The following is a 113,006-nucleotide window of genomic DNA, read 5'->3' as shown; positions in this document are numbered from 1 at the left end:
TTCCAGGCGATCGCGGGCGGGCGTGTTGGCAAAGTGAGACACGATGATGACCTGTCGGTTTCGGTGTCGCCGCGCGGCGGCATGAGGCGGGATCATTGCCCGGATTCGCGAAAGCTGCCGAGCTATCTACTTTGATAGCAGCATTGGCAGCGAAAGCCATTGCTCCGATGCAGAGCGAAGTGCCCCTACCTTCACTGAACTGTCGCCAAACCGTTCAAATAGTTTCATGCCGTTGTTACGCCGCTGACATCGGCATGACCAAAGGTCCGGTACGCGCGGTCGCGCTGCCGAATCGGAGGTCTGTTTGGCCGATATCCTCAAGACGCTTTCCCGGCGTTCTTTTCTGCTTTCCGCCGGTGCCGCGGGCTTCGTGGCCTCGTCCGGTCTTGCGACACCCTTCTATGCGAGAGGCTACGGCCGGCCGGAGTTCATACATGGCGTGCAATCGGGCGATGTCGATACGTCCTCCGGCATGATCTGGACGCGGGTGGATCGACCGTCGAAGGTGTCGGTCGAGTATTCGACCACCGAGAGCTTCTCCAATCCGGTTCGCCTTGCCGATCTCACAGCGACGCCGCAGACGGATTGTGCGATCAAGTGTTCGCTCGACGGATTGCTGCCGGACCAGGACATCTTCTACCGGTTCACCGCCACCGATCTTTATGATGTCAACCGGGTCTCCGAACCGGTCACCGGCCGGTTTCGCACAGCACCCTTGCGCAAGCGCTCGGTCCGCTTCGTCTGGTCCGGCGATACCGCCGGCCAGGGCTGGGGAATCGATGATGTCGGCATGAAGACCTATTCGACCATGCGGCTGCATGAGCCGGATTTTTTCATCCATTCCGGCGATACGATCTATGCCGACAATCCTATTCCTGACGAGATCCAGCTGCGCGACGGCGGCGTCTGGAAGAACCGGGTGGTGACCCATGAAAAGCGTGACGTGGCGCGAACGCTCGAGGAATATCGCGGGCAATGGAAATACAATCTGCTCGACGATCATGTGCGGCAGCTGAATGCCGTCTGTCCCACCTTTTATCAATGGGACGATCATGAGGTCTTGAACAACTGGTCGGCTTCGACCGACCTTCGCGACGATGCCCGCTATCCGGAAAAGGACGTCGCCGTCTACGCGGAACGGGCAGCCCGCGCGTTCCACGAGATGACGCCGATACGCAACGTCGCGACGCAGCCCGGCCGCATCTTCCGCAAGGTCGGCTATGGGCCGCTGCTAGATGTGTTCTTCGTCGACCTGCGCTCCTATCGCGGCGCCAACCAGGGCGAAGACGGCGGCGGCGCGCTGTTCGGCTGGCGGCAGGCGGATTGGCTGAAGCGCGAGCTTGCCGCTTCGCGCGCGGTCTGGAAGGTGATTGCCTGCGACATGCCGATCGGGCTCGTCGTCTGGGACGACTACACGAATAAGCGCGGCTCCGACGCCATCGCCAATGGCGACAACGGCCTACCTTCGGGGCGCGAGCCGGAGTTTGCCGATCTCCTGCGCTTCATCCGCGACAACAGCATCGACAACCTCGTCTGGCTGACGGCGGACGTACATTATACAGCCGCGCATCACTACGATCCCACGCGTGCCGCCTTCAAGGAATTCACGCCTTTCTGGGAGTTCGTGTCGGGGCCGCTTCATTCCGGCACCTATGGGCCGAAGGAACTCGACATGACCTTCGGGCCGGAGGTCCGCTTCATCAAGGCGTCGGGCGGCGGCATCGACAGCAACCTGCCGCCATCGGCGGGCTTACAGTTCTTCGGCATCGTCGATATCAATGGTCAGACGCAGCAGATGACCGTGCGGCTGATGGACCGGCAGGACCAGGAACTGTGGCGCGTGACGCTCGATCCGGCCGCGATTGCATGACGAATCTGGTCGCGGCTAACAGCTTTCCAAACCCCTCACGCGAGACCCCTGGCGGTTGCAAACCCATGGCCTACCGGCATTTGACCGCGGCACTGATGCGCGCGCCCCCTTTCGCAATCGCAAAAAAACCTGTATGAGCGCGACCATTGAAAAAGCGGCGTGGCCCATCGGGGCTTGCCCTGAACCTCCGAGACGAAAAATGAGCATTCGTAACATCGCGATTATCGCGCACGTTGACCATGGGAAAACGACCCTTGTTGACGAGCTCCTGAAGCAGTCGGGCTCGTTCCGCGAAAACCAGCGCGTTGCCGAACGCGTCATGGACTCCAACGACATCGAAAAAGAGCGCGGCATCACCATTCTCGCCAAGGCGACCTCGGTCGAGTGGAAGGGCGTGCGCATCAACATCGTCGACACCCCCGGCCACGCCGACTTCGGCGGTGAAGTCGAGCGCATCCTGTCGATGGTGGATGGTGCCATCGTTCTCGTCGACGCTTCCGAAGGCCCGATGCCGCAGACGAAGTTCGTCGTCGGCAAGGCGCTGAAGGTCGGCCTGAAGCCGATCGTCGCGATCAACAAGATCGACCGTCCGGATGGTCGCCACGAAGAAGTCATCAACGAAGTCTTCGACCTCTTCGCCAACCTCGACGCCTCCGACGAGCAGCTCGACTTCCCGATCCTCTACGGTTCGGGCCGCGATGGCTGGATGAACGTCGCCCCGGAAGGTCCGAAGGACCAGGGCATGGCGCCGCTGCTCGATCTCGTGCTGAAGCACGTTCCCGAGCCGACGGTTGCCGAAGGCCCGTTCCGCATGATCGGCACGATCCTCGAAGCCAACCCCTTCCTCGGCCGCATCATCACCGGCCGCGTTCATTCGGGTTCGCTGAAGCCGAACCAGGCCGTCAAGGTTCTGGGCCAGGACGGCAAGCTGCTGGAAAATGGCCGTATCTCGAAGATCCTCGCCTTCCGCGGCATCGAGCGTCAGCCGATCGAAGAAGCGCATGCCGGTGACATCGTTGCGATCGCCGGTCTCACCAAGGGCACCGTCGCCGACACGTTCTGTGATCCGTCCGTTGCCGAAGCGCTGACCGCCCAGCCGATCGACCCGCCGACCGTCACCATGTCGTTCATCGTCAACGACAGCCCGCTTGCCGGCACCGAAGGCGACAAGGTCACCAGCCGCGTCATCCGCGACCGCCTGTTCAAGGAAGCCGAAGGCAACGTTGCGCTGAAGATCGAAGAATCCTCCGAGAAGGATTCGTTCTTCGTGTCCGGCCGCGGCGAACTGCAGCTCGCCGTTCTGATCGAAACCATGCGCCGCGAAGGCTTCGAGCTTGCCGTGTCGCGTCCGCGCGTCGTCATGCACAAGGACGACAACGGCCAGATGCTCGAGCCGATCGAAGAAGTCGTCATCGACGTTGACGAAGAGCATTCCGGCGTCGTCGTGCAGAAGATGTCGGAGCGCAAGGCCGAGATGGTCGAGCTGCGTCCGTCCGGCGGCAACCGCGTCCGCCTGGTGTTCTTCGCTCCGACCCGCGGCCTCATCGGCTACCAGTCGGAACTTCTGACCGACACCCGCGGCACGGCGATCATGAACCGCCTGTTCCACGCCTACCAGCCTTACAAGGGCGAGATCGGTGGCCGCGTCAACGGCGTTCTCTTGTCGAACGATGCCGGTGAATCGGTTGCCTATGCGATGTTCAACCTGGAAGACCGCGGCCCGATGATCATCGATGCTGGCGAGAAGGTCTATGCCGGCATGATCATCGGCATCCACACCCGCGACAACGATCTGGAAGTGAACGTGCTGAAGGGCAAGAAGCTCACCAACATGCGCGCCGCCGGCAAGGACGAAGCCGTTCGCCTGACGCCGCCGATCCGCATGACGCTGGAGCGCGCGCTCTCCTGGATCCAGGACGACGAGCTCGTCGAAGTGACGCCGAAGTCGATCCGTCTGCGCAAGATGCATCTCGACCCGAACGACCGCAAGCGCTTCGAAAAGGCCCGCACTGCCGGCGCGGCTTAAGCTTCTGACATTACCGAGCCTGAAAAAACCCCGGAGCGATCCGGGGTTTTTTGCTGTGTGTGCCACGGATGGGCGACTTGCGGATAAAGTTAAAAAGGCGTTAACCTTCCATAGGGTGCCGTTAAAGTTGCCTGTGGGTTAACGCTGGCCGGCAACCGGGCGGGATTCCTGTTCGCCTTGTGTGCGTTTAGAGTCGCGAGTCATGAAGACTGTTTCGATAGAGATTCGGCCCGGAGAGCCGCAGGAAGCGTCGGCAATTGCCGATGTGCACCGCGTTTCGTGGCTGCAAGCCTATGGCGGTCTCATCCCCCACCGTCCCCTGGTTCAGATGGTCAACCGCCGCGACGAGGTCTGGTGGCGCAAGGCGACGCGCGGGCCTGCCACGCTGCTCGTCGTCGACGTGGCCGGAACCATTGCCGGTTACGCCACGCTCGGCCTCAGCCGCGCCAAGGCCCTGCCGCAGGAGGGCGAGATCTACGAGATCTATCTCCGGCCGGAATATCAGGGCATCGGTCTCGGGCGCATTCTCTTCGGCGAAGCCAAGAGCCTGTTGCGTTCGCTCGGCTGCCGCGGCCTCGTCGTCTGGTGCCTCGAGGATAGCGAACACGCCTACCAGTTCTTCCAGGGCGCCGGCGGCACGGATATCGCCGAAGGCATGGAAGATTTCGGCGACAAGCACCTGAAGAAGGTCGGCTTCGCCTGGAACTAGAGCATCCCGCTCTCAAGTGGAATCACTGGAGGCGGAAAGATGCTCTAGAATCAAAGTGCTAGAGCGTCCTTTGTGCGTTCATTTGAACGCACGGCGCTCTAGGCTTTCCCGCTTCCGCTTGAGATCAGCCGCTATTCCGGCAGTTCGTTGCGCGGTGCGCTTGCCTTGTCGCCTTGCGTGCCATGGTAGACCGCCTTGTCGACGCCACAGCGGAAGGTCGGCGCCACCTCGTCGGCGATCTTGCGGGCGAGCGCGTTGGGATCGGGATTGGCGAGCGCATCGACATAGCCGGCGACGCAGCCCTTGCCGTCGTCCTTCTGGGCTACCGTGGAGACGACGAGAACCTGCCCTTCAAGCGCCGGTGCCGATGCTCCCGTCGCCGGGTCGGGGTTCTCGATGAACCAGCGCAGGATCGTCGCGACCGGGGTGCCGCCTTTGACAATGCGCCATTCCACTGTGGCGCCGGCGTGGTTGAAGGGGATGAAGGTTTCGAACGCCTCGTTGCGGTAGCGCTCGTTGAGGTGACCGAAGGAGAAGCTCTGGCGGATATCCATCTCCTTGAAATGAGCCGGATAATCGCCATGGCCCGGGCAGGTCATCAGGGAGTACCTGCCCGGCTCCTCTTTAATCGTCTTGCACTTTTCGCGGCTGACGTTGACATAGACGCTCTCATTGGCCACCGCGGGTGCGGCGGACAACAGGACCAGCGACAGGCATGCAACCTTTCCGTTCATCGTGATCTCCCTCGAACGAGATTTTGACGATCATGGGGGTCGTTCGGTGATGACAAAACGACCGGTTGAATCTGCATTTCGGACGAAAGTTATGTTGCATCGCGGCATGTTTCCCTTTATCCGACGGGCAAACTCAACTGACCCTGGAGTAGATCCATGCGCATCGACGCGATTTCCATCGGAAAGAATCCACCAGAAGATGTCAACGTCATCGTTGAAGTTCCCGTCGGCGGCCATCCGATCAAGTACGAGATGGACAAGGAAGCCGGCACGCTGGTCGTCGACCGCTTCCTCTACACGCCGATGACTTATCCGGGCAATTACGGCTTCGTGCCGCACACGCTCTCGGACGACGGCGATCCGATCGACGTTCTGATCTGCAACACCCGCCCGCTCGTTCCGGGCTGCGTCATCAACGTCCGCCCGATCGGCGTGATGATGATGGAAGACAATTCCGGACAGGACGAAAAGATCATCGCGGTTCCGTCGGCTCACCTGACGCAGCGCTACGACAAGGTGCACGAATACACCGACCTGCCGGAAATCACGCTCAAGCAGATCGAGCACTTCTTCGAGCACTACAAGGATCTGGAGCCCGGCAAGTGGGTGAAGATTTTTGGTTGGAAGGATGCTTCCGTCGCAAGGCAGCTGATCAAGGAAGCCGTCGAGCGCGCCAAGGGCGCCAAGTAAGTTTACTTGCCGACCAGCTCTGCAAGTCGCTCTATCAAATCCTCCGGGTCGCCATCGATCCGGAGGATTTTTTTGCGCTGCGTTTCGCCTGAGATGAGGGAAAGCTTGCTCTTGGCAAGCCCGAGCTTCTTCGAAAGAAAGGCAATCAGCGCCTGGTTGGCCTTGCCTTTTTCCGGAACCGCGCTGACGCGCACTTTCAAATGTTCTTCCCCGTCGGCAGCCGCTTCCAAGCCATCAATGGCATCGCGGCCGCCGTTCGGCGTCAAGCGTACCGTCAGGCGAACGTGGTCGCCATGCGCGGTGAAGGCCGGGTTGGCCATCGTCAGCCAAGCAGCGCCTGCGCGACCGTCGTGTTCAGGAAGAGCTGGATGAAATAGAGGATCACCAGCACCACCAGCGGCGACAGATCCACGCCGCCCATGTCGGGCAGAACGCGGCGGATCGGGCGATAGAGCGGCTCCGTCAGCTGATAGAGCGAGCGGCCGATCATGTTGATCGCCTGGTTGTTCACGTTGATGACGTTGAACGCGTAGAGCCAGGAAAAGATGGCCGACGCGATGACCAGAAACCACGCGATGTTGATGATGAAGTTCAAGGTGCCGATGACAGCAAGCATGCCGGTCTCCAAATCGTTATTGACAGACATGTAGACATTGAGACCTAAACGAGCAAGTACGCCGGTTTATCGGGCGCGATCATGTTTAACATGGGACCGCACGATAACCGAGCCTCAGCAGGAGCCCCTTCCGCATGTCCGCCGTTCATGCCTCGCATCGTTTTGCCGCCTTTCGGCATGTCGGCTATCGCCGCTATTTCTTCTCGCGCTTCCTGGCGTACTTCGCGATCCAGATCATTTCGGTCGCCGTCGGCTGGCAGATCTATGACCTTACGCGTGACCCGTTCGATCTCGGCCTGATCGGCCTCTTCCAGTTTCTGCCGTCACTGGTGCTGATCCTCGTCACTGGCGCGGCTGCGGACCGCTACAACCGGCGCATGATCATGGGGATCTGCATGGTCATCAGCACGCTCTGCGCGACGGCATTGCTGCTGCTGACGGTATCCGGATTGTTTTCGCCCTGGCCGGTCTATGCGATCCTGGTCGTCTTCGGCATCGAACGCGCCTTCCTGGCGCCCGCGTCCCAGTCACTGGCGCCCAACCTTGTGCCGCCCGAAGACCTACCCAATGCGATCGCCTGGAATTCCACGTCCTGGCAGACGGCGATGATCGTCGGCCCCGTTGCCGGCGGCTTGATCTATGCGCTCGGCGCCGTCGTTCCCTATGCCGTCGGCGTCTGCTTCTTCCTGGCATCCGCGCTCATGGTCTTTGCCATCCCGAAGCCCGCGACCCGCACGCAAGCCTCCGCCCAGAGCTGGGAGACGATCACCGCCGGTTTCCGCTACATCAAGGCCGAAAAGGTGGTTTTGGGCGCGATATCGCTCGATCTCTTCGCGGTCCTGCTCGGCGGTGCGGTGGCGCTGATGCCGGTCTTTGCCCGCGACATTCTCGATCTCGGTCCCTGGGGTCTCGGCCTCTTGCGCGCCGCTCCGGGTATCGGTGCCGTCAGTATGGCGGTCTGGCTCGCGGCGCATCCGATCCGCCACCGTGCCGGTTTCTACATGTTCACCGGTGTCGCACTCTTCGGGCTCGGTACCGTTGTCTTCGGTCTTTCGGCGACGCCCTGGATATCGATCGCCGCGCTCGTCGTCATGGGCGCTGCCGATATGATCTCGGTTTATGTGCGTGAAATCCTGATCACGCTCTGGACGCCGGACGAGCTGCGCGGCCGGGTCAACGCCGTCAACATGGTGTTCATCGGCGCGTCGAACGAGCTTGGTGAATTCCGCGCCGGCATGATGGCATCCGGTTTCGGCGCCGTCTTTGCGGTGGTCTTCGGCGGCATGGGCACGCTGCTCGTGTCCGGGCTCTGGGCGCTCGGCTTCCCGCAATTGCGCAAGATCGACACGCTCGACGTGCCCGACCACCACAAGTAAGGGCGCACGCCCCAGGGGGGCTCCTATGGGGTCTTACGGTCTTCCTGGAATTGCTTCCGGCCGCTCATCGCGCAGGAAGATCAGTTCCAGGAAGTTTTCCATCCAGGTGCGCAGTGGACCGTCATGCTGCATGCGGCCATCGAGATGCGCCTTGCCCACCTGGGCACCGGGCATCTCGAAGCGGTGCGCGCCGTGCACGACCCAGCGGTGCATCATCGCGCGTGTCAGCTCGCCGTGGAACTGAATGCCCCAGGCATTGTCGCCATAGCGGAAGGCTTGGTTGGGGTAGGTGTTACCGGTTGCGAGCAGCTCGGCTCCGGCAGGCAGGTCGAAACCCTCGCGGTGGAAATGGTAAACCATATCAGGCCAATCCATCAGCGCCTTGCCGGCATCGGTTGCGATCAGCGGATACCAGCCGATCTCGGTCATGCCCTCGTGATGCGGCGCCACGGAGCCGCCGAGATTGCGCGCCAGCATCTGCGCGCCGAGGCAGATGCCGAGATAGGGCTTGTTCTCCTTGAGCGGCACGGACAGCCAGTCGATCTCGCGGCGGACAAACTCTTCCTCGTCATTGGCGCTCATCGGACCGCCAAAAATGATCGTGCCGCTATGATGCTCCAGGGTCGGCGGCAGGTCATCGCCAAGGGCCGGCCGGCGGATGTCGAGCCGAAAGCCCTTCTGCTCCAGAATCTGGCCGACACGGCCGGCACTCGACCGCTCCTGATGCAGGATGATCAAGACTGGTTTTCGCGCGCTTGTGTCCGGCATCGGCATTTCAGGTTTCCTGTTGCGGCTCGGCGTCCTCGACGGTGTCGCTTCTCGCTGCGGCCTCCTGCCGCTGCAACACCCGGTCGCGCCCGGAGACGGCGAGCAGATCGGCGATGCGCCAGATCACGTGGTCTTCCATTTCGCTGCGTTTGCCGTCGGCATAGACGATATCCCAGAGCATGCCGACGAGTTCGATGCGCTGTTCCTCCGAGAGGTGGCGCTTGAGCTCGGCGGTGAACTGGTAGTAATCGATCGCCTCGCTTTCGGCAGTCTTGCCCGCTTCGATCAGCGCGGCAAGCGAGGCATCGTCGAGCTTGTAGTGTTGCTTGATGACCGATCGCATCTTGCGCCGTTCGGACGCAAGGATCCGGCCGTCGGCTTCCATGACCTGGAAACAGAGGGCGATGACCGCCACGCGTGGATCGCCGTGCTCTATCCGCGTCGCCGGGCCGGTCAGGCCGTCGAGAAACGTCCGTAAGCGTTCAAACATGTATTCTGCCACAGCCCCTTGAGAGTTCAGAACAGTCGGAAACTAGCCTTTTCCGGCGCCTTCTCGCCGGTAGCTGGATCGCGCACGCCGGGATCATCCGGCGGACGGCCGAAGAAGGGATCAGGCATGTGCTCGCCGTTGGTAACCTCTTCCTTCTCCGTCTTCTTGACCGGAGTCTTGTCGGCGATCGGCTCGGACGGTTTGCGCTCCGTGACCTTGATCGGTTGCGGTTCCCGTTCGGCCTCGAGGATGACGGGCGCTTCGCTGCGGCGGGCTACGGGGGCCGGTTCATGCGCACGCGGCTCCGCGGCCACCGGCGGCAGACTGCGGATCGCTTCGTCGGCATTCGATTGGTCGTGGTCGACGGTCGCCGAAAGCGTATGCGGCGGCGCTTTCCATTCGAACGCATCGAGCCGTCCGCTGACGGGCGAGACCGGCAGCCAGGTCGGCGACGTCACGCCGTCGGCAGTCCAGGCCGGATCCCGTGGGCTGCGCAGGGCCTGCGCCATCCAGTGGCGGATGCGGCCCTCGTCGCCGGTGTCGGCTTCTTCTATGTCGGCGAGCAACAGGAAGACGCTCTCGGTCGGATCGAGCCTGGCGGCGGCTTCCGCCTTGGTGCGGGCCAGAAGCAGTTCGCGCGCTTCGAGCGCGGCCTCGGCGACAGCTGCCATCGCCACGGCATTGTTGGGCCTGAGGGCTTCAAGTTTGCGCGCCCGCTTCAACCGGTCGACGGCGGTGTCGCCGCCGCGGGCACGCACGTAAAGCCGCGCCACGTCCGGGTGAGGCTCGTGCTTCCAGTTTTTCTCCAGGATCGAGGTCCCCTTGCGCAGGTTGTCCTCGCGAAACAGCGCCTTGGCGGCCGTCAGCGCCGCCGGCACCAGATGTTCGTCGAGCTTCAGTGCGGCAAGCGCATCGTCGCGGGCACCCTTCACGTCGCCGTCGAGCTTTGTGATCGCCCGGGCGGTCAAGAGCACCGCCCTCTTACGGTCGGCCTCCTTGCGTTCGACCACATGGGCGGCGCGGCTCTTGTCGAGAAGACGCAGAGCATCGTCCCACTGTCCGGCCTGGCTCTGGCTGTCGAGCGTCGCGAGAGCCGCCCAGGGCAGATGCGGTGCTTTCTCGGCGGCGCGTTCGGCATATTGCCGGGCGGCCTCGTGGGCACCGAGGCGCTTGGCTTCGAGGTAGAGGCCGCGAAGCCCGAGTTCGCGGGTCTCCGGATCGTCGGCCATCAGCTCGAACTTGCGGCGCGCGTCATCGTACTTGCCTTCGATGAGGGCGGTTTGCGCTTCGAGCAGGTGGATCAGCGGCTCCTGGTCGGCGCTGATCAATCCGCGGGTGCGGGCGGTCATCTTGCGGGCAAGATTGGCATCGCCCGCGCCGGCAGCGATCAGGCCGGTCGAAAGCGCCTGGTAGCCACGGTCGCGCTTGCGGGCGCGGAAATAACGGGTGACGGTGTGAGGCGAGAGCCAGATGGTGCGTACCAGCCAGACGGCGATCAGCACGGCTGCGATCAGCGAGATCAGGAGCGATGCGGCGCGCATCAGGCTCATCTCGATGAGCTGACCTTGCCAGACGAGCGAAAGTTCACCCGGTCGGTCCGCGAGCCACGCGAAGCCGAGGCCGAGACCAAGCACGATCAGGATGAAAATCAGAATGCGGATCATATCTGGTTCCCTCAGATCACGATGATTTTGGGTCGCCGACCCAAAGTCATAAACGTGATCGTTTTCCATAAGTTAGAGCGGGATGCGGGCGGAAAACCGCATACACTTTTCCTCATCCCGCTCTAGCCCTCTGTGCCCGGCTTTGCCATCGTCGCGGCGACGGCGGCATCGATCGCGGCTTCGACACGCAGACGCTGGTCGAGCTTGGCCTTGAAGGCCTCGCCCGCCGGTTTGGCGGCATCCGGCAGGCCATCCCACTCCAGGGCAGCGCCCTTGAGATCGCCATTGTTCAGCTTGTCCTCGATGCGGGCAATGACGGCTTCGGGCGTTTCACCCTCGACGCTGCCGACAGGGCGTACGCGAATGCCGGACATGGCGCTGGACACCAGCCGGTCGAAGATGCCCTCGTTCGGATCGGGTTGATTGAGGGCGTCGAGCATGGCGTCGGCCGTCTTCGGGAACTCGTGCCGCAGATCGGAGCGGGTCGGCACGCCGACCTGAGCGTCCTGGGCCAGAGCGGCGACGGCCTGTTCGTCCGGTGCGATGCTGCGCAGCGCGTCGAGTTCGGCGAGGAAGGGGCCGCCGCGATCAATTGCCGACTTCAGTGCCGTAACCGCGACCGCCTTGGCCATCTGGATGTCGTTGACCGGCTCGTTGAGTTTCTGCTCTGCGGATTCGATGCGGCTCGTCAGTTCCGCCTTCTCCGTTGTCGCCGTCTGTTGGGCGTCGGCGAGTGTCGTCTTCAGCCCTGCTAGTTCCTTGGTAAGGTTGTCGATCTCCGCCTTCAGCGTTTCGACCTCGGCACTCGGCGCGCCGTTCGTGCCCGGTTGGGCGGCTGATTGCTCGAGGGCGGCGATGCGGCCTTCGAGCGCCGTGTTGTCGACGACTGCGGCGGTCGTGGGCAGTGCTGCGATCTGATCGCGCAGTGCCTGCAGTTCGCTGGAGATGTTCTGCTCGACGCCACGCTCAGGGCCAAGTCCGGGGACGATGCCGGCATATTGCAGGCCGCCAAAGCCGAGCAGCGTTACGAGGCCACCGAGGATACCGGCGGCAAGCGCGCCAGAGTTGGACACTGGCTTTTGCCGCGGCGCCGGTTCCGGCTCCTGTGCCGCGTGCGGCGGTTCTTCGGCGAAGACGGCTGCGGCCGCGTCGGCACGCTGCTCCTCGATCTCTTCTTCCAGGCGCGATCCAGCGGCGCTGTCGTCGCTGCTGTCTGTTGCCGTCTCATCCGCCTTGGCGTCGCTTGCCGGGCTTTCGCTTGCCACGTCCGTCACCGTCTCGCGGGTTGTTTCGGCCTCAGTCGGTTCCGCAACGGTTTTTTCCGCTTCGAGGTCGATCGTCAGCGGTTCCTTCTCGGACTTCGAGCGGCGCGGCGGGTTTTCCGATACCATGGTGACCTCTTACCGTTGGTTCCTGTCGGCTCTTCTCTCAAACCTAGTCAGCCCGAACGGTGAGGGAAAGCCCCTCCGTTTCGATTTTGGCTGAATCGGCCCTGGAGTGACGTGGAATGCGGGCGGAAAACCGCCAACATTTTTCCTCATCCCATTCTAGATCAAACTAAAAAGGCTTTCTTCGTCGGGCTTTGCGGCGATCTGCGCCATGACGTTGCTTGGCAGCGCCTCGGCGACGGCAGCGCTCAGGCAGAGATAGCGCGGGCTGAAGGACGCAGCGTCCAGACTGGCCTCCAGCAGCAATGCCGCCAGGCGTCGAGCCGTCTCCCGGGAATAGAGCAGAACGGCGTCGGGCCGGTCGGTTCGCGCCAGATCTTTCAGCGCACCGGGCGGCTGCACCGTCGGTTCCATGCGATAGCATTCGACCGCCCTATACTCGACGCCATGTTGCCGGAGCGTGCTTTCGAGACCATCGGAGCGCGGAGAGCCGGTCAGGTAGAGCAGCGGCTGTTTCGGCAAGGTGCCGACGGCCGAAACAATCAGCCCGGCCAGCGCTTCGCCGGTGCCATCGCCGATGCGGAGATCGGTGAAGCCAAGTTCTCGTGCTGCCCGCGCAGTCGCCTCGCCGACGCAGAAGCACGGGTTTTTCAGATGCTTTTCCAATTTGCCGCCCAGTGTCGCGAGGACCCGAACCGCTTCGGCACTGGTCAGCACGATGGCGGCGGATGGTTGTTCGAGCGCAGCGCTGGCGACGGCCATGAGATGCATGGCCCGCATCAATGGCAGGAGGATCGGCTGGTGGCCGGCAGCCTCCAGCCGACGCGCCGTCGCCTCGGCGGCGGGAAGCGGCCGGGTGACGAGCACGCGCATCGGCTCAGGTCCAGCTTGCAAAGAAGCCCGGGCCGGCCTTGGCGCGGATTTCCTCGCCCGCCTTCTTGCCGAGCGCTTCGGCGTCGGTGGCCTTGCCTTCGATCGTAACGCGATGATGGGTCTGGCCGTCGGGCGTGAGGATCATGCCGGAAAAGCTGAGATGGGTGCCATCCGAGGTGGCGAGGCCGGCAATCGGCGTGCGGCAGGAACCGTCGAGCGTCGCGAGGAAGCCGCGCTCGCAGGTAACGGCCTCGTGGGTGCGTGGATCGTCGATGGCCGCGAGCAGGTCGTTGATGCGGCTGTCGCCGATCCGGCTTTCGATGCAGATCGCGCCTTGCGCCGGGGCCGGGGGGAAATCCGTCGGGTCGAGCAGTTCGGTCGGAACGTCGGTCATGCCGAGCCGCTTCAGCCCGGCATAGGCGAGCAGCGTTGCATCCACCTGGCCCTCGGCGAGCTTTCTCAGCCGCGTTTCCACCTGGCCGCGATAGGTAATGACGTGGAGATCCGGCCGCAGCCGGCGGATCAGCGCCTGGCGGCGCAGCGACGAGGAACCGACAGTGGCGCCCTCAGGCAGTTCCATCAGTTTCGGTGCCGTGCGGCCGATGAAGGCGTCGCGAATGTCCTCGCGCGGCAGGAAGGCGGAAAGACAGAGCCCATCGGGCAGCTTCGTCGGCATGTCCTTGGACGAATGCACGGCGAAATCGAGTTCGCCCGACAGCAATTGCTGCTCGATCTCCTCGGTGAACAGGCCCTTGCCGCCGATCTCGGCGAGCGAGCGGTCGGTGATCCGGTCGCCCTTGGTCGAGAGAATGACGACCTCGAACATTTCCGGCGCCAGACCATGCACCGCTGCGAGCCGGTCGCGCGTTTCATGGGCTTGAGCGAGCGCCAGCGGGCTGCCGCGCGTGCCGATCCGGAAAGGTTTTGTTTGCATCAAAGGCTATCCATTGTTACCGGAGTTCCGTGTACCCACCTTTCGGTGCGACCGCAATCTTTGAGTATACTCTGATGTCTCCGCCCCTGCGCATCCTCGGCATAGAAACAAGCTGCGACGAAACCGCCGCTTCCGTTATTTTGCGCGATTCCGACGGCAAGGGTCACATTCTCGGCGACGTCGTTCTGAGCCAGCTGGAAGAGCATAGCGCCTATGGCGGCGTGGTTCCCGAGATCGCCGCGCGCGCCCATGTGGAAGCGCTCGACACGCTGATCGAGGAGGCGCTGCTGCGCGCCGGCATCACGCTTTCCGACATCGATGCGATCGCTGCGACAAGTGGTCCCGGTCTGATCGGCGGCCTGATCGTCGGGCTGATGACCGGCAAGGCGATCGCGCGCGCAACCGGCAAGCCGCTCTACGCCGTCAACCATCTCGAAGGCCACGCGCTGACGGCGCGGCTGACCGACGGGCTCTCCTTTCCCTATCTGATGCTGCTCGTTTCCGGCGGCCATACGCAGCTTATCCTCGTCAAGGGTGTCGGCGAATACGAGCGCTGGGGCACGACGATCGACGACGCGCTTGGCGAGGCCTTCGACAAGACGGCGAAACTGCTCGGTCTTCCCTATCCGGGTGGTCCGGCGGTCGAGCGTGCGGCGCTCGCCGGCAATCCCCAGCGTTTCGATTTTCCGCGCCCGCTCGTCGGTGACGCCCGGCTCGATTTCTCCTTCTCGGGTCTGAAGACGGCGGTGCGCCAGGCGGCGCAATCGCTGGAGCCGGTGACGGAGCAGGACATCGCCGATATCTGCGCTTCCTTCCAGCGTGCGATCTCGCGCACGCTCAAGGATCGCGTCGGGCGCGGGCTGAAGCGCTTCAAGGCGGAGCATGCCGGCGTGGTGCGCCCGGCCCTGGTGGTCGCCGGGGGCGTTGCCGCGAACCAGGTGCTGCGTTCGACGCTGCAGAGCTTGTGCGCGCAATCCGGTTTCGAGTTTATCGCGCCGCCGCTTTCGCTCTGCACTGACAATGCCGCGATGATCGCCTGGGCCGGTGCGGAGCGCCTGGCGGCGGGCATGGTGGCCGATGGCCTCGACGTTGCGCCGCGCTCGCGCTGGCCGCTCGACGCCCAAGCGCAGGCACTGCTCGGCTCCGGCAAACGCGGCGCCAAGGCATGATGCCAGAATGTGACGGATAAAGAATGAGCGAAACCTCCAAGATCGGGCCGAAAATCGTCGTGGTTGGCGCTGGCGCCTTTGGCACTGCCTTGGCTGCGGTTGCGGCCTCGGCGGCAGGCAGCGACGTGACGTTGCTCGCCCGTCGGCAGGAGATTGCTGAAGCGTGCGGCAATACCGGCCGCAACGAGGATGCCCTGCCGGGCATCGATCTGCCGCCGGCGCTGAAACATACGGCGGATGTCTCCGTTCTCGCCGAAGCCGAAGTCGTGCTGTTCGCCATGCCGTCCCAAGCGCACCGTGATGCGGCGCGGCAATATGGCCCGCAGATCAATGCAGCCGCTACGATCGTCACCTGTGCCAAGGGCATGGAGCAAGCGACCGGCCGGTTGCTGACCGACGTTCTGGCGGAGGAATTGCCCGGTCGTTCGATCGGCGTGCTCTCGGGTCCCGGTTTCGCCGCAGATATCGCCAAGGGCCTGCCGACTGCGATGGTAATCGCTGCCGCCGATGCTCAAACGGCGACGATGCTGGCAGAGGTGCTTTCAGGCCCGACCTTCCGGCTCTACCCGTCGCAGGATCGCATCGGGGTGCAGCTCGGCGGCGCGCTCAAGAACGTGCTGGCGATTGCCTGCGGCATCGTCGAGGGTGCGGGTCTCGGCGATTCCGCCCGCGCAGCGCTGATCTCGCGCGGCCTTGCCGAGATGTCGCGCTTCATCGCCGCCGAGGGTGGCGAAGCCGACACGGTGCGCGGCCTCTCCGGTCTCGGCGATCTCGTGCTGACGGCCACCAGCCACCAGTCGCGCAATCTGCGCTTCGGCATCGCGCTCGGCCAGAACGGCCGCGCCGATGGGGGCAAGGGCGAGCTGGTCGAAGGCGCCTTTGCCGCGTCGGTCGCCGCGCGCGTCGCCCATGATCTCAGTGTCGAGATGCCGATCACCGAAGCGGTGGCGGCGATCATCGACGGCAAGCTCGATGTCCGCACCGCACTCGAACAATTGATGACACGCCCGATCACCCAGGAATAATCCGGCAGTGGGATGCGGAAAAGTGTAAAGCGGTTTTCCGCTCGCATCCCGCGCCAAACGACAACTTCAGGAGGAAGCATGCTCTTCGCACTTCATTGCACCGACAAACCCGGCGCGCTGCAGCTTCGGCTCGATACCCGCCCCGATCATGTCGCCTATCTCAATGATCTCAATGCCAAGGGCATTCTGAAGATGGCGGGCCCGTTCCTGGGTGACGACGGCAAGCCGACCGGCAGCCTGGTGATCGTCAAGGCCGAGACCATCGCGGAAGCCCGCGCCATTGCCGAAGCGGATCCCTATGCCAAGGCGGGCCTCTTCTCCAATGTCGAGATCAAGGCCTTCAACTGGGTCTTCAACAATCCGGAGGCCTGAGACGCGATGGCGCATTGGCTCTACAAATCCGAACCGGTCAAGTGGTCCTGGCAGATGCAGAAGGATGCGGGCGCCAAGGGCACCGAATGGACCGGCGTGCGCAACTATCTGGCGCGCAACAACATGCGGGCGATGCAGATCGGCGACAAAGGCTTCTTCTACCACTCGAACGAGGGTCTGGAGATCGTCGGCATTACCGAGGTCTGCGCGCTGTCGCATCCGGATTCGACCGCCGAGGGTGACGCCCGCTGGGATTGCGTCGATATCCGCGCCGTGGCCGACATGCCGCGTCCGGTGACATTGAAAGAGATCAAGGACAATCCGAAGCTCGCCAAGATGTCGCTCGTCACCTCCATGCGCCTGTCGGTGCAGCCGGTGACCGAGGACGAATGGATTGAGGTCTGCCGCATGGGCGGGCTCGACAATCCTCCGCGGTAATCTTGTTTTTCCGCCTATCCGGAAACCGCTTTCGCCTTTCGGATAGGCTCGGAGAGTTTTCGTGAAGACCGATCCGGAAAGTTTCATCCTCGCCAATACCGGCGTGCTTTCGCCGCCTCACGTGCCGGAGGTGCGCCTGCATCTGGCAACAGAGGCGCATGAACTCTGGCTGAAGACCGAGGAGGAATTGCAGGAAATCGGCCTGCCGCCGCCGTTCTGGGCCTTTGCCTGGGCCGGCGGGCAGGGGCTTGCCCGCTACATCCTTGATCATCCCGAAACGGTGCGCGGCAGGCAGGTCGTCGACTTTGCCTCCGGTTCGGGCCTGGTGGCAATCGCCGCGATGAAGGCGGGGGCGGCTTCGGTTCTTGCCGCCGATATTGATCCCTGGGCGAAAACGGCCGTCCGTCTCAATGCCGAACTCAACGGCGTCGCCCTTTCCTATACGGACGAGGACGTGACCGGTCGCGAACTTGGCGCCGATGTCTACCTCGCCGGCGACGTCTTCTACGACAAGGCTTTTGCCGACCGGCTGAAACCGTGGTTTTCGGATCTGACGGCGAAAGGGGCGACAGTGATCGTCGGCGACCCCGGCCGTTCCTATTGCCCGCGCGAGATGATGACGGCCCTTGCCACCTACGAGGTTCCCGTGACCCGCGCGCTGGAGGACAGCGAGGTCAAGTGCACGACGGTCTGGCGCTTCGGGGGCACTGCGAACACGGACAGTTGACAGCCCAAAGGCCTTCGATTCCAATCCCCGCAAAAACGGGGGAACGAACATGGTATTTGCGGGCATGAACTATCTGGCGGTGCTGATCGCCGCCATTGCGGCCTTCGTCATCGGCGCGATCTACTACGGCGTTCTCGGCAAACCCTGGATGAAGGCGGCGCGCATCGATCCCGCGGCTGCGCAAATGTCGCCGGTTCTCTTTGCCATTTCCTTCGTCTCGGAACTGGTGATGGCGACCATGGTCGCCGGCGTCGTCGGCCACCTCGGGCCGGGCGAGGTCACGCTCGTCAATGGCGTCGTCTCGGCCTTCTTCCTCTGGCTCGGCTTCGTCGCGACGACGCTCATCGTCAACCATCGCTACCAGGGCTTCGGTTGGGACCTGTCGCTGATCGACGGCGGACACTGGCTGCTGGTGCTTCTGGCAATGGGCACGATCATCGGCGCCATGGGTGTGTGATGGCGCTGAGCCGGCTGGCAGGGCCGTGACTAACGCCGGATCACGCAGACGCCGTGTTCATAGGCGCAGGAGCCGTTCATCGTCTGCGGCGTGACATTGATGATCTTGCCGCGTCTGGTCTGCGGCGGCGATTCGGACTGCCCGTCGTCGGCATAGCCATAGTCGCCTTCCTGGTTGAAATAGATGCCGTTGCCGAGATCCACATAGGCGGAAATGCCGCCGACATAGGTGCCGATGCCCGGGATGGTGTCTGGATATTCATCGCCGCCATAGTAGCCCTGGCGATAGTCGCGGCGCTGGCCACCGGACGTCCAGATCTCGCGGCCGGCCCTGTCGCGAACCCATCCGCCGCCGCTTCCCCAGTGCTCGGCATAGCGGCCGGGATATGGGCGATACTGCGGGAGGCGAACATGCCGCGTGCGTGTCTCGACTTCCGGCAGTCCATTGGCGATGCGTGGTCGACCATCGTGGCGACGGCCTCCGGACGTCCAGATGTCGTTGCCTGCCCTGTCACGAACCCATCCGCCGCGATGCTCCCAGCGCCCGGTGTAGGGGCCGGGATAGGGGCGATATCGGGGAAGGCGAACGTGCCGGGTGCGGGTGTTCACGTCCGGCAACCCATCGTTGGCCATCCAGTCGCGACGGTGCATGCGATTGCGGTTCCAGCCGTTGCGGTAGCCCATGCCGCCAAACTCGTAGCGCGGACCGGGGCGACCTTGATACATGCGGACATGGTTGGTTCGTGTCTGAACGCCGCGTGCTCCGCCCCAGTCGCGGGCCTCCAAGGGGATGCAGGTGGTGACGATGACCAGGCCGGCGAGCGCTAGCACTTTGGTCGCATGGATTGCCTTGAACAGAGTCATTCTGTTCGCCCTCCGGAGGACACTTAACAATTGGTTAAGATCACTCTCGCCCACTTTCGCGGGAAAGTCACGGAATTGCTTGGCTTTTTGCGGCTATCGTTAACGGATGCCCATGTCTCCGGCAGGCTGGAAAATGGCGCAATTCGTCTAATCGATTAAATTGATTTTGCACCGCAAACACACTTGTCGTTAAGCATTATGGTGATTAAAGGTCCGAATGACTGAATTGCGCACAATCAGGTGCGATACCGGACTAAATTCGTCCAGTTTTTTGGGCGAAAATCCGGGCATTCCGTGAGGTTCCGATGACGAATGTCACAAGAAGCCGGCCACTCTCGCCGCATCTTCAAATCTATAAGCCGATCCCGACGATGGTCATGTCCATTGTGCACCGCATCACCGGCGGCGCGCTCTACTTCGGCACCATCCTCGTTGCCTGGTGGCTGATCGCCGCCGCGTCGGGTGCGGCCTACTACGACTGGGTCAGCTGGCTGTTCGGCACGCTGATCGGCAAGCTGGTGCTCTTCGGCTACACCTGGGCGTTGGTGCACCACATGCTCGGAGGCTTGCGCCACTTTGCCTGGGATCTCGGCTACGGTTACGAGAAGCACTTCGCCACCAAGATGGCCAAGGCGACGATCATCGGTTCGGTGGTTCTGACGCTGCTGATCTGGGTTGTCGGCTATCTCGTCCGCTAACTGAGAGGAAAGACACCCATGGATATGCGCACACCTCTCGGCAAGGTCCGCGGCCTCGGTTCGGCCAAGGAAGGCACCGATCACTTCTGGCGCCAGCGCCTGACGGCGGTCGCCAACGTTCCGCTGTTGATCTTCTTCGTCATCTTCCTCGTTCGCTACGCCGGTGCGCCCCACGCGGACGTCGTCGCCGCGCTTGCGAACCCCTTCGTCGCCGTCGTCATGGCTCTTGTCGTGCTCTCGGGCCTCATCCACATGCGGCTCGGCATGCAGGTGATCATCGAAGACTACGTGCATGGCGAAGGCATGAAGATCGTCCTTCTCATGCTCAATACATTTTTCACGATCGCGGTTGGTGGGCTCTGTCTCTTCGCCATCCTGAAGATCGCTTTTGCAGGGTAATTTCGCCATGGCATCGAACAGTTCACCCGCTGCAAACGGCAAGGCCTATGAATATGTCGATCACGCCTTCGACGTCGTCGTCGTCGGCGCCGGCGGCGCCGGTCTGCGTGCCACCCTCGGCATGGCCGAGCAGGGTCTGAAGACCGCCTGCATCACCAAGGTCTTCCCGACCCGCTCGCACACGGTTGCCGCCCAGGGCGGCATCGCTGCCTCGCTGCAGAACATGACGCCGGACAGCTGGCAGTGGCACCTCTACGACACCGTCAAGGGTTCCGATTGGCTCGGCGACGTCGACGCCATGCAGTATCTCGCCATGGAAGCGCCGAAGGCGGTCTATGAGCTCGAGCACTACGGCGTGCCTTTCTCGCGCAATGCCGAAGGCAAGATCTACCAGCGGCCCTTCGGCGGCCACATGCAGAACTACGGCGAAGGCCCGCCGGTTCAGCGCACCTGTGCTGCTGCCGACCGTACCGGCCACGCGATCCTGCACACGCTCTATGGCCAGTCGCTCAAGAACAATGCCGAGTTCTTCATCGAGTATTTCGCGCTCGACCTGATCATGTCGGATGACGGCCGCTGCACCGGCGTCGTCGCCTGGAACCTCGATGACGGTACGATCCATCGCTTTTCCGCCAAGATGGTGGTGCTGGCGACCGGCGGCTACGGCCGCGCCTATTTCTCGGCGACCTCTGCGCACACCTGCACCGGCGACGGCGGCGGTATGATCGCGCGCGCCGGCCTGCCGCTGCAGGACATGGAATTCGTCCAGTTCCACCCGACCGGCATCTACGGCGCGGGCTGCCTGATCACCGAAGGCGCACGCGGCGAAGGCGGTTACCTCGTCAACTCCGAGGGCGAGCGCTTCATGGAGCGCTACGCGCCCTCGGCCAAGGACCTTGCCTCGCGTGACGTCGTATCGCGCTGCATGACGATGGAAATCCGCGAAGGCCGCGGCGTCGGCAAGAACAAGGACCACATCTTCCTGCACCTCGACCACCTGGATCCGGCGGTCCTGCACGAGCGCCTGCCGGGCATCTCGGAATCGGCGAAGATCTTTGCCGGCGTCGATGTGACGCGCGAGCCGATCCCGGTTCTGCCGACGGTGCACTACAACATGGGCGGCGTGCCGACCAACTACTGGGGCGAAGTCCTGAACGCCGATGCCCAAAACCCGGAGCGCATCGCGCCCGGCCTGATGGCCGTCGGCGAAGCCGGCTGCGCCTCGGTGCACGGTGCCAACCGTCTCGGTTCCAACTCGCTGATCGACCTCGTGGTCTTCGGCCGCGCCGCTGCCATCCGCGCCGGCCAGGTGATCGACCGCAACGAGGCGGTGCCGGAGCTCAACAAGGCCGCCTGCGACCGGATCATGGACCGCTTCGACCGCCTGCGTAACGCCAATGGCAGCACGCCGACGGCGGTGCTGCGCGAAAAGATGCAGCGCGCCATGCAGGAAGACGCGGCCGTGTTCCGCACCCAGGAATCGCTGGAATCGGGCTGCAAGCGCATCTCGGCGATCTGGAAGGAGCTGCCTGATATCAAGGTCACCGACCGCTCGATGATCTGGAACTCCGACCTCGTCGAGACGCTGGAACTCGAAAACCTCATGGCCAACGCCATCACGACGATCTACGGCGCCGAAGCGCGCAAGGAGAGCCGTGGGTCGCACGCCCGCGAGGACTTCACCGAAGGCGCTCTCGGCGGCCGCGACGACGTCAACTGGCGCAAGCACACGCTTGCCTGGGTCAACGAAGCCGGCGACGTCAAGCTCGACTACCGCCCCGTTCATACCGACCTGATTGCCGACGGCATCGATCCCAAGAAGATCGAGCCGAAGGCGCGCGTCTACTGATCTTGAGGAATAAGCCACATGGTTGAACTCGCTCTCCCCAAGAACTCGCAGATGACGGAAGGCAAGGTCTGGCCGAAGCCGCAGGGCGCGACCAACGTTCGCGAATACCGCATCTACCGCTGGAACCCGGATGACGGCGCCAATCCGCGCATCGACACCTTCTACATTGATGTCGACGATTGCGGCCCGATGGTGCTCGACGGTCTGCTCTACATCAAGAACAAGATCGACCCGACGCTGACGCTGCGCCGCTCCTGCCGCGAAGGCATCTGCGGCTCCTGCGCCATGAACATCGACGGCACCAACACGCTCGCCTGCACCAAGGGCATGGACGAGGTGAAGGGCACGGTGAAGGTTTATCCGCTGCCGCACATGCCTGTCGTCAAGGACCTTGTGCCGGACCTCACCAACTTCTACGCCCAGCACCGCTCGATCGAGCCCTGGCTGAAGACGGTGTCGCCGACGCCGGCCAAGGAATGGAAGCAGAGCCACGAGGACCGCCTGAAACTCGACGGCCTCTACGAGTGCATTCTGTGCGCCTGCTGCTCGACCTCCTGTCCGAGCTATTGGTGGAACGGCGACCGCTACCTCGGTCCGGCCGTGCTGCTGCAGGCCTATCGCTGGCTGATCGACAGCCGCGACGAAGCGACCGGCGAGCGTCTCGACAATCTCGAGGACCCCTTCCGCCTCTACCGCTGCCACACGATCATGAACTGCGCCCAGGCCTGTCCGAAGGGCCTGAACCCGGCGAAGGCGATCGGCGAAATCAAGAAGATGCTGGTCGAGCGCCGCGTCTGACCGGTCGGATTGGAAACGAAGTTCAGGAGACGGCGAGCCTTGGCTCGCCGTTTTCTTTTTGATGTCATCGGTGAAACGGCGATCGACAATTCGTGATTGTGCCGCGGCGACAGGGCATAGGCAGTTGGCAATGTGGCGATGACCGCGCCGAGCATGCGTCGTGTCAGGACGTTTCAATCCTGCAACAGGTCGCAAGGAATCGTCGTCGCTTGATTTGTCAGGTGGATTTGCTGTATTTCGGCCTATATTATCGCGTTGCATCATGGTTCGCGGACACGAACAGGAGTAGGGATATGCGGGTTATTCATGCGGCGGCGGGGCTGGCGGTTGTGCTTGCGCTGACCGGATGCCAAAGAACATCGATGGGCGGCTTCGGTTCCCAGGATGTTTCACCCGCTCCCATCCAAGCCGCACCGGTTCCCTCGGTTTCGTCGAACCAGCTTCCGGCGCCGAGCGGCAACACCTCGCAATTCCCGGCTGCACCGGCGAGCGGCACGGCGATCGCCGGCGGCGGTGTTCAGCAGCCCGGCACGCAGGTCGCCGCGGCGGCGGGCGGCGGGCTTGACGTCACCAAGGAATCGATGGTCGGCAACTGGCGCGTATCGAGCGCCGGCTCCTCCTGTGACATGTTCCTGACGCTTACCAATCTCGGCTCCGGCTCGCGCGGCGGCACCCGTGGCTGCGCCGGCGAGCTGACGACCATGGGCTCCTGGGAAGTGGCCGGCAAGCAGGTGGTTCTGAAAGATCGCAGCGGCAACGCCATCGCCCGTCTCTACAAGACGGCCGACGCCCGGTTCGACGGCTCGACCAATGGCGGCCAGCCGGTCAGCCTCAGCCGCTGACGCTTTTCGAGCCCGGTCTCGCGCCGGGCTTTTGTTTTCCGGCTCCTCTCGGGTGAGACGTGCTCAATCCTGACGACAGTATCTACCGCAAGCTCGAAGCGCTCGTTACGAGTGGCGAGCGTAAGCGCGACCCCGCACAGTTTACGATTGCGCGGCGTTTCGATCATCTTTCCGCCGAGCTGCTCGCCAGCCGCCCGTCGCGCAAGACCAATGCGCTCGGCTGGCTGTTCGCCTCGCGCAAGAAGGACCATCCGCCGGTAAAGGGCCTCTACATCCATGGCGGCGTCGGGCGTGGCAAGACCATGCTGATGGACCTGTTCTTCGATACCGTGCCGATCCAGCGCAAGCGTCGGGCGCACTTCCACGAGTTCATGGCCGATGTGCACGAGCGCATCTACAAGCACCGCCAGAAGCTGAAGAACGGCGAGACGAAACAGGCCGATCCGATCCCGCCTGTCGCCTCGGAGCTTTTCGGCGAGGCCCGGCTGCTCTGTTTCGACGAGTTTTCGGTGACCGATATTGCCGACGCGATGATCCTTGGGCGGCTCTTCGGCGAGCTTTTCGCAAAGGGCTGCGTGCTGATCGCGACGTCGAACGTGGCGCCTGACGATCTCTATCGCGACGGCCTCAATCGCGGCCTGTTCCTGCCCTTCATCGATCTGCTCAAGGCGAATGCCGAGGTCATTTCCTTGGACACGGATACCGACTATCGCCTCACGAAGACGGACGGAAGTCCGGTGTGGCTTTCGCCGCTCGGCCCGGAGGCGGATGCGGCGATGGCGCGCGCCTGGATGCGGGAAACCCGCAACGAGGCTGTTGTTCCGGCCGAAGTGCCGCGCAAGGGCCGCAAGATCCATGTGCCGGCCGCCGCCGGCCAGAGCGCCCGCTTTGCGTTCGCCGATCTCTGCCAGCAGCCACTGGGTGCTGCCGATTATCTGGCGATCCTCGAGCGTTACTCGACGATCTTCGTCGACCACGTGCCGCATCTGGGACCCCATATGCGCAACGAGACCAAGCGCTTCATCCTTCTGGTCGACACGCTCTACGACAATGGCGCCCGATTGTTCGCGTCGGCCGCGGCCGAGCCACAGGATCTCCTGACCCAGAAGAAGGGTACGGAAGGCTTCGAGTTCGACCGCACGGTTTCGCGTCTGATCGAGATGCAAAGTGAGGAATATGCCGCCGAACACCCCGCCAATCGGACCGTTTCGTGACGCGGTTGTGACGGAAAGTCTTACGTTTACGTAAGACTTTTATGATCTAACCGATTGAAATTGCTTCATCCAAAAGTATCGTTTGATATTTTACCATTTGCCGTTTAATGGCTTTCGGCGAAGGTTTGGCGTTTGCCGCGTTTCAGGCCTTGATCATATTGGGATCACAAAGGAAGCACTTTCATGGCTCGCAACAAGATCGCACTTATCGGTTCAGGGATGATTGGTGGCACGCTGGCGCATCTCGCCGGCCTGAAGGAGCTGGGCGACATCGTCCTCTTCGACATTGCCGACGGCATCCCCCAGGGCAAGGGTCTCGACATCGGCCAGTCCTCCCCGGTCGAAGGTTTCGACGCGAACCTGACGGGTGCCAGCGACTACGCCGCCATCGAAGGCGCCGATGTCTGCATCGTCACCGCCGGCGTTGCCCGCAAGCCCGGCATGAGCCGCGACGATCTGCTCGGCATCAACCTCAAGGTCATGGAACAGGTCGGCGCCGGCATCAAAAAGTACGCTCCGAACGCCTTCGTCATCTGCATCACCAACCCGCTCGACGCCATGGTCTGGGCGCTGCAGAAGTTCTCGGGCCTGCCGAAGAACAAGGTCGTCGGCATGGCCGGCGTTCTCGACAGCGCGCGCTTCCGCCTGTTCCTTTCCCAGGAATTCAACGTTTCGGTCCAGGACGTCACCGCCTTCGTTCTCGGCGGCCACGGCGACACCATGGTGCCGCTCGCCCGCTACTCGACCGTGGCCGGCATCCCGCTGACCGACCTCGTGCAGATGGGCTGGCTCACCAAGGAGCGCCTCGAAGAAATCGTCCAGCGCACCCGTGACGGCGGCGCTGAAATCGTCGGCCTGCTCAAGACCGGCTCGGCCTACTACGCTCCGGCCGCTTCGGCGATCGAGATGGCGGAAGCCTACCTCAAGGACAAGAAGCGCGTGCTGCCCTGCGCCGCGCATCTGACCGGCCAGTACGGCGTCAAGGACATGTATGTCGGCGTTCCGACGGTCATCGGCGCCGGCGGCGTCGAGCGCATCATCGAGATTGATCTCAACAAGGTCGAGAAGGAAGCGTTCGACAAGTCGGTCGCTTCGGTCGCCGGTCTTTGCGAAGCCTGCATCGGCATTGCGCCGAGCCTGAAGCAGTAATCGCGTCCCGTCGGGCGGACGCTTGAGTTTCCGTTCGGCCTCTTTGTTTTTGCCGCATTTGTGCGGGCAGGTGCCCCACCTGCCCGCACAATGCTCCAGACAGGAAAAACACCATGAACATTCATGAATATCAGGCCAAGGCTCTGCTGAAGAGCTATGGCGCGCCGGTCGCGGAAGGCGTCGCGATCTTCTCCGCAGACGAGGCAGAAGCCGCTGCCAAGAAGCTCCCGGGCCCGCTCTACGTGGTCAAGAGCCAGATCCATGCCGGCGGCCGCGGCAAGGGCAAGTTCAAGGAACTTTCCGCCGACGCCAAGGGCGGCGTTCGTCTCGCCTTCTCGATCGATGAAGCCAAGTCGCATGCCAAGGAAATGCTCGGCAATACGCTTGTCACCGCGCAGACCGGCCCTGCCGGCAAGCAGGTGAACCGCCTCTACATCGAGGACGGCGCCGACATCGAACGCGAACTCTATCTGTCGCTGCTCGTCGACCGCTCGGTCGGCCAGGTTGCCTTTGTCGTTTCGACGGAAGGCGGCATGGACATCGAGGCTGTTGCGCACGACACGCCGGAAAAGATCGTCAACGTCGCGATCAACCCGGAAGCCGGCGTCACCGCCGCTGATCTCGCCAAGCTCACCTCGGCCCTGAAGCTCGAAGGCGAAGCCAAGGCTGATGCCGAAAAGCTCTTCCCGATCCTCTACAAGGCCTTTGTCGAGAAAGACATGAGCCTGCTCGAGATCAACCCGCTGATCGTCATGAAGAACGGCCGCGTGCGCGTTCTCGACGCCAAGGTCTCGTTCGACGGCAACGCGCTCTTCCGCCACGACGACATCAAGGCACTGCGCGACGAAACCGAAGAAGACGCCAAGGAAATCGAGGCCTCCAAGTGGGACCTCGCCTATGTCGCGCTCGACGGCAACATCGGCTGCATGGTCAACGGCGCCGGCCTTGCGATGGCGACGATGGACATCATCAAGCTCTACGGCAAGGAGCCGGCGAACTTCTGTGACGTCGGCGGCGGCGCCGGCAAGGAGAAGGTTGCGGCAGCCTTCAAGATCATCACCGCCGACCCGAAGGTCGAGGGTATCCTCGTCAACATCTTCGGCGGCATCATGAAGTGCGATGTCATCGCTGAAGGTGTCGTTGCGGCCGTGCAGGAAGTCGGCCTCAAGGTTCCGCTGGTCGTTCGTCTCGAAGGCACGAATGTCGAGCTTGGCAAGAAGATCCTGAACGAATCCGGCCTGGCGATCACCGCCGCCGACGATCTGGATGACGCTGCCAAGAAGATCGTCGCCGCGATCAACGGCTAACTGAAGGACCAGACCTCATGTCGATTCTCGTCAATAAGAACACCAAGGTCCTCGTTCAGGGCCTGACCGGCAAGACCGGCACCTTCCATACCGAACAGGCGCTTGCCTATTACGGCACGCAGATGGTCGGCGGCATTCACCCGAAGAAGGGCGGCGAAACCTGGACCGGCTCCAAGGGCGAAACCCTGCCGATCTTCGCATCGGTTGCTGAAGGCCGTGAAAAGACCGGTGCGGACGCATCCGTGATCTATGTCCCGCCGGCAGGCGCCGCGGACGCGATCATCGAGGCGATCGATGCGGAAATCCCGTTCATCACCTGCATTACCGAAGGCATCCCGGTTGCCGACATGGTGCGCGTCAAGGCTCGTCTCGACCGCTCCAAGTCGCGCCTGCTCGGCCCGAACTGCCCTGGTATCCTGACGCCGGAAGAATGCAAGATCGGCATCATGCCGGGCTCGATCTTCCGCAAGGGTTCGGTCGGCATCGTTTCGCGCTCCGGTACCCTGACCTATGAAGCCGTGTTCCAGACCTCCAACGAAGGCCTCGGCCAGACGACGGCCGTCGGCATCGGCGGCGACCCGGTCAAGGGCACCGAGTTCATCGACGTGCTGGAGATGTTCCTGGCGGACGAGGCCACGACCTCGATCATCATGATCGGCGAAATCGGCGGCTCGGCCGAAGAGGATGCGGCGCAGTTCCTCATCGACGAGGCCAAGAAGGGCCGCAAGAAGCCGATGGCTGGCTTCATCGCGGGCCGTACGGCGCCGAAGGGCCGCACCATGGGTCACGCCGGCGCCGTCGTTTCCGGCGGCAAGGGCGATGCGGAATCCAAGATCGCTGCGATGGAGCAGGCGGGCATCCGCGTGTCGCCGTCGCCGGCCCGTCTCGGCAAGACGCTGGTCGAAGTCCTCAAGGGCTGATCGCAAGACTTCTGCCCGGGCCGGACCGATCCGGCCCCGGCATCCTGCCTGCCGCGTGTTTCCTTGGCTGATTGAAGATCAGGATATGCGGCAGATTGTAGTGCCACGGTGCTTTTAGCGCGTCCTTTCGATGCGCTGCACCGTAGGAACACCAGGCGCCGACGCGCCGAATGAACATGAACGACCGGGATACCCGGCAACCCAACTTCAGTCAGGAGGCGGACAGATCAGTCCGCGTGAGACCATGACAAGGCAAGAGGCCAACGAGCAATTCCAGCTCACTTCGTTTCTGGACGGCGCCAACGCCGCCTATATCGAGCAGCTCCAAGCACGCTATGAAACGGACCCGGCGTCCGTCTCGGCCGAATGGCAGGCCTTCTTCAAGGCGCTCGCCGACCGGCCGGAAGATGTGGTGAAGGCAGCCAAGGGCGCCTCCTGGAAAAAGAACAACTGGCCGATCCCGGCCAACGGTGAACTCGTCTCCGCGCTGGACGGCGACTGGGGCACGGTCGAAAAGGTCATCGAGAAGAAGGTCAAGGCGAAGGCTGAGGAAGCCGCCGTCGCCACCGGCACTGCCGTGAGCGAGGCAGATATCCTTCAGGCGACGCGCGATTCCGTCCGCGCCATCATGATGATCCGCGCCTATCGCGCCCGTGGCCACCTGCATGCCAAGCTCGATCCGCTCGGCCTTGCTGCCCCGGTCGAGGACTACAACGAGCTTTCGCCCTCGAACTACGGGTTTGAGGAGAAGGATCTCGACCGCAAGATCTTCATCGACAACGTGCTCGGCCTCGAATACGCGAGCATTCGCGAAATGGTCGAAATCCTCGAGCGTACCTATTGCTCGACGATCGGCGTCGAATTCATGCACATGTCCAACCCGGAAGAGAAGGCCTGGATCCAGGAGCGCATCGAAGGGCCGGACAAGGGCGTCGAGTTCACGCCCGAGGGCAAGAAGGCGATCCTGCAGAAGCTGATCGAGTCGGAAGGCTTCGAGCAGTTCATCGACGTCAAGTACAAGGGCACCAAGCGCTTCGGTCTCGACGGCGGCGAATCGCTGATCCCGGCACTCGAGCAGATCATCAAGCGCGGCGGCCAGGAAGGCCTCAAGGAAATCGTGCTCGGCATGGCCCACCGCGGCCGCCTGAACGTGCTGTCCCAGGTGATGGCCAAGCCGCATCGCGCCATCTTCCACGAGTTCAAGGGCGGCTCCTACGCGCCTGACGACGTCGAAGGTTCGGGCGACGTGAAGTACCACCTCGGCGCTTCCTCGGACCGCGAATTCGACGGCAACAAGGTTCACCTGTCACTGACGGCGAACCCCTCGCACCTCGAAATCGTCAACCCTGTCGTCATGGGCAAGGCCCGTGCCAAGCAGGACCAGATGGCGACCGTGTTTGAAGGCGACATCATTCCGTTGCGCGAACGCTCGAAGGTCATGCCGCTGTTGCTGCATGGCGACGCCGCCTTTGCCGGCCAGGGCGTGATTGCTGAAATCCTCGGCCTTTCCGGCCTGCGCGGCCACCGCGTTGCCGGTACCGTCCATTTCATCATCAACAACCAGATCGGCTTCACCACCAATCCGGCCTTCTCGCGTTCGTCGCCCTATCCGTCCGACGTCGCCAAGATGATCGAGGCGCCGATCTTCCACGTCAACGGCGACGATCCGGAAGCGGTCGTCTACGCGGCCAAGATCGCCACCGAATTCCGGATGAAGTTCCACAAGCCTGTCGTCATCGACATGTTCTGCTACCGCCGCTTCGGCCACAACGAAGGCGACGAGCCTGCGTTCACGCAGCCGAAGATGTACAAGGTCATCCGCGCCCATAAGACCGTCGTCCAGCTCTACTCCGACCGTCTGGTCGCCGAGGGCCTGATGTCCGAAGGCGAAGTCGAGAAGATGAAGGCCGACTGGCGCGCTCACCTCGAGCAGGAGTTCGAGGCTGGCCAGTCCTACAAGCCGAACAAGGCCGACTGGCTGGATGGTGTCTGGTCGGGCTTGCGCTCGGCCGACAACCAGGACGAACAGCGCCGCGGCAAGACCTCGGTGCCGATGAAGCAGCTCAAGGAAGTCGGTCGCAAGATCTCGGAGATCCCGGCCGGTTTCAATGCACACCGCACGATCCAGCGCTTCATGGAAAACCGCGCTCAGATGATCCAGACCGGCGAAGGCGTCGACTGGGCCATGGCCGAGGCACTCGCCTTCGGCACGCTCGTCACCGAAGGCACCAAGATCCGCCTTTCGGGCCAGGATTGCGAACGCGGCACCTTCTCGCAGCGTCATTCCGTGCTCTACGATCAGCAGAGCGAAGAGCGCTACATTCCGCTTGCGAACCTGTCGCCGACCCAGGCCCGCTACGAAGTCATCAACTCGATGCTCTCGGAAGAAGCGGTCCTCGGCTTCGAATACGGTTACTCGCTCGCCCGCCCGAACGCGTTGACGCTTTGGGAAGCCCAGTTCGGCGACTTCGCCAACGGTGCACAGGTCGTCTTCGACCAGTTCATTTCGTCGGGCGAACGCAAGTGGCTGCGCATGTCTGGTCTCGTCTGCCTGCTGCCGCACGGTTATGAGGGCCAGGGTCCGGAGCACTCGTCCGCCCGCCTCGAACGCTTCCTGCAGCTCTGCGCCGAAGACAACATGCAGGTCGCCAACGTCACGACGCCGGCGAACTACTTCCACATCCTGCGCCGGCAGGTGAAGCGCGACTTCCGCAAGCCGCTGGTCCTGATGACGCCGAAGTCGCTGCTGCGCCACAAGCGGGCGGTTTCGAGTCTGTCGGAAATGGCCGGCGAGAGCTCGTTCCACCGCCTGCTGTGGGACGATGCCGAGGTGATCAAGGATGGTCCGATCAAGCTGCAGAAGGACTCGAAGATCCGTCGCGTCGTGCTCTGCTCGGGCAAGGTCTACTACGACCTGCTCGAAGAGCGCGAGAAGCGCGGCATCGACGACGTCTACCTGCTGCGCGTCGAACAGCTCTATCCGTTCCCGGCCAAGGCGCTGATCAACGAGCTCAGCCGCTTCCGCAACGCGGAGATGGTCTGGTGCCAGGAAGAGCCGAAGAACATGGGCGCCTGGTCGTTCATCGACCCCTATCTCGAATGGGTTCTCGCCCATATCGACGCCAAGTATCAGCGCGTGCGCTACACCGGCCGTCCGGCTGCCGCCTCGCCGGCAACGGGCCTGATGTCGAAGCACCAGGCGCAGCTTGCCGCCTTCCTCGAGGACGCGCTGGGGGGCTGACGCTCCCCACGCTCTGAGCCAATAGAAACAGATATCTGATCAACGGAACAAAAATCATGGCAACAGAAATCCGCGTTCCCACCCTCGGCGAATCCGTCAGCGAAGCGACCGTCGGCACCTGGTTCAAGAAGGTCGGCGATGCCATCAAGGCCGATGAGCCCCTGCTCGAACTCGAAACCGACAAGGTGACGATCGAAGTGCCGGCTCCGGCTGCAGGCACGCTCTCCGAAATCGTTGCGCAGGCAGGCGAGACCGTCGGTCTCGGCGCGCTGCTCGGCCAGATCGCCGCCGGTGCTGCCGGCGCTGCTGCGGCCGCTCCGGCCGCTGCTGCCGAAAAGAAGGCCGAGCCGGCCGCTGCCGCTCCGGCTGCCCCGGCTGCTGCTGCAGCATCCGCTGCCTCGTCGATGCCGCCGGCACCGGCTGCCGCTAAGCTGCTCGCCGAAAACAACCTGTCGGCCGATCAGCTCGATGGCTCCGGCAAGCGTGGCCAGGTGCTGAAGGGTGATGTGCTTGCAGCCGTCGCCAAGGGCATCTCGACCCCTGCTGCTGCAGAGCCGGCGAAGGTCCAGGCCCGTGCGCCGTCGACGGCAGAAGATGTCGTGCGCGAAGAGCGCGTCAAGATGACCCGCCTGCGCCAGACGATCGCCAAGCGCCTCAAGGATGCGCAGAACACCGCCGCCATGCTCACCACCTACAACGAGGTGGACATGAGCGCCGTCATGTCGCTGCGCAACAAGTACAAGGACATCTTCGAGAAGAAGCATGGCGTGAAGCTCGGCTTCATGGGCTTTTTCACCAAGGCCGTGACCCACGCGCTGAAGGAAATCCCGGCTGTTAACGCCGAGATCGACGGCACCGACATCATCTACAAGAACTACTGCCACATCGGCGTCGCCGTCGGCACCGACAAGGGGCTTGTCGTTCCGATCGTGCGCGATGCCGACCAGATGTCGATCGCCGAGATCGAGAAGGACATCGGTCGTCTCGGCAAGGCTGCGCGTGATGGCGCGCTGTCGATGGCCGACATGCAGGGCGGTACCTTCACCATCTCCAACGGCGGCGTCTACGGTTCGCTGATGTCCTCGCCGATCCTCAACGCGCCGCAGTCGGGCATTCTCGGCATGCACAAGATCCAGGACCGTCCGGTCGCCATCGGCGGCCAGGTCGTCATCCGCCCGATGATGTACCTCGCGCTCTCGTACGATCACCGCATCGTCGACGGCAAGGAAGCCGTGACCTTCCTCGTCCGCGTCAAGGAAAGCCTCGAGGATCCGGAGCGTCTGGTTCTCGATCTCTAAGAGTTGGGCGGGGGCGATTGCAGCCCCCGCTTCTTTCTGCGCCGCGCTTCTCCGGATCGCATCGATGTCGTTCGAACTGACCTACCTGCTCTGGAGTGCCGTTCTCGCCTTCGCCTATATGATGGCGCAGGCGGGCGCCTATCGCCTGCAGCACGGCGTCATCGAAGCTGATACCAATCGCGACGTCGTGCCGGAGCCCAATGTCTTTACCGGGCGGGCGGGACGGGCGCTGCGCAATTTTCACGAGACCTATCCGGTCTTCATCGCCCTTGCGGTCGTGATAGAATTCTCCGGACGGAGCGGACCGCTCACCCAATGGGGCGTGGGGATCTGGTTCTGGGCAAGAGCCGCCTACCTGCCGATTTATATTGGCGGCCTCGGATTGGTTCGCTCCGCCGTCTGGACCGTTTCGGCGGTCGGGCTCCTGCTGATGATTGCGGGTATTCTGATCTGAACGGAGGAACTCGCATGGCATCCGAACCAAACGTTCCGCCGATCCAGGTGCATCTCTGCGTCAAGGACGGCATGGCAGCGATCGCCTTCTACGAGAAGGCCTTCGGTGCCCAACACACCTTTTGCCAGCTGGCGGAGGATCGCAAGCGCGTGATGCATTCCAATCTCGCGCTCTTCGGCGGCGAGATCATGCTGCACGACGAATTTCCCGAATTCGGCTCGAACGTTCTTTCGCCGAAGACGGTCGGTGGTGCGAGCGTCGCCATCAACATCAATCTGCCTGATGCCGCCGACGTCGATGCAGCCTATGACCGGGCGATCGCCGCCGGGGCATCGACAGTTCTGGAGCCGCAGGATACCTTCTGGCACGCACGTTACGCGCGCATCCAGGATCCCTTCGGCCACGTCTGGGCCTTCAACGCACCGGTCGCACAACCATGAGCCAATATCTCCTAGAACTCGCATCGCTGATGGCGATCTTCGCCTTTGCGATCGTCTCTCCCGGCGCCGATCTGGCCATGGTCATGCGCCAGTCGATCGTGCATGGCCGGCGCCCGGCCATCATCACGTCCTTCGGCATCGGCACCTCGCTGATGTTCCATGTGACTTACACGATCCTCGGTCTGGGGCTGATCATTTCGCAGTCGATCTACCTCTTCAACATCGTCAAATGGTGCGGCGTCGCTTACCTGATCTATATCGGCATCAAGGCGCTCCGTGCCGGCCAGACGGAGATCAAGGTCGAGCGCGCGGAAGGCAATGAGCCGGCCAAGGGCCAGTTGACCGCCAAGGCTTTCGGCCTCGGCTTTGCCGCCAATGCGCTCAATCCGAAGCCGGTATTCTTCTTCCTGTCGATCTTCTCGACCGTCGTCAGCGCCCACACGCCGATCCTCGTCAAGTTCGGCTATGGGCTGGTCATGGCCACCTGCCTGATCCTCTGGTTCGTCGGCGTCAGCCTGTTCATGACGACGCCGCGGATGCGCGCCGCCTTCACCCGCGCCAGCAAGTGGATCGACCGCGCCAGCGGCGTCGTTTTCATTGCGCTCGGCCTCAAGCTCGCGACGGAGAAGGTCGCCTGATCATGGTTTTTGGTCGCCTCGCCTTGATGCTGTTCTGCACTGCGCTTACCGCACCGGCGATCGCTGCCGATTGCAAGCAGTCGCACGCGATCTACGCCGATCGTGACGGCGGCTATGAGCTGCGCTTCGAGCCGGTCGGCTCGGCAAGTGCGGCGACCAGCAACCACTTCAAGGTGGCGGTGCTCAAACCCGGGCTTCTGCTCGACGGCGTCGTGATGCCGGCGGGAGAGCCGGAACGCGCCACGGGGCTGATCATGCACAATTGCCCGGAGGGTGACGCGACCGGCGAGGAACTGCGCGCCTGCACGGTATGGCAGGGCGTCGTCTATGCGCTCGACAAGGCCGGTGCGATCAGCGAGATCCCTGGTGAAGCCGAGCCAGCGGCAGAGCAGTTGCTGCTTCCCGATTTCGGGCCCTCACTCAGAGCATCGAGCGCCTGGGGCAAGGGCAAGGCCGAGGCCGACAGCTGGGATTCTTTCACCCTCAAGGGATGCGCCGCATGAGCGCAGGCCCCGTTCTTCTCGTGACGGGCGGAAGCCGCGGCATCGGCGCGGCGGTTTGTGTCGCCGCGGCGAAAGCCGGCTGGCGTGTCGCAGTCAACTACGCGACGAACCGTGATGCGGCAGATGCGGTTGTCGGCGCGATCGTTGCGGCCGGCGGCTCGGCGATTGCGGTTCAGGGCGATGTCGGCTCGGAGGCGGATATCCAGGCGATGTTCGCTGCCGTCGATGCGGCCTTCGGCCGGCTGGATGGCCTCGTCAACAATGCCGGCATCGTCGGACCGACCGCACGGATCGACGAGATGTCGGTCGATCGGCTGGAACGGATGTTCCGCATCAACATCATCGGCTCCATTCGCTGTGCGGCGGAAGCGGTTCGGCGCATGTCCACGCGCTACGGCGGCAAGGGTGGCGCCATCGTCAACATCTCGTCTGCCGCAGCCGTGCTCGGCTCGCCGGCGCAATATGTCGACTACGCCGCCTCGAAGGGTGCGATCGACACCTTCACCATCGGCCTTGCGCGCGAGGTTGCGACCGAGGGCATTCGCGTCAATGCGATCCGTCCCGGCGTCATCGATACCGAGATCCATGCCTCCGGCGGCCTGCCGGACCGGGCGCGCGATCTTGCTCCCACCATTCCCGTTCAGCGACCCGGCACCGCCGAGGAAGTCGCTGACGCGGTTCTCTACCTCCTGTCAGACAAGGCGACTTATGTGACGGGGGCAATTCTCAATGTCAGCGGCGGGCGGTAACCGCCCTGAAGGAAGGATATTTTAATGGCATATGATCTCATCGTTATCGGCAGCGGCCCCGGCGGCTATGTCTGCGCCATCAAGGCGGCTCAGCTTGGCCTGAAGGTGGCCGTCGTCGAGAAGCGCGCCACCTATGGCGGCACCTGCCTCAACATCGGCTGCATCCCGTCCAAGGCGCTGCTGCATGCATCCGAGATGTTCCATCAGGTCGCCCATGGCGTCGATGCGCTCGGCGTCGAAGTCGCAGCACCGAAGCTGAACCTCGAAAAGATGATGGCCCACAAGGACGCGACCGTTAAGTCCAACGTCGAGGGCGTCTCGTTCCTGTTCAAGAAGAACAAGATCGACGGCATCCAGGGCACCGGCAAGGTGCTCGGCCAGGGCAAGGTCTCGGTCACCAACGACAAGGGCGAGGAGCAGATCCTCGAAACCAAGAACATCGTGATCGCCACCGGCTCCGACGTCGCGGGCATTCCGGGCGTTCAGGTCGACATCGACGAGAAGGTGATCATCTCGTCGACCGGCGGCATCGCGCTCGAAAAGGTCCCGGCCAACATGATCGTCGTCGGTGGCGGCGTCATCGGCCTCGAGCTCGGCTCGGTCTGGGCGCGCCTCGGCGCCAAGGTCACGGTCGTCGAATATCTCGATACCATCCTCGGCGGCATGGACGGCGAAGTTGCCAAGCAGTTCCAGCGCATGCTCGCGAAGCAAGGCATGGACTTCAAGCTCGGCGCCAAGGTGACGGGTGTCGTCAAGGACGGCAAGGGCGCCAAGGTGACCTTTGAGCCGGTCAAGGGTGGCGATGCGGTGACGCTCGATGCCGACGTGGTGCTGATCGCGACCGGCCGCAAGCCCTACACCGATGGTCTTGGCCTCGATAAGGCCGGCGTCGTCATGGACCAGCGCGGCCGCGTCGAGATCGACCATCACTACCAGACGAGCGTTACCGGCATCTACGCGATCGGCGACGTCGTGCGCGGCCCGATGCTCGCCCACAAGGCCGAGGACGAAGGCGTTGCCGTTGCTGAAATCCTCGCCGGTCAGGCCGGGCATGTGAATTACGACGTCATCCCGAGCGTCGTCTACACCCAGCCGGAAATCGCCTCCGTCGGCAAGACCGAGGAAGAGCTGAAGGCTGCAGGCGTTGCCTACAAGGTCGGCAAGTTCCCCTTCACAGCCAATGGCCGCGCGCGCGCCATGCTTGCCACCGACGGCTTCGTGAAGATCCTCGCCGACAAGGAAACCGACCGGGTTCTCGGCGGCCACATCGTCGGCTTCGGCGCCGGCGAGATGATCCACGAAATCGCCGTGCTGATGGAGTTCGGCGGTTCGTCGGAAGACCTCGGCCGCACCTGCCATGCGCATCCGACCATGTCGGAAGCGGTCAAGGAAGCGGCTCTTTCGACCTTCTTCAAGCCGATTCACATGTAATGATCCAGCGAGGGGGCTGCAGCAAGCGGCCCCCTTGTTCCAGCCGCGCGCTTTCAACATGCCGGCTGTTGTTGCGGTGCTTTCGCCAGTGCCGCGTCAGCGTTCGCTGACATCCCCCCCGGATATTTCGTGGCGGATGGCGATTATCTCTCACTCTTCAGAAGCAGATCGGAGCGCGTGGAAGCGCTCCTCGAACTCCCGCCTGAGGCTGCGTCGTGCTTCGGCCGCGCGCTGCCGGCGCTTGCGGTCAGCGGTGTCAGTGTTCAGCGGAGGTACGGGCGTCGGCGCGCCGTCGGCGTCGACCGCGACCATCGTGAAGTAACAGGAGTTGGTGTGTCGCCGCTCGCCACTCCTGATGTTCTCGGCCTCGACGCGGATGCCGATTTCCATCGAGGTTCGGCCGGCATTGTTGACCGCGGCACGGAAGGTGACGAGCTCGCCGACATGGATCGGCTGGCGGAAGGTCACCTGGTCGACCGAAAGCGTCACCGCATATTGCTGCGAATAGCGCGAGGCGCATGAGAAAGCCACGCGATCCAGGAGATTGAGCAGCGCGCCGCCATGGACCTTGCCGCTGAAATTGGCCATGTCCGGCGTCATCAGCACGACCATTTCGAGTTCGCGTGTGTCGTGGCTGGTTTCCATTGTCCATCTCCAGAATTTGCAACGTTCAGCTTGAGTTATGCAGCTTGTCGGCGCGAAGGGAAGGCCCCACCGCATCGGCGTAGGACGGCCCCGGCGGCAGACTGGGTGTGACGATTGGACCGAGGGCTGCGACAAGCGGTCTCCTGTCCAGGCACGACGGAGGGCGCAATCATGTTTCAAAGGACAAACGACGCCGTGGCGTCAGGAGGAAACATGAAACCGAGAGCCGTGGCCACCTCGTTGCCGAACCGGCATCTACCGCACGCCGATTGGGCCGACCGTTTCGAGCTCGCCCTCGACGGCAAGGGCGTGACCGCCGCGGAAGCGGCCGAACGTTCACTTGGCCGTTCGCCGCGATGGATTCGCGAACTGCTGCGCCTGCGCAACCGCGTGGTCTCGCTCATTGGCCTGAAATCGGCGGCGCCGAAACCGGGTCGCTTCGGGCTGGTCGGGGCGTTTCCGGTGCTGTCGAAAAGCGATGACGAAGTGGTGCTCGGTTTTGACGACAAGCATCTCGATTTTCGCATCGTCGTCGATGTCAGGGCGGGATCCGCGGTCAACCAGATCGTCGGCGTCACCACGCTCGTCCGGCGGCACAATGCGCTCGGGCGGGTTTACCTCGCGGCGGTCACGCCGTTTCACAAGGTGATCGTGCCGACGCTTCTGGCCCGGGTGGCGGGTCCGGGCGGTCAGATTGGCTGATCAGTCTCCGGCTTGAACGCCCGCCAGTCAGTTGGCGCGCGTGACCGTGAAGCCCTGGGCGCGGAGCAGTTCGACCAGGCCTTCCTTGCCCGGAAGGTGCAGCGCTCCGACGGCCATGAAAGCGCCGCCGTCCTTCAGGATCGGTTCGGCACGTGTCGCCATCGTCTTGTTGCGGTCGACGATGATGCGCTGCTCGAAATCGGCATAGCCGAAATCCTCCGCTGTGCCCTTGTCGGAAACGGATCTCATCATCGGCATGATCATGCCGGTGTCGCCGGAAAGGTAGAGGTCGGTCATTGTCGCGAAGACGTCGTCGATCGTCTTGCCGAGCGCCAGCGTCTCGATGAGCGCGCGCAGGTGCAGTTCGGTCGGAAGCGAATCCATCGCTGCGAGCTGTTCGATCAGCGTCTCCAGGCCCTTGAGCGTCTTGCCCTGGCTGACCGCATCCTCGGCAATCTTCTTGTCGAGGAAGGAGGCGCCGGTCGCCTTGCGGCTGATCTCGCAGGCGGGCAATGCGACGAAGCTCGCGATCATCCAGGGTTTCATGCGCGCAACGAGCGTCAGCGGAATGCCGCGGGCTTTGAGGCCCGCTTCGAGCTGTTCGCGATCGCCGGGCTTCAGGAAATCGGCGATCGTCTTGTTATCCGGGAACATGGTGAGGTCGGGCCGCATCAGGATCGCGGCGGCCGATTTCTTCTCGTCGACGATCTCGTCCGATTCGACGATGACGGTTGAGGCTGCCGCAAAAGCGGCCGGCGCTTCGGCGGGAAGCGCCAGCACGCGCGGATCGGTGACATGCATGGTGCCGAGCAGCCAGGAGGCCGCGATGCCGTCCTTCTCGATCTTCCAGAAGATGCCCTTGCCGTTCGGCACGGCGGCGGCTTCCGCTTCGAGTGTGGCGAATTTGGTCGGATCCGTCTTGGCAAGGGCGGTGAGCACATTCGAGCCGCCGCATTCGGCTTCCTGCGCATCGGCTTCCGCGACGAAGAAGAGTGCAACGACGAGGCTGGCGGCAAGAACGACATGCAAGAGGGCAATGAGCCAAAGCGTATCGTCAGCGACCCGCGCAAGCAGGTTGCGGGGCAGGTTTCGATCAGGTCTCGCAAAGGCGGTCATCGTTGTTCCCCGACGGTCGGACGGTCGTTGCTGAACCCTAGGGCCGGGCCGGTCACGGCTTCCTTAAGGGGCATGGTTAATTCATCGTTTCGCCGAAAATCAGGCGCGCGGATGGGCGCGATCGTAGATTTCCAGAAGCCGTGCGGAATCGACACCGGTATAGACCTGCGTGGTCGACAGGCTGGCGTGGCCGAGCAGTTCCTGGATGGTTCGCAGATCGCCGCCGCCGGCCAGCAGATGGGTGGCGAAGGAGTGTCGCAGCGCATGCGGCGTTGCCGTGTCCGGCAGGCCGAGGGCCCCGCGCAGCTTCTGCATTTCCCGCTGGATGATTGCCGGCTGCAGCTTGGCGCCACGGGCACCACGAAACAACGGTTCATCAGCAGGCGGCTGATAGGGGCAGAGTTTGATATAGGCTGCGACGGCTTCACGCGCAGCCTGAATCAATGGCACGAGCCGCGTCTTTCCGCCTTTACCGATGATGCGCAGCGACGAGGGCGAGCCGGCGAAATCGCCCGATGTCAGCCCGAGCGCTTCGGAAATGCGCAGGCCGCAGCCATAGAGCAGTGTCAGCACCGCGGCATTGCGCGCGGCGATCCAGGGCTCCTCGGCAAGCTGCGCCTCCGAGGTCACGACGTTCAGCGCCTCTCGGTCGGTCAGCGGCTTCGGAAGCGATTTCGGCTGCTTCGGCGAGCGCACGGCGGCGGCACCTGCAGCATTGGCAAGGCCGTTGCGTTCGAGAAAGCGCAGGAAGGAGCGCAAGCCGGCGAGGCCACGGCCGAGCGTGCGTGCGCCGGCGCCACCCTTGCGGCGCTGGGCGAGGAAGCCGCGCAGATCCGCCGGCCGCAGCGTCCGGATGTCGGAAAGGCGCGGCGGTCCGGCCAGATGGCCGGTCAGGAATGTCAGGAATTGACGGGTGTCGCGCTCATAGGCCTCGACGGTGTTGTCGGAGAGGCGCCGCTCCCGCATGAGCCCATTGAGCCAACGTTGGCGTTCGGCAAGGAGTTCCGGATGGCCGATGACGAGGAGCTCGTTCATTGTCGCTTCCCAAGTTGGTCCATCGGCGACAATGCCCTGACGCATCTTATGTTTTTGCTAATGCGCCCTTGGAATCTGTCATTCTTCGATCATATAGAATTGCGATGGTCAGCCGGAAAGAATCGGATCGGACTATGGCGGGACGGGATTCGGTGAACGGATTCGCGCATTTTGCTGAAGTAATCGCCCTGGTCTCACAGGGAAAACCTGGTCACATCGTCGACACCCTGATTGCCGAGCGCGGGCAGCGCATCGTCAAGAGCCCGATGTGGCCGTTGATGCGACCTTTTCTCTACGCATTGCTGAACTACCGCAAGGCGCACGAGTTCGCCGATGCGGTCGCCAACATGCCCGGCTTCCAGGCCTTCGAACATCTGAGTTCGCTTCTCTCGCTGGAGGTGCGGGTTGACCGGGCCGAGCGCATTCCGGCCAAGGGCGGCTTCCTGCTCGTCAGCAACCATCCGACCGGCATAGCCGACGGTATCGCTGTTTTCGACCTGCTCAAGACACGGCGGCCGGACATGATGTTCTTTGCCAATCGCGACGCCATCCGCGTCAATCCACGCTTTGTCGAGATGGTCATCCCCGTCGAATGGCGTGAGGAGCACAAGAGCAAGCTGAAGGCCCGCGAGACGCTGCAGGTGACCAACCGGGCGATCGGCGAGGGCAAGGCGACGGTGCTCTTCCCTTCCGGGCGCATCGCCTACTGGGCGGACGGCTGCCTCAACGAGCGGCCGTGGAAGACGTCTGCGGTGGGCTTTGCGCGCAAATACGGCCTGCCGATCCTGCCGGTGCACATGAGCGCCCGCAATTCCGGCCTGTTCTACTGGTTCGCCAAATGGTCAACGGAACTGCGCGACATGACCGTGTTCCACGAGCTGCTCAACAAGAAGGGCGACTTCTTCGATTTCCGCATCGGCAACCTGATCCCGCCGGAGGCGCTGGAAGGCGAGCCTGGCGAGGTGACGAAGGCGCTCGAGCGGCACACGGTGTTCGATCTGGCCATGGACGCGGACGTGGCGTTCCAGCCCCGGTTGCAAGCAGCGGCCGCGCTCTAGCGATCAGCCGCGCCATGCCTGCCAGGCTTCACGCCGGGCTGCGGATCGGCTAGGTCTTGAGCCATGCAGCTTCAATCCATGTTTGCCGAAAACTACCGTTCGTTGAAGTCGATCCGCATGGATCTGACGGGCGTCAACCTGTTCATCGGCGAGAACGGCGTCGGCAAGTCCAATCTCTATCGCGCGCTTCAACTCGTGCAGTCGGCGACGCGCGGCACTCTGGCACGCGAGATCGCGGAGGAGGGCGGCATGTCGTCGGCGCTCTGGAGTGGCCGCCGCCGCGCCGACAAACCGGCGCGCATCCGGCTCGAAACCGAGCTATTGGACGAGGAACGTGCGATCACCTTCCGCTACCGCATCGAGGCGGGATTGCGCCCGCCCACCGCTGCCGCTGGCTTTGCCTATGAGCCTCAGGTCAAGGAAGAGGAGTTGACCGTCGAAACCGGCCGCCGGCCGGTGACGATGATGAAGCGGTCCGGCCCCGGCATCTTCGTGCGCGGCGAGCGCGGGCGGATGGAGGACTACCCGGAAACGGCTCTGACTTCAGAAACGGCGATCTCGCTGCTCGGTGATGCCGGTCACTATCCGGAGGTCGGCACCTTTCGCCGCGCGGTCGACCAATGGCGGTTCTTCCATGGCTTCCGCACCGATCGCGATTCGCCGTTGCGGCTGCCATGCCTCGCCGTTACGGCGCCGATGCTCGACGAGACGGGCGTCAACATGGCTGCGGTGTTTGCGACGCTCAGGCACACACGCGAGGACACGGTCGATCTCGACCGCGCTATTGCCGACGCCTTCGGCGGCGCCTATCTTGACGTTCCCGAGCCGGGACAGTTTGCCGAATTCTCGTTGGTCTTTCCGGATTTTCCCAACCGGCCGTTTTCGCCGCGCGAGCTTTCCGACGGGCAGATGCGCTTCCTGGCACTGGCGGCGGCGCTGCTTTCCTATCGCCGTCCCCGCTTCATCGCGCTGAACGAGCCGGAGACGAGCCTGCATCCGGACATGCTGCCGGCGCTCGCCGACATGGTCGCCAGCGCTTCGCGCGAAAGCCAGATCTGGATCGTCACCCATTCTGAGCGGTTGGCGGAGGAAGTGCGCCAGCGTTGCGGCATCCGTCCGCGCCGGGTGATCCGCAAGGACAGCGCCACCTGGATCGACGACATGCGGCTGACGGGGCTGATGGACGGCGACGAGTAGCAACAAAAAACCCCGCATCGCTGCGGGGTTTTCATTCATTCCTGAAGCAATCAGGCGATCTTCTGGCCGGTCTTGGCCCAGTCGGCCAGGAACATTTCGAGGCCCTTGTCGGTCAGCGGGTGCTTGACCAGAGCCTTCAGCGTTGCCGGCGGCGCGGTGATGACGTCGGCGCCGATGAGGGCGGCTTCCTTGACGTGGTTCACGGTGCGGATCGAGGCTGCAAGGATCTCGGTCTCATAGCCGTAGTTGTCGAAGATGTGGCGGATCTCGCGGATCAGGTCCATGCCATCGAAGGCGATGTCGTCGAGGCGGCCGACGAAGGGCGAAACGAAGGTCGCGCCGGCCTTGGCGGCGAGCAGGGCCTGGTTGGCCGAGAAGCACAGCGTCACGTTGGTCTGGTGGCCGTCCGAGGTCAGCGCCTTGCAGGCCTTGAGACCGTCAAGCGTCAGCGGCAGCTTGATGCAGATGTTGTCGGCGATCTTCGAAAGAACGGCCGCTTCCTTCATCATCTCGGCGTATTCGGTGGCGGTCACTTCAGCCGAAACCGGGCCTTCGACGATCGAGCAGATTTCCTTGGTGACTTCCGTGATGTCGCGGCCCGACTTCAGGATCAGCGACGGGTTGGTGGTGACGCCATCGAGAAGGCCGAGATCGTTCAGCTCGCGGATTTCCTTGACGTCGGCGGTATCAACGAAAAATTTCATGGAGTCACTCCTTGGGCACGATTGCCGCTCGGGCGCATCTCTACCGGGGAGGAATTCCGTTGGCAGAGATCGCGCGCGTTGAAACTCTGGTGGAACCGTGACAAACCCTGCGCCGGCAAGGCTGCGGTTCGCAGCGCAGTTTTCTTTAACCGAAACACGTGGCAAGGTCACGGCAAAATGACTCGCGATTCAACCGATTTATTCGGCGATTTGCTCGGGCCGATTTCTGCCCGTCGCGTCGTGCCGGTCCTGGTGCCCATGCCGGCGCCGAAAGCCTATTCCTATGCGGTTCCCGACGGCATGGCGGTCGAGCCGGGCTCGATCGTGCAGGTGCCGCTCGGCCCCCGGCTCGTCGTCGGCGTGGTCTGGGATGGAGACGATGACGGCAATGTCGATCCGAAGAAACTCAAGACAATCGAGAAGGTTTTTGACTGCCCGCCGCTGACGAGGGACATGCGAACTTTTCTCGACTGGGTTGCTGCCTACACCGTGACGCCGCCGGGGCTCGTCGCGCGCATGGCGCTCCGGGCGCCGGCCGCCTTCGATCCGGAGCCGATGGTGGAAGCGCTGCGCCTCACGGACATGCGGCCGGAGCGCATGACGGCGGCGCGCGAGCGCGTGATCGCGACCGCCAGCGATGGCGTCTCCTGGACGCGCTCCGGGCTTGCGCATGCGGCCGGAACTTCGTCGAGCGTGATCGAGGGACTGACGCAGCAAGGCGTCTTCGAAACCGTATTCATGGCGCCGCCGCCGGTGGTTGCCTTGCCTGATCCCGATTTTGTCGCGCCCCGGCTCGAAGGGCCCCAGAAGGATGCGGCAGCCGATCTCCTGGCGGCGGTGGAGGAGGGCGGCTTCTCTGTGTCGCTGATCGACGGCATCACCGGCTCCGGCAAGACCGAGGTTTATTTCGAGGCGATTGCCGCGACGCTTCGGGCAGGCAAGCAAGTGCTGATACTCTTGCCGGAGATCGCGCTGACATCGAGTTTCCTCGAGCGCTTCCAGGATCGTTTCGGGGCGAAGCCGGCGGAGTGGCACTCGGACCTTGCGCCGCGGACGCGCGAAAAGGTCTGGCGCCAGGTGACGACCGGCACGGTGCGCGTCGTTGCCGGCGCGCGGTCCGCGCTGTTCCTGCCGTTCGAAGCGCTCGGTCTCATCATCGTCGACGAAGAGCACGACCCGGCCTACAAGCAGGAAGACCGCGTCTTCTACAATGCGCGCGACATGGCGGTCGTGCGCGGTCGGATCACCGGCTTTCCCGTCGTGCTCGTCTCGGCGACGCCATCGGTCGAAAGCCGGGTCAATGGCGAAGTCGGCCGTTACAAGCCGATCCACCTGCCAACGCGTTTCGGCGATGCGGCGCTGCCGCGGCTCGGCGTGGTCGATATGCGCCAGCATCCGCCGGCGCGCGGCGGCTTCCTTTCGCCGGTTCTCATCAACCAGATCGGCAAGGCCGTTGAGCGCGGCGAACAGGCGCTGCTTTTCCTCAACCGCCGCGGCTATGCGCCGCTGACGCTCTGCCGCGTCTGCGGCCATCGCTTCCAGTGCCCGGACTGTTCAAGCTGGCTCGTCGAACACCGCTTCCGCGGGCAGATCCAGTGCCACCATTGCGGCTATACGGAGAAGACGCCGGAGGCCTGCCCCGAATGCGGCACGCTCGATCACCTGGTTGCCTGCGGCCCCGGCGTCGAGCGCATTGCCGAGGAGGTGGAGCGGCATTTCCCAGAAGCGCGCACGATCGTGCTCTCCTCGGACCTCATGGGCGTCAAGCGGCTGCGGCTGGAACTCGACGCCATTGCGCGCGGCGAAGCGGATATCGTCATCGGCACCCAGCTCGTCGCCAAGGGACACAACTTTCCGCTGATGACGCTGGTCGGCATCGTCGATGCCGACCTCGGCTTGGCCAATGGCGATCCGCGGGCAGCCGAGCGAACCTTCCAACTGCTCTCGCAGGTGACCGGACGCGCCGGGAGAACCGGCCTCAAGAGTCTCGGCCTGTTGCAGACCTACCAGCCGCAGCATCCGGTGATGCAGGCCATCGTCTCCGGCGATGCGGATGCCTTCTACGACCGCGAGATCGCCGAGCGCGAAAAGGCCTTGCTGCCGCCCTTCGGCCGGCTCGCCTCGCTGATCGTTTCGGCCGATACCCGTCAGGATGCCGAGGGCCATGCGCGGGGCTTGCGCATGGCTGCGCCGCGGACCGACGGCATCACCATTCTCGGCCCGGCGGAGGCGCCGCTGGCGCTGATCCGTGGACGGCATCGCTTCCGCCTGCTGGTGCATGGCCGGCGCAACAGCGACATGCAGGCTTTCGTCAAGGCGATGATCGCCGCCGGCCCCAAGGAGCGCGGCTCGATCAGCGTCCAGCTCGACATCGATCCCCAAAGCTTCCTGTAAAATCAAGTTTCCTGTGATCGTCGCGTTGAACAGGCCGCGGGCGATTCACAACCGGGGCGACATGCGCTAGAGGTCAAGGACGCGCCGCTTCGGCCGAAGACGAAACGGCATGACAAGGGCTCATCTGCAGGAACGGGCATGGAATTCTACATTCCGACGGAAACCGGCGAATTCCTCGCCTTCTGCGCGGCCGTGGCTGCGGCGCTGATCGGCGTCGTCATGCTGTTTGCGCCGCGGCTTACCTTTCGTGCGGCTGGCATCGGCATTGCCGAGGGGCGGCGCGGCGGTTATGCCGAGGCACGCTCCACCATGGGCGGCATGCATGTGGGGCTCGGCCTTGCCGCGATCCTCCTGGCGCAGCCGATGGTCTATCTTGCAGTCGGAGCGGCGTTCGCGCTTGCCGCCTTCGGCCGAATCCTCTCGATGATGAGCGACAACGGCGGCACGGTCTACAACTGGCTGGCGCTCTTCGTTCAGGCGGCACTCGCCATCCTTCCGCTCGCATACGTCTTCGGCATGATCTGATCGTGCCGCGGGCCGTTCCGCGATTCACAACGCAGGAAACGAATTTACGGCAAAATTCGGCCAAGGTGGCCGACTTATGCCGCATTCCTGCCGTTCGCGTGTTGCGAGTCCAAACATCCTATGCTAGACGAACCGCGAATTGCGGGGGAAGTGGGTCGCCAGGCCTCGATATCCTGCAAATTATTGCAGCAAATTCAAGAATTTAAGTTGACGGCCCACCGCCAGCTCGGTTCTTGGATGAAAATGAGAGAAGCTTGTGCCCGTGGCAGACACATCCCAGCTTATTTCCGGTGTTGCAGAAAGATACGCGTCCTCGCTTTTTGAACTCGCGCTCGGCGCCGGTTCCGTCGAGGCAGTCGGCGCGGATCTGACCCGCGTCCAGGCCCTGATCGACGGCAGCGATGATCTGAAGCGGCTGATCGTAAGCCCGGTCTTTTCTGCAGACGACCAGTTCAAGGCCATTTCGGCAGTTGCCGAGAAGGCTGGCATCTCCGGGCTCGTCGGCAACTTCCTCAAGGTCGTTGCGCGCAATCGCCGCCTCTTCGCGCTGCCGGGCATGATCAAGGCGTTCCGCCTGATCGCCGCACGCCATCGTGGCGAAATCTCCGCCGACGTCACGTCGGCCCATGCGCTCTCTGCAGCGCAGGAAAACGAATTGAAGGCGACGCTGAAAAGCGTCACCGGCAAAGACGTGGCGGTCAACGTCAACGTCGACCCGTCTATTCTTGGAGGTCTGATCGTCAAGGTCGGGTCCCGCCAGATTGACACCTCCCTTCGCACCAAACTCTCTACCCTTAAGCTTGCACTGAAAGAGGTCGGCTGATGGATATCCGCGCCGCGGAAATTTCCGCAATTCTCAAAGATCAGATCAAAAATTTCGGCCAGGAAGCAGAAGTCTCCGAAGTCGGTCAGGTGCTTTCCGTCGGTGACGGTATTGCCCGCGTCTACGGCCTCGACAATGTTCAGGCAGGCGAGATGGTCGAATTCCCGGGTGGAATTCGCGGCATGGCGCTGAACCTCGAAGCCGACAACGTCGGTGTCGTTATTTTCGGTTCGGACCGTGACATCAAGGAAGGCGACACCGTCAAGCGGACCGGCGCCATCGTGGACGTCCCGGTTGGTCCGGAACTGCTCGGCCGCGTCGTCGACGCGCTCGGCAACCCGATCGACGGCAAGGGCCCGATCAACGCCAAGCAGCGCTCGCGCGTTGACGTCAAGGCTCCGGGTATCATTCCGCGCAAGTCGGTTCATGAGCCGATGTCGACCGGCCTCAAGGCCATCGACGCTCTGATCCCGGTTGGTCGTGGCCAGCGCGAGCTCGTCATCGGCGACCGCCAGACCGGCAAGACCGCGATCATCCTTGACACGATCCTCAACCAGAAGGCCATTCACGACAATGGTCCGGAAGGTGACAAGCTGTATTGCGTCTACGTCGCAATCGGCCAGAAGCGTTCGACGGTTGCCCAGTTCGTGAAGGTTCTGGAAGAGCGTGGCGCTCTGCAGTACTCGATCATCGTTGCTGCAACCGCATCCGACCCGGCTCCGATGCAGTACCTCGCACCGTTCGCCGGTTGCGCGATGGGCGAATACTTCCGTGACAACGGCAAGCATGCCCTCATCGGCTACGACGACCTGTCGAAGCAGGCTGTTTCCTACCGTCAGATGTCGCTCCTGCTGCGCCGCCCGCCGGGCCGCGAAGCTTACCCGGGCGACGTTTTCTACCTGCACTCCCGCCTGCTCGAGCGCGCTGCAAAGCTCTCGGACGACAATGGCGCCGGTTCGCTGACGGCTCTGCCGGTCATCGAAACGCAGGGCAATGACGTTTCGGCGTTCATCCCGACCAACGTGATCTCGATCACCGACGGCCAGATCTTCCTTGAAACCGACCTGTTCTACCAGGGCATCCGTCCGGCCGTTAACGTCGGTCTGTCGGTTTCGCGCGTCGGCTCTGCCGCGCAGATCAAGGCGATGAAGCAGGTTGCCGGCTCGATCAAGGGCGAACTCGCTCAGTATCGTGAAATGGCCGCCTTCGCGCAGTTCGGCTCGGACCTCGATGCCGCTACGCAGCGCCTGCTGAACCGCGGTGCCCGCCTGACCGAACTCCTGAAGCAGCCGCAGTTCTCGCCGCTGAAGACGGAAGAGCAGGTCGCTGTCATCTTCGCAGGTGTCAACGGTTACCTCGACAAGCTGCCGGTCAACCAGGTTGGCAAGTTCGAGCAGGGCCTGCTTTCGTACATGCGTTCGGAAGGCAAGGACATCCTGGAAACCATCCGCAAGGACAAGGCGATCTCCGACGACGTCAAGGGCAAGCTGAAGGCTGCAATCGACAGCTTCGCCAAGTCTTTCGCCTGAGCGGATTTCATTTAGGACGGATAACGGATGCCTTCACTTAAGGATCTGAAGAACCGGATCGCCTCCGTCAAGGCGACGCAGAAGATCACCAAGGCGATGAAAATGGTCGCCGCGGCGAAGCTTCGGCGTGCGCAGGAGGCGGCCGAGGCCGCCCGGCCTTATTCGCAGCGCATGGCTGCCGTTCTTGCCAACATCGCCCAAGCGGTTGGCGCGGACGACAGCGCGCCTGCTCTGATGACGGGCACCGGCAAGGACGACACGCATCTGCTGGTCGTCTGCACGGCTGAACGCGGCCTTTGCGGCGGCTTCAACTCGCAGATCGCCCGTCATGCCCGCGATCACGTTCGCAAGTTGCTTGCAGCCGGCAAGACGGTCAAGATCATCTGCGTCGGCAAGAAGGGCTTCGATATTCTGCGTCGCGAATACGCGTCGCTGATCATCGATCGTGTCGACCTGCGTGAGGTCAAGAAGATCGGCTTCCAGAATGCCGACGACATTGGCCACAAGGTGATCGCGCTCTTCGAAAAAGGCGAGTTCGACGTCTGCACGTTGTTCTATTCTGAGTTCAAGTCCGTTATCGCCCAGATTCCGACGGCACAGCAACTGATCCCCGCTTCGGCCGGTCCGGTTGCAGCGCAAGCATCCGATGCTTCTGCCGTCTACGAATATGAGCCGGACGCGGGCGCGATCCTGAGCGATCTCATTCCGCGCAACATTTCCGTGCAGATCTTCCGGGCCCTGCTCGAGAACGTTGCCGGCGAAATGGGTGCGAAGATGAGCGCGATGGACAATGCGACGCGCAATGCTGGTGAGATGATCAACAAGTTGACGCTGAGCTACAACCGTCAGCGCCAGGCTCAGATCACCAAGGAACTCATTGAAATCATCTCGGGCGCGGAAGCGCTCTAAGGTTACGGAAAGAGGGTAAGGATTATGGCTAAGGCAGCTACCCCGAAAGAAACCGCAGCGGAGAAGAAGCCCGCTGCACCGAGGAAGGCAGCTTCCGCCAAGACCGCAGCAGTTGCCGCAACAGGCGCTGTCGGTCGCGTAACGCAGGTCATCGGCGCCGTCGTTGACGTCGTGTTCGAAGAAGGCCAGCTTCCGCAGATCCTGAACGCGCTGGAGACCGACAACCACGGTAACCGCCTCGTTCTCGAAGTCGCTCAGCACCTCGGCGAAAACTCCGTCCGCACGATCGCCATGGACTCGACCGAAGGTCTCGTCCGCGGCCAGCCGGTCACCGACACCGGTGCGCCGATCACGGTTCCGGTTGGCGACGAAACGCTCGGCCGCATCATGAACGTCATCGGCGAGCCGGTCGACGAAGCCGGTCCGCTCGTTACCTCGGGCAAGCGCGCGATCCACCAGGATGCGCCGTCCTACGTCGAGCAGTCGACGGAAGCACAGATCCTTGTCACCGGCATCAAGGTCGTCGACCTTCTCGCGCCTTACGCAAAGGGCGGCAAGATCGGCCTCTTCGGTGGTGCAGGCGTCGGCAAGACCGTTCTCATCATGGAACTGATCAACAACGTCGCCAAGGCGCACGGTGGTTACTCGGTGTTTGCAGGCGTGGGTGAACGCACCCGCGAAGGCAACGACCTCTACCACGAAATGATCGAGTCCGGCGTTAACAAGCATGGCGGCGGCGCAGGCTCCAAGGCTGCGCTCGTTTACGGCCAGATGAACGAACCGCCGGGCGCCCGCGCTCGCGTCGCTCTGACGGGCCTCACGATCGCTGAAGACTTCCGCGACAAGGGCCAGGACGTTCTGTTCTTCGTCGACAACATCTTCCGCTTCACCCAGGCAGGTTCCGAAGTGTCGGCTCTGCTCGGCCGTATTCCTTCGGCCGTGGGTTACCAGCCGACGCTGGCGACCGACATGGGTCAGATGCAGGAACGCATCACCACGACGACCAAGGGTTCGATCACCTCGGTTCAGGCCATTTACGTTCCGGCCGACGACTTGACCGACCCGGCGCCGGCTACCTCGTTCGCCCACCTGGACGCAACGACGGTTCTGTCGCGCTCGATCGCCGAAAAGGGCATCTACCCGGCCGTTGACCCGCTCGACTCCACGTCGCGCATGCTCGACCCGATGATCGTCGGCGAAGAGCACTACGAAGTGTCGCGTAAGGTGCAGACGACCCTGCAGCGCTACAAGTCGCTCCAGGACATCATCGCCATCCTCGGCATGGACGAACTGTCTGAAGAAGACAAGATCGCCGTTGCCCGCGCTCGTAAGATCGAACGCTTCCTGTCGCAGCCGTTCTTCGTCGCCGAAGTCTTCACGGGTTCGCCGGGCAAGCTCGTCGCTCTCGAAGACACGATCAAGGGCTTCAAGGGCCTGGTCAACGGCGAATACGACCACCTGCCGGAAGCTGCCTTCTACATGGTCGGCTCGATCGAAGAAGCGGTCGAAAAGGCCAAGAAGCTGGCTGCTGAAGCCGCTTGATAGCACTGTTAAGCCTCGGCGCCATGGCGCCGAGGCTTTCATCCTGCCTTTCGATAAGGGCAGGGAAGACATGCACAGCCGCCTTCGGGTGGCGCGCCCACGAAAAGTGAATGGTCATGGCCGATTTCAACTTTGAGCTTGTTTCCCCCGAGCGCCTGCTCCTCTCCGAAAAAGTGACGGAAGTCGTTCTTCCGGCGACTGAGGGCGAGATGACCGTGATGGCCAATCACGCTCCGACGATGACGACGATCAAGCCCGGCGTGGTCACGGTGAAGACGGCGGACGGCAAGACCGAGCGTTTCGCCGTGTTTGGCGGCTTTGCCGACATCCTGCCGACCGGTTGCACGCTTTTGGCCGAGTCTGCCGTTCATGTCGACGAACTCGATCGTACGGTTCTCGAAAACCGCATCGACGCGGTTCGCGCCGAGCTCGAAGGCGCCGGCGACGAGAAGAAGACCCGTCTCGAGCAGTTCGTCGCCGAACTGACGAAGCTCGGCGAGATCGTGATCCCGGCCTGAAAGGGGCACCCGGAAGGGTAATGCAAATCCGAAAGCCCCGCCTTCGTGCGGGGTTTTTTGTTGATCGCGAGTTCTTTGCCGTGACGCTTCGCTTAAGTGGAGCGGGATGCGGGCGGACAACCGTATACCCTTCCTCATCAGTACTAGCCTTCGCGTCGGTGAATGGCTTGCCCGGATCGGCGCTTTAGCTATTCTTCATCAGAAGCCCTTTATTGGTCCCTGAAAGTTCAGCTCAAAGAAGAAGAGGCGCCGGCATGACGTCAAAGATTGTTCCGGTGATCATGGCGGGCGGGCGCGGCACCCGTTTGTGGCCGCTCTCTCGCGCCGCCGCTCCGAAGCAATTCCTGCAGATCCTTTCCGATCGTTCACTGTTCCAGCAGACGCTGGAGCGCGTGCGCGACGCCGGCCAGTTCGAGCCGGCCATCATCGTCACCAACAGCGACTTTCGCTTCATCGTCGCGGAGCAGGCGCGGGCGATCGACGTACATCTGGGCGACATCCTCCTTGAGCCGGTTGCACGCAACACAGCGCCGGCGCTGACTGCCGCGGCTTTCCAGGTACTCAGCCGTTACGGCAAGGGTGCGGTCATGCAGGTGCTTGCTTCTGACCATGAGATCGATGCCGGCGAGGTCTACAGGGATTGCATACTCAGGGCGCACCAGGCCGCCCGCCACGGAGAACTGGTGACCTTCGGCATCACGCCGACGGAACCGGCGACCGGCTACGGCTACATCGAGCGCGGCGAAGAACTGACGGCTGGCACGAACCGTGTGGCGCGGTTCGTCGAGAAGCCGGACCGCGCCAAAGCCGAGGCAATGCTCGAGACCGGGCGCTACCTCTGGAACTCCGGCATGTTCATGCTGCCGGTAAAGCACTTTCTTGATGAGATGAAGCGCCACGCGCCCCAGGTCTGGGAAGCGACGAAGCTCGCGGTGGAAGGGGCTCAGAAGGATCTCGACTTCACCCGGCTGCACGCGGCGAGCTTTGCCGCTGCGCCTGATATCTCCGTCGATTATGCGGTCTTTGAAAAGACTGAGCGGGCGGCTGTGGTGCCGTCTTCCTTCCTCTGGTCCGATCTCGGCAGCTGGGACGCGGTCTGGAAGACGGGAGAAAAGGACGGCGACGGCAATGTCGTCACCGACAAGGCCACGGTGTCGAACACGCGCAATTCGCTGGTCCTGTCGCGCGACATTCACCTTGCAGTTCAAGGGCTGGACGATGTCGCCGTCATTGCCGGCGAGGATGCCGTCTATGTCGGACGGCTGGCCGATAGCCAGAGCGTCGGTTCCATCGTCAAGACGCTGGCGAAGTCGCCACAGACGGCGGCGCTGACCGAGATACACCCGACGTCCTATCGCCCCTGGGGGGCGGTCGCGGCCATTTCGGACGGAGAACGCTTTGCCGTCAAACGTCTGCGCGTGAACCCCGGCAAGAAGATCTCACTGCAGAAGCATCATCATCGGGCGGAACATTGGATCGTGGTGCGCGGCACTGCGGAGATCACGATGTCCGGGGAAACGCGAATGCTGCACGAGAATGAGTCGGTCTATATTCCGCCGGGGATCGTGCATCGGCTTCACAACCCGGGCAAAATCCCGCTGGAACTGATCGAGGTGCGCACCGGCTCCTATCTCGGCGAAGATGACATCATCCGTATCGAGGACGAATTCGGCCGAAGCTAAGGGGTATCCGTCAAAGTGCTACGGCGACCTTTGCGCGCGTCTGATACGACGCGGCGCCTCAGGCCCGAATGATCGGACGACACGAAAAAAGCCCGGGCCAAGACCCGGGCTTTGCGTAGGTGAGAGCGGGACGTCTGTCCCGCTCCAAATTCGGCACGCTTATAGCTGAAGGATCAGCCGGCGACGCGCTCGGTTTCGCCCTTCTGAGCGTAGTAGTGGCCGAAGCGGTTTGCGAGGAAGGTGTCGAGGCTGATGTCTTCCTGGCGAACGAAGCCCTTCGAGGCGATCTTGCCTTCGGCGAGCAGGTCGAGCACGGCGCAGATGCTGCCTGCCGTGGTGATCTGGATACCGCTCTGCATACGACCGGCAACGACGCCGCTATAGACCTTGTTGGCGTAGGTTTCCTGGATCAGGCGGCCGCTGCGGAAGCCCGAAACCGTAACGAAGATCACGACGACGTCCTGAGTGGTGGTCGGCAGGGCGTTCTCGAAGATGTCCTTGAGGACTTCGCGGCGGTGGCGCAGGCCGAGGTCGTTGAGGAGCGCCTTCATGATGGCGGCATGGCCCGGATAGCGGATCGTCTTGTAGTTCAGCGTGCGAACCTTGCCCTTCAGCGTTTCGCAGAGCGTGCCGAGACCGCCCGAGGTATTGAAGGCTTCATAGGTGACGCCGTCGAGCGAGAATTCTTCGCGCTCTTCCATTGCCGGCACTTCGATGAGGTTGTTTTCGACGATCGCTTCGCAGGGCTCGATATATTCGTTGATAACGCCGTCGGTGCTCCAGGTAAGATTGTAGTTGAGCGCGTTCGACGGGTACTGCGGCAGGGCGCCAACGCGCATGCGCACGCTTTCCAGCGTCTCAAAGTGGCTGGCGAGATCGTTGGCGACGATCGAGATGAAGCCCGGTGCGAGGCCGCACTGCGGGATGAAGGCGGTGTTCGCCTTGGCGGCGATCGCCTTGACCTGGCGAGTGGATTCGACGTCTTCGGTCAGGTCCAGATAGTGGATGCCGGCTTCAGCAGCGGCTTCGGCGATGGCGACCGTCAGGTGGAACGGAGCGGCGCTGAGGACGGCAAACTTGCCCGAGAGAAGAGCGACGAGCTGCTTCTTGTCGGCGATATCGACCGTCGCGGTCGTGATGGCAGCGTGCTTTTCCACCTGCTCCAGCTGCTCGGCGCTGCGGTCGGCGACGCAGACGCTGTAGTCGCCGGTATGGGCGAGCATGCGAGCGATGGTGGAGCCGATCTTGCCTGCTCCGATGACGACGATATTCTTCATTCTTTCCCCCAGGGCATGAGAACTGTGTGTGCCCCTATTGTCGTGGGAGGGGTTGTTGATTTGAAGCGCCGAAACGACTAAATCGCCTATAGATATTCGGCAGATTGCCCAACTGGACCGACGAAATGCAAATCACGGACAAGGATCGAGAGCTCCTCGCCGTCCTCAGCGAAAATGCCCGCATGCCGACGGCGACGATCGCGCGCCGGCTCGGCCTGTCGCGCACGACAGTGCAGGCGAGGATCGAGCGGTTGGAGCGCGAGGGAATCATCGCCGGCTACGGCGTGCGCCTGTCGGAGAGCTACGAGAAGGGGCTGGTCAAGGCGCATGTGCTGATCACCATCGCGCCGCGGGCGCTGAGCCGCGTGACCCCTGAACTCAGTGCCATCCGTGAAATCCAGACGCTGCATTCTGTCAGCGGCAGTTTCGATCTTATCGCCGTGGTCGCGGCGACGTCGATCAGCGAACTTGATCTTCTGATCGACCGCATCGGCGAGATCGACGGCGTCGACCGGACGCTATCTTCGATTATCCTTTCGACCCGGATCGATCGGTAGGCCGTTGCTTTCCTAAGTCAGCGAGCGACGGAATCGTCATGGCGCATGCCCCGCGGAGGGCTTCTCGCCGAGCGTGGCGTCCGTCGCTGGCTCCTTCCCATTCGGCACTTTTGCCGGCACGTTCCAGTCTGTCGGGCCCTTGACGAAGCTACGCAGTCCGGCATCGCCATAGGCGAGCCATTTGCTCCGGTCGAAGTAAAGCTCGGCAATGCTCTTCGGCCGCGCGCGCGGCGGCTGGTTGGCAAGGAAGTTAAAGCGCGGCGTCACCTCGTCGGACTCGCGCTTGAACTGGATGCGGCTGCCGAAACGCTTGAGATCGAATTCCTTCAGCGCCTGGATCTGCAGTGTGACGCTTGCGGCATCGGCCCAGCGCACGTGGTCGAGGAACACGGCCGCTGCCCGCGCCGCTGCCGTGGTCACGGCCTGGCGGTCCTCCGGTCGCTCGATGTTGAGCTTGACGCGGAAGGAGGTGATTTCCTCCTCGCCGCTGCCTTTGACGAAGATGAAGATCGATGAAGGCTTGTCCTCGCCCGGACGCGGGAAGGAGACGAGTGACGAACATTCCCATTGGGCACGCTCACCGGCACCGGCTTTCCATTCGAGTTCGCGAAAGCCGGCGTCGCGCAGCTCGTCGCAGAGCGCCTTGGGATCGCTGCGGATGACGCGCAGGAACTGTTGCTCCGGCGTCTGCAGATCCTGGAAGGTCCAGGCGGGCAGGGCGATGCGTGGCGGTTCGCGCCTTGCCGGCTTTTCGCCCGTCGGTTCGGAGGGCTTGCTCTTTGCCAGGAAGGTCGTCGGCAGCCCCAATGCCACGAGAACTTTCTTGAGGTTGCGCTGTTCGTTGGCAAGCAGGGCCGTCGCGAGAATGGCGGTGACGATCAGGATGAGGGCGACGAGAAAGAAGCGCAGTCCCGTCCGACCGGCAGGCTTTGGAGCCGGCGTCTTGCCACGGGTCGCGCTCATGCTGCCCCGCCTGCCCGGCGGGGCGCGATGAGGCGCGGCGCCTCCAGCAAAAGGTGATCGGTCGGCCGGGCTTCCATGATCTCAAGCTATCAACGGGTCTAGGCCTTCTTCATCCCCGAAATCCGTCGCGGCGGCAATATGCAACCGCCGATATCGGCAAGCGACTGTCACGTCTCAACACAACGCGCCGCTGAACGAGCGTTACGGTGAACTAGGAAGTTGAAATCCGGGGACGATCACATAGCTTCTGGACGCAAACATCGAATGGAATACGTCATGGCAAACCCGAATTCAGCCGAGCTTGTGATCGATGCGTCGCTGGTACGGCGGCTGATCGCGACACAGTTTCCGCGATGGTCGGATCTTGCGGTGCGCCCGATCGAGCCCGGCGGCTGGGACAACAGGAGCTTCCGGCTCGGCGAGCAGATGACCGTGCGCCTGCCAAGCGCCGAGCGCTATGTGCTGCAAGTGGATAAGGAGCACCGCTGGCTGCCGCGGCTGGCTCCCCAATTGCCGCTGCCCATTCCCGTGCCGCTTGCCAAGGGCACGCCGGGAGAAAGCTTTCCCTGGCCCTGGTCGGTCTACCGCTGGCTTCAGGGGGAAACGTTGGCCGTGGAGCGGGTCGCAGATCTCGGGCAAGTGGCGAAGGATCTCACGCGGTTTCTGCGCGCCTTGCGGCAAGCGGATGCTGCGAGTGGGCCCTTGCCCGGCGACCACAATTTCCACCGCGGCGGTCCGCCTGCCTTCTATGACGAGCAGACACGTCAGGCGCTCCCACTGCTTGAGGGACAGGTCGACACGGCGGCGGCCAGAGAGGTCTGGGAAGCGGCCCTTGCTGCGCCATTCGAGGGGACGCCCGTCTGGTTTCACGGCGATATCGCCTGGGGCAACCTTTTGGTCGCGCAGGGTCGCTTGAGCGCGGTCATCGATTTCGGCACTTCGGGTGTCGGCGACCCCGCCTGCGATCTGGCGATAGCCTGGACGTTCTTCCATGGCGAGAGCCGCGAGGTCTTCCGTGATGGCATGACCCTCGATCGCGGTGCCTGGGCCCGCGGGCGTGGCTGGACCCTGTGGAAGGCGCTGATCGTGCTTGCCGGCATGACCGGCGCGCCTGCAAGCGAGAAGGCAAAGCAGCGCACGGTGATCGAAGACGTGCTTGCGGATCATCGCCGCTTCGGCTAGCGCCCAAGCCACGATCGGGCGCAAGCCAGCTTGACCCCGCTGCAAATTGCCTCTAGGTCAGGCGCACGCGGGACGACCCGCGTCGGTGCTTCGCCTGGGGACGGCCCCAGTATCTCGACCGAGATACTTGGAGTCGATCGCATCATGCAGCCCCAAAGCTCGCGGCACGTCCGCGCGACCTTTCCCTTTATTGAACAGCCTGGTCATTCCATCGGAAGCAATCGCTTCGTGGAACGATCTCGGCCGCCGATCGCTTGTCCAACACATTGACGCGCCGGCGGCCGCCGACGCGCGCCGCCGATGCGTCTCCGCCAACACATGAGGTTGATGATGGCCGGACCCATCGAACAATTTGAGATCAAGTCGCTCCTGCCGATCGCCGAGATCGGCGGTCACCAGATCAGCGTTACCAACTCGGCCGCCTATATGGCGTTGACGGTGGCGATCGCCAGTCTTTTCCTGCTCCTGTCGACGGGAAGACGCGGCCTCGTGCCGAACCGGGCGCAGTCGGCTGCCGAGATCCTCTATGAGTTTGCGGCAAAGACGCTGGGCGACAATGCCGGCGCGAAGGGCATGCGTTTCTTTCCGCTGGTCTTCTCGCTGTTCATGTTCATCCTCACCGCCAACCTGATCGGCATGTTCCCCTATGCCTTCACGGTGACGAGCCATATCGCGGTCACCTTCGCGCTGGCCATGCTGGTGTTCCTGACGGTCACGCTCTATGGCCTCTACCGGCACGGCCTCGGCTTCCTCAGGCTGTTCATGCCGGCGGGCGTGCCGTTGATTCTGGCGCCGATCATCATCCCGATCGAGGTGGTCTCCTACCTCTCGCGCCCCGTCAGCCACTCGGTTCGTCTCTTCGCGGTCATGCTGGCCGGCCATATCACGCTCAAGGTTTTCGCCGGCTTCGTCGTGGGCCTCAGCGGCTTTGGGGCGCTCGGGATCCTGGCTGCGGTCATGCCCCTGCTGATGACGGTGGCGCTGACCGGGCTCGAACTGCTTATGGCGCTCATCCAGGCCTATATCTTCACCATGCTCACCTGCATGTATCTCAACGACGCGCTCCATCCGAGCCACTGAGAACAGGCGATGAGGCTCCCTGCAACGGGAGCCTCTTTGTCATTCGATCGCCCGCCGCGCTTCGTTCCGGTAGGTCCGCCAGGAGGTCCAGGCAAAGGCGATCAGGAACATCACGGTCATCAGGAGCACGATGGTCGGCGCCGGCGCGCTGTCGATGAAGAAGGAGAGATAGACGCCGCAGAAGGAGGCCGTCATCGCGATGAGCACGGCGACGATGAGCATGGCGCCCATGGTGCGGGTGACCAGGAAGGCGATGGCGCCGGGTGCGATCAGCATGGCGATGGCAAGGATCAACCCCACCGCCTTCAGCGCGCCGACGATCGTCAGCGACAGGATCGCGAGCAGCCCATAGTGCAACCAGTTAACCGGAAGACCGACGGCCTTGGCCTGGGCGGGATCGAAGGCGTGCAGCAGGAAATCGCGCCATTTGACGGCGAGAATACCGGTGGCGACCAAGGCGATCACGCCGGTCTCGGCGATGTCGCGCCAGCCAATGCCGAGCATGTCGCCGAAGAGGATGTGGTCGAGGTGCACGTCGCTCTGGATCTTGGTGTAGAGCACCAGCCCGAAGCCGAACATGCCGGAGAAGACCACGCCCATCACCGTATCCTGCTTGATGCGGCTGTTTTCCTTGAGATAGCCGGTCAGGAGCGCGCAGGACATGCCGGCGGCAAAGGCGCCGACGGCAAGCGGCAGGCCGACGATGTAGGAGATGACAATGCCGGGGAAGACCGCATGCGAGATCGCGTCGCCCATCAGCGACCAGCCCTTCAGCACCAGGAAACAGGAGAGCATGGCGGTCGGGATCGCCACCAGCACCGAGATCAGAAGCGCGTTGCGCATGAACTCGAATTCGAAGACCGCAAGCAGCATGTCGAGCGAGATCATCGGGCAGCCTCCATCGGTTCGGCGCTGCGCCTGCGCGCGGCGAGCAGCCCGTGCTTCGGGGCCAAGACGAAGGCCGTCAGGAAGATGAGTGTCTGCAGCACGATGATGATGCCGCCGGTGGCACCGTCGAGGAAGTAGCTGAAATAGGCGCCGAAGAAGCTCGTCAGCGCACCGATGGCGACGCTGATCAGGATCAGCCGCGGAAAGCGATCCGTGAGCAGGTAAGCGGTCGCGCCAGGCGTCACCACCATGGCGATGACAAGGAAAGCGCCGACGGTCTGCAGTGCTGCGACCGTACAGGCCGAGAGCAGGGTGAAGAACAGCACCTTGAGGAAGGTGGTGGGAATGCCGATCGAGCGGGCGTGGCTCTCATCGAAGAAGGTCACCATCAGGTCCTTCCACTTCGCTGTCAGAATGACCAGCGAGACGATGCCGATGATCGCGAGCTGCAGTGTGTCGGCGGGCGTGATCGCCAGGATGTTGCCGAGCACGATGGTCTGAATATTCACCGATGTCGGCGACAGCGAGACCATGAAAAGCCCGAGGCCGAAGAAGGAGGTGAAGATCAGGCCGATGATCGTGTCTTCCTTGAGCCTTGTGCGCTGGTTGAGAAACAACATGGCGCCGGCGGCAAGCGAGCCGGAGAAGAAGGCGCCGAGCGAGAAGGGCAGGCCCAGCATATAGGCGCCGGCGACCCCCGGGACGATCGAATGCGAGAGGGCATCACCGATCAGCGACCAGCCCTTGAGCATCAGATAGGAGGAGAGGAAGGCGCAGACGGCGCCGACCAGCGCGCTCACCCACATGGCATTGACCATGTAGCCATAGGTGAAGGGTTCCAGGAGCGTGGCGATCATTTGCCGTTCGGTTCCCCGTTGGTCTCGGGTTTTGCCGGCTGCGCCACCATCCGATCCTTGTCGCCATACATGACGAGCGGGCGCTCGTCGTCGGTGATGACGGCGAGCTGCCGCGGATCGGCATCGTCATGCAGGTTTTCGCCGCCGAGCACGAAGTGCCGGAGAACGCCGCCGAAGGCGAGTTCCAGGTTTTCGCGGGTGAAGGTGGTTTCCGTCGGGCCATAGGCGAGCACGGTGTTCTTGAGGAGCACGGTGCGGTCGCAGAATTCCGGCACACTGCCGAGATTGTGGGTGGAAACCAGCATGACCCGGCCCTCGTCACGCAGGCCGATCAGGAGGCGAATGATCGCGTCCTCGGTCTTGACGTCGACGCCGGTGAACGGTTCGTCGAGCAGGATGACCTTGCCATCCTGGGCGAGCGCGCGCGCCAGGAAGACGCGCTTCTTCTGGCCGCCGGAGAGTTCACCGATCTGGCGCTTGCGATAGTCGCTCATGCCGACGCGCGCAAGCGCTGCCTCGACCGCCTCATGATCCGCCGTCTTCGGGATGCGCAGCATGTTCATGTGGCCGTAGCGGCCCATCATGACGACGTCCTCGACCAGGACCGGGAAGTTCCAGTCGACCTCCTCGGCCTGCGGCACATAGGCGACGAGGTTCTTCTTGAGCGCTTCCGGAACCGAACGGCCAAGGATCGAGATCTCGCCGCGCGAGAGCCGGGCAAAGCCCATGATCGCCTTGAAGAGTGTCGACTTGCCGCTGCCGTTGACGCCGACGAGCGCGGTGATCGTGCCCGTCGGGATCTCGAAGGTCGCGTCGCGCAGGGCCCGCAGGCCGTTGCGGTAGGTGACTGTCGCGCCAGAGACACGGATGCCGCTGCCCTGTTCGCCGGACGCCGGCACGGGGCCGGAGCGGGGCTTCACCTGAAGGTTCATTGCGAAAGCCCCTTGGCGATGGTTTCCGATGTGACGCGCAGCAGATCGATATAGGTGGGAACCGGACCGTCCGCCTCGCTCAAGGAATCAACGTAGAGCACGCCACCGTATTTTGCACCGGTTTCGCGCGCCACCTGCTCAGCCGGATCGGGCGAGATCGTGCTTTCGGAAAAGACGACCGGAATGTGGTTGGCCCTGACGGCGTCGATGACCTTGCGGACCTGTTGCGGGGTACCCTGTTGGTCGGCATTGATCGGCCAGAGGTAGAGTTCCTTCATGCCGAAATCGCGGATCAGGTAGCTGAAGGCGCCTTCGCTCGAAACCAACCAGCGCTTGTCTTCGGGGATCTTGGCGATCTCGGCGCGGATCGGCGCGATGGTCGCCTCGATCTTCTGCTTATAGGCCTCGGCATTCGCCTTGTAGGTCTCGGCATTGGCGGGATCGTACTTCACGAAGGCGTCGCGAATGTTGTCGACATAGATGAGGGCTGCCGATGGCGACATCCAGGCATGCGGATTGGGCTTTCCGCTGTAGGGGCCTTCGGCAATGCCCATGGGCTCGACGCCGGTCGAGACGACGGCACCGGGGACGTCATCAAAGTTCTGGAAGAATTTCTCAAACCAGAGCTCCAGGTTCAGACCGTTCCACAGGATCAGCTTGGCGTCGTGCGCCTTCAGGATGTCGCGCGGGGTCGGCTGGTAGTTGTGGATCTCGGCACCCGGTTTGGTGATCGATTCGACGATTGCGGCGTCGCCCGCGACGTTCTTGGCCATGTCGGCAATGACCGTGAAGGTCGTCACTGCCTTGAATTTCTCCTGCGCTGAGCCGGCGCCGGGAAGGAGCGCGATGGCTGCCAGGGCAGCTGCCGCTGCCAGGATCGCGCGCTTCGTCTGATCGATCATTCGCTACTCCCAGATGTTGACATCACAGGAGTAGGGGAATGATTTGCATAAGTCAATGCAAATGCGAAGCATTCGCAACTAGCTATTTTCAAAACCAATGCCCTTGGCTAGTGTAACGACCATGAAACAGAACAAGAATCGTGTCGAAGAGCTGGAAGGCGTTTTGAGGGATGGCGGCGTGCGCGTTACGCGCCAGCGCTCCGCAATCCTGAAGATTCTCGCCACCGCCGAAGACCATCCGGATGCAAACGAACTGCATCGCCGGGCGAAGGAAATCGACGCCACCGTCTCGCTTTCGACGGTCTACCGGACGCTATCAGCGCTCGAGCAGCAGGGCGTCGTGCAGCGCCATGCCTTCGAAAGCGCGACGGCTCGTTTCGAGACCGCCGACGCCCCGCATCACGATCATCTGATCGATATCGACACGGGTGCTGTGATCGAGTTCCGTTCCGACAAGATCGAGCAACTGCAAGCGGAGATTGCCGCCGAGCTCGGCTACGATCTGGTGCGCCACCGGCTCGAGCTCTACTGCCGCAAGCGCAAGGACTGAGCGAAGCTCGTCAGAGACGTTGCGCTCGTGATGTCGCGCAACGTCTCCTTTTGCTTTCAAATGAAAGAGTGTCAGCCGCGCCCCGCGACGGCGGAGGTGCGCCGCCGCGCCGGTATGGTCATGGCGGCAACGCCGATGATGACACAACCAAGGCCGATCCAGGCGGTGTCCGACAGCCGTTCGCCCAGGAAGAACACGCCGATGGCGACACCGACCGGCACGCGCAGATAGGCCTGGGCCGTGGCGCCGACCGAACCCAGCGTCTGGATCAGCCGGAAGTAGATGGCGAAGGCAAGTGCTGTCGAAAAGACTGCGAGGCCGAGGAGCGCAAGCAGCGAATCCATGGATGGAGCCAGCGTCCAGGGCCTGTCGACGATGAGGCTGGTGGGGATCAGCAGCACCGTGCCTGATATCAGCGAGCCGGCGGCGGGCATCATCGGGTCGAGCCCTTTGAAGCTGCGCCCGAAGATGGCGGCACCGGCATAGCAGACGGTGGCGAGCACCACGGCGAGCTGTGGCAGCAATTGCGCGCCGAGACCGCCGAAGGCCTCCATGCCGATGATCAGGCTGATGCCGGTCATGCCGGCAATCACGCCGACGAGCTTGCGGGCGGTGACCGCCTCGTGGCGGGTGATCAGGGCCGTCATCAGGAAGGCGAAGATCGGCGTCGTCGCATTGAGGATCGAGGCGATGCCGGCATCGATCGTCTGTTCCGCCCAGGCAATCAGTGTGAAGGGCACGACGCTGTTGAGGCAAGCCTGGAACAGGAACCGCCGCCAGGTTGCGAGGTCGCGCGGCATCTTCAGGCCACGCCAACGGAGAACCGCGAGAAGTAGCGCGCCGGCGATCAAGGTACGGGCGGCAATCAGCGTGACCGGCGGAATGGTTTCAACGCCGATCTTGATGAAGGTGTAGGAAGCGCCCCAGAGCGTAGCAAGCGCAAGTAAGAGGAGAAGTTCGAGGGTGAGATTGGTCTTGGCCATGGCATGGAACCTTCGTGTCGTCGTCGTTGTCCTTCTTCTAGCGCCGTGGAGATGGCAGATGCTTCGGTGGCGATCGAAGTATCGAGATCTCTCCGTGGACGTGAGACGACAAAGCCCCGGTCACCTTTCGGGACCGGGGCGGGTGCTTTCTGTATCGCTCAGTGGCTGTCGGCGAGCTTGGCCGCGTTGACGGACGCGGACCTTTCCAGGCTCAGGCCGTTGAAGAAGGCGTTGAGCACCACCGCCGAGATCGAAGCGAGCACGATGCCGGACTCGATGATCGGGTGGATCGCATGCGGCAGCCACATCAGGTAGTTCGGCGCGATCAACGGGATCAGGCCGAAGCCGACCGAGACGGCGACAACGAAGAGGTTGTTGCGCGACGACTTGAAGTCGACGGTCGACAGGATGCGCACGCCGGTGGCGGCCACCATGCCGAACATCACCAGGCCGGCGCCGCCGAGCACGAAGGTCGGCACCGCTTCCACCAGAGCGCCCATCTTCGGGATCAGTCCGAGCGCGATCATGATGACGCCCCCCATCACGCAGACATAGCGGCTCTTCACGCCGGTGACGCCGACGAGACCGACATTTTGCGAGAAGCTCGTATAGGGGAAGGTGTTGAACAGGCCGCCGATCATCGTGCCGAGGCCATCGACCCTGAGCCCCGCCGTCAGCTGCTGCTGCGACACCTCGCGGTTGGTCATTTCGCCGAGCGCCAGGAACATGCCCGTCGATTCGATCATGACGACGATCATCACAAGCGACATGGTGGCGATCAGCACTGGATCGAAGATCGGCATGCCGAAGCGCAGCGGCGTGACCACTGCGAACCAGCCGGCGTCGGCCACCCGGTCGAAGTGCATCATGCCGAGTGCTGCGGCGAGGACGCAGCCGAGGACGACGCCGGTCAGCACCGCGATGTTGCTGATCAATCCGCGGCCGAAGCGTGCGATGACGAGGATGGACACAAGCACGAAGGCGGCAAGCGCGATGTGGCCCGGCTCCGCATAGAGCGGGTTCGGCACTGTGGCGCCGAGCACCAGACCGTCGGGAATAGCAGGTCCGCCGGCGGCGGCCGCGGCCTTTATCGCGGCCAGCCATTCGGTATGGGCTGGGTCGACCAGTTTCGGCGCCGTTGGGCCGAAAGGATTGCCGAAGATCCAGTTGACGCCTACCCGCATCAGCGAAACGCCGATGACGAGAATGATGGTGCCAGTGACGATCGGCGGGAAGAACTTGAGCAATCTGCCCATCAACGGCGCGATCAGCAGGGCGACGAGGCCGGCGCCAATGATGGCGCCGAAGATCATGCGCGCGCCCTCCTGGCCCGGGGTCATCGCCGCCATCGAAACCATCGGGCCGACGGACGCGAACGTAACGCCCATCATGACGGGAAGGCGGATGCCGAAGCTGCGACCGAGGCCGAGCGACTGGATGATGGTGACGATGCCGCAGACGAACAGATCGGCCGAGATCAGGAAAGCGACATCCTGGGGGCTGAGCTGCAATGCCCGGCCGACGATCAGCGGTACCGCGACGGCGCCGCCATACATGACAAGAACGTGCTGGATCCCAAGCGTCGCGAGCCTGCCCACAGGCAGCTTCTCGTCCACCGGGTGTATGCTGGAAACGTCGCTCATGGTTCCTCCTCCCATCACGTCGACCAGTCCGGTTCCCCCGTCCTCCAACAGGGGAGCACAATTTTTCCGTGCCGAGGCAGAATGTCGCAAGTATTGCGAAAACGAAAACACTTTCCGGAATCCGGGGGTAATCAGTCACGATGCGCTGGCAGCGGGAACGGTTGCCGCAAGGTCGCGAGCCTTGACGAAAGCTGCGGGCGAGCCTGACGAGGCCGGAGACCATGCAACGTAGCCGCAATGCGAAGCAGCGATGGTCCCTTACGCCGGTGCTCCGGCGCTGTTCGTTTGGGATCATGATCGATGGTATCTTGGAGATTGGCCTTCTGGCGGTTGCTCGCTGTGCCGTTCGCGCTCGCCTTCGCGCTTCCACCGGTTGCCGCGCGCGCCAACGGCGCCACCTTTCCGGGGCAGTGGCAGCAGGTGGAGTCAGGAACGGACGCGTGCGGGGCCTGCTGGGTCGAAATCAGGCGGAACGGTCCGGTCCTGAAGGTGACGGGCAAGGACGGATGGTTCGCGGTGGTCCATCTCGGACGCGCTGGAGGCGGCCATAGCGCTGAGGGGATCGGTCGCTGGAGCGAGGACGGTACCAGCCACTATCGCGGCCAGCCATTCGATATCCGGATCGCTATCGTCGACAAGCATCTCTACATGGACATGACGGTGCAGATGGACGACGGCTCGACGCGCGCCGTCCGGGCGATCTTCGACAAGCGCCGGTCCGAGAAGTCCGGACGCCTTCGGCTGGCCCGGATGTAGGCACGGCGATGCCGGTCAGGGATTGCCGGCAAAGAAATACCGGGGCCGTTGCAGACCCCGGTGCCGCATCTCCTGAAAGAAAAAGGCCGCCCGGTGGGGGGCGGCCTTCTTGTTACTTCTGCCAGCTCTTGACCAGATCGTCATAGTTGACGGTCTGCGGCTTTTCCTTCTCGTTCTCGACCTTCAGCTGCGGAGCGAGGTTGCCAGCCTTGACGGCTTCGGCGTTCCAGTACTCAAGGTCATGCTCTTCGGCGAGCTTCGGACCGATGTCGCCCTGGACGCCCGAACGTTCGAGACGGGAGAGAACCTTCTCCTGCTCGGCGCACAGCGAGTCCATGGCTTCCTGAGCGGTCTTGGCACCCGAGGATGCATCGCCGATCGCCTGCCACCACAGCTGAGCCAGCTTCGGATAGTCTGGAACGTTCGTGCCGGTCGGCGACCACTGCAGGCGGGCCGGCGAACGATAGAACTCGATCAGACCGCCGAGCTTCGGAGCACGGTCCGTGAAGCTCTTGTGGTCGAGCGTCGACTGGCGGATGAAGGTGAGGCCGACATGGCTCTTCTTCACGTCGACGGTCTTCGAGGTCACGAACTGTGCATAGAGCCACGCGGCCTTGGCGCGGTCGTCAGGGGTGGACTTCAAGAGCGTCCAGGAACCGGCGTCCTGGTAGCCGAGCTTCATGCCGTCCTTCCAGTAGACGCCGTGCGGGCTCGGAGCAAAACGCCACTTCGGCGAGCCGTCCTCGTTGACGACGGGCAGGCCCGGCTTGACGAAGTCGGCGGTAAAGGCCGTGTAGGTGAACATCTGCTGGGCGATTTCGCCCTGCGACGGAACCGGACCGGATTCCGAGAAGGTCATGCCCTGGGCAGCTGCCGGTGCATAGGCCTTCATCCAGTCGAGGTACTTCTGGATGGAGTAGACGGCGGCCGGGCCGTTGGTGTCGCCGCCGCGGGCGACGCACGAGCCGACCGGACGCGAGTTCTCGTCGACCTTGATGCCCCACTCGTCGACCGGCTTGCCGTTCGGGATGCCCTTGTCGCCGTTGCCGGCCATCGACAGCCAGGCGTCGGTGAAGCGCCAGCCGAGCGACGGGTCCTTCTTGCCGTAGTCCATGTGACCATAGACCTTCTTGCCGTCGACTTCGCGGCCGGTGAAGAACTCGGCGATATCCTCATAGGCCGACCAGTTGACCGGAACGCCGAGGTCGTAGCCGTACTTCGCCTTGAAGTCCGCCTTGTTCTTCTCGTCGTTGAACCAGTCGTAGCGGAACCAGTAGAGGTTCGCGAACTGCTGGTCGGGAAGCTGGTAGAGCTTGCCATCCGGTGCTGTCGTGAAGGACTTGCCGATGAAGTCGTCGATGTCGAGGTTCGGGTTGGTGACGTCCTTGCCTTCATTGGCCATGAAGTCGGTCAGGCTGCGCGCCTGCTGGTAACGCCAATGGGTGCCGATCAGGTCAGAGTCGTTGATGTAGGCGTCATAGACGTTTTCGCCCGACTGCATCTGCGTCTGCAGCTTTTCGACGACGTCGCCTTCGCCGATCAGGTCGTGGGTGATCTTGATGCCGGTGATGTCGGCGAAGGCCTTGGCCAGGGTCTTCGATTCGTATTCATGGGTGGTGATCGTTTCGGAAACGACCTTGATTTCCATGCCGGCGAAGGGCTTGGCCGCATCGACGAACCACTGCATTTCGGCTTCCTGGGCCGCGCGGTCGAGCGAGGACATGTCGCCGATTTCGGTATCGAGGAACTTCTTTGCCTCGTCCATGCCGGCAAAAGCGGTGCCGGTGAAAGCCAGCAGCATAGCCGCCGTCGTAGTCAAAAGATGCCGTCGCATAATTCCCTCCCTTAGGTTTGCGAATGCGGTTCTTTAGCTTTTGAGGGGCCGCTCCCGCGGCCCCTCAAATCGGCTCGCCTCAGACATAGCGGAAGACGCCGACGGCATAGACCAGCGAGAGCGCGAGCGCCCACCACAGGTTCTGCCCGCCGACGAAACCGAGCCATGCGAGGTGAATGAAGGCGCTTCCGAGCAGCGACACGAAGAGGCGATCGCCCCGTGTCGTCTCGAAGCGCAGGATGCCGACGCGCGGGTTTCCGCCCGGCGCGGCATATTCCCAGACCGCCATCATCGACAGCAGCGCGAAGATGGTGAGGAAGAACATGGCCGACGGAAACGACCAGGCCATCCAGCCGCCGGCGACCAGCGGCGCGAACCAGTCGCGTGCGCCGTCCTTGATCGGCAGCATGCTCATGAGCAGCCCGGCGGCGGCGGCGTAGACGATCAGAACGGCGGCGAAGGGCAGTTGCCAACGAGCCTTGCGAATGGGTTGAGCGGTCATCATACCCTCCCCAGGGCAAAGCCCTTGGCGATGTAGTTGCGGACGAAATAGATCACCAGCGCCCCCGGAATGATGGTGAGCACGCCGGCAGCGGCCAGCACGCCCCAGTCGAGGCCGGAAGCGGAGACGGTGCGGGTCATGGTGGCGGCGATCGGCTTGGCGTCCGTGGTCGTCAGCGTGCGGGCTAGCAGCAGTTCGACCCAGGAGAACATGAAGCAGAAGAAGGCGGCGACACCGATGCCCGAGGCGATCAGCGGCATGAAGATCTTCACGAAGAAGCGCGGGAACGAATAGCCGTCGATATAGGCGGTTTCGTCGATTTCCTTCGGCACGCCCGACATGAAGCCTTCGAGGATCCAGACGGCGAGCGGCACGTTGAACAGGCAGTGGGCAAGCGCCACGGCGATGTGCGTGTCGATCAGGCCGAAGGCCGAATAGAGCTGGAAGAACGGCAGGGCGAAAACGGCCGGCGGCGCCATGCGGTTGGTCAAGAGCCAGAAGAACAGGTGCTTGTCGCCGAGGAAGCGGTAGCGCGAGAAGGCGTAGGCCGCCGGCAGCGCTGCCGATACCGAGATCACCGTGTTCATCACGACGTAGATGATCGAGTTGATGTAGCCGTTGTACCAGGACGGATCGGTGAAGATCACCTGGTAGTTCCGGAGCGTCGGGTTCACCGGCCAAAGCGAGAAGGTGCTGAGGATCTCGCTCGTTTCCTTGAAGCTCATGTTGACGAGCCAATAGATCGGCAGGAGCAGGAAGACGATGTAGATCGTCGGCACCAGCCAGGAAAGGCGTTCGGTAAGCGGTTGTGTTTGCATGTTGGTTCTCCTCCCGCCTTTATCAGCCTTGCGCGTCGCTCGTGGTCATCACGGTGTAGAAGATCCACGAGAGCAGCAGGATGATGAGGAAGTAGATGATCGATAGCGCTGCCGCCGGACCGAGGTCGAACTGGCCAATGGCCGTCTTGACGAGGTCGATCGACAGGAAGGTGGTGGAGTTGCCGGGGCCGCCGCCGGTGACGACGAAGGGCTCGGTATAGATCATGAAGCTATCCATGAAGCGCAGCAGGAAGGCGATCAGCAGAACGCGCTTCATCTTCGGCAGCTGGATGTAGCGGAACACCGACCAGCGCGAGGCGCCGTCGATCTTGGCCGCCTGGTAATAGGCGTCCGGGATCGAGACGAGGCCGGCATAGCACAAGAGCACGACGAGGCTCGTCCAGTGCCAGACGTCCATGACGATCAGCGTCACCCAGGCAGCGACCGGGTTCTGCACGTAGTTGTAGTTGATGCCCATGCCTTCGAGCGTGCGGCCGAGCAGGCCGATATCGACGCGGCCGAACACCTGCCAGATGGTGCCGACGACGTTCCACGGGATCAGGAGCGGCAGCGCCATCAGGACGAGGCAGACCGGGACGCCGAGGCCCTTCTTCGGCATGTTGAGCGCGATGATGATGCCGAGCGGGATTTCGATGGCCAGAATGATCGCCGAGAAGATCAGGTTGCGGGTGAGCGCGTCCCAGAAACGGTCGGAGGTCAGCACCTGCACGTACCAGTCGGTGCCGGCCCAGAAGAACGCGTTGTTGCCGAAGGTGTCCTGGACCGAATAGTTGACGACGGTCATCAGCGGGATGACGGCCGAGAAGGCGACCAGCACGAGAACCGGCAGCACCATGAACCAGGCCTTGTTGTTCCAGGTTTTTTCCATGGTCAGGCCTCCTCGCCGACGCGCCAGGAATCGGCGTAGATGTTGATGGCTTTCTGATCGAAGCGGACGCGCGGATCGGCGGGGATCTCGCCATCCTCGTCGACGATGATCGAGATCGGCTGATCGGCGAAGCGGGCGCGCACGATCTTGTGGCGGCCGATGTCCTCGACCTTGGTGATCGCGACGGGCATGCCTTCGCGGCCGAGCGAGACGAATTCCGGGCGGATGCCAAGCTCGGTCTTGGCGCCGGCCTTGAACTTGGGCAGGAAGTTCAAGGCCACGTGTTCGCCGCCGACCGTCGCGGTGTTGCCGTCGAGCTTGACCGGAAGCACGTTCATGCCCGGCGAACCGATGAAGTAGCCGACGAACGTGTGGCGCGGGCGCTCGAAGAGTTCGGCCGGGGTACCGATCTGAACGATCTGGCCGTCATACATGACGACGACCTTGTCGGCGAAGGTGAGCGCCTCGGTCTGGTCGTGGGTGACGTAGACCATGGTGAAGCCGAACTGCTTGTGCAGCCGCTTGATCTGCGAGCGCAGCACCCACTTCATTTCCGGATCGATGACGGTCAGCGGCTCGTCGAACAGGATGGCGCTGACGTCGTTGCGCACGAGGCCGCGGCCAAGCGAGATCTTCTGCTTCTGGTCGGCGGTCAGCCCGCGGGCGGTCTTCTTCGCCCAGCCGCCGAGACCGATCATTTCGATCGTCTCCTTGACGCGGCGGTCGACCTCGGCTTCCGGCACATGCCGGTTGCGCAAGGGGAAGGCCAGATTGTCGTAGACGGTCATCGTGTCGTAGATGACCGGGAACTGGAACACCTGGGCGATGTTGCGTTCCTGGGTCGAGAGATGCGTCACGTCCTTGCCGTCGAAGAGAATGCGCCCTTCGGACGGATTGATCAGGCCCGAGATGATGTTGAGCAGCGTGGTCTTGCCACAGCCGGAAGGGCCGAGCAGCGCATAGGCGCCGCCGTCGTTCCATTCGTGATGCACTTCCTTCAGCGCGTAGTCGTTTTCAGACTTCGGCTTGGCGCCATAGGCGTGGCGGATATGTTCGAGATCGATGCGTGCCATGTTTTCCTCCCAGCGCCCCCTTTAGGCCGCGCCGCCGATGGCGCGTCCATCAGGCCCGAAGGCCATGAGATGACGGGTGTCGACGAAGACCTCGAGGGTCGCGTCGGGTTCGATGTCGTGAATGCCTGGCGCGAGCATGACCCAGCGCGCATTGGCAAATCCGACGTGAATGAAGCTTTCCGAGCCTGCGATCTCGGAGATCGCGGTCTTGACGGTGAGTGCGTCGCCGCTGCCTTGCGGACGGTCGAACGAAATATGGTGCGGCTGGAAGCCGACGGTGCAGGGACCGTCGGCAATGCCAGCCAGATGCGAAGGCACCGCGAGCACAGGCTTGCCGTCGAGCGCGAAGACCGAACCTGATTTGACGAGTTCGATGCAGTTCAGCGGCGGATCGGCGAAGGTGCGGGCGGTGATGAGGTCGACCGGACGACGATAGACGTCGATGGTCTTGCCGAACTGGGTGATGCGGCCCTGGCTGAGGGCTGCGGTATTGCCGCCGAGCAGCAGCGCTTCCGAAGGCTCTGTCGTCGCATAGACAAAGATGGCACCGGAGGCGGAAAAGATCTTCGGCAGTTCCTCGCGCAGTTCCTCGCGCAGCTTGTAGTCGAGGTTGGCGAGCGGTTCGTCGAGCAGCACGAGGTCGGCATTCTTGACGATGGCGCGGGCAAGTGCCGTGCGCTGCTGCTGACCACCCGAGAGATTGAGCGGCGTGCGGTCGAGATAGGGCGTCAGCTTCAGGAGATCGGCGGCCTTGCGCACTTCGCGGTCGATCGTCGCGGTGTCGGCGCCGCTGATGCGCATCGGCGAGGCGATGTTCTCATAGACGGTCATCGCCGGGTAGTTGATGAACTGCTGGTAGACCATGGCGACCGAGCGCTTTTGCACCGGCAGGCCCGTCACATCGATGCCGTCGAAGATCAGCGAACCGGAAGCCGGCTTGTCGAGACCGGCCATCAGCCGCATCAGCGACGTCTTGCCGGACAGGGTCGGGCCGAGCAGTACATTGAGCGACCCCCTCTCCAGCACCAGGTCGGTCGGGTAGATATGCGTCTCCCCGCCCACGACCTTGGATATCTTCTTCATTTCAAGCATTGAATTCTCCACCCAGCCTGTCGGCAGTCCCGAGCGTTTCCAAGCCGGCGTGGAAACGCTCCATCTCGTCGTTTTTCGCATTTCCGGACCCAGAACCGCAGCGCGCTTTGGCTGGAAATGCTTCGGAATGCGAGGATCCTCACGCGGCTGCGTCGGCCGCGCCTCGCATGTATTCCTCCAGTGCCGCCGCCTCGCCGGGCGTCAGCTTCAATCCCAGTTTCGTGCGGCGCCACAGCACGTCCTCAGCGCGCCGTGCCCATTCCTTGGCGATCAGCCACTTGACTTCCGCCTCGTAGAGATCGGCGCCGAAGCGGCGGCCGAGCGCCGCCTCGTTCGAGGCCGAACCCAGGAGGGTGGCTGCCTGCGTGCCGTAGAGGCGCACAAGGCGACGGGCATGCACAGGCGCAAGGAAGGGGTATTGCTTTTGCAGTCTTGCGACTTCGTCGGCATAACCCTGGGCGGGGAATTCTCCGCCCGGCAGCTTTGATCCTGCGGTCCATTTCGAACCCTTGACGCCGATCGCCTCGCCGATCTTTTCGAGCGCGGATTCACCGAGGCGGCGGTAGGTCGTGAGCTTGCCGCCGAAGACGTTGAGCAGCGGTGCCGCACCCTTGTCGCCCTCGACGCGCAGCACGTAGTCGCGGGTTGCTTCCTGCGCCTTGCTGGCGCCGTCATCATAGAGCGGGCGCACGGCCGAATAAGTCCAGACGATATCGTCCTTCGTCACCGGTTCCAGAAAATATTCGCTCGCCGCGCTGCAGAGATAGTCGACCTCGGCATCGCTGATGCGCACATCCGCCGGGTTGCCGGTGTAGTCGCGATCGGTGGTGCCGATCAGCGTGAAGTCTTCCTCGTAAGGGATGGCGAACATGATGCGGCCATCCGGGTTCTGGAAGAAATAGGCACGCGGATCGTCGAACTTCTTCTTCACGACGATGTGGCTGCCCTGGACGAGGCGGACATTGTGGACGTCGTTCTTGCCGAGCGCGCCCGAAAGCACCGCATCGACCCAGGGGCCGGCCGCATTGATGAGCATGCGCGCCTGCAGGGTCTTGCGTTCGCCGGTTGCCTGATTTTCGGTCTCGACGGTCCAGAGCGCGCCGTTACGCCGTGCCGAGACGACGCGGGTTCGGGCCATGATCACGGCGCCGCGATCGGCAGCATCGCGGGCATTGAGCACAACCAGGCGGGCGTCATTGACCCAGCCGTCGGAATATTCGAACGCCTTGTTGAACAGCCGCTTCAGCGGCTTGCCGGCCGGATCGCGGTTCATGTCCAGCGTCGCCGTTGCCGGCAGCAGCTTGCGGCCGCCGATGTGATCGTAAAGGAAGAGGCCGAGGCGGATGAGCCAGGCCGGGCGCAGGCCGCCCTTATGATAGGGCAGCACGAAGCGCATCGGCCAGATGACGTGCGGCGCCATTGCCCAGAGCACTTCACGCTCCATCAGCGCTTCGCGCACGAGGCGGAACTCGTAATGCTCGAGATAGCGCAGGCCGCCATGAATGAGCTTGGTGGAGCCGGAAGAGGTGCCGGAGGCGAAATCGTTCATTTCGGCCAAGGCGACCGAGTATCCGCGGCCGACCGCGTCGCGCGCGATGCCGCATCCGTTGATGCCGCCGCCGATGACGAAGACGTCGTAGATTGCCTGCTCTGACACTGCTGTTTCCCCTCCACTTTTCGCGATGCACAAATTGATGCATGAGCGAAAGTGAAATCAGTTAAAACGAAAACATACCGAATGTCAAACGAATGCTCCCCGAATCTTTAGGGGTGTCTAAACCTCCCGATTCAGACGTCGGTTTCGATCAGCCGAACATCCTGTTCGGCACAGATTTTCCTGACATTTTCAAGCGTACAGCGATCGGTGATGAAGGTCTGGACCTGGGAGATATGGCCGATGCGCACCGGCGCGGTTCTTTCGAATTTGGTCGAGTCGGAAACGAGGATGACATGGCGTGCATTGGCGATGATCGCCTGGGCGACTTTCACTTCTCGGAAATCGAAATCGAGTAGCGCGCCGTCATGGTCGATCGCCGAGGCGCCGATGACCGCGAAATCGACTTTGAACTGCTTGATGAAGTCGACGGCGGCCTCGCCGACGATACCGCCGTCGGAGCCACGCACGACGCCGCCGGTGATCACCACCTCGATCGAGGGGAACACTCGCAAGCGGTTGGCGACGTTGATGTTGTTGGTGATGACCATCAATTCCTTGTGGTCGAGCAGCGCTTCACCCACGGCCTCGGTCGTCGTGCCGATATTGATGAACAGCGAGGCGTTGTCGGGGATGAGTTCGGCGGCCGCCCTGCCGATCGCCTGCTTCTCCGGTGCTGCGATCTGGCGGCGGGCATCGTATTTGACGTTTTCCTTGCCGCTCGGGAAGATCGCACCGCCATGAATGCGGTTCAAAATCTTGGCGTCGCAGAGGTCGTTCAGGTCCTTTCGGATGGTTTGCGGCGTAACGGAAAAGCGCTGCGCCAGTTCCTCCACGAGCACCCGGCCCTCGCTCTTCGCCAGCTCCAGGATTTCCGCCTGCCGACCTGTCAGGTACATTCCGTCCTCCCCATTTTCGTTTTGTTTCATAATATGCAAAAACGAAAGCCATGCAATTTCAGATTCGGCGGTTTCGATGAAATCGCTTTCGCTGCGGGCCAAAGGATCAGTGCGCGTTGCATTCGTTTCGCCGATGGGCGACTCTGCTTGAGGAATGAAGAGGGGAAGGACATGTTTCATCCGGCGTTGTTCAAGGGCATGACCGTTGTGGTCACCGGTGCAGGGCGCGGCATCGGGCTGGAGGTTGCCCGGCAGTTTCTGGATTGCGGCGCGCATGTGCTCGTCCATGCCGGCCGATCGATCGGCGATCTGCCCGATTTTCTCGAATCGGCGGCGACGGAAGGCCGGGCGCATGTCGTCACCGCGGATTTTCTGGCGCCCGGTGGCGTCGAGGGGCTGGCCGAGGTGGTCAGAGGCCAGTTCGATAGCATCGATATCCTCATCAACAATGCCGGCACCATGGTCGGTCGCTTCCCGGCGGCAGAGCTGACCGACGAGCAGTACCAAACCGTCGTGCAGCTCAACCAGACTGCGGTCGTCGAAATGACGCGGGCGATGCTGCCGCTTCTGCGCAAGGGTACGCATCCGGCAATCGTCAACACCGTATCGATCTCCGCCCTGACAGGGGGCAGCGCCGGCTCTTCGATCTATTCGGCCAGCAAGGCCTTCGTCGCCACCTATTCCAAGGCGCTGGCGCGCGAGCTCGCGCCCGAGGGCATCCGGGTCAACTGCGTTTCGCCGGGCACGATCACCACCGACTTCCACGAGCGCTATTCGTCGCCGGAAAAACTGGAGGCGACCCGCAAGACCATCCCGCTCGGCCGGCTCGGGACGGCGGAAGATTGCGCGCCGGCCTATCTGTTCCTCGCTTCGCACGCGCTGTCGGGCTACATCACCGGGCAGGTGTTGGAGGTCAATGGCGGGCAATTGATTGCTTGAACATGTGTTTGCGTCGGCGTTCGCCCCTCATCCGCCTGCCGGCACCTTCTCCCCGCGCGCAGGGAGAAGGGACAGCGCTGCGCCGTATTCGTTCTGCCTTGACTGCAAGCGGGCTTGTCTCGCCGGGCACGTCCCCTCTCCCCGCGAGCGGGGAGAGGGTTAGGGTGAGGGGCAAGCCAGTCCAGTAGCGTGGCAGAATCAAGAACTCCAAAGGCATGACATGATCGACAAGCTGGAAATGTTCCTCGTTCTCGCACGCGAAAGACACTTCGGTCGCGCGGCGGAGGAGTGTGGCGTAGCGCAACCGACCTTGTCGGCCGCCATCCGCCAGCTCGAGGATCAGCTTGGCGTGATGCTCGTCAGCCGCGGGTCGCGCTTCCAGGGACTGACGCCGGAGGGGCAGCGCGTGCTCGAATGGGCGCGCCGTATCGTCGGCGATGCCCGCACCATGCGCGAGGAGATGCGGGCGGCGCGCAAGGGCCTTTCCGGCCATATCCGCCTGGCCGCGGTGCCGACGACGCTGGCGATGGTGCCGATGATTACCGCGCCATTCCAGGAGAAACATCCTGATGTCACCTTCTCGGTGCTGTCGACCACGTCGCTGCAGATTCTGGCGCTGCTCGAAAATCTCGAGATCGATGCAGGTCTCACCTATCTGGAGAACGAGCCGCTCGGCCGGGTAACCAGCGTTCCGCTGCAAGTCGAGCGCTATCACCTCGTCACCGCCGCCGGAACGCCGCTTTCAGAGCGGGAAAGCGTGACGTGGAAAGAGGTTAGCGACGTTCGGCTTTGTCTATTGACGGCCGACATGCAGAACCGCCGCATCGTCAACCAGCATTTTGCCGAGGCAGGCGTGGTCGCCAGGCCGACGCTCGAATCGAACTCGATGATCGTGCTTTTTTCGCATGTGCGGACCGGGCGCTGGGCCAGCATCATGCCGTTCAACGTCGCGAAATCATTCGGTTTTCATGAGGATATCCGGATGATCCCGATCGTCGAGCCGGATGCCCGTCACACGGTCGGCCTGGTTGCGACCCATCGTGAGCCGTTTACGCCGCTTGTCTCGGCTCTGTTGCACGAGGCGCGTATCCTGGGTGAGCGAAACCAGGTTCAATAGATTATTTCTATCGATCGACGGAACAGCCTTATTGACCCATCGGGCCATAAGCGCGAAGCTTTTTTGATCATGGCCGGAGACCGCCGAGGATCGGCCTTCGCCAGGTATTGAAATGTCGGCTGGACCGGTCGCCCGTTTGCGGGTGTCGCCGTCTAGCCCATGAGCCGGGAGGGCTCCCGTTGAACATCCATCAGCCGCGCGCCGACATCGCGGAAACCACCCTTGCCATCGTCGAGGAGCTCAAAGGGCTCGAAGGTCCGCTGTTGCCGATCCTGCACGAGCTTCAGGAAGAGTTCGGTTATGTGCCGCAGGAGTGCCTTCCGGTGATTGCGCGCGAGCTCAACCTGTCGCGCGCCGAAGTCTACGGTGTGATGACGTTTTACCATGACTTCCGCGAGCATCCGGCCGGACGCCATGTGCTGAAGCTCTGTCGCGCCGAGGCCTGCCAGTCGATGGGCGGTGATCGGCTCGCCGAGCGCGCCAAGCGGCTGCTCGGCATCGATTTCCATGAGACGACGCCGGATGGCGCGGTGACGCTGGAGCCGGTCTACTGTCTCGGGCTCTGTTCCTGCGCACCCTCGGCCATGCTTGACGGAGAGGTGCATGCCCGGGTCGATGCCGCCGATCTCGAGGCGCTCGTTCAGGAGGCGCGGCGATGACGGTGAAAATCTATATCCCGCGTGACGCCGCCGCCGTGGCGCTCGGTGCCGAGAAGGTCGCCAAGGCCGTGGCCGAGACGATCGCGGCCCGCGGTCTCGAGGCGACAATCATACGCAATGGCTCACGCGGAATGCACTGGCTGGAGCCGCTGGTCGAAGTGGAAACCGCTGAAGGTCGCGTCGCCTACGGTCCGGTCAAGGCACGCGATGTCGGTTCACTGCTTGATGCCGGGCTGCTCGATGGCGGCGACCACGCGCTCTGTCTCGGGAAGACCGAGGAGATCCCCTTCCTCAAGCAGCAGACGCGACTGACATTTGCGCGCTGCGGCATCACCGATCCCCTGTCGCTCGACGACTACCAGGCCCATGGCGGCCTTGCCGGTCTGCGCAACGCCATCGCCATGGCGCCGGAGGCGATCGTCGCGCAGGTGACCGAGAGCGGCCTTCGCGGCCGCGGCGGCGCCGGTTTCCCGACAGGCATCAAGTGGAAGACGGTTCTCGAGGCCGCGGGGACACGCAAATACATCGTTTGCAATGCCGACGAGGGCGACAGCGGCACCTTTGCCGACCGGATGATCATGGAGGGTGATCCCTTCGTGCTGATCGAGGGCATGGCGATCGCAGGCATCGCGACCGGCGCCACCAAGGGCTTCATTTATACCCGCTCCGAATATCCCCATGCGATCGCGGCGATGGCTGAGGCGATCGAGATCGCGCGCAAGGCCGGCGTGCTCGGCGCTTCGGTGCTCGGCTCCGGCAAGGCCTTCGACATGGAGGTGCGCACCGGCGCCGGCGCCTATGTCTGCGGCGAGGAAACGGCGCTGCTCAACAGCCTCGAAGGCAAGCGTGGCATCGTTCGCGCCAAGCCGCCGCTCCCGGCCCACAAGGGCCTCTTCGACTGTCCGACCGTGATCAACAACGTGATCTCGCTCGCCTCCGTCCCGATCATCATGGACAAGGGGGCTACCTTCTATCGCGACTTCGGCATGGGCCGCTCGCGCGGTACGATCCCGATCCAGATCGCCGGCAACGTCAAGCATGCCGGCCTGTTCGAGACCGCCTTCGGTCTAGCACTCGGCGAGATCATCGATCACATCGGCGGCGGCACGGCGAGTGGCCGGCCGGTGAAGGCCGTGCAGGTGGGCGGCCCGCTCGGCGCGTATTTCCCTCGCGCTCTGTTCGACACACCGTTCGACTATGAGGCCTTTGCCGCGCGCGACGGCCTCATCGGCCATGCCGGCATCGTCGTTTTCGACGATACCGTCGACATGCTGCACCAGGCGCGCTTCGCCATGGAGTTCTGCGCCGTCGAGAGCTGCGGCAAGTGCACGCCCTGCCGCATCGGTTCGACGCGCGGCGTCGAGGTGGCGGACAAGATCGCCGCCGGCATCGAGCCGGAGAAAAACCGCGAACTGCTCGCCGATCTCTGCAACACGATGAAGTTCGGTTCGCTCTGCGCGCTCGGCGGTTTCACGCCCTATCCCGTCATGAGCGCCATGACCCATTTCCCGGATGACTTTCAGCCGGCACCGCGCGTTGAAGCGGCGGAGTGAGGAGGAAGACCATGTCTCTCATACATGAAATCGACTACGGCACTCCCGCTTCCAAGTCCGAAAAGCTGGTGACGCTGACGATCGACGGGTGCGAGGTCACGGTACCTGAGGGTACCTCGATCATGCGTGCGGCGATGGACGCTGGCATCGAAGTGCCAAAACTCTGCGCCTCCGACATGATGGATGCCTTTGGCTCCTGCCGGCTCTGTCTCGTTGAGATCAAGGGCCGCGCCGGCATGCCGGCCTCGTGCACGACGCCGGTGGCGGCGGGTATCGAAGTCTCGACCCAGACGCCGCGGCTGAAGGATGTGCGCCGCGGCGTGATGGAACTCTATATTTCCGACCACCCGCTCGACTGTCTGACCTGCGCGGCCAATGGCGATTGCGAACTGCAGGACATGGCCGGCGCCGTCGGCTTGCGCGACGTGCGCTACGGCTACGAGGGCGAGAACCACGTCACGGCCCGCAACAATGGCGAGATCAACGCCAAGTGGATGCCGAAGGACGAGTCCAATCCCTACTTCACCTATGATCCGGCCAAGTGCATCGTCTGTTCGCGCTGCGTGCGCGCCTGCGAGGAAGTGCAGGGCACCTTTGCGCTGACGATCGGCGGTCGCGGTTTCGACAGCCGCGTTTCCGCCGGCATGGCGGAAGACTTCATGTCGTCGGAATGCGTCTCCTGCGGCGCCTGCGTCCAGGCCTGCCCGACGGCGACGCTCACAGAGAAATCGGTCATCGAGATCGGCCAGCCGGAACATTCCGTCGTCACCACCTGCGCCTATTGCGGCGTCGGCTGCTCGTTCAAGGCGGAAATGCGCGGCGAGGAGCTGGTGCGCATGGTGCCGTGGAAGGATGGCCAGGCCAACCGCGGCCATTCCTGCGTCAAGGGCCGTTTCGCCTACGGTTATTCCAACCACAAGGACCGCATCCTCAACCCGATGATCCGCGAGAAGATCTCCGATCCCTGGCGCGAGGTCACCTGGGAGGAGGCCTATGCGCATGTGGCCTCCGAGTTCCGGCGGATCCAGTATCAGTACGGTCGTGATTCCGTCGGCGGCATCACCTCGTCGCGCTGCACCAATGAAGAGACCTATCTTGTGCAGAAGCTGGTGCGCGCCGGCTTCGGCAACAACAATGTCGATACCTGCGCCCGCGTCTGCCATTCGCCGACCGGCTACGGACTCGGCCAGGCCTTCGGCACGTCGGCCGGCACGCAGAATTTCGATTCGGTCGAGTTCACTGACGTTGCCGTCATCATCGGCGCCAACCCGACGGACGGCCATCCGGTCTTCGCGTCACGACTGAAGAAGCGACTGCGCGAGGGCGCCAAGCTGATCGTCATCGATCCCAGGCGCACCGACATCGTGCGCTCGCCGCATATCGAAGCCTCCTATCACCTGCCGCTGCAGCCAGGCACCAATGTCGCGATCCTGACGTCGATGGCGCATGTGATCGTCACCGAAGGCCTCGCCGACGAGAAATTCATCCGCGAGCGCTGCGACTGGTCGGAATACGAGGACTGGGCGGCTTTCGTCGCCGAGCCCTATCACAGCCCGGAAGCGACCGAAGCCTATACCGGCGTGCCGGCCGAACTCGTGCGTGGTGCAGCAAGGCTCTATGCTACCGGCGGCAATGGCGCGATCTACTATGGTCTCGGCGTCACCGAGCACAGCCAGGGCTCAACGACGGTCATGGCGATCGCCAACCTCTCGATGGTCACCGGCAATATCGGCCGGCCGGGCGTCGGCGTGAACCCGCTGCGCGGTCAGAACAACGTGCAGGGCTCCTGCGACATGGGTTCGTTCCCGCACGAGTTGCCGGGTTACCGCCATATCTCCGACGACGCGACCCGCGAGACGTTCGAGAAGCTCTGGGGCGTCGAGATTTCCAACGAGCCTGGCCTGCGCATCCCGAACATGCTCGATGCCGCGGTCGATGGCACCTTCAAGGGCATCTATATTCAGGGTGAAGACATCCTGCAGTCCGACCCGGACACCAAGCACGTGGCCGCCGGGCTTGCCGCGATGGAGTGCGTCGTCGTGCACGACCTCTTCCTCAACGAGACGGCGAACTACGCCCACGTTTTCCTGCCGGGTTCGACGTTCCTGGAAAAGGACGGCACCTTCACCAATGCCGAGCGCCGCATCAACCGGGTGCGCAAGGTGATGACGCCGAAAAACGGCTATGCCGACTGGGAGGTCACGCAGAAGCTTGCCCAGGCGATGGGCCTCAACTGGAACTATCGTCATCCGTCCGAGATCATGGACGAGATCGCTGCCACGACGCCGAGCTTCGCGCTGGTCTCCTACGACTATCTCGACAAGTTGGGCTCGGTGCAGTGGCCATGCAACGAGAAGCATCCCGAGGGCTCGCCGATCATGCATGTCGACGGCTTCGTGCGTGGCAAGGGCAAGTTCATCCGCACCGAATATGTGGCGACCGATGAACGCACCGGTCCGCGCTTCCCGCTGCTCTTGACCACCGGCCGTATCCTCAGCCAGTACAATGTCGGCGCCCAGACGCGGCGTACCGACAACGTCGTCTGGCACGCGGAAGATCGACTGGAGATCCACCCGCACGATGCCGAACAGCGTGGCATTCGCGACGGCGACTGGATCAGGCTTGCCAGCCGCGCCGGCGAAACGACCCTGCGTTCGCTGATCACCGACCGCGTTGCGCCGGGCGTTGTCTACACCACCTTCCACCACCCGACGACGCAGGCAAACGTCATCACCACCGACTTCTCCGACTGGGCGACGAACTGCCCGGAATACAAGGTGACGGCGGTGCAGGTGATGCCGTCGAACGGGCCTTCGGACTGGCAGGTGGACTATGACGAGCAGGCCCGCCAGTCGCGCCGGATTTCCGGCAAGCTGGAGGCGGCGGAATGATGTTTTGCGCCGCGACCGACCATGGCGACGTTTAGGACATCGACAACCGTTGCCGAGGCTGCCCGCCGCAAGGGCGTGCTTCGGGACGGCTCGCGCGCCGTGCCGGAGGAGACGCCGGTCGCCTTCAGCTATGGCGGCTCGACCCATGCGGTGATGATGGCGACGCCTGGCGACCTTGAAGACTTCGCCGTCGGCTTCAGCCTGACCGAAGGCATCATCACGGATCCCGGCCAGATCGAAACGGTCGAGATCGTCGCCGAGACGGTGGCCGGCAATCTCGGCATCGACCTGCAGATTGTGCTTGAGGACGAAGAGAACGACATGCTCCGCCAGCGTCGCCGGCACATGGCGGGTCCGGTCGGGTGTGGGCTCTGCGGCATCGAATCGATCGAGCAGGCGGTGCGGCCGACGCCGGATGTTTCCGGGTCGAAGCTGACGCTGTCGCAGGAGGATGTCGTCTCCGCCGTGGCACTGCTCAACGGCCAGCAGCCGCTGCATTTCGAGACGCGCGCCGTGCACGGTGCTGCCTTTTATGTGCCTGGACGCGGCCTGATCGCGGTCCGAGAGGATGTCGGCCGCCACAATGCGCTCGACAAGCTGGTGGGTGCTGCGGCGCGTGCCGGCTTTAGGGGAAGCGAGGGTGTCGTCGTCGTCACCAGCCGCGTTTCCGTCGAGATGGTGCAGAAGACGGCTGTCGTCGGCAGCCCCGTGATCATCGCCATTTCGGCGCCGACGGCGCTGGCCATCCGCACGGCCGAGGCTGCGGGCATGACGCTGATTGCGCTGGTGCGCGGCGACGAATTCGAGATATTCACCCATGCCGAACGCATCAAGTCCGGAGCTGTCGCCGATGTCGCATGACAACACCAACGCCAAGCTGATCTACATGGCGAACCAGATCGCCACCTTCTTCAAGAGCCAGCCGCAGAACGAGGCGGCCCAGGGCGTTGCCACCCATATCAACAAATATTGGGAGCCACGCATGCGGCGGAAATTGTTCGAGCATATCGACAATGGCGGCGAGGGGCTGACGCCGCTGGTGCTGGAAGCGGCTTCGAAGATCAAGCGTCCGGAAGCCGCCTAGCTAGCCTGCGCTCATCATCGACCGCAGGTTCTCCGCTCTCCGCGGACAGGGCGTTTTCCAAGCAATTGCTGCGTCTGAAAAGATTTAAGGGAAGGCGGCTACCGGTAGCCGCCTTCCCCATTCCCGAGCGCGGGGTGCAGGGATGTGCGCTCAGAAATTCTGCCAGCCATCCGCGGCCGGTGCCGCAGCAAGGCTTGTTCGTTGGCCGCTGCGCATGGCGCGGGCGGTTGCGTGGAGCCGGGTCGGCTGCGCGCGGTCTTCGAGATGGCGGTTCGCGTCGATGATCTGGGCTTGCTCGCCGTAGCGGAACTGTCGGAGCAGTTCGTGCAGGGCGTCCGCCTCGCGAGCCATGGCGTGGCTTGCGGCCGTGCTTTCCTCGACCATCGCTGCATTCTGCTGGGTCGCCTGGTCCATCGAGTTGACTGCCTGGTTGATCTCCTTGAGGCCGGTCGACTGTTCGCGGGCGGCCTCGACGATCGCCGAGACGTTGGCGTTGATCTCCTGGACCTGGGTGAGGATCTCTTCGAGCGCAGCACCCGTCTGGCCGACCAGCGACACGCCGTTCTTGACATGTTCGGTGGAGGTGCCGATCAGCGCCTTGATATCCTTGGCCGCACTTGCGGAGCGTTGCGCCAATTCCCGTACTTCCTGGGCGACGACGGCAAAGCCCTTGCCGGCTTCACCGGCGCGTGCCGCTTCGACGCCGGCGTTGAGCGCCAGGAGGTTCGTCTGGAAGGCGATGTCATCGATGACGCCGATGATGTTGGAGATTTCGCGTGACGACTGTTCGATCTGGCCCATCGCGCCGATGGCGCTCTTGACCACATTGCCGGAGCGTTCGGCGCCGGCCTTGGTCTTGGCCACCAGTCCGCCCGCCTCTTCGGCCCGGCGGCTGGAGTCGGCAACCGTCGTGGTGATCTCGTCGAGCGCTGCTGCGGTTTCCTCGACCGAGGCCGCCTGCTGTTCCGTGCGCTTCGACAGGTCGTCGGCCGCCGAGCGGATTTCGCGAGCGCCGGAAGCAATCGCGCTGGCGTTGTCGCCGACGGTGCGCATCGCCTCGCGCAGCTTGGCGGTCGCCCCGTTGAAGTCGGTCCGCACCGTTTCCATGCTGGGCACGAAGGGCGTGTCGAGGTTGCGGGTCAGGTCGCCCTCGGCGAGCGCCCTCAGGCCGGCGCCGAGGCTGTTGATGGCGCTCATGCGCTCGCTGACGTCGGTCGCGAACTTGACGACCTTATAGACCTTGCCACTGAAGTCGCGGATCGGGTTGTAGGCCGCCTGGATCCAGATCTCCTTGCCGCCCTTGCCATAGCGCACGAACTCGTTGGAGAAGAACTCGCCGGCGGCGAGACGTTTCCAGAAGTCGGCATATTCGGCGGTGCGGGCGTAGTTCGGTTCGCAGAACATGCTGTGATGCTTGCCCTGGATTTCCGAGAGGCTGTAGCCGAGTGCGGCGCAGAAATTCTCGTTGGCCGTCAGGATTTCGCCTGTCGGCGTGAACTCGATGACTGCCTGCGAGCGGGAGATCGCGTCGAGCTTGCCGGCATCCTCGGTTGCCCGCACCTTGGCGGCGGTGATGTCGGTTGCGAACTTCACCACCTTGTACGGTTTGCCGTTGCGGAACACCGGGTTGTAGCTCGCCTGGATCCAGATTTCGCGGCCGCCCTTGGCGATGCGCTTGTAGGCATTGGCGTCGAACTCGCCGCGCCCGAGGCGGGCCCAGAAGTCGCGGTATTCCTGCGTCTGGGTGTAGTCGGCCGGGCAGAACATGCGATGGTGCTGGCCGACGATTTCCGAAAGGCCGTAGCCGAGCGCCTGGCAGAAGTTCTCATTGGCGGTCAGGATCTTGCCGGTCAGGTCGAACTGGATGATGGCCTGCGACTTCGAAAGCGCGGCGACGATCTGGCGCGCATCTGCAATTTTACCGAGAGCGAACATTGTAACCCTCTGATCTCGTTTGTTGGCTCAAGCCGGGGCTTCGTGCCTTCTTTGACAGGGTTTGCGGGGCCAAAGCGGCGCAACTCCCGGACTAAGACAAATACCGGCCTGCCGAAAATTGTCTGGTCGTCCTACGCCGGCCCACCGGGTCAGCGGCTTCGTGCTTCGTGAGGGGAGTTCGAACTACCGGGCTTCATGCCCAAGGCGCCGTGTTTCTACAATCTAGGTTAGTAACAGGACTATTAAGCAGGTGTTAAAATAGCAACTATCAAATTTCAGTTGTAAAAACTCGTATATCCAATTTTAGTTGAATTAGTTGATCCTGTTTTTCTAATCGACTGCCGTGCAATCTGGGTCTGCCGCCAATAAGAAAGGCCGCCCCACGGCACGTAGGGCGGCCTTCATGTCGTTCGTCTGCTACCTCAGGGTTACCTCAGGCGGCCAGTTCTTCGACTTCACGTTCCTTGAACATGCGCGCCAGGTTGAGGAAGCAGATCATGCCGTTCTCGTTGGCGATGATGCCTTCGGCAAAGCTCTTGTCGAAGGATGCTGTCACTTCCGGAACCGGCTGCACCTGGCTGCCCTGAACGGTGAGGATGTCGGAGACGCGGTCGACGACGAGGCCGATCACCATGTTGTGCACTTCGGCGACGACAATGGCGCTGCGTTCGTTGGCCGTCGTCGATTTCATGCCGAGCTTGTGGGCGAGATCGATGATCGGGATCACCGTGCCGCGCAGGTTCATGACACCGATTACTTCCGGCGGCGAATGGGGAATGGGGGTGGAGGGTGCCCAGCCGCGGATTTCGCGGATCGTCGTCGTCTTGACGCAGAATTCCTGATCGTGGAGGCGGAACGCAATGATCTCCAGCGTCTCGCCGTCAAACCCGGCCGTCCTGAGTGTGCTTGTCATCGAAGGTCCTTCCAGCTTTCCGGTCGACGCCCATGGCGCGACACCGCCAAACTCGAGATATCTCCGCATGGCTGCCGGCGCATGGGAGCGCCGCGATGGTCCGTTGGGGAGAGATCCTTACAGTCCGCCGATCACATCCGGCGGGGCGCAGCTGCATCATGCGCGGAAGAACCGCTTTGCGCTTTGGGAAAGGACTATAGGCCGGGATTCGTTAAGACTTGCTTTTGCAAGTGTTTAGAGCAGTTCCAGGAAAAGTGTGAAACGGTTTTCCGTCCGGAATTGCGTCGCTTCAAGGATGATCCGCCCTGAGCCTGGCTCGGGGCGGATCGGATCGTGACGTCAGGCGGAGGCGAGAACCTTTGCGAACTGTTCCACGGCCCAGTCGACCTGTTCAGCGGTGATCACTAGCGGCGGCGCAATGCGGATCGTGTCGCCATGGGTGTCCTTGGCAAGGATACCCAGCTGCTTCAGTGCTTCGCAGTACTTGCGGGCGCCACCGGCTTCCGGCACCAGCTCGACCGCCAGCATCAGGCCGCGACCGCGAACTTCCTTGATGATGTTGGAGCGGATGTCGGTGAGGCCCTTCTGGAAGCGCTCGCCCATGCGGGCTGAGTTCTCGATCATGCCTTCTTCCGTCAGCGCCTTCAGCGCCGCCCGGGCGATGGCACAGGCGAGCGGGTTGCCGCCGAAGGTCGAACCGTGCTGGCCCGGTTTCAGAACACCCAATACTTCGGAGTTCGAAAGCACGGCGGAGACCGGGTAGAAGCCGCCAGAGAGCGCCTTGCCGATCAGCGTCACGTCGGCCTCGATGGCTTCGTGTTCTTCGGCGAGCAGCTTGCCGGTACGGCCAAGGCCGGTCTGGATTTCGTCGAGGATCAGCGTGATGCCATGCTTGGTGCAGAGCTCGCGAACGGTCGTGAAATAGCCAACCGGCGGAACGATAACGCCCGCTTCGCCCTGGATCGGCTCGACGAGGAAGGCGACGGTGTTCTCGTTGATCGCAGCGCGGAAGGCGTCGATGTCGCCGAAGGGCACGACCTTGAAGCCCGGTGCGAAAGGACCGAAGCCGGTGCGGGCATCCGGGTCGGTGGAGAAGCCGACGATGCCCATGGTGCGGCCATGGAAGTTGTTGGAGCAGACGATGATCTCGGCCTGGTTCTCGGCCACGCCCTTGACCTCGTAACCCCACTTACGCACCGCCTTGACGGCGGTTTCGACGGCTTCGGCGCCGGAGTTCATCGGCAGCACCTTGTGCGAGCCGGTGAGGGCTGCGATCTCTTCATAGAAATGCGCGAGCTGGTCGTTGCGGAAGGCGCGGGAGGTGAGCGTCAGCTTCTGCGCCTGCTCCATCATCGCCTTCAGGATCTTCGGATGGCAGTGGCCCTGGTTGACGGCCGAATAGGCCGAGAGGCAATCGAGGTAGCGATTGCCCTCCATGTCCCAGACATAGACGCCTTCGCCGCGCGAGAGCACCACGTCGAGCGGTTTGTAGTTATGCGCGCCAAGCCGGTATTCGGTTTCGATCAGGGCTGCCGTCGTATTCATACATTGTCCTCCGTTTGTTATCTCAGGCGCTGCGGGTCGGCCGGTCGAGCACACGGCGGCCGAAGAGGCTCGCCGTCAATTCGACCAGGATACGCGCGCTCTTGCCGCGGTCATCGAGGAAGGGGTTGAGCTCGACGACGTCGAGCGAGGAAACGAGTTCGCTTTCCCAGAGCATTTCCATGATCAGGTGCGCCTCGCGGAAGGTCGCGCCGCCGGGAACGGTGGTGCCGACGCCGGGGGCGAGTTCCGGATCCATGAAATCGACATCGAGGCTGACATGCAGCAGGCCGTTGGCGGCGCGAACCTCATTGAGGATCTGGCGCATGATGTGGGCCATGCCGAGTTCGTCGACGGCGCGCATGTCATAGACGCGTACGCCGTGCTCGGTGATCTCTTCGCGCTCGCGATCGTCGACGGAGCGGATGCCGACCTGGAAGACCTTCTTCGGATCGACGAACGGCCGGTCGGCCGGCAGAATCGGAGCGAATTCCGCTTCGCCACAGAAATACGCGACCGGCATGCCGTGCATGTTGCCGGAGGGGGAGGTTGACGGCGAATTGAAGTCGGCGTGGGCGTCGAGCCAGAGCACGAAGAGCGGCCGGCCGACTTCGGCGGCGTAACGCGCCATGCCGGAGACGCTGCCCATGGAGAGCGCGTGGTCACCGCCGAGGATGATCGGGAAGTGGCCCTTGCGAACCGTGTCGTGCACGGAATCGTGCAGCGCGCGGGCAAAGGCTGCGACGATCTGCAGATTGTTGGCGCCCGGGTGGTTGGCGAGGTCGCGGGCCGGCAGCGGCTTGACGTCGCCTTCGTCGTGAACCGTGTGGCCGAGGTCGCGCAGCACCGTGTCGATGCCGGCTATGCGCAGGGCCGTCGGCCCCATGGCTGCGCCGCGCCGTCCAGAACCTTCTTCGATGGGTGCGCCGATCAGCGTGATGGTCGTCATATCCGCCCGATTCCTTCTCAAGATAATTCCGTGTGTACCCGGTTGGGATCGCGCGGATTATGGCCAAAATGCATGTCAGCAAAAAGATGGAAAACTGCCGATTAGTGAGATAAAATCGACAGATTGATAAGCACCATGTTACAAAGTGATAGCAATGGATGATCTCGATCAGGCACTCATCAGCGCCTTGCGCCAGAATGCGCGCATCCCCGTTTCAACGCTATCGGAAATGACAGGCGTATCGCGCGCGACCGTTGCTGCCCGCATCGACAGGCTCGTCGCTAATGGCACGATCGCCGCCTTTACCATCCGAACCGGCGCGGAAATCCCGGCTTCCGGGGTCCGCGCCGTGGTGATGATCGAGGTGCATGGAAAGATGGCCGACCGCGTTGCCGAACAGTTGCGCGGCCTGCCGCAGGTCCGGGCGCTGCACAGCACCAATGGCCGCTGGGACTTCATCGCCGAGCTGCAGGATCGCGATCTCGTCTCCTTCGACGAGACGCTGCGGCGCATCCGCCTGATCGACGGGATCACCGTCACCGAGACGAATATCCTGTTGAAAACCAGCAAGATGACCGGTGCATTCTGAGCATTTTTCGCCGCCCAAAGCGGTGAGGAAATTGCGTCTCTGAGTCGAATTGTTCTTGCTTTGTTCTCATGTTTCGCTATGATGTGCGCCTCACCCAAGATGGAGGATGTCATGGTTGCCAATGGCGGCAGGCTTGCCGATCGGCAGATCTGTGTGAAGCTGTTTGTCAGGCATGGCGACGAGGATCGCGCGATCGCCTTTTATCGCGAGGCGCTCGGCGCCGAGCTCCTGCAGCGGCACGAATGGCCGAGCGGCATTCTGACGAGTGCGGATCTGAGGATCGGGGAATCGGTCTTCCGGATTGCCGGGGCCAACCCGCGCCGCGATGCGGAGCCCAAGCTCGGGGGACCGCGCTCTCCGCATGCGCTGGGCACGACGGCGGTGATCCTGGAACTGCATGTTCGCGATGTCGATCGTGTGATCGGCCGGGCGATCGGCGCGGGGGCAAGCCTGCGCAATCCGGCCGAGACTTTGTCGACCGGTGACCGCGTCGGTGCCTTTATCGATCCTTTCGGCCATATCTGGGCGCTGTTCAACGCCATTGAGGATGCCGAAATCGTCGATCTGAACATCGAGGCCCGCAACGCCGCCTGAGGCGTTGCGGGCCTCTCGCTGTATGGCCGTGCACTTTGGCGGGATATGTTGCCCGCCGCGTGGCAATCAGAAGAACTCGTCGAGCAGGCAGTAGAGGTCGCGTTTCTCCGGATCGTCCCTGTCGATGCCATAGCGCGCCAGAAACGGCTGCACCCATTCCTCGCCGAGATTGTGGGCGATGCTGTGACAGGCAAGTGCAATGTCCTGATAGGGATCGGCGACGCCCAACCGGCTGCAATCGATGAAACCGGAGAACCGGCCATTCTTCTCGATGATGTTCGGCAGGCAGGCGTCGCCGTGGGTAATGACGAGCTTGCCGATCGAAGGTACGCGGGCTCGGAGTTCTGCAAAAAGATCTGCCGCCGTGCGGCCGAGTCGCGTTTCGTCGAAATCGTCTTCATCGATAAGGCCGGCTTCGGTGCGCGCTCCCGCGATGGCGATGCGCTTTTCGATCCGGTGATCGAAGGGGCAGTCGGCGACGTCCAGCCCATGCAAGCGTTTCAGGGCGTCCGCCAAGATGACGATCCGGTCCTTTGGCGACAGCGTCGTGGAGGCGAGGTCCGTGCCCTCGACAGCCTGCAGCAGCAGCCAGTTCGTTTCCGCGTCGAAGGCGCGGGCGATCACCCGCGGACAGGGCATGCCCTGAGACGCCAGCCAATCAAGCCGCTCCGCCTCGTCAACGAATTCGCTGAAGGGGCCGGCAGCCTCGACTTTCAGCACCAGCATCGGGCGATCCGGCGCCTTCAGCAGATAGATGCTCGAGTGCGACTGTCCGAGCGTGTCATGATTCCAGTCATAGCCTGCAACGAGCGGCAGGAGATTCTCGGGCAATTCGAGATGCGGTTTTCGGGAAGACAATACAATCACCTGAAAAATGAATGCAGCAAATTGGCCGTGACGGCGGCTGATGCCGATGTGGGTTCGCTGTGGCGGTGATTCCACACGTGACGTGCACGCATTCGCGCGGCTGCGGATCGTATTCGGTCCGCAGGCCGTATCTTGATCTGATCAAAATGTCGTCGAGGAGCGCGACGCCAGACAAACCGCCCCTCAATACTCCTTCTCGAAGAAGATACCGCCCGATGCCGAGCCGTCGCCCGCAGCCGACCCCTTGAGCTTCACGCCCTTGCCGACATCGAGATTGATGACCGCCTTGCTGGAGGCAGAATCAGAGCCCTGCTGCAGCTCGATATAGGTCCGGTCGTTGAGATACTTGCCGGCGCGCACCGAAGCGCCGCCGTTCTCGTCGGTGGTGACGTCGAGGTCGTCGACGCCGAGCTTGTTGCGCAGGCCATCAAGCAGCGACGTCGAGCCTCCGCCGGCAAGCTGGCTGACGGCGGAGGCGAGCTGGGCGATCTGGAAGGCCGAGAGGTTCGACAGCGACCGGTTGAAGATCAGCTGTGCCAGGATCTCGTCCTGCGGCAGCGCCGGCGATGACGAGAAGGCGATCTGCGGATTGTTGGCGAGGCCCGCAACCGAGACTGTGATCGTCGTCGAGCCGACGCTGGAGGTCGCCTTGAGGTCAAGCGTCGGGATCAGGTCGCCACCGAAGCCGATATTGCCGTCGGTGAAGGTCAGGCGCTTGCCGAGGATTTCGAGGCGCCCGCGGCGCATTTCGAAGCCGCCGGAAACGATCGGCTGCACGGCCGTGCCCCGGATCGTCAGGTTGCCACCGAGTTCGGCGTCGATGCCGCGGCCGCGCACGAAGACCTGGTTGGCGGCAACTGCCAGATCGAAGGCGATGCCGCCGCTGGCATTGGCGCCGGCTGCCGGCACCTCGTCCTTGCGCAGGTCCTTGACCATTTTCTGCACCTTGGGCGGCGCATTCTTGTGCTTGATGTCGATTGCCGAGAGCGAGGTGGGCAGCTTCTCGGGAATGGTGATCGATGCCTTGCGGATCGTAACCTTGCCGCCGAGCGTCGGGGTTGCGACCAGCGGACCGGTTAGCGTCATTTCGCCAACGAGATTGGCGTTGAACAGCGTGCCGTCGACATAGGTGGCATTGTTCAGGCGGATCGTCAGATTGGCCGGGAAGCCGGAGCCGGGGACCGTGCCGACGGTGCCGGTCGCCTCGATCGAGCCGCCGGTCGCGAGATTGGCCGAGAGCTTGGAGATCGTCGCCTGCTTGCCGTCGAGCGCGACATTGGCGGTCAGATCGTTCAGTGCCAGGTTGCGGCGCACGTCGACGAGCCGCCCGCCGGATGTCGTGACGGTGCCGGCGATCTGCGGCGCCTTGGCGGAGCCGGAAATCGCGAGGTTGATGCCGGCCTGGCCCGTGAGCGTGAAGCCTTTTTCCGCCATCAGGTTGGCAATGAGGGCAAAGGGTAGGTTGCCGTTGAACTTCATTGCGATCGGCATGTTGCCGCCGATATCGACATTGCCGCCGCCCTTGAAGGAAAGGCCGCTGGCGCCCGAAAGCGTCGTGTCGAGCGTTACCTTGTTGTTGGCGAACTTGCCGTTGGCGGCGATGTCGAAGGCGGCGACCCCGGCCGTGCGTGCGGCGGCCAGCGACGCGCCAGACCATTTGAGGTTGTAGGCGACGACAGGTGCGGACGTTGCGCCAGCGACGTCGACGGTGCCGGCGATCGTGCCCTCGGCGCCGAGGTCCGGGACAAAAGCGTTGACCAGCGCTGCGGGCAGCGCATTGAGCTTGGCGGTGATGTCGAGTTTTTCGCCGGCCGTTCCGTTGACCGCGATGGTGCCCTTCGATGCCTGGATCGTCAGCGCGTTGAGGCGGACGGTGCCGTTTTCGATGGCGATGACCGTCGGCTGCGCGAGCTTCAGCGGGATGCCCTTTGGCGTCGCGCCGAAGGAGGCGAGGCGAATTTCCGTGCGTCCCTTCGCACTCGTGAGATCGCCCTTAGCCGTGAGCGGGCCACCATCATATTTGCCGTCGATCGAAAAGCCGGTGCGTCCCGCCTGCTGCTGGAAATCGACGGCGAGGCCGGCAACGCGGTTGGCGCCTTGAGCGATGGTCTCGGCGCGCACGCTGCCCTTGATGGCGAGGGCCGCGACATCGGAGATCGTGATATCGGCAGTCGGCTTGGCGATCGTCAGGGCATCACGCTTGATGCCGCTGCCGCCGGCCTTGACGACGACGGAGGTGATGCCGTTTGCGGTCTTGATTGCGGCCGACCCGTTGAGATCGCCAGAGGCTTTCTGCCCGGCCATGGCGGCAAGCAGGCCGAGATCGGGCAGGTTGAAATCGATCTTGCCGTCCGGTTTGAAGTCCGGGGTGAAACTGATCGCACCGGTCAGCTTGTTTTCACCGATCCTGGCTTCGAGCACGGGGATGGCGGTGCGTCCGTCCTTGGAGACGACGTCGGCCTTGACGTCGATCGCCTGGCCGTCGAGCGCACCGGTTGCGGTCAGGCTCGCCTGCGGGCTCGAGGGGTTGGCCTTCGCGTCGGCCTTGATCGTGAGGTCGCTGAGGGTGCGTCCGGCGAGCGTGGCGCCGCTCGAGGTCAGTTCGGCCTTGATGCCGAGTTCGGCGAGCGGGCCGGTCACGGCTGCGGTAAATTCAGCCTCGCCCTTGGCATCTGCCAGAAGCTTGCCGAGATTGGGCAGCTTTCCCTTGAGATCGGTGGTCAGTTGTCCCTGAGCCAAGGCTATCGTGCCGGCCGCCTCGATCGTGCTCGATTTGAGTTCGAGGCCCTCGACGGTCACGCTGCCGTCGTTCGCCGTCTTAACCTCGCCAGCAAGCGCGATGGTCCCGTCGAACTTTGCCGCGGCGGCAGGCGGCAATGCCGCTGGAATGGTAAAGAGCTTGAAGGCGGCGGTGACCGTGTTTTCCTCACGTGAGACGGCACCGGTGACCGAACCGCCAATGCCGGGGCTTTCGATCGTCACCGGATCGAAGACGATGTTCTCCTTCGTCACCGACAGGCTGGCGTCGATCTTCATTGGCGCCTGGACCAGCCGGGTGACGTTGGCGTCGACGAAGCCTGCCTCACCGACTTCGATCACCGTTTTTAGCGGGCCTGATTGTGTAGCGAGGTTGAAGCCGTCGCTGCGCGCCGACAGCTTGACGGCGCCAAGTGCCGCGTCCGGCAGCGTCACGGAGGCGACGTCGGCGGCGAGATCGAGGATTGCGGCCTGCGCGTCGCCGATCAGCGACAGGTTGACGGCGTTGATCTTTGCCTGGGCCTCGCCCTTCTGCAGCGGCCAGCGGAAGTCGATCGCGCCGTTGGTGCCGGCAAGCCGGGCCTGCAGATTGTTGTCGCCCTTGCTGTCGAAGGTGCCGAAGGCGCCAAAGGTCAGCGCGCCGGTTGCGATCTGCCCCTTGTCGACGCGCACCATGCCCTGGCCGTTGAACGCGGCTGCGACGTCGATGCTGGTCTCGCCCTCGAACATCGCACGCAGTGCCGGCGGCATCAGCGAACCGAAGCCGCCGCCGCCAGTGACGGTGAGCCGATGCATGCCGTCGGGTGTCTGGACGTGGCGACCGTCGAGCTTGAGGATCTCGCTGCCGTCGAGCGCGGCCGTGGCAGTGCCGGCCCAGTCGGAAAGAGGACCTTCGCCGGTCAGCTTGATGTTGACCGCGGGCTCGTTGGGCAGGCGAAGGAGTTTTGCGAGCACGCCGTTGTTGGGCTCATCGACGGTTGCCTCCAGCTTCAGCTCGTTGCCCGCCGGGTTGAAGACGATATCGGCGACGGCGCGCGCTTCCGGCCGGTCACGCTGGGCGGCGGTCAGGCTGAGGGCAATGCTCTCGTTGGTCGCATTGATCTTGCCGCTGGCGGTCAGGAACTGATCTTCGCCGGCGATTGCCTTGCCGATGACGATCTCCTTGAGATCGATCGCGTCGATCTTGACGTCGACGGGAAGCGCGAAGGTCGCGCGCACTTCCTTGGTCTCGGTCGAGGGGATCGGCAGGCGTTCGACACGCACCGAGCCGGCGGACAACGCCGCGGCGTCGAAGCGGAAGGAGAGGAGGGCCGCCGGCGACCAGTTGAGCTTGAGGTCGCGGACCTCCGCATAGACGCCTTGGCCGTCGAAAAGCGTGATGCTTCCTGCCGCAAACTCACCTGTCAGCAGCGCACTCGGATCAGCGATCCGCACGATCTGGTCAGGCGTTGCCGCATATTTCTCGATTGCCCAGGCGACGAGGCGGGCGCCTGGAGTCGTGAAGCCCACGAAGGCGACGAGAAGGAGGGCAACGACCGCAATCACGCCAAGCACACGAAGGCCATAGCGCAGCGTCGCGCGAAGGAAGCGGACGACCTGATTCATGCTCTACCCTTAGCGCAAGTTGCGCTGCAGCGGAATCGCCGCAGGGCGAAACTATCGCGCAATGACGGCAATTTGCCGGTTCTTGCTGGAGAATCGGCCCTACTCAGAACGATTGGCCGATACCGGCATAGATGCCGTACTTGGTGCCACCGGGATATTTGTTGAGCGGCACGGCGAAGTCGAGACGGATGGGGCCGAAGGGCGTGGCATAACGCAGGCCGATGCCGGCGCCGGCGCGAATGTCGGAGAAATCCGGCGTCGTTTTCGCCGACACCGTGCCGGCATCGATAAACGGCACCACGCCGATCGTGTCGGTGATCGCGATGCGGGCTTCAAGCGAGGCGTTGACATAGGAACGCCCGCCGGTCTCCTCGTTGTCGGCGTTGCGCGGGCCGATCTCCTGGTAGGAGTAGCCGCGCACGGAACCGCCACCGCCAAGATAGAAGCGACGGTTCGCCGGGATATCCTCAAGCCCGCTGCCGCCGACGAGCACGCCGGCGCCGATCTTGCCGGCGAGAACGAAACGCTTCTCGTCGCCGAGCGCATGGTAGCCCGATGCCGACGCTTCGAAGGACGAGAAGAAGGTCTGGCCTTTGATCTCGTAGCTCGGCTTGGCGTTGATCATCGCCCGGTAGCCGTCGGTCGCGTTCAGCTTGTCGTCGCGAGTGTCGCGCACATATTCGAGCGGAATGGCGGCAGTCAGGTAGGAGTTCGAGCCGAAGGCGTCGTCGATGTTGGCCCAGCTCAGCTCGCCGCCACCGGACACGGTGTCGGTCGGCGAGAGTTCGAATGTGGCGCCGGCAGCACCCGTCAGGATCTTGGCGCGGTAGGCGTCCGGATCCTGGATGTTGGCCTTGAGGCTGGCGGTAAAGGTCGAGGCGGGGCCGAAGGCGCCGGGCTTGGCGAAGAGGATGCCGACCGAATAGTCGAGCTTGTCCAGTTCCTTCGTCTCGCCGATGCGGTCGACCGAGCCTTCTATGCGCAGCGATTCCGCCCGCCCGAAGAGATTACGGTGTCCCCAATAACCCGAGACACCCAGACCATCGGTGGTCGAAACCTGCGCACCGAAGCCGAAATATTTATGCTTGCCTTCCGAGACCTCGATCTTCATTGGGATCGATCCGTCAGGCGACAGCGTGTTGGCTTCCTTGATCGTCACGCTTGAGAACACGCCGAGCTGGCGCAGGCGCTCGGATGCCTTGCGGATATCCTCGGGCGAATAGGGGCGCCCTTCGTTGAGGCGCGAATAGTCGCGCACGAAACCGGGATCGACGGTCTTGGTTCCCGATACGCTGACATCGCCGACAGGCGCGACCGGCCCGCCGCTTGCGCCGATGACGACGTCGACGGTGGAATTGGCGTGGTTGGCGACGGCGCTGCGTTCGGTGAGCTTGGCGAGTGGCCGGCCCTGCTCGCGCAGGTCGTTCACGACCTTTTCGCCAGCCTTGATGATCAGGGTCGAATCGGCGCGTGCGCCGGCAGGCAGGCCATAGTTATCAGGATTGAAGCCGGCCGCATCACCTTCGAACCTGACGGAACCGACCGTAAAGGCGGGGCCGGGCGTGACGGTGACCGTTACCGGGATCGCCTGCCCGTCGGGGAAGGCGGGATCCGGCGGCAGGCTGTCGATGTCCTGGCCGTTGACGCGAATTGCCACGGTGCCGCCGTAGCGGGCCTTTTCGTAGAGGGCGGCGAGCAGCCGGTCGCGATCGTCGCGCGCGCGGATGGCAAGACCGAGATCGCCGGACACGGGCTTTTCCTGACCCTGGACGAGCTGCGAGCTGTTTTCCAGCGCTTCCTTCAGTTCCTTGTCTTCGGTGCCGGCGTCGAAGGTAAGCGTATAGTTGACCGGGTCGATGACCGGCGCTTCCTCTTCGTCGCTCTCGAAGAACTTCATGCCGAAGAGCTTGAAGGCATGGGCGTTTTTGGCGGAAATCGGGCCGAGCGCAAACGAGAAGGCGACTGCAAGCGCAGTTGCGGCCTTCCAGTACGCAATACTCGACCGTGGTGGGGACATTCGCTTCCGCATCCCGTCTTCAGGCGACCCAATACAAACTGCCTGCTTATGCGGCCGGGTCACTATTGCATGCCTAAGGTTTTCCATCTGTTAACGATGACAGCCGGCTGCATCCACCCCTGATACCGATTTTCGGTGCCGTTTTCCGGGAAAAAGCTCCGAAATGTTGTCGGCGCAGCACAACCATAGGCTCCGGACGGACGGTTGCCAGCCAGGCGCGCCGGCATTTTGCTGGGTGTTTGGCTGGTTTTGTCCGCGGATCGTCGGGCCTATGCGGCTTCCGGCAGTGCCCGCAACTGCGGCACGCGAGAGGCTATGATAACGAGAAACTGGACCAGGAAACCCGTCGCGGCAACGGCCAGGCATGCCTCGACGCCGAAACGCGTGGCGACGACGGCACCCAGCGCTGCGCCGATCGGCCGCGCGCCGAACGTGGCTGTGGTGATGAAGGCGGAAACCCGACCCAGCATCGCATTCGGCGTGACGGCCTGGCGCAAGGTGAGGGTGGCGATCGACCAGAGCACAGGCCCTGCGCCAAAGAGGAAGAAGCTCAAGCCGGCAAGAACGCCGGATGGCATCCAGATCGTCGAGAGCATCACGGCGGCCGCCGCCAACCCGCCGAGCGGACCAAGCGCAATCATCACGCCGAAGGGGACACGGCGCGCAATGGCGGGCGCGGCGAATGCGCCGATCATCATGCCGGCGCCATAGATGCCGAGCGTGATGCCGACGCCTGTCGCCGTCATGCCGAGGGTTTGAATGGCATAAGCGACATAGACCGCCTGCAGCACGAACCAGGCGGTGTTGAAGACTATCGCCGTGACGAGGATCGGCCTGAGCAGCGTGTGGCCGGCAAGGAACCGTGCGCCTTCGGTCAGATCCTGCAGAAGTTTGCGTTTTGCCGCGGCGGGTTGGTGATGCTCGCCAAGGCCGGCAAGCAGGACGACGGAGAGAAGAGAAAGGCATGTGGCAGCGACATAGGCCAGGGATGCGCCCGTCCATGCGACGATCGCGCCGCCGATCGCCGGCCCGCCCGAATAGGCAAGGCTGCGGGCGAGTTCCAGCCAGCGGTTGGCATCGGCCAGTTGGGCGCGGGGAACGATCACCGGAATAAGGGCAGGGGCAGCGACATTGTAACAAACGGTGCCGATGGCACCGACGAACCCCATTGCAGCCAGAAGCGGCAGGGTCAAAAGGCCGCTGACCATCAGGAGCAGCGTGGCGACCAGCGACAGCGCGCGCAGCATTTCCGAGGAGACCATCAGCATCAGTCGCGAGGCGCGATCGGCGACGAGCCCGGCCGGAATGGCGAGCAGGAGAAACGGAAGTGTCTGGGCCATCTGCAGCCATCCGGTTTCCGCCGGACCGGCGGCGAGCAGCAGCACCGCGGCGAGCGGAGCGGCAGCCAGCGCCATCTGCTCCGAGAATTGCGCAAAAAGATTGGACCAGCCGATCCGCTTGAAGGCTGGCGGCAGTGGATTGCCTGGTGATTTCGACATGTGACGGCCTCGATGGATGATACTTCGAGGACAGCAGACGGATTTGCGCGGCCGATAACCACCCGGTTTGCGCGCGTCGGATCATTTCTTGGGGGTATGCCTAGCTTCGCCGGCGCGTCCGGAACGAAAAACCCCCTCAGGCTTTGCGCCATGAGGGGGTAATTGGATACTACGGAGAGCTTGCGCTACGCCGAAGGATGACCGTCTTCGCTACGCCTTAGCGCGGGCAAGAGTCGATGTAGCGGCGGCCATAGCGGTCGCGGTAGTAGCACTGGCCTGGCTGCTCGGTGACGTTGCCGATGACTGCGCCGGAAACGCCGCCGATGGCCGCGCCGACCGCTGCGCCACGGACGTCGCCGGTGACAGCGCCGCCGATGATCGCGCCGGAAACGGCACCGATGCCGGCGCCTTTTTCCGTCTGGGTGCAGCTTGCGACCGACAGGGCGACCAGCACAAGTGCGATGGCTTTCTTCATGTTGTTCTCTCCGATCTCTACGGATCTTAAGCCTAGCGCTCAGTCCGTCCCGTGGATGATGGCGAAGCCGGGAACATCCCGCTCCACCTGAACTTGCAGTTCGGAAAATACGCGGTCCCTATTGAAAGTCTACGGGACCTGCGGCTTCTTCCGGCGCGCAAGATAATGATATCGTTCCTGAACGGGACATGAAGGCTCAGTTCCGCGAGATACAACCCGCGTGGAAAAATATTGTCGTCCGGCGGGCGGTAGCGGTTGCGGCATTCCCAAAAAAGACAAATGATACAAACAAGCCTGCGACATCCGGAGGAGCGGATCCGTGGGCGACGGGCATCGATATCAGTTGGCGCGTACCCTAGTCGCGTGAACCATCTCACCCGACTTTTCGGCCGCGCTCGTGTTGGCATTGACCGACCCCGGAGGAGCGAAATGGCGAAAGTAACAATGACGGTCAACGGCCGTCAGGTGAGCGGTCATTGCGACGACCGCACATTGCTGGTGCAATTCATACGCGAAAATCTCGGACTGACCGGCACCCATGTCGGCTGCGACACGTCGCAGTGCGGCGCCTGCGTCATCCATATGGACGGAAAATCGGTCAAGAGCTGTTCCATCCTCGCCGCACAGGCGGCCGGATCCACGATCACCACCATCGAAGGGTTGGCGGCGGACGGCGAACTCCATCCGGTGCAGGCGGCGTTCAAGGCCAATCACGGCCTGCAATGCGGCTTCTGCACACCCGGCATGGTGATGACGGCCGTCGACATGATCCGAAGGCACCAGGGCCAACTGGACGAGGCGACGGTGCGCGCCGAGCTCGAAGGCAACATCTGTCGCTGCACCGGCTACCACAATATCGTCAAGGCGATCCTTGCTGCCGCCGCCGAGATGAGTGGCGCCCGCGTGGCCGCAGAATAGCGGTAGATTTGGGGGCGGGACCTCGCCCCGAAGGCATGTCATCGAAGGACTGTCGCTGGATATCTCGGGAGGAGATAGGCAATGGGCGTTGAAGGCATTGGCGCGCGGGTGGCGCGCAAGGAAGACAAGCGGTTCCTGACCGGAAAGGGCCGCTATACGGACGACATGTCCGTGCCGGGCATGAAATATGCGGTGTTCGTGCGCAGCCCGCATGCGCACGCGAAGATTCTGAAGGTGGATGCGTCTGCGGCCATGGGCATGCCTGGAGTCATCGACGTGCTCGACGGCAAGCAGATTCTCGCCGATGGCATCGGCAACCTGATCTGCGGCTGGATGATCCACTCCAAGGATGGAACGCCGATGAAGATGGGCGCCTGGCGGCCGCTCGCGCATGAGACTGTGCGCTATGTCGGTGACGCCGTGGCGATCGTGGTTGCCGATAGCGTGGCCGAGGCGCGTGACGCGGCAGAGGCCGTCGTCGTCGACTACCAGGAGCTTCCCGTCGTGATCGATGCGTCGAAAGCGCTTGAGGCGGGACAGCCACAGCTTCATCCGGAAGCGCCCGGTAACCTGATCTTCGACTGGCAGATCGGCGACGAATCGGAGACTGACAAGGCGATCTCAACGGCTGCGCATGTCACCGAGGTCACGATTCATAACAACCGGCTCTCGCCCAATCCGATGGAGCCGCGGGCCGCACTTGGCATCTATGACGTCGGCGACGACCACTATACCTGCTACACCACCAGCCAGAACCCGCATGTGGCGCGGCTGGTGATGAGCGCGTTTTATAATGTCGCTCCGGAAAACAAGCTCAGGGTGATCGCGCCCGATGTCGGCGGTGGCTTCGGCTCGAAGATCTATATCTATCCGGAGGAGATCGTCTGTCTCTGGGCTTCGAAGCGTACCGGCGTGCCGGTCAAATGGACATCGGATCGGACCGAGGCGTTCCTGACCGATGCGCATGGCCGCGACCACGTGTCGACGGTGAAGATGGCCTTCGATGCGAACAATCGCATCATCGGGCTGAAGGTCGACACGATCGCCAATCTCGGCGCCTATATGTCGCTCTTCTCCTCGGCGGTGCCGACCTATCTCTATGCGACGCTGCTTTCCGGCCAGTACGACATCCCGGCGATCCACGCGAATGTGCGCACGGTCTACACCAACACCGCACCGGTGGATGCCTATCGCGGCGCCGGGCGGCCGGAGGCGACCTATCTGCTCGAACGCACCATGGAGACGGCGGCGCGCGAACTCGGGGTCTCACCGGCGGAACTGAGGCGGGTCAACTTCATCCGCTCCTTCCCGCACCAGACGCCCGTGATAATGAACTATGACGCGGGCGACTACGAAGCGTCGCTGAACGCAGCGATGCAGGCGGCCGACTGGAACGGCTTTGCCGCCCGCAAGGCGGAAGCCGATCGCCGCGGCATGAAGCGCGGCATCGGCATGAGTTGCTACATCGAGGCCTGCGGCATCGCGCCGTCGGCGGCGGTGGGCTCCCTCGGGGCCGGCGTCGGTCTGTGGGAATCGGCCGAGGTGCGGGTCAATGCGGTCGGCACGATCGAAGTGCTGACCGGCTCGCACAGCCACGGCCAGGGCCACGAGACCACCTTTGCCCAGCTCGTCGCCGACCGCTTCGGCGTTCCGATTGACAGCGTCAACATCGTGCATGGCGATACCGACAAGGTGCAGATGGGCATGGGCACCTACGGCTCGCGCTCCGGCGCGGTCGGCATGTCGGCGGTCGTCAAGGCGCTCGACAAGGTGGAGGCCAAGGCAAAGAAGATCGCCGCGCATCTGATGGAAGCGGACGAAAGCGACATCGTGATTGAGAACGGCGAACTGAAGGTTGCCGGCACCGACAAGGCGGTGCCCTGGTTCCAGATGGCACTTGCCGCCTACACCGCCCATAACCTGCCCGCGGGCATGGAGCCGGGCCTGAAGGAGGGCGCCTTCTACGATCCGGCCAACTTCACCTTCCCGGCCGGTTGCTACATCTGCGAGGTGGAGGTCGATCCCGACACGGGGCGAACGAAGATCGTGCAGTTCGTTGCCGCCGACGACTTCGGCAACATCATCAACCCGATGATCGTCGAGGGGCAGGTGCATGGCGGCATTGCCCAGGGCATCGGCCAGGCGCTGCTCGAAGGGGTGCATTACGACCCCTCCGGCCAGCTGCTGACGGCAAGCTACATGGACTACGCCATGCCGCGTGCCGACGATCTGCCGTCGTTCCAGGTCTCGACCTCGAACACGCCCTGCCCGAACAATCCCTTGGGGATCAAGGGTTGCGGTGAGGCGGGCGCGATCGGCTCGCCGCCGGCGCTGATCAACGCCATTACGGATGCCATCGGCAACAACGCGCTCACCATGCCGGCAACACCGCAGAAGGTGTGGGCGGCGGCGCACGCGGCCAAGTGAACGGGAGGACACCGCATGTACGAGACCCAATATCACCGGGCGTCCTCGGTTCAGGATGCCGTCAGCCGAATGGAAGCGGCCGGCGAAGGCAAGTATGTCTCCGGCGGCATGACGCTGATCCCGACGATGAAGCAGCGGCTGGCGGCACCGAGCGATCTCATTGATCTCCGGCATATCGCCGAGATGCAAGGCATCACGGTTTCCGGCCGGTCAGTGCGGATCGGCGCCGCCACGACACATTATGACGTGGCGTCGTCGGCGGCGCTCAAAGCCGTCTGTCCGGCGATCTGCAGCCTTGCCAGCCATATCGGCGACCCGCATCTGCGGCACATGGGCACGATCGGCGGCTCCATCGCCAACAACGACCCAGCGGCCGATTATCCGGCGGCGATGCTGGCGCTCGGTGCGACGATCGTGACCAACAAGCGCGAGATTGCGGCAGATGATTTCTTCACCGGCCTGTTCGAAACGGCGCTGGAGGACAGCGAGATCGTCACCGCCATTACCTTCGATGCGCCTGCGAAGGCTGCCTATCAGAAGTTCGCCAATCCGGCGTCGCGCTACGCGATGACCGGTGTGTTCGTCGCGCGACGGGACAATGGCGACGTCCGGGTGGCCGTTACCGGAGCGGGAGCGAACGGGGTGTTCCGGCATGGCGATATGGAGGCGGCGCTGGTTGCCAACTGGTCGCCGGACGCGCTCAGCAATGTCAGCGTCGACGCCTCGGAGCTGCTCTCCGACATTCACGCCGACGCGGCCTACCGCGCCAATCTGGTGAAGGTCATGGCCAAGCGCGCCGTGGCAGCGGCCTGACCGGGATGGATATCGTCAAACAGCAAAAAAGGGGACGGCTTCGGCCGTCCTTTTTTCATCCTTGCTTGACTTCGATCAAGCTTGAAGAGATGAACATGCGCTAAGGCTTTCTTTGGAATGTTTCAAAACTAGGGCTCTCCAGGTTGAAACGGTTTCAGTGAAAGCAGCGAAGATGCTTCGGCCCGAAAATGCTAAATCATCCCGGATGCATTCATTGGACACGCAGCGCTTCAGGGGCCTTTTGCCGCAGTTGGCAGATGCCGAGCATTCCGAGGTTGACCCCAGGTCGCTTTGATTGAAGAAAAGCGACCGGGCACTGGAGAAAATGATGGATTTCGAGAATTTCTTTAAGAACGAGCTGGACGGGCTGCATCAGGAAGGCCGCTACCGGGTTTTCGCAGACCTCGCCCGTCATCGCGGCAACTTCCCGAAGGCAGCGCGCCACACGGCTGCGGGCGTTCAGGAAGTCACCGTCTGGTGTTCGAACGACTATCTCGGCATGGGCCAGCATTCCATCGTCACCGAGGCGATGAAGCGCGCCATCGACGAATGCGGCGCCGGCGCCGGCGGCACCCGCAACATCTCCGGTACCAACCATTACCACGTCCTGCTTGAGCGCGAGCTCGCGGACCTGCACGGCAAGGAATCGGCCCTGCTGTTCACCTCGGGCTACGTGTCCAACTGGGCAGCACTCGGCACGCTCTGTTCGAAGATTCCCGGTGTCATCGTCTTCTCGGACGCCGGGAATCACGCTTCGATGATCGAGGGGATTCGTCACTCCAAGTGCGAACGCGTCATATTCAAGCACAATTCGGTGGCCGACCTCGAAGCCAAGCTCGCCGCCGCCGATCCGCGCGCGCCGAAGATCATTGCGTTTGAGTCCGTCTATTCGATGGACGGTGACATCGCGCCGATCAAGGAATTCTGCGACCTCGCCGACAAGTACGGCGCCATGACCTATCTCGACGAAGTGCACGCTGTCGGCATGTACGGTCCGCGTGGCGGCGGCATCGCCGAGCGCGAAGGCCTGATGCATCGCCTGACGGTCATCGAGGGCACGCTTGGCAAGGCCTTCGGCGTCATGGGCGGTTACATCACCGGCTCTGCGGCGCTCTGCGACTTCATCCGCTCGTTTGCCTCCGGCTTCATCTTCACCACGGCGCTGCCGCCGACGCTTGCCGCCGGTGCGCTCGCCTCGATCCGCCACCTGAAGGAAAGCCAGGTCGAACGCTTCGCGCACCAGGAGCGCGTCCGTCGCCTGCGTTCGCTGCTCGACCAGCGTGGCATTCCGCATATGCCGAACCCAAGCCATATCGTGCCGGTCATGGTCGGTGACGCCGCCAAGTGCAAGTGGATCTCCGACCTGTTGCTCGACAATTTCGGCGTCTACGTCCAGCCGATCAACTATCCGACGGTGCCCAAGAAGACCGAGCGCCTGCGCATCACCCCGACGCCGCTGCATTCGGATGCCGATATCGACCATCTCGTCAACGCGCTGCATTCGCTGTGGTCGCGCTGTGCGCTCGCGCGCGCCGTCGCGTAAGCCCAAGCTTATCTTTCGGCGAATCTGCCCCTCACCCTCTCCCTGCCTGCGGGCAGAAGGTGCCGGCAGGCGGATGAGGGGCGAAGCGCCCAGCGAGCTTAACTAATGGATCAGCCCGGCCGCCAGTTGCCGGGCTTTTTCGTCGGCGGCGAAGACGTCGTTCATGGTTGCGGCCGCCGGCAGGTCGGCGAGCTTGTCCATGACCTTCTCGACGATCTCCGCCATGGCGAGAAAGCCGGTTCGTCCGGCGATGAAGGCGTCGAGCGCCGTTTCCTTGGCGCCGTTGAGCACGGCCCCCTGCACGCCGCCCTCGACCATGGCGCGGCGCGCCAAACGGATTGCCGGGAAGCGCACTTCGTCCGGCGCTTCGAAATCGAGGCGCGACAGCTTGGCGAAATCGAGCCGTTCGATCGGCAGGCTGCAGCGGCTCGGATAGGCGAGTGCGTAGCCGATGGCGGTGCGCATGTCCGGGCAGCCGAGCTGCGCCAGCACCGAGCCATCCGTGTAGCCGACCATCGAATGGATCACCGACTGCGGATGCACGATCACCTCGACCTGTTCCGGCTTGAGGGCAAAGAGGTGCTTCGCCTCGATCATCTCCAGCGCCTTGTTGAACATGGAGGCGCTGTCGATCGAGATCTTGAGGCCCATCGACCAGTTGGGATGGGCGCGGGCGACATCGGCGGTTACATACCGCATCTCCTCGAGCGACTTGGTGCGGAAGGGGCCACCCGAAGCCGTCAGGATGATGCGCTCGACCGCGTGGCGCTGGTGCTCGTCCAGCACCTGGAAGATGGCATTGTGCTCGCTGTCGACAGGCAGCAGCCGGCCGCCACCCGTCTTCACCGCGTCGATGAACAGGCTTCCGGCGGAAACCAGGCACTCCTTGTTGGCAAGCGCGATGTCGGCGCCGCGGCGGGCGGCTGCCAGCGTCGGGGCAAGACCGGCATTGCCGACGATCGCCGCCATTACCCAGTCGGCGTCGCGTTCGGCTGCCTCGATCAGACCGCTCCTGCCGGCGGCGACGGCAATGCCGGTGCCGGCAAGGGCTGCCTTCAGGTTTTCGTATTGGTTTTCGTTGGCGGTGACGGCGAGTTCTGCGCCAACCTTCACGGCCTGTTCGGCGAGCAGCGGGATGTTGCCGTTGCCGGTCACGGCGACGACGTCGAAGCGCTCGCGACCGCCAAGGCGCTCGATGACGTCGAGCGTGTTGGTGCCGATCGAACCGGTTGATCCGAGGATCGTCAGTCGGCGCTTCGCACTGTCGCGGGATGCCATGCCAATACCCATGTTCTTCTTTTCGGACGGGATGCCCGGCGCAGCCTGCGCTGCGGACACGTGATCTTCGCGAGATCGATCCGAGTTTTTATGTTGTTTGCTAGGCTCTACAGGCGAATTCCGCCGGCAACAAGGGCGCGGTCTTCAATCCGTGTCGTCCACGGGCTAAGAATCGGACTGCTTTGAGTCGGAGCCCGAAGGAGTTCGCGATGCTGAAGATCATTACCGCCGTTTCCTGCGCCTGCGTGACCATCGAGATGGCCTCGATGCAGCCGGTTGCAGCCGAAAACGTTCCGCCGCAGCTCGTCGGTACCTGGCTTGCCGAGGACATCGGTGGCGGCGGCGTCATCGACGATCTGCAATCGACGCTGGAAATCCGCGAGGACGGCACCTATGGCGGCATGGCCGGCTGCAACCATTTCACCGGCACCTTCAGTCTGTCGGGCACGAAGATCACCTTCGGCCCGGCCGCATCGACACGCAAGATGTGCGTGCCGGCGGCGATGACCCAGGAACAGAAATTCCTGGAGGCGCTTGGCAGCGAACTCTCCTGGGCAGTCGAGGGATCGAAACTCGTGCTCAGCAAGGCGGAGGGCCGGACCGCGATCAAACTGGCGTCGATGACGGTGGGTTCCGAAGGGATCGACGTGACGTTCCGTGCTCCGGGAGCCGGTGCGGTGGATCGGCAATCGGCGCGTTATGACTGCGGCGGCAAGCCCGTCGAAGCGGAGTACATCAATGCCGGCCCGGTCTCGCTGGTGACTTTCACGATCGACGGTACCTTTGTCGTCGCCGCCAATGTGATTGCCGCTTCGGGCGCGAAATATGCCGGTGGCCAGTACATCTGGTGGACCAAGGGCGACGAAGCGACGCTTTTCGACGCGACGAAGGGCGAACAGGACCAGGGCATCGCCTGCAAGCCCGCACCCTGACGCACAGCCTGCCCGGCAACGTCTTTGGGCGCGCTTTCCAACCCGGCTAAAGAAGTTTCCGGGAGAATCGGAACTTTTACCCTCGCTCCATAGTTACAATCCCGGCGTTATCGCGCTGTCGTTGTGAAAAGGGAGTTGATCCATGGGGCTGCTTATCGGAATCCTGATTACGTTCCTTGTCATCGTGTTGGTGCTTTATCTCGTCCAGCGGCTGCCGCTCGACGCGCGCGCCAAACAGATCGTCCAGATCATCGTCATCATCATCGGCATCATCTCTCTGTTGAAATACCTGGCCGTCTTCTGACGCGCCTCGTTCCCAACCAATGTGAAAGCCGCCGGCTCCGATGTACCTGCGGTTTTTCTGCGCCGTCGGTCGATGCTGACGGAAGCTGACAGTCATTATGCCCAGGGTCGCGTTGTCGAAACGGGAGACCCGACCATGCTGTCACCAAACCTCATCCTGCTTTATGTCGAAGACCCGCTGGCGAGCGCACGCTTCTACACCGACCTGCTCGATCGCGAGCCCGCCGCCGCCTTTCCAAGCTATGTCGCCTTCGAACTGGAAAACGGCCTGACCTTCAGTCTCTGGTCCACGGCGGCGAAGGATTTCATGTCCTCCGGCACGGGCCATCGCTCGGAAATCGCCTTCATGGTGAAGGACGATGCCGAGGTCGAGCGGCTCTATACCGCTTGGCGGGAGCGGGGGCTTACGATCGAGCAGGAGCTGAAAACGGCCGTCTTCGGTCGCACCTTCGTCGCGCTCGACCCGGATGGTCACCGCCTGCGCGTCTGCCGGCCGGATGATTGAAGTGCTGCGAACGCTGTGATTCCGGGCCGATTTTGCCTAAGCCTGCAGGTGGTCGATCCCTGTTCGGGAAAGCAGTGACGCGGCCCTTGCTCGAGTTGAACCAAGTATTGCCGGTACTGGCAAAGAATGGTTCTATGTCGATATGGGGGCTAATCGTCGTTTGGTTTCGATCATCGTTGCCGTGACTGTCTTGTTCGCGGCGATCGATGTTGTGTGGCTGCCATTTTCAGTGATCAGCCTTGATCCTCGAAACTTTGGTCACCTTGCGAAGGCGGCGTCGGCCGCTTTGGCTGCCTATCTGATCGGCAGGCTTGTTCTCTACCGCCTGCGCGATGAAAGATCGTGGGCGGCCGGTGCGATGCGATGGGCTGCGGACCGCCTGATTGTACTGGTCGCGGTTTCCACGATCTTTCTACCACTCGGCTTCGTCAGTGCCATCTTCATGTATTTGGCCTCGGCAACCCAGGTTCCCCTGGTCGATGGCAAACTGGCCGCACTCGACGCGGCGCTAGGCTTCGATTGGCGTTCGTTTCTGGAGACGACGAACGGGTCTCCGCCGGTCGCATGGGCATTGGTAATCGCCTATCACAGCCTGACGCCTCAGGTGATTGCGCTGTTTCTCTTGTACAGTGCGGCTCGGCGAGCGGACAAAGCCTTGGAGTTCGTCGCGCTGCTTGCGGTTTCCTCGGTGTTTACCGGCCTGTTGATGGCGATGTTTCCGGCCGCGGGCGCCTATGCCTATTTCGATCCGCCGCCCGAAACCTTCGACGCGTTTACGGCACAAGCCGGGATGTGGCACTACTCCGAACTGCTGAGGCTGAGGTCGGGGGACAACTTCAACCTGTTCGTTGGGAACGCGCAAGGCCTTGTGACTTTCCCCTCCTACCACACGGCCCTTGGAATCATGGTCGTGTATTCCCTGCGCAGCGTTCGCTGGGCCGCCGGCCCGATCGCTGTTTTGAACGCAGTGATGATCATCGGTACGCTGCCGGAAGGTGGACATCATTTGAGTGATGTGATTGCCGGCGCAATGGTCGCTGTGGTTTCAATCCTGGTGGTTAGAGCGGTCATGGGGCTGGGAAGGGAACGGTACCGGCCAGAGCAGGCTGCGACGACACTGTAGGCAATGACCGAAACAAAAAAGGCCGGGGCAAACCCGACCTTCCTCATCACCTTCGATCGACGCCAGTTCATCCGTGGTCATCAAGAAGGTGTGACTGTTCAATAGCTTCTGTTCGTGACAGGCAAATGACGACCTGACTTCCGTCCCGAAAGTCGGCGGCGTGGATCGCCGCCGACCGATGCTCTCAATCTGCCACTTCGACCAGAAGCTCGGTTTCTACCGGCAATCCCAGCGGAAGACTGGCGACGCCGAGGACGATACGGCCCGAGAGAAGCTCGGGACCGAAGACATCGGCCAGCAGGTCGGATGCGCCATCGGCGACCGCGGGGTGGTCGCGGAAATCGCCTGATGTTGCGATGTAGACGCCGAGCTTGGCGATGGCAGCGACCTTGTCGAGCGAACCGAGCTCAGCCTTGATTGCCGACAATGCACTCAGGGTAGCGATTTCCGCCGCGCGACGTCCCTCATCGACCGTTAATTCGACCCCAAGTCGGCCGACGACCTGCGGCTTGCGGTCGATGACCGGCAGCATGCCGCTCAGATAGAGCAGCTTGCCGATCCTGACCCCTTCGACATAGTTGCCGAACGGTGTCGGTGGAGGAGGCAGCGCGATGCCGAGTTCATTCAGCCGCTGTTCTGCGCCAGCGGCGGTCGCTTGCCCGCGGCTTACCATTTGCCCAAATGCGCGCCGCCGTCGACGTTCAGCACCTCCCCGGTGACGCGCGGCGCCCTGGTCAGGAACAGGACGGCATCCACGATCTCATCGACGCTGGAAATGCTGTGCATCGGCGAGAGCGTGTTGAGGAAATCCTTCGGGTTGTCCTTGTGGAGCGGGGTGTCGACGACGCCGGGGGCAACGACGTTGACGCGAATTCCGTCCCTTGCGTATTCCATGGCGATATTCTTCGAGATCGCATTGATGCCGCCCTTGGTCAGCATCGCGACCGAGGCGTTCATGCCCGCGATCGGGCGATCGGCCAGCGGCGTCGTGATGCTGACGATGCTGCCGCCTCTCTTCTGCGCCAGCATCTGCCTGACGACCAGTTGGGTCGTGTGGAGGAAGCCTTCGATATTCGTCGCGCTCAGCTGGCGGTAGTCCTCAGCGGTGTAGTCGACGAAGCGCTTGGTGAAGAAGATGCCGGCATTGTTGACGAGCGCGTCGATCGAGCCAAACCGGTCGATCGCGGTTTCGACCACGCGTTTCGCCGTGGCCGGATCGGCGATATCGCCGTCGACGCGGGCCAGCCGGTCCGATTCGACGATGTCCCGGGACTGGCTGACGCTTCGCGAGGTTGCGACGACACTGTAGCCCTGAGCGAGGAAGGCGTTTGTAAGGCCCGCGCCGATACCCTGGGACGCGCCGGTGATGATGGCGACCTTGTTGGTCATTTGATCTCTCCACGGTTGGATTGCGTTCGTGGGATCAATATGGTCGAGGTGCGATTGCACGATTAGATGAAATTATCTGGAATTACTTTTCCATCAGTGCAAAAATCGTTGCCATGGTCGATCTGAACGATATCGCGGTCTTCGCTGCCGTTGCGCAATTCGAGAGTTTCAGCCGGGCGGCGCGCGCGCTCGGCATGCCGGTTTCAACGGTTAGCCGCAAAGTGACGGTCCTTGAGGAGCAACTGGGCGTCACTCTGTTGCAGCGGACGACGCGCAAACTGAGCCTCACGCTTCAGGGGCGCGCTTACTACGCGGAGTGCAGCGAACCGTTGAAGCAGCTTCACGACGCGGAACGGGTCCTGAGCGAAGCGCAAAGAAAACCCGAAGGGCTTTTGCGCATCACCGTCCCCATGACGCTCGGGCAGCCGCCGTTCTTTGATTTCCTGTCTGGTTTCCTGAAGAAATACCCCGAGATCGAGGTCGACCTGCTGGTCACAAACACGTTCATGAATCTCGTTGCCGAAAACATCGACGTGGCGGTCCGATTTGGCGAATTGCGCGATTCGTCGCTCGTCGCACAGCGCATCGGCAGGAGCACCCACTTCCTCGTGGCTGCTCCCGAATACGTGCACGAACACGGCATGCCTTCCGTGCCGGAAGATCTGCGCGACCACCGTTGTGTGCTGGTCAATGCCCGGAGCAACGAAACCGAATGGCATCTCGTCAACGGGGACGAATCGATCAGGCTTCACGTGACCGGAGCCGTCTCGGTCCACGATATCCAGTCGGCCAGCGCCATCACCGAGCGCGGCCATGGCATCGGCCGGCTTCCGCCGATCTTCTGCGACAGCCTGCTTGCGAGCGGCAAGCTCGTGCGCGTGCTTCCCGGATGGTCGGCGCCGGATGTCTTTGTGCATGCGGTCTATCCGACGCGGCGGTTTTTGCCGTCGCGACTTCAGGTCTTCTTGCAGGCGTTGAGAGCCTGGCGCGGCCCGGCATGGCAGCCGCTTCGCTAGCCATCGACCTCTTCGAGCTTCTGCGTGAAAACGCTGAAGCCGGCGCGGCGATAGGTGTCCTGGGCCTTTGGGTGATCCCATTCGTCCGTGTGCAGCCAGATGCAGTTCGGTCCGCCGCTCCAGACAGCGCGCAGCGCGCTGTCGAGCAGGAACGGTCCGAGCTTCCTGCCGTACGCCTCGGGGACCAAGCCGAAATGGGTGAGCTCGATGTCGGGTGTCCCGACGCGGTCGAATTCGCAGAGCCCGACCGCTCGCTCGTCCACCCGCAGGATGTAGAGGCCAGTCGATTCGCTGCGAAGAAAACCGTCGAGATCGGCTGCGCTCATGCGCAGGCGCTGATCCCAGCGCAACGGATCGCCGACGGCGCGGTAGAGCGATAGGAACGTGGCGGCATCGGGCAGCTCGGGCGCGACCGCTGCATGCTCGATCGGCGGTGGAAGCGCTTCGCCCGCGCGTTGTCCACGCATTTCCATATAGGTCACGAGCAACTGAACCATGAGTGCACCAGTGTAATGCGTTTGGCTGGAATCTCACATTTTGGCCGGGGGCATAGAGCGCTGCGTAAACGCGAGTGGGGAACGGCCCGGGGAATGTGTCGGAAGGTTGGAATTCTATCTATTTGATTTTTATGGTGATCCCGGCGCGATTCGAACGCGCGACCCCCAGATTAGGAATCTGGTGCTCTTTTAAGGGTGGATGTAAAGTTACCGGTTCTTACCGACTTCTGTATGACAATTTGAAGCTAAGTATTTGCCCTCGGTCACCGCTTCATGCGCGTCCTCCGCACTCGCTGCAGATCAGCGCTTGGCCTGCCCGGCGCTGGCCGGGGTTGCAGAGGGTAGGCCAAGTGCGGGTGATGTCGCGCACCATCCTTTAGCTCTTTAAGCGGTTACATAAGCTCCAGGGTAGACCCAAGGCCCCGCGCAGCGGCTTTTAGATTAACAATCAGAGCCTGAGCAGCCAAAGCACGCACCGGACCAATTTGGTCAGCGAGCGGTCTCTTGAGTCTGGTTCCGTCCAGTTGGTGTCGCACCACTAGGGACCGGCATATCCAGCGGCCAATAACCCTCCTTGTATGAGACAAAATCTGGACTTTTCCAAAGCGTCTTTCCAACAAAGTGTGGCGGGTCACTAACCTCCAGCGCGTGTCCTTCAGCAGTTAGCCTTTCTAGCACGTCATGCCTTGTCAAGGGATGGCCAGCCTCGATCATAAACGCACGCGCCTTTTCTGTGACCAAGGAATATAGCGGCGTTTTTGACCTTTTTTTTGAGGTTTTCTGCTGGCTTCGGTCGCGCACCATAATTTCGAGTTCCCTGACAAGCGCTGACTGCTTTTCCAGGTCACGTGTTGCTGTTTCGATTAGCGCGCGGTTTTTTCGCATCTCGGCCTTCAATGCCAAAAGCGCCTCGACCAGATGATCTTGGCTTTGCACCTCCGAATTGTTGGCTACTTCCACTTTTCCTCCTGTTGTGTGTGGCGCGGTAATTTACAGATAGGAACACTCAATCTTTGGAGAATTCCTTTGTCAAGCGCTTCAGAAGTGCGAACTCCTTGGTGTCGGTGCAGATGCCAAGGAGTTCGCTACATTTTGGGACGTCCCTTCGAACTAAGGAGTTCTCTGCTCTCTGCGGTGTTGTGTCAACATTTCTGGCCTAGTGAGGTCTCAATAGCTTTTTGCTGTGCCTTCTTGCCTGTTTCGAGCCCCCCTCATCATACGTCTCTCCTTATGCTTGACAGTTGAATAAGGGACGTCCCTATTTTAAGCCTTCTTGTAGGTGATTCGTTAATGGGGATGTTTGTGGGACGCGTGCAGGGAAGCCGATGCAGCAAGTGTCTACAGCAATACAGCAGGAGGCATTGTGCCTAATGACCTGCCACTGCGAATTTCCTCCAGATTGGATTAGAGTCCGGCCCATTAAAGGACGGACGAATGAAGAAGCAGAG

Annotated in this window: 107 protein-coding genes (1 of these 107 running past the window's edge); 62 read left to right on the top strand and 45 right to left on the bottom strand. The window is 62.8% G+C overall.

Features of this window, described 5'->3' with window-relative positions; translation table 11 throughout:
- Positions 1-42 carry the 5' portion of an amidase gene (locus AC3WWH_RS11140; RefSeq protein WP_058321800.1) on the bottom strand. 1,269 nt of this gene lie to the left of the window's left edge, so the window shows 42 of its 1,311 coding nt (coding positions 1-42); the start codon lies at positions 40-42; the stop codon falls past the left edge of the window.
- 262 nt (positions 43-304) lie between these two features.
- On the opposite strand from AC3WWH_RS11140, the gene AC3WWH_RS11135 reads away from it, so the two are divergent.
- The 3 genes from AC3WWH_RS11135 (at position 305) to AC3WWH_RS11125 (ending at position 4,605) form a co-directional block, all read left to right on the top strand.
- Complete coding sequence (locus AC3WWH_RS11135) at positions 305-1,870, top strand: alkaline phosphatase D family protein (RefSeq protein ID WP_058321713.1); 1,566 nt, start codon at positions 305-307, stop codon at positions 1,868-1,870.
- A 199-nt stretch (positions 1,871-2,069) separates the two neighbouring features.
- Positions 2,070-3,896: a translational GTPase TypA gene (gene typA, locus AC3WWH_RS11130; protein ID WP_057254976.1), complete on the top strand. Its 1,827-nt coding sequence runs from the start codon at positions 2,070-2,072 to the stop codon at positions 3,894-3,896.
- Between the two features lie 202 nt (positions 3,897-4,098).
- Positions 4,099-4,605: a GNAT family N-acetyltransferase gene (locus AC3WWH_RS11125; protein WP_057254977.1), complete on the top strand. Its 507-nt coding sequence runs from the start codon at positions 4,099-4,101 to the stop codon at positions 4,603-4,605.
- Between the two features lie 131 nt (positions 4,606-4,736).
- On the opposite strand, the gene AC3WWH_RS11120 is transcribed toward AC3WWH_RS11125, so the two are convergent.
- Positions 4,737-5,339, bottom strand: coding sequence for a hypothetical protein (locus AC3WWH_RS11120; protein ID WP_058321714.1), 603 nt, complete (start codon positions 5,337-5,339; stop codon positions 4,737-4,739).
- Between the two features lie 156 nt (positions 5,340-5,495).
- On the opposite strand from AC3WWH_RS11120, the gene ppa reads away from it, so the two are divergent.
- On the top strand, positions 5,496-6,029 hold the full coding sequence (ppa, locus tag AC3WWH_RS11115) for an inorganic diphosphatase (protein ID WP_057254979.1): 534 nt from the start codon (positions 5,496-5,498) through the stop codon (positions 6,027-6,029).
- A 2-nt stretch (positions 6,030-6,031) separates the two neighbouring features.
- Here ppa and AC3WWH_RS11110 read toward each other — a convergent pair whose 3' ends face one another.
- Positions 6,032-6,349, bottom strand: a complete 318-nt coding sequence (locus AC3WWH_RS11110; protein WP_058321715.1) for a DUF167 domain-containing protein — start codon at positions 6,347-6,349, stop codon at positions 6,032-6,034.
- A gap of 2 nt (positions 6,350-6,351) precedes the next feature.
- Complete coding sequence (locus AC3WWH_RS11105) at positions 6,352-6,645, bottom strand: YggT family protein (RefSeq protein ID WP_093233116.1); 294 nt, start codon at positions 6,643-6,645, stop codon at positions 6,352-6,354.
- Between the two features lie 134 nt (positions 6,646-6,779).
- On the opposite strand from AC3WWH_RS11105, the gene AC3WWH_RS11100 reads away from it, so the two are divergent.
- On the top strand, positions 6,780-8,021 hold the full coding sequence (locus AC3WWH_RS11100; protein WP_057254982.1) for an MFS transporter: 1,242 nt from the start codon (positions 6,780-6,782) through the stop codon (positions 8,019-8,021).
- Positions 8,022-8,054: 33 nt separating this feature from the next.
- Here AC3WWH_RS11100 and AC3WWH_RS11095 read toward each other — a convergent pair whose 3' ends face one another.
- The 6 genes from AC3WWH_RS11095 to hemC all read right to left on the bottom strand — a co-directional run bounded on the left by AC3WWH_RS11095 (position 8,055) and on the right by hemC (position 14,138).
- Entirely contained in the window at positions 8,055-8,795 is a 741-nt protein-coding gene (locus AC3WWH_RS11095) for a glutamine amidotransferase (RefSeq protein ID WP_058321716.1), read from the bottom strand.
- A 1-nt stretch (position 8,796) separates the two neighbouring features.
- Positions 8,797-9,279: a tellurite resistance TerB family protein gene (locus AC3WWH_RS11090; RefSeq protein WP_057254984.1), complete on the bottom strand. Its 483-nt coding sequence runs from the start codon at positions 9,277-9,279 to the stop codon at positions 8,797-8,799.
- Positions 9,280-9,305: 26 nt separating this feature from the next.
- Positions 9,306-10,943 carry a heme biosynthesis protein HemY gene (locus AC3WWH_RS11085; RefSeq protein ID WP_057254985.1) on the bottom strand — a complete coding sequence of 546 codons (1,638 nt, stop codon included), beginning with the start codon at positions 10,941-10,943 and terminating at the stop codon, positions 9,306-9,308.
- Positions 10,944-11,065: 122 nt separating this feature from the next.
- Positions 11,066-12,334 (bottom strand): COG4223 family protein, encoded by a 1,269-nt coding sequence (locus AC3WWH_RS11080; RefSeq protein ID WP_058321717.1) that lies wholly within the window; start codon positions 12,332-12,334, stop codon positions 11,066-11,068.
- Between the two features lie 156 nt (positions 12,335-12,490).
- Positions 12,491-13,204 carry a uroporphyrinogen-III synthase gene (locus AC3WWH_RS11075; RefSeq protein WP_058321718.1) on the bottom strand — a complete coding sequence of 238 codons (714 nt, stop codon included), beginning with the start codon at positions 13,202-13,204 and terminating at the stop codon, positions 12,491-12,493.
- Positions 13,205-13,208: 4 nt separating this feature from the next.
- A complete protein-coding gene (gene hemC / locus AC3WWH_RS11070; RefSeq protein WP_058321719.1) occupies positions 13,209-14,138 on the bottom strand; it encodes a hydroxymethylbilane synthase in 930 nt (309 codons plus the stop codon).
- A gap of 74 nt (positions 14,139-14,212) precedes the next feature.
- Here hemC and tsaD point away from each other — a divergent pair, with 74 nt between their 5' ends.
- The 6 genes from tsaD (at position 14,213) to AC3WWH_RS11040 (ending at position 18,326) form a co-directional block, all read left to right on the top strand.
- Entirely contained in the window at positions 14,213-15,307 is a 1,095-nt protein-coding gene (gene tsaD / locus AC3WWH_RS11065) for a tRNA (adenosine(37)-N6)-threonylcarbamoyltransferase complex transferase subunit TsaD (protein ID WP_058321720.1), read from the top strand.
- Between the two features lie 41 nt (positions 15,308-15,348).
- Positions 15,349-16,332: an NAD(P)H-dependent glycerol-3-phosphate dehydrogenase gene (locus AC3WWH_RS11060; RefSeq protein WP_197417291.1), complete on the top strand. Its 984-nt coding sequence runs from the start codon at positions 15,349-15,351 to the stop codon at positions 16,330-16,332.
- 78 nt (positions 16,333-16,410) lie between these two features.
- Positions 16,411-16,704: a YciI-like protein gene (locus tag AC3WWH_RS11055; RefSeq protein WP_057254991.1), complete on the top strand. Its 294-nt coding sequence runs from the start codon at positions 16,411-16,413 to the stop codon at positions 16,702-16,704.
- A 6-nt stretch (positions 16,705-16,710) separates the two neighbouring features.
- Positions 16,711-17,142, top strand: a complete 432-nt coding sequence (locus AC3WWH_RS11050; protein ID WP_057254992.1) for an EVE domain-containing protein — start codon at positions 16,711-16,713, stop codon at positions 17,140-17,142.
- 61 nt (positions 17,143-17,203) lie between these two features.
- On the top strand, positions 17,204-17,869 hold the full coding sequence (locus AC3WWH_RS11045) for a class I SAM-dependent methyltransferase (RefSeq protein WP_057254993.1): 666 nt from the start codon (positions 17,204-17,206) through the stop codon (positions 17,867-17,869).
- A 49-nt stretch (positions 17,870-17,918) separates the two neighbouring features.
- Positions 17,919-18,326, top strand: coding sequence for a DUF1761 domain-containing protein (locus AC3WWH_RS11040; RefSeq protein ID WP_057254994.1), 408 nt, complete (start codon positions 17,919-17,921; stop codon positions 18,324-18,326).
- A 29-nt stretch (positions 18,327-18,355) separates the two neighbouring features.
- Here the strand turns inward: AC3WWH_RS11040 and AC3WWH_RS11035 are convergent, their stop codons facing one another.
- Positions 18,356-19,189 carry a hypothetical protein gene (locus AC3WWH_RS11035; protein ID WP_057254995.1) on the bottom strand — a complete coding sequence of 278 codons (834 nt, stop codon included), beginning with the start codon at positions 19,187-19,189 and terminating at the stop codon, positions 18,356-18,358.
- Between the two features lie 305 nt (positions 19,190-19,494).
- Between AC3WWH_RS11035 and sdhC the strand changes: the two genes are divergently transcribed.
- The 17 genes from sdhC (at position 19,495) to lpdA (ending at position 37,119) form a co-directional block, all read left to right on the top strand.
- Positions 19,495-19,887 carry a succinate dehydrogenase, cytochrome b556 subunit gene (gene sdhC / locus AC3WWH_RS11030; protein WP_058321722.1) on the top strand — a complete coding sequence of 131 codons (393 nt, stop codon included), beginning with the start codon at positions 19,495-19,497 and terminating at the stop codon, positions 19,885-19,887.
- Between the two features lie 18 nt (positions 19,888-19,905).
- Positions 19,906-20,286 carry a succinate dehydrogenase, hydrophobic membrane anchor protein gene (sdhD, locus tag AC3WWH_RS11025; RefSeq protein ID WP_058321723.1) on the top strand — a complete coding sequence of 127 codons (381 nt, stop codon included), beginning with the start codon at positions 19,906-19,908 and terminating at the stop codon, positions 20,284-20,286.
- Positions 20,287-20,293: 7 nt separating this feature from the next.
- A complete protein-coding gene (gene sdhA, locus AC3WWH_RS11020; protein WP_057254997.1) occupies positions 20,294-22,135 on the top strand; it encodes a succinate dehydrogenase flavoprotein subunit in 1,842 nt (613 codons plus the stop codon).
- An 18-nt stretch (positions 22,136-22,153) separates the two neighbouring features.
- Positions 22,154-22,933, top strand: coding sequence for a succinate dehydrogenase iron-sulfur subunit (locus AC3WWH_RS11015; protein WP_057254998.1), 780 nt, complete (start codon positions 22,154-22,156; stop codon positions 22,931-22,933).
- Positions 22,934-23,226: 293 nt separating this feature from the next.
- Complete coding sequence (locus tag AC3WWH_RS11010; protein ID WP_057254999.1) at positions 23,227-23,775, top strand: protease inhibitor Inh/omp19 family protein; 549 nt, start codon at positions 23,227-23,229, stop codon at positions 23,773-23,775.
- A 59-nt stretch (positions 23,776-23,834) separates the two neighbouring features.
- Entirely contained in the window at positions 23,835-24,989 is a 1,155-nt protein-coding gene (gene zapE, locus AC3WWH_RS11005) for a cell division protein ZapE (RefSeq protein ID WP_058321724.1), read from the top strand.
- Positions 24,990-25,172: 183 nt separating this feature from the next.
- A complete protein-coding gene (mdh, locus tag AC3WWH_RS11000) occupies positions 25,173-26,138 on the top strand; it encodes a malate dehydrogenase (protein WP_058321725.1) in 966 nt (321 codons plus the stop codon).
- A 113-nt stretch (positions 26,139-26,251) separates the two neighbouring features.
- Positions 26,252-27,445, top strand: coding sequence for an ADP-forming succinate--CoA ligase subunit beta (gene sucC / locus AC3WWH_RS10995; RefSeq protein WP_058321726.1), 1,194 nt, complete (start codon positions 26,252-26,254; stop codon positions 27,443-27,445).
- A gap of 17 nt (positions 27,446-27,462) precedes the next feature.
- Positions 27,463-28,365, top strand: a complete 903-nt coding sequence (gene sucD, locus AC3WWH_RS10990) for a succinate--CoA ligase subunit alpha (RefSeq protein ID WP_058321727.1) — start codon at positions 27,463-27,465, stop codon at positions 28,363-28,365.
- A gap of 244 nt (positions 28,366-28,609) precedes the next feature.
- On the top strand, positions 28,610-31,606 hold the full coding sequence (locus AC3WWH_RS10985; protein ID WP_113398397.1) for a 2-oxoglutarate dehydrogenase E1 component: 2,997 nt from the start codon (positions 28,610-28,612) through the stop codon (positions 31,604-31,606).
- Between the two features lie 56 nt (positions 31,607-31,662).
- Positions 31,663-32,904, top strand: a complete 1,242-nt coding sequence (odhB, locus tag AC3WWH_RS10980) for a 2-oxoglutarate dehydrogenase complex dihydrolipoyllysine-residue succinyltransferase (RefSeq protein ID WP_058321728.1) — start codon at positions 31,663-31,665, stop codon at positions 32,902-32,904.
- A gap of 64 nt (positions 32,905-32,968) precedes the next feature.
- Entirely contained in the window at positions 32,969-33,358 is a 390-nt protein-coding gene (locus AC3WWH_RS10975; RefSeq protein ID WP_057255006.1) for an MAPEG family protein, read from the top strand.
- Between the two features lie 14 nt (positions 33,359-33,372).
- The gene (locus tag AC3WWH_RS10970; RefSeq protein WP_058321729.1) at positions 33,373-33,798 is read left to right on the top strand and encodes a VOC family protein; all 426 of its coding nucleotides are present in this window, start codon (positions 33,373-33,375) and stop codon (positions 33,796-33,798) included.
- A complete protein-coding gene (locus AC3WWH_RS10965) occupies positions 33,795-34,436 on the top strand; it encodes a LysE family translocator (RefSeq protein WP_058321730.1) in 642 nt (213 codons plus the stop codon). Before AC3WWH_RS10970 ends, AC3WWH_RS10965 begins: the two co-directional genes overlap by 4 nt.
- A 2-nt stretch (positions 34,437-34,438) precedes the next feature.
- Positions 34,439-34,939: a hypothetical protein gene (locus AC3WWH_RS10960; RefSeq protein ID WP_058321731.1), complete on the top strand. Its 501-nt coding sequence runs from the start codon at positions 34,439-34,441 to the stop codon at positions 34,937-34,939.
- A complete protein-coding gene (locus tag AC3WWH_RS10955; protein WP_058321801.1) occupies positions 34,936-35,688 on the top strand; it encodes an SDR family oxidoreductase in 753 nt (250 codons plus the stop codon). The genes AC3WWH_RS10960 and AC3WWH_RS10955 overlap by 4 nt, the downstream gene beginning before the upstream one ends.
- Positions 35,689-35,712: 24 nt before the next feature.
- On the top strand, positions 35,713-37,119 hold the full coding sequence (gene lpdA / locus AC3WWH_RS10950) for a dihydrolipoyl dehydrogenase (RefSeq protein WP_058321732.1): 1,407 nt from the start codon (positions 35,713-35,715) through the stop codon (positions 37,117-37,119).
- A 150-nt stretch (positions 37,120-37,269) separates the two neighbouring features.
- Here lpdA and AC3WWH_RS10945 read toward each other — a convergent pair whose 3' ends face one another.
- Positions 37,270-37,764, bottom strand: a complete 495-nt coding sequence (locus AC3WWH_RS10945) for an acyl-CoA thioesterase (RefSeq protein ID WP_057255010.1) — start codon at positions 37,762-37,764, stop codon at positions 37,270-37,272.
- A 213-nt stretch (positions 37,765-37,977) separates the two neighbouring features.
- On the opposite strand from AC3WWH_RS10945, the gene AC3WWH_RS10940 reads away from it, so the two are divergent.
- A complete protein-coding gene (locus AC3WWH_RS10940; RefSeq protein ID WP_057255011.1) occupies positions 37,978-38,466 on the top strand; it encodes a DUF2867 domain-containing protein in 489 nt (162 codons plus the stop codon).
- A 27-nt stretch (positions 38,467-38,493) separates the two neighbouring features.
- On the opposite strand, the gene AC3WWH_RS10935 is transcribed toward AC3WWH_RS10940, so the two are convergent.
- Together AC3WWH_RS10935 and AC3WWH_RS10930 are read right to left on the bottom strand one after the other, a co-directional pair.
- Positions 38,494-39,582: a TraB/GumN family protein gene (locus AC3WWH_RS10935; RefSeq protein ID WP_058321733.1), complete on the bottom strand. Its 1,089-nt coding sequence runs from the start codon at positions 39,580-39,582 to the stop codon at positions 38,494-38,496.
- Between the two features lie 99 nt (positions 39,583-39,681).
- A complete protein-coding gene (locus AC3WWH_RS10930) occupies positions 39,682-40,617 on the bottom strand; it encodes a tyrosine recombinase XerC (RefSeq protein ID WP_058321734.1) in 936 nt (311 codons plus the stop codon).
- A gap of 134 nt (positions 40,618-40,751) precedes the next feature.
- Here AC3WWH_RS10930 and AC3WWH_RS10925 point away from each other — a divergent pair, with 134 nt between their 5' ends.
- Together AC3WWH_RS10925 and AC3WWH_RS10920 are read left to right on the top strand one after the other, a co-directional pair.
- On the top strand, positions 40,752-41,675 hold the full coding sequence (locus tag AC3WWH_RS10925) for a GNAT family N-acetyltransferase (protein WP_058321735.1): 924 nt from the start codon (positions 40,752-40,754) through the stop codon (positions 41,673-41,675).
- Positions 41,676-41,738: 63 nt separating this feature from the next.
- Positions 41,739-42,872, top strand: coding sequence for an AAA family ATPase (locus AC3WWH_RS10920; protein WP_058321736.1), 1,134 nt, complete (start codon positions 41,739-41,741; stop codon positions 42,870-42,872).
- Positions 42,873-42,922: 50 nt separating this feature from the next.
- Here the strand turns inward: AC3WWH_RS10920 and fsa are convergent, their stop codons facing one another.
- On the bottom strand, positions 42,923-43,576 hold the full coding sequence (fsa, locus tag AC3WWH_RS10915; protein ID WP_057255016.1) for a fructose-6-phosphate aldolase: 654 nt from the start codon (positions 43,574-43,576) through the stop codon (positions 42,923-42,925).
- Positions 43,577-43,753: 177 nt separating this feature from the next.
- Here fsa and AC3WWH_RS10910 point away from each other — a divergent pair, with 177 nt between their 5' ends.
- The 8 genes from AC3WWH_RS10910 to AC3WWH_RS10875 all read left to right on the top strand — a co-directional run bounded on the left by AC3WWH_RS10910 (position 43,754) and on the right by AC3WWH_RS10875 (position 53,498).
- Positions 43,754-45,970, top strand: a complete 2,217-nt coding sequence (locus AC3WWH_RS10910) for a primosomal protein N' (RefSeq protein WP_058321737.1) — start codon at positions 43,754-43,756, stop codon at positions 45,968-45,970.
- A 138-nt stretch (positions 45,971-46,108) separates the two neighbouring features.
- Positions 46,109-46,495 carry an AGROH133_08824 family phage infection protein gene (locus tag AC3WWH_RS10905; RefSeq protein WP_057255018.1) on the top strand — a complete coding sequence of 129 codons (387 nt, stop codon included), beginning with the start codon at positions 46,109-46,111 and terminating at the stop codon, positions 46,493-46,495.
- Positions 46,496-46,757: 262 nt separating this feature from the next.
- Positions 46,758-47,318: a F0F1 ATP synthase subunit delta gene (locus AC3WWH_RS10900; protein WP_063891456.1), complete on the top strand. Its 561-nt coding sequence runs from the start codon at positions 46,758-46,760 to the stop codon at positions 47,316-47,318.
- Complete coding sequence (gene atpA, locus AC3WWH_RS10895) at positions 47,318-48,847, top strand: F0F1 ATP synthase subunit alpha (RefSeq protein ID WP_057255020.1); 1,530 nt, start codon at positions 47,318-47,320, stop codon at positions 48,845-48,847. The genes AC3WWH_RS10900 and atpA overlap by 1 nt, the downstream gene beginning before the upstream one ends.
- 27 nt (positions 48,848-48,874) lie before the next feature.
- Complete coding sequence (locus AC3WWH_RS10890) at positions 48,875-49,756, top strand: F0F1 ATP synthase subunit gamma (protein WP_058321739.1); 882 nt, start codon at positions 48,875-48,877, stop codon at positions 49,754-49,756.
- A 24-nt stretch (positions 49,757-49,780) separates the two neighbouring features.
- On the top strand, positions 49,781-51,298 hold the full coding sequence (atpD, locus tag AC3WWH_RS10885) for a F0F1 ATP synthase subunit beta (protein ID WP_058321740.1): 1,518 nt from the start codon (positions 49,781-49,783) through the stop codon (positions 51,296-51,298).
- Between the two features lie 116 nt (positions 51,299-51,414).
- Complete coding sequence (locus AC3WWH_RS10880; RefSeq protein WP_058321802.1) at positions 51,415-51,816, top strand: F0F1 ATP synthase subunit epsilon; 402 nt, start codon at positions 51,415-51,417, stop codon at positions 51,814-51,816.
- Positions 51,817-52,070: 254 nt separating this feature from the next.
- A complete protein-coding gene (locus AC3WWH_RS10875; protein ID WP_058321741.1) occupies positions 52,071-53,498 on the top strand; it encodes a mannose-1-phosphate guanylyltransferase/mannose-6-phosphate isomerase in 1,428 nt (475 codons plus the stop codon).
- Between the two features lie 173 nt (positions 53,499-53,671).
- On the opposite strand, the gene AC3WWH_RS10870 is transcribed toward AC3WWH_RS10875, so the two are convergent.
- Positions 53,672-54,775 carry a saccharopine dehydrogenase family protein gene (locus tag AC3WWH_RS10870; RefSeq protein WP_057255024.1) on the bottom strand — a complete coding sequence of 368 codons (1,104 nt, stop codon included), beginning with the start codon at positions 54,773-54,775 and terminating at the stop codon, positions 53,672-53,674.
- 125 nt (positions 54,776-54,900) lie between these two features.
- On the opposite strand from AC3WWH_RS10870, the gene AC3WWH_RS10865 reads away from it, so the two are divergent.
- The gene (locus tag AC3WWH_RS10865; RefSeq protein ID WP_057255025.1) at positions 54,901-55,332 is read left to right on the top strand and encodes an Lrp/AsnC family transcriptional regulator; all 432 of its coding nucleotides are present in this window, start codon (positions 54,901-54,903) and stop codon (positions 55,330-55,332) included.
- A 36-nt stretch (positions 55,333-55,368) separates the two neighbouring features.
- Here AC3WWH_RS10865 and AC3WWH_RS10860 read toward each other — a convergent pair whose 3' ends face one another.
- A complete protein-coding gene (locus tag AC3WWH_RS10860) occupies positions 55,369-56,295 on the bottom strand; it encodes a DUF6030 family protein (protein ID WP_058321742.1) in 927 nt (308 codons plus the stop codon).
- A gap of 276 nt (positions 56,296-56,571) precedes the next feature.
- On the opposite strand from AC3WWH_RS10860, the gene AC3WWH_RS10855 reads away from it, so the two are divergent.
- Positions 56,572-57,477, top strand: coding sequence for an aminoglycoside phosphotransferase family protein (locus AC3WWH_RS10855; RefSeq protein WP_058321803.1), 906 nt, complete (start codon positions 56,572-56,574; stop codon positions 57,475-57,477).
- A 330-nt stretch (positions 57,478-57,807) separates the two neighbouring features.
- Positions 57,808-58,557, top strand: coding sequence for a F0F1 ATP synthase subunit A (locus tag AC3WWH_RS10850; protein ID WP_113398903.1), 750 nt, complete (start codon positions 57,808-57,810; stop codon positions 58,555-58,557).
- 39 nt (positions 58,558-58,596) lie between these two features.
- Here AC3WWH_RS10850 and AC3WWH_RS10845 read toward each other — a convergent pair whose 3' ends face one another.
- Genes AC3WWH_RS10845 through AC3WWH_RS10830 form a run of 4 tightly spaced genes read right to left on the bottom strand, consistent with a single transcriptional unit; the run spans position 58,597 to position 62,136 of the window.
- Positions 58,597-59,445 carry a metal ABC transporter permease gene (locus tag AC3WWH_RS10845; RefSeq protein WP_058321744.1) on the bottom strand — a complete coding sequence of 283 codons (849 nt, stop codon included), beginning with the start codon at positions 59,443-59,445 and terminating at the stop codon, positions 58,597-58,599.
- On the bottom strand, positions 59,442-60,302 hold the full coding sequence (locus tag AC3WWH_RS10840) for a metal ABC transporter permease (protein WP_057255029.1): 861 nt from the start codon (positions 60,300-60,302) through the stop codon (positions 59,442-59,444). Before AC3WWH_RS10840 ends, AC3WWH_RS10845 begins: the two co-directional genes overlap by 4 nt.
- Entirely contained in the window at positions 60,299-61,234 is a 936-nt protein-coding gene (locus AC3WWH_RS10835) for a manganese/iron ABC transporter ATP-binding protein (protein ID WP_058321745.1), read from the bottom strand. Before AC3WWH_RS10835 ends, AC3WWH_RS10840 begins: the two co-directional genes overlap by 4 nt.
- Positions 61,231-62,136 carry a metal ABC transporter substrate-binding protein gene (locus tag AC3WWH_RS10830; protein WP_057255031.1) on the bottom strand — a complete coding sequence of 302 codons (906 nt, stop codon included), beginning with the start codon at positions 62,134-62,136 and terminating at the stop codon, positions 61,231-61,233. The genes AC3WWH_RS10835 and AC3WWH_RS10830 overlap by 4 nt, the downstream gene beginning before the upstream one ends.
- A 121-nt stretch (positions 62,137-62,257) precedes the next feature.
- Between AC3WWH_RS10830 and AC3WWH_RS10825 the strand changes: the two genes are divergently transcribed.
- On the top strand, positions 62,258-62,686 hold the full coding sequence (locus AC3WWH_RS10825; RefSeq protein ID WP_057255032.1) for a Fur family transcriptional regulator: 429 nt from the start codon (positions 62,258-62,260) through the stop codon (positions 62,684-62,686).
- 71 nt (positions 62,687-62,757) lie between these two features.
- Here the strand turns inward: AC3WWH_RS10825 and AC3WWH_RS10820 are convergent, their stop codons facing one another.
- On the bottom strand, positions 62,758-63,669 hold the full coding sequence (locus AC3WWH_RS10820) for a DMT family transporter (RefSeq protein ID WP_058321746.1): 912 nt from the start codon (positions 63,667-63,669) through the stop codon (positions 62,758-62,760).
- Positions 63,670-63,827: 158 nt separating this feature from the next.
- Positions 63,828-65,312, bottom strand: coding sequence for a nucleobase:cation symporter-2 family protein (locus AC3WWH_RS10815; RefSeq protein ID WP_058321747.1), 1,485 nt, complete (start codon positions 65,310-65,312; stop codon positions 63,828-63,830).
- 300 nt (positions 65,313-65,612) lie between these two features.
- Here AC3WWH_RS10815 and AC3WWH_RS10810 point away from each other — a divergent pair, with 300 nt between their 5' ends.
- The gene (locus tag AC3WWH_RS10810) at positions 65,613-66,068 is read left to right on the top strand and encodes a hypothetical protein (protein ID WP_113478620.1); all 456 of its coding nucleotides are present in this window, start codon (positions 65,613-65,615) and stop codon (positions 66,066-66,068) included.
- A 112-nt stretch (positions 66,069-66,180) separates the two neighbouring features.
- Here the strand turns inward: AC3WWH_RS10810 and AC3WWH_RS10805 are convergent, their stop codons facing one another.
- The 8 genes from AC3WWH_RS10805 to AC3WWH_RS10770 all read right to left on the bottom strand — a co-directional run bounded on the left by AC3WWH_RS10805 (position 66,181) and on the right by AC3WWH_RS10770 (position 74,829).
- Entirely contained in the window at positions 66,181-67,902 is a 1,722-nt protein-coding gene (locus AC3WWH_RS10805; RefSeq protein ID WP_057255036.1) for an ABC transporter substrate-binding protein, read from the bottom strand.
- A 79-nt stretch (positions 67,903-67,981) separates the two neighbouring features.
- Positions 67,982-68,404 carry a DUF2160 domain-containing protein gene (locus AC3WWH_RS10800; protein WP_082616181.1) on the bottom strand — a complete coding sequence of 141 codons (423 nt, stop codon included), beginning with the start codon at positions 68,402-68,404 and terminating at the stop codon, positions 67,982-67,984.
- Complete coding sequence (locus AC3WWH_RS10795) at positions 68,404-69,222, bottom strand: carbohydrate ABC transporter permease (RefSeq protein ID WP_057255037.1); 819 nt, start codon at positions 69,220-69,222, stop codon at positions 68,404-68,406. The genes AC3WWH_RS10800 and AC3WWH_RS10795 overlap by 1 nt, the downstream gene beginning before the upstream one ends.
- 22 nt (positions 69,223-69,244) lie before the next feature.
- On the bottom strand, positions 69,245-70,111 hold the full coding sequence (locus AC3WWH_RS10790) for a carbohydrate ABC transporter permease (RefSeq protein ID WP_057255038.1): 867 nt from the start codon (positions 70,109-70,111) through the stop codon (positions 69,245-69,247).
- A gap of 2 nt (positions 70,112-70,113) precedes the next feature.
- Positions 70,114-71,184: an ABC transporter ATP-binding protein gene (locus AC3WWH_RS10785; RefSeq protein ID WP_093233142.1), complete on the bottom strand. Its 1,071-nt coding sequence runs from the start codon at positions 71,182-71,184 to the stop codon at positions 70,114-70,116.
- A gap of 21 nt (positions 71,185-71,205) precedes the next feature.
- Positions 71,206-72,276 (bottom strand): ABC transporter ATP-binding protein, encoded by a 1,071-nt coding sequence (locus AC3WWH_RS10780; RefSeq protein WP_058321750.1) that lies wholly within the window; start codon positions 72,274-72,276, stop codon positions 71,206-71,208.
- A 139-nt stretch (positions 72,277-72,415) separates the two neighbouring features.
- The gene (gene glpD / locus AC3WWH_RS10775) at positions 72,416-73,933 is read right to left on the bottom strand and encodes a glycerol-3-phosphate dehydrogenase (RefSeq protein WP_058321751.1); all 1,518 of its coding nucleotides are present in this window, start codon (positions 73,931-73,933) and stop codon (positions 72,416-72,418) included.
- Between the two features lie 131 nt (positions 73,934-74,064).
- Positions 74,065-74,829, bottom strand: a complete 765-nt coding sequence (locus tag AC3WWH_RS10770) for a DeoR/GlpR family DNA-binding transcription regulator (RefSeq protein WP_058321804.1) — start codon at positions 74,827-74,829, stop codon at positions 74,065-74,067.
- A gap of 171 nt (positions 74,830-75,000) precedes the next feature.
- Between AC3WWH_RS10770 and AC3WWH_RS10765 the strand changes: the two genes are divergently transcribed.
- The 7 genes from AC3WWH_RS10765 (at position 75,001) to AC3WWH_RS10735 (ending at position 83,072) form a co-directional block, all read left to right on the top strand.
- The gene (locus AC3WWH_RS10765; protein ID WP_058321752.1) at positions 75,001-75,768 is read left to right on the top strand and encodes an SDR family NAD(P)-dependent oxidoreductase; all 768 of its coding nucleotides are present in this window, start codon (positions 75,001-75,003) and stop codon (positions 75,766-75,768) included.
- Positions 75,769-75,988: 220 nt separating this feature from the next.
- Entirely contained in the window at positions 75,989-76,885 is an 897-nt protein-coding gene (locus AC3WWH_RS10760; RefSeq protein ID WP_057255043.1) for a LysR family transcriptional regulator, read from the top strand.
- A gap of 179 nt (positions 76,886-77,064) precedes the next feature.
- A complete protein-coding gene (locus AC3WWH_RS10755) occupies positions 77,065-77,544 on the top strand; it encodes a formate dehydrogenase subunit gamma (RefSeq protein ID WP_058321753.1) in 480 nt (159 codons plus the stop codon).
- Positions 77,541-79,097, top strand: a complete 1,557-nt coding sequence (locus AC3WWH_RS10750) for a formate dehydrogenase beta subunit (RefSeq protein WP_058321754.1) — start codon at positions 77,541-77,543, stop codon at positions 79,095-79,097. Before AC3WWH_RS10755 ends, AC3WWH_RS10750 begins: the two co-directional genes overlap by 4 nt.
- A gap of 11 nt (positions 79,098-79,108) precedes the next feature.
- The gene (gene fdhF, locus AC3WWH_RS10745; RefSeq protein WP_058321755.1) at positions 79,109-81,988 is read left to right on the top strand and encodes a formate dehydrogenase subunit alpha; all 2,880 of its coding nucleotides are present in this window, start codon (positions 79,109-79,111) and stop codon (positions 81,986-81,988) included.
- 21 nt (positions 81,989-82,009) lie between these two features.
- Positions 82,010-82,849: a formate dehydrogenase accessory sulfurtransferase FdhD gene (gene fdhD, locus AC3WWH_RS10740; RefSeq protein WP_058321756.1), complete on the top strand. Its 840-nt coding sequence runs from the start codon at positions 82,010-82,012 to the stop codon at positions 82,847-82,849.
- On the top strand, positions 82,839-83,072 hold the full coding sequence (locus AC3WWH_RS10735) for a formate dehydrogenase subunit delta (protein ID WP_058321757.1): 234 nt from the start codon (positions 82,839-82,841) through the stop codon (positions 83,070-83,072). The genes fdhD and AC3WWH_RS10735 overlap by 11 nt, the downstream gene beginning before the upstream one ends.
- Positions 83,073-83,222: 150 nt before the next feature.
- Here AC3WWH_RS10735 and AC3WWH_RS10730 read toward each other — a convergent pair whose 3' ends face one another.
- The 4 genes from AC3WWH_RS10730 to rocF all read right to left on the bottom strand — a co-directional run bounded on the left by AC3WWH_RS10730 (position 83,223) and on the right by rocF (position 88,411).
- Positions 83,223-85,007 carry a methyl-accepting chemotaxis protein gene (locus AC3WWH_RS10730; RefSeq protein ID WP_058321758.1) on the bottom strand — a complete coding sequence of 595 codons (1,785 nt, stop codon included), beginning with the start codon at positions 85,005-85,007 and terminating at the stop codon, positions 83,223-83,225.
- A 433-nt stretch (positions 85,008-85,440) separates the two neighbouring features.
- Positions 85,441-85,920 carry a chemotaxis protein CheW gene (locus AC3WWH_RS10725; RefSeq protein WP_057255050.1) on the bottom strand — a complete coding sequence of 160 codons (480 nt, stop codon included), beginning with the start codon at positions 85,918-85,920 and terminating at the stop codon, positions 85,441-85,443.
- Positions 85,921-86,259: 339 nt separating this feature from the next.
- A complete protein-coding gene (rocD, locus tag AC3WWH_RS10720; protein WP_058321759.1) occupies positions 86,260-87,465 on the bottom strand; it encodes an ornithine--oxo-acid transaminase in 1,206 nt (401 codons plus the stop codon).
- 22 nt (positions 87,466-87,487) lie between these two features.
- Entirely contained in the window at positions 87,488-88,411 is a 924-nt protein-coding gene (rocF, locus tag AC3WWH_RS10715; protein WP_058321760.1) for an arginase, read from the bottom strand.
- A gap of 154 nt (positions 88,412-88,565) precedes the next feature.
- Between rocF and AC3WWH_RS10710 the strand changes: the two genes are divergently transcribed.
- Both AC3WWH_RS10710 and AC3WWH_RS10705 read left to right on the top strand, forming a co-directional pair.
- The gene (locus tag AC3WWH_RS10710; RefSeq protein ID WP_043614769.1) at positions 88,566-89,000 is read left to right on the top strand and encodes an Lrp/AsnC family transcriptional regulator; all 435 of its coding nucleotides are present in this window, start codon (positions 88,566-88,568) and stop codon (positions 88,998-89,000) included.
- A gap of 111 nt (positions 89,001-89,111) precedes the next feature.
- Positions 89,112-89,594 (top strand): VOC family protein, encoded by a 483-nt coding sequence (locus tag AC3WWH_RS10705; RefSeq protein ID WP_057255053.1) that lies wholly within the window; start codon positions 89,112-89,114, stop codon positions 89,592-89,594.
- Positions 89,595-89,660: 66 nt separating this feature from the next.
- Here AC3WWH_RS10705 and AC3WWH_RS10700 read toward each other — a convergent pair whose 3' ends face one another.
- From AC3WWH_RS10700 to AC3WWH_RS10680, 5 genes are all read right to left on the bottom strand, one after another.
- Positions 89,661-90,452, bottom strand: coding sequence for an APH(3') family aminoglycoside O-phosphotransferase (locus AC3WWH_RS10700; protein WP_058321805.1), 792 nt, complete (start codon positions 90,450-90,452; stop codon positions 89,661-89,663).
- Positions 90,453-90,644: 192 nt separating this feature from the next.
- The gene (locus AC3WWH_RS10695; protein ID WP_113399505.1) at positions 90,645-94,823 is read right to left on the bottom strand and encodes a translocation/assembly module TamB domain-containing protein; all 4,179 of its coding nucleotides are present in this window, start codon (positions 94,821-94,823) and stop codon (positions 90,645-90,647) included.
- A 103-nt stretch (positions 94,824-94,926) separates the two neighbouring features.
- The gene (locus AC3WWH_RS10690; protein WP_082616183.1) at positions 94,927-96,840 is read right to left on the bottom strand and encodes an autotransporter assembly complex protein TamA; all 1,914 of its coding nucleotides are present in this window, start codon (positions 96,838-96,840) and stop codon (positions 94,927-94,929) included.
- 269 nt (positions 96,841-97,109) lie between these two features.
- A complete protein-coding gene (locus AC3WWH_RS10685) occupies positions 97,110-98,339 on the bottom strand; it encodes an MFS transporter (protein ID WP_058321761.1) in 1,230 nt (409 codons plus the stop codon).
- 217 nt (positions 98,340-98,556) lie between these two features.
- Positions 98,557-98,814 carry a YMGG-like glycine zipper-containing protein gene (locus tag AC3WWH_RS10680; RefSeq protein ID WP_058321762.1) on the bottom strand — a complete coding sequence of 86 codons (258 nt, stop codon included), beginning with the start codon at positions 98,812-98,814 and terminating at the stop codon, positions 98,557-98,559.
- 429 nt (positions 98,815-99,243) lie between these two features.
- On the opposite strand from AC3WWH_RS10680, the gene AC3WWH_RS10675 reads away from it, so the two are divergent.
- The 4 genes from AC3WWH_RS10675 (at position 99,244) to hemA (ending at position 104,515) form a co-directional block, all read left to right on the top strand.
- Positions 99,244-99,732, top strand: coding sequence for a (2Fe-2S)-binding protein (locus tag AC3WWH_RS10675; protein ID WP_034802397.1), 489 nt, complete (start codon positions 99,244-99,246; stop codon positions 99,730-99,732).
- A gap of 81 nt (positions 99,733-99,813) precedes the next feature.
- Positions 99,814-102,159 carry a xanthine dehydrogenase family protein molybdopterin-binding subunit gene (locus AC3WWH_RS10670; RefSeq protein ID WP_058321763.1) on the top strand — a complete coding sequence of 782 codons (2,346 nt, stop codon included), beginning with the start codon at positions 99,814-99,816 and terminating at the stop codon, positions 102,157-102,159.
- Between the two features lie 15 nt (positions 102,160-102,174).
- A complete protein-coding gene (locus AC3WWH_RS10665; protein ID WP_058321764.1) occupies positions 102,175-102,972 on the top strand; it encodes an FAD binding domain-containing protein in 798 nt (265 codons plus the stop codon).
- Positions 102,973-103,300: 328 nt separating this feature from the next.
- Positions 103,301-104,515, top strand: a complete 1,215-nt coding sequence (gene hemA / locus AC3WWH_RS10660) for a 5-aminolevulinate synthase (protein WP_057255058.1) — start codon at positions 103,301-103,303, stop codon at positions 104,513-104,515.
- Between the two features lie 102 nt (positions 104,516-104,617).
- Here the strand turns inward: hemA and dxr are convergent, their stop codons facing one another.
- On the bottom strand, positions 104,618-105,793 hold the full coding sequence (dxr, locus tag AC3WWH_RS10655; RefSeq protein WP_058321806.1) for a 1-deoxy-D-xylulose-5-phosphate reductoisomerase: 1,176 nt from the start codon (positions 105,791-105,793) through the stop codon (positions 104,618-104,620).
- 209 nt (positions 105,794-106,002) lie between these two features.
- On the opposite strand from dxr, the gene AC3WWH_RS10650 reads away from it, so the two are divergent.
- From AC3WWH_RS10650 to AC3WWH_RS10635, 4 genes are all read left to right on the top strand, one after another.
- On the top strand, positions 106,003-106,725 hold the full coding sequence (locus AC3WWH_RS10650) for an META domain-containing protein (RefSeq protein ID WP_058321765.1): 723 nt from the start codon (positions 106,003-106,005) through the stop codon (positions 106,723-106,725).
- A 142-nt stretch (positions 106,726-106,867) separates the two neighbouring features.
- Entirely contained in the window at positions 106,868-107,029 is a 162-nt protein-coding gene (locus tag AC3WWH_RS10645; protein WP_089044368.1) for a Thivi_2564 family membrane protein, read from the top strand.
- A gap of 135 nt (positions 107,030-107,164) precedes the next feature.
- The gene (locus tag AC3WWH_RS10640; RefSeq protein WP_058321766.1) at positions 107,165-107,533 is read left to right on the top strand and encodes a VOC family protein; all 369 of its coding nucleotides are present in this window, start codon (positions 107,165-107,167) and stop codon (positions 107,531-107,533) included.
- Positions 107,534-107,693: 160 nt separating this feature from the next.
- On the top strand, positions 107,694-108,656 hold the full coding sequence (locus tag AC3WWH_RS10635; RefSeq protein ID WP_162752618.1) for a phosphatase PAP2 family protein: 963 nt from the start codon (positions 107,694-107,696) through the stop codon (positions 108,654-108,656).
- Positions 108,657-108,840: 184 nt separating this feature from the next.
- Here AC3WWH_RS10635 and AC3WWH_RS10630 read toward each other — a convergent pair whose 3' ends face one another.
- Together AC3WWH_RS10630 and AC3WWH_RS10625 are read right to left on the bottom strand one after the other, a co-directional pair.
- A complete protein-coding gene (locus tag AC3WWH_RS10630; RefSeq protein ID WP_058321768.1) occupies positions 108,841-109,329 on the bottom strand; it encodes a RidA family protein in 489 nt (162 codons plus the stop codon).
- Positions 109,323-110,045: an SDR family NAD(P)-dependent oxidoreductase gene (locus AC3WWH_RS10625; protein WP_058321769.1), complete on the bottom strand. Its 723-nt coding sequence runs from the start codon at positions 110,043-110,045 to the stop codon at positions 109,323-109,325. The genes AC3WWH_RS10630 and AC3WWH_RS10625 overlap by 7 nt, the downstream gene beginning before the upstream one ends.
- A 113-nt stretch (positions 110,046-110,158) precedes the next feature.
- Here AC3WWH_RS10625 and AC3WWH_RS10620 point away from each other — a divergent pair, with 113 nt between their 5' ends.
- Entirely contained in the window at positions 110,159-111,061 is a 903-nt protein-coding gene (locus AC3WWH_RS10620; RefSeq protein WP_058321770.1) for a LysR family transcriptional regulator, read from the top strand.
- Here AC3WWH_RS10620 and AC3WWH_RS10615 read toward each other — a convergent pair.
- Positions 111,058-111,558, bottom strand: coding sequence for a GNAT family N-acetyltransferase (locus tag AC3WWH_RS10615; RefSeq protein WP_058321771.1), 501 nt, complete (start codon positions 111,556-111,558; stop codon positions 111,058-111,060). The two genes, AC3WWH_RS10620 and AC3WWH_RS10615, sit on opposite strands and share 4 nt — an antisense overlap.
- 489 nt (positions 111,559-112,047) lie before the next feature.
- Entirely contained in the window at positions 112,048-112,518 is a 471-nt protein-coding gene (locus tag AC3WWH_RS10610) for a hypothetical protein (protein ID WP_492376982.1), read from the bottom strand.
- Positions 112,519-113,006: the final 488 nt, after the last annotated feature.

Source organism: Ensifer sp. EB106-03-01-XG145, assembly GCF_058792075.1.
This window is presented reverse-complemented; position numbering and strand designations above follow the sequence as displayed.

Coding starts and splice junctions, on each gene's coding strand:
- typA (WP_057254976.1), top strand. CDS start 2,070: ATGAGCATTCGTAACATCGCGATTATCGCGCACGTTGACCATGGGAAA.
- AC3WWH_RS11125 (WP_057254977.1), top strand. CDS start 4,099: ATGAAGACTGTTTCGATAGAGATTCGGCCCGGAGAGCCGCAGGAAGCG.
- AC3WWH_RS11120 (WP_058321714.1), bottom strand. CDS start 5,339: ATGAACGGAAAGGTTGCATGCCTGTCGCTGGTCCTGTTGTCCGCCGCA.
- ppa (WP_057254979.1), top strand. CDS start 5,496: ATGCGCATCGACGCGATTTCCATCGGAAAGAATCCACCAGAAGATGTC.
- AC3WWH_RS11110 (WP_058321715.1), bottom strand. CDS start 6,349: ATGGCCAACCCGGCCTTCACCGCGCATGGCGACCACGTTCGCCTGACG.
- AC3WWH_RS11105 (WP_093233116.1), bottom strand. CDS start 6,645: ATGCTTGCTGTCATCGGCACCTTGAACTTCATCATCAACATCGCGTGG.
- AC3WWH_RS11100 (WP_057254982.1), top strand. CDS start 6,780: ATGTCCGCCGTTCATGCCTCGCATCGTTTTGCCGCCTTTCGGCATGTC.
- AC3WWH_RS11095 (WP_058321716.1), bottom strand. CDS start 8,795: ATGCCGATGCCGGACACAAGCGCGCGAAAACCAGTCTTGATCATCCTG.
- AC3WWH_RS11090 (WP_057254984.1), bottom strand. CDS start 9,279: ATGTTTGAACGCTTACGGACGTTTCTCGACGGCCTGACCGGCCCGGCG.
- AC3WWH_RS11085 (WP_057254985.1), bottom strand. CDS start 10,943: ATGATCCGCATTCTGATTTTCATCCTGATCGTGCTTGGTCTCGGCCTC.
- AC3WWH_RS11080 (WP_058321717.1), bottom strand. CDS start 12,334: ATGGTATCGGAAAACCCGCCGCGCCGCTCGAAGTCCGAGAAGGAACCG.
- AC3WWH_RS11075 (WP_058321718.1), bottom strand. CDS start 13,204: ATGCGCGTGCTCGTCACCCGGCCGCTTCCCGCCGCCGAGGCGACGGCG.
- hemC (WP_058321719.1), bottom strand. CDS start 14,138: ATGCAAACAAAACCTTTCCGGATCGGCACGCGCGGCAGCCCGCTGGCG.
- tsaD (WP_058321720.1), top strand. CDS start 14,213: ATGTCTCCGCCCCTGCGCATCCTCGGCATAGAAACAAGCTGCGACGAA.
- AC3WWH_RS11055 (WP_057254991.1), top strand. CDS start 16,411: ATGCTCTTCGCACTTCATTGCACCGACAAACCCGGCGCGCTGCAGCTT.
- AC3WWH_RS11050 (WP_057254992.1), top strand. CDS start 16,711: ATGGCGCATTGGCTCTACAAATCCGAACCGGTCAAGTGGTCCTGGCAG.
- AC3WWH_RS11040 (WP_057254994.1), top strand. CDS start 17,919: ATGGTATTTGCGGGCATGAACTATCTGGCGGTGCTGATCGCCGCCATT.
- AC3WWH_RS11035 (WP_057254995.1), bottom strand. CDS start 19,189: ATGACTCTGTTCAAGGCAATCCATGCGACCAAAGTGCTAGCGCTCGCC.
- sdhC (WP_058321722.1), top strand. CDS start 19,495: ATGACGAATGTCACAAGAAGCCGGCCACTCTCGCCGCATCTTCAAATC.
- sdhD (WP_058321723.1), top strand. CDS start 19,906: ATGGATATGCGCACACCTCTCGGCAAGGTCCGCGGCCTCGGTTCGGCC.
- sdhA (WP_057254997.1), top strand. CDS start 20,294: ATGGCATCGAACAGTTCACCCGCTGCAAACGGCAAGGCCTATGAATAT.
- AC3WWH_RS11015 (WP_057254998.1), top strand. CDS start 22,154: ATGGTTGAACTCGCTCTCCCCAAGAACTCGCAGATGACGGAAGGCAAG.
- AC3WWH_RS11010 (WP_057254999.1), top strand. CDS start 23,227: ATGCGGGTTATTCATGCGGCGGCGGGGCTGGCGGTTGTGCTTGCGCTG.
- mdh (WP_058321725.1), top strand. CDS start 25,173: ATGGCTCGCAACAAGATCGCACTTATCGGTTCAGGGATGATTGGTGGC.
- sucC (WP_058321726.1), top strand. CDS start 26,252: ATGAACATTCATGAATATCAGGCCAAGGCTCTGCTGAAGAGCTATGGC.
- sucD (WP_058321727.1), top strand. CDS start 27,463: ATGTCGATTCTCGTCAATAAGAACACCAAGGTCCTCGTTCAGGGCCTG.
- AC3WWH_RS10985 (WP_113398397.1), top strand. CDS start 28,610: ATGACAAGGCAAGAGGCCAACGAGCAATTCCAGCTCACTTCGTTTCTG.
- odhB (WP_058321728.1), top strand. CDS start 31,663: ATGGCAACAGAAATCCGCGTTCCCACCCTCGGCGAATCCGTCAGCGAA.
- AC3WWH_RS10975 (WP_057255006.1), top strand. CDS start 32,969: ATGTCGTTCGAACTGACCTACCTGCTCTGGAGTGCCGTTCTCGCCTTC.
- AC3WWH_RS10970 (WP_058321729.1), top strand. CDS start 33,373: ATGGCATCCGAACCAAACGTTCCGCCGATCCAGGTGCATCTCTGCGTC.
- AC3WWH_RS10965 (WP_058321730.1), top strand. CDS start 33,795: ATGAGCCAATATCTCCTAGAACTCGCATCGCTGATGGCGATCTTCGCC.
- AC3WWH_RS10960 (WP_058321731.1), top strand. CDS start 34,439: ATGGTTTTTGGTCGCCTCGCCTTGATGCTGTTCTGCACTGCGCTTACC.
- AC3WWH_RS10955 (WP_058321801.1), top strand. CDS start 34,936: ATGAGCGCAGGCCCCGTTCTTCTCGTGACGGGCGGAAGCCGCGGCATC.
- lpdA (WP_058321732.1), top strand. CDS start 35,713: ATGGCATATGATCTCATCGTTATCGGCAGCGGCCCCGGCGGCTATGTC.
- AC3WWH_RS10945 (WP_057255010.1), bottom strand. CDS start 37,764: ATGGAAACCAGCCACGACACACGCGAACTCGAAATGGTCGTGCTGATG.
- AC3WWH_RS10940 (WP_057255011.1), top strand. CDS start 37,978: ATGAAACCGAGAGCCGTGGCCACCTCGTTGCCGAACCGGCATCTACCG.
- AC3WWH_RS10935 (WP_058321733.1), bottom strand. CDS start 39,582: ATGACCGCCTTTGCGAGACCTGATCGAAACCTGCCCCGCAACCTGCTT.
- AC3WWH_RS10930 (WP_058321734.1), bottom strand. CDS start 40,617: ATGAACGAGCTCCTCGTCATCGGCCATCCGGAACTCCTTGCCGAACGC.
- AC3WWH_RS10925 (WP_058321735.1), top strand. CDS start 40,752: ATGGCGGGACGGGATTCGGTGAACGGATTCGCGCATTTTGCTGAAGTA.
- AC3WWH_RS10920 (WP_058321736.1), top strand. CDS start 41,739: ATGCAGCTTCAATCCATGTTTGCCGAAAACTACCGTTCGTTGAAGTCG.
- fsa (WP_057255016.1), bottom strand. CDS start 43,576: ATGAAATTTTTCGTTGATACCGCCGACGTCAAGGAAATCCGCGAGCTG.
- AC3WWH_RS10910 (WP_058321737.1), top strand. CDS start 43,754: ATGACTCGCGATTCAACCGATTTATTCGGCGATTTGCTCGGGCCGATT.
- AC3WWH_RS10905 (WP_057255018.1), top strand. CDS start 46,109: ATGGAATTCTACATTCCGACGGAAACCGGCGAATTCCTCGCCTTCTGC.
- atpA (WP_057255020.1), top strand. CDS start 47,318: ATGGATATCCGCGCCGCGGAAATTTCCGCAATTCTCAAAGATCAGATC.
- AC3WWH_RS10890 (WP_058321739.1), top strand. CDS start 48,875: ATGCCTTCACTTAAGGATCTGAAGAACCGGATCGCCTCCGTCAAGGCG.
- atpD (WP_058321740.1), top strand. CDS start 49,781: ATGGCTAAGGCAGCTACCCCGAAAGAAACCGCAGCGGAGAAGAAGCCC.
- AC3WWH_RS10880 (WP_058321802.1), top strand. CDS start 51,415: ATGGCCGATTTCAACTTTGAGCTTGTTTCCCCCGAGCGCCTGCTCCTC.
- AC3WWH_RS10875 (WP_058321741.1), top strand. CDS start 52,071: ATGACGTCAAAGATTGTTCCGGTGATCATGGCGGGCGGGCGCGGCACC.
- AC3WWH_RS10870 (WP_057255024.1), bottom strand. CDS start 54,775: ATGAAGAATATCGTCGTCATCGGAGCAGGCAAGATCGGCTCCACCATC.
- AC3WWH_RS10865 (WP_057255025.1), top strand. CDS start 54,901: ATGCAAATCACGGACAAGGATCGAGAGCTCCTCGCCGTCCTCAGCGAA.
- AC3WWH_RS10860 (WP_058321742.1), bottom strand. CDS start 56,295: ATGAGCGCGACCCGTGGCAAGACGCCGGCTCCAAAGCCTGCCGGTCGG.
- AC3WWH_RS10855 (WP_058321803.1), top strand. CDS start 56,572: ATGGCAAACCCGAATTCAGCCGAGCTTGTGATCGATGCGTCGCTGGTA.
- AC3WWH_RS10850 (WP_113398903.1), top strand. CDS start 57,808: ATGGCCGGACCCATCGAACAATTTGAGATCAAGTCGCTCCTGCCGATC.
- AC3WWH_RS10845 (WP_058321744.1), bottom strand. CDS start 59,445: ATGATCTCGCTCGACATGCTGCTTGCGGTCTTCGAATTCGAGTTCATG.
- AC3WWH_RS10840 (WP_057255029.1), bottom strand. CDS start 60,302: ATGATCGCCACGCTCCTGGAACCCTTCACCTATGGCTACATGGTCAAT.
- AC3WWH_RS10835 (WP_058321745.1), bottom strand. CDS start 61,234: ATGAACCTTCAGGTGAAGCCCCGCTCCGGCCCCGTGCCGGCGTCCGGC.
- AC3WWH_RS10830 (WP_057255031.1), bottom strand. CDS start 62,136: ATGATCGATCAGACGAAGCGCGCGATCCTGGCAGCGGCAGCTGCCCTG.
- AC3WWH_RS10825 (WP_057255032.1), top strand. CDS start 62,258: ATGAAACAGAACAAGAATCGTGTCGAAGAGCTGGAAGGCGTTTTGAGG.
- AC3WWH_RS10820 (WP_058321746.1), bottom strand. CDS start 63,669: ATGGCCAAGACCAATCTCACCCTCGAACTTCTCCTCTTACTTGCGCTT.
- AC3WWH_RS10815 (WP_058321747.1), bottom strand. CDS start 65,312: ATGAGCGACGTTTCCAGCATACACCCGGTGGACGAGAAGCTGCCTGTG.
- AC3WWH_RS10810 (WP_113478620.1), top strand. CDS start 65,613: ATGGTATCTTGGAGATTGGCCTTCTGGCGGTTGCTCGCTGTGCCGTTC.
- AC3WWH_RS10805 (WP_057255036.1), bottom strand. CDS start 67,902: ATGCGACGGCATCTTTTGACTACGACGGCGGCTATGCTGCTGGCTTTC.
- AC3WWH_RS10800 (WP_082616181.1), bottom strand. CDS start 68,404: ATGACCGCTCAACCCATTCGCAAGGCTCGTTGGCAACTGCCCTTCGCC.
- AC3WWH_RS10795 (WP_057255037.1), bottom strand. CDS start 69,222: ATGCAAACACAACCGCTTACCGAACGCCTTTCCTGGCTGGTGCCGACG.
- AC3WWH_RS10790 (WP_057255038.1), bottom strand. CDS start 70,111: ATGGAAAAAACCTGGAACAACAAGGCCTGGTTCATGGTGCTGCCGGTT.
- AC3WWH_RS10785 (WP_093233142.1), bottom strand. CDS start 71,184: ATGGCACGCATCGATCTCGAACATATCCGCCACGCCTATGGCGCCAAG.
- AC3WWH_RS10780 (WP_058321750.1), bottom strand. CDS start 72,276: ATGCTTGAAATGAAGAAGATATCCAAGGTCGTGGGCGGGGAGACGCAT.
- AC3WWH_RS10770 (WP_058321804.1), bottom strand. CDS start 74,829: ATGTACCTGACAGGTCGGCAGGCGGAAATCCTGGAGCTGGCGAAGAGC.
- AC3WWH_RS10765 (WP_058321752.1), top strand. CDS start 75,001: ATGTTTCATCCGGCGTTGTTCAAGGGCATGACCGTTGTGGTCACCGGT.
- AC3WWH_RS10760 (WP_057255043.1), top strand. CDS start 75,989: ATGATCGACAAGCTGGAAATGTTCCTCGTTCTCGCACGCGAAAGACAC.
- AC3WWH_RS10750 (WP_058321754.1), top strand. CDS start 77,541: ATGACGGTGAAAATCTATATCCCGCGTGACGCCGCCGCCGTGGCGCTC.
- fdhF (WP_058321755.1), top strand. CDS start 79,109: ATGTCTCTCATACATGAAATCGACTACGGCACTCCCGCTTCCAAGTCC.
- fdhD (WP_058321756.1), top strand. CDS start 82,010: ATGGCGACGTTTAGGACATCGACAACCGTTGCCGAGGCTGCCCGCCGC.
- AC3WWH_RS10735 (WP_058321757.1), top strand. CDS start 82,839: ATGTCGCATGACAACACCAACGCCAAGCTGATCTACATGGCGAACCAG.
- AC3WWH_RS10730 (WP_058321758.1), bottom strand. CDS start 85,007: ATGTTCGCTCTCGGTAAAATTGCAGATGCGCGCCAGATCGTCGCCGCG.
- AC3WWH_RS10725 (WP_057255050.1), bottom strand. CDS start 85,920: ATGACAAGCACACTCAGGACGGCCGGGTTTGACGGCGAGACGCTGGAG.
- rocD (WP_058321759.1), bottom strand. CDS start 87,465: ATGAATACGACGGCAGCCCTGATCGAAACCGAATACCGGCTTGGCGCG.
- rocF (WP_058321760.1), bottom strand. CDS start 88,411: ATGACGACCATCACGCTGATCGGCGCACCCATCGAAGAAGGTTCTGGA.
- AC3WWH_RS10710 (WP_043614769.1), top strand. CDS start 88,566: ATGGATGATCTCGATCAGGCACTCATCAGCGCCTTGCGCCAGAATGCG.
- AC3WWH_RS10705 (WP_057255053.1), top strand. CDS start 89,112: ATGGTTGCCAATGGCGGCAGGCTTGCCGATCGGCAGATCTGTGTGAAG.
- AC3WWH_RS10695 (WP_113399505.1), bottom strand. CDS start 94,823: ATGAATCAGGTCGTCCGCTTCCTTCGCGCGACGCTGCGCTATGGCCTT.
- AC3WWH_RS10690 (WP_082616183.1), bottom strand. CDS start 96,840: ATGTCCCCACCACGGTCGAGTATTGCGTACTGGAAGGCCGCAACTGCG.
- AC3WWH_RS10685 (WP_058321761.1), bottom strand. CDS start 98,339: ATGTCGAAATCACCAGGCAATCCACTGCCGCCAGCCTTCAAGCGGATC.
- AC3WWH_RS10680 (WP_058321762.1), bottom strand. CDS start 98,814: ATGAAGAAAGCCATCGCACTTGTGCTGGTCGCCCTGTCGGTCGCAAGC.
- AC3WWH_RS10675 (WP_034802397.1), top strand. CDS start 99,244: ATGGCGAAAGTAACAATGACGGTCAACGGCCGTCAGGTGAGCGGTCAT.
- AC3WWH_RS10670 (WP_058321763.1), top strand. CDS start 99,814: ATGGGCGTTGAAGGCATTGGCGCGCGGGTGGCGCGCAAGGAAGACAAG.
- AC3WWH_RS10665 (WP_058321764.1), top strand. CDS start 102,175: ATGTACGAGACCCAATATCACCGGGCGTCCTCGGTTCAGGATGCCGTC.
- hemA (WP_057255058.1), top strand. CDS start 103,301: ATGGATTTCGAGAATTTCTTTAAGAACGAGCTGGACGGGCTGCATCAG.
- dxr (WP_058321806.1), bottom strand. CDS start 105,793: ATGGCATCCCGCGACAGTGCGAAGCGCCGACTGACGATCCTCGGATCA.
- AC3WWH_RS10650 (WP_058321765.1), top strand. CDS start 106,003: ATGCTGAAGATCATTACCGCCGTTTCCTGCGCCTGCGTGACCATCGAG.
- AC3WWH_RS10645 (WP_089044368.1), top strand. CDS start 106,868: ATGGGGCTGCTTATCGGAATCCTGATTACGTTCCTTGTCATCGTGTTG.
- AC3WWH_RS10640 (WP_058321766.1), top strand. CDS start 107,165: ATGCTGTCACCAAACCTCATCCTGCTTTATGTCGAAGACCCGCTGGCG.
- AC3WWH_RS10630 (WP_058321768.1), bottom strand. CDS start 109,329: ATGGTAAGCCGCGGGCAAGCGACCGCCGCTGGCGCAGAACAGCGGCTG.
- AC3WWH_RS10625 (WP_058321769.1), bottom strand. CDS start 110,045: ATGACCAACAAGGTCGCCATCATCACCGGCGCGTCCCAGGGTATCGGC.
- AC3WWH_RS10620 (WP_058321770.1), top strand. CDS start 110,159: ATGGTCGATCTGAACGATATCGCGGTCTTCGCTGCCGTTGCGCAATTC.
- AC3WWH_RS10615 (WP_058321771.1), bottom strand. CDS start 111,558: ATGGTTCAGTTGCTCGTGACCTATATGGAAATGCGTGGACAACGCGCG.